This window comes from Acidovorax sp. 35-64-16 (genome assembly GCF_002281195.1).
GTDB lineage: Bacteria > Pseudomonadota > Gammaproteobacteria > Burkholderiales > Burkholderiaceae_C > Acidovorax > Acidovorax defluvii.
Map to the genome: position 1 here is coordinate 1 of NZ_NCFM01000009.1, position 93847 is coordinate 93847.

Annotated in this window: 81 protein-coding genes; 38 read left to right on the forward strand and 43 right to left on the reverse strand. The window is 64.4% G+C overall.

Going from position 1 to position 93847, the window contains the following annotated elements; genetic code table 11:
- Positions 1-62: 62 nt before the first annotated feature.
- Positions 63-707, reverse strand: a complete 645-nt coding sequence (locus B7Y64_RS08500; RefSeq protein WP_291327165.1) for a hypothetical protein — start codon at positions 705-707, stop codon at positions 63-65.
- Positions 708-773: 66 nt separating this feature from the next.
- On the reverse strand, positions 774-1367 hold the full coding sequence (locus tag B7Y64_RS08505; protein WP_114654552.1) for a gamma-glutamylcyclotransferase: 594 nt from the start codon (positions 1365-1367) through the stop codon (positions 774-776).
- Between the two features lie 57 nt (positions 1368-1424).
- Here B7Y64_RS08505 and B7Y64_RS08510 point away from each other — a divergent pair, with 57 nt between their 5' ends.
- Positions 1425-1967, forward strand: coding sequence for an OmpA family protein (locus B7Y64_RS08510; protein WP_291327163.1), 543 nt, complete (start codon positions 1425-1427; stop codon positions 1965-1967).
- A gap of 262 nt (positions 1968-2229) precedes the next feature.
- On the opposite strand, the gene gloA is transcribed toward B7Y64_RS08510, so the two are convergent.
- Together gloA and B7Y64_RS08520 are read right to left on the reverse strand one after the other, a co-directional pair.
- Positions 2230-2643, reverse strand: coding sequence for a lactoylglutathione lyase (gloA, locus tag B7Y64_RS08515; RefSeq protein ID WP_024815113.1), 414 nt, complete (start codon positions 2641-2643; stop codon positions 2230-2232).
- The gene (locus B7Y64_RS08520) at positions 2640-3191 is read right to left on the reverse strand and encodes a PaaI family thioesterase (RefSeq protein ID WP_291327161.1); all 552 of its coding nucleotides are present in this window, start codon (positions 3189-3191) and stop codon (positions 2640-2642) included. The genes gloA and B7Y64_RS08520 overlap by 4 nt, the downstream gene beginning before the upstream one ends.
- A 94-nt stretch (positions 3192-3285) precedes the next feature.
- Here B7Y64_RS08520 and B7Y64_RS08525 point away from each other — a divergent pair, with 94 nt between their 5' ends.
- The gene (locus tag B7Y64_RS08525) at positions 3286-3774 is read left to right on the forward strand and encodes a MarR family winged helix-turn-helix transcriptional regulator (RefSeq protein WP_291327159.1); all 489 of its coding nucleotides are present in this window, start codon (positions 3286-3288) and stop codon (positions 3772-3774) included.
- A gap of 77 nt (positions 3775-3851) precedes the next feature.
- Positions 3852-5258 (forward strand): MATE family efflux transporter, encoded by a 1407-nt coding sequence (locus tag B7Y64_RS08530; RefSeq protein ID WP_291327157.1) that lies wholly within the window; start codon positions 3852-3854, stop codon positions 5256-5258.
- Between the two features lie 75 nt (positions 5259-5333).
- On the opposite strand, the gene B7Y64_RS08535 is transcribed toward B7Y64_RS08530, so the two are convergent.
- From B7Y64_RS08535 to B7Y64_RS08560, 6 genes are all read right to left on the reverse strand, one after another.
- Positions 5334-6137: an SDR family NAD(P)-dependent oxidoreductase gene (locus B7Y64_RS08535; protein ID WP_291327155.1), complete on the reverse strand. Its 804-nt coding sequence runs from the start codon at positions 6135-6137 to the stop codon at positions 5334-5336.
- A 403-nt stretch (positions 6138-6540) separates the two neighbouring features.
- Positions 6541-7779: an NnrS family protein gene (locus B7Y64_RS08540; RefSeq protein WP_366444412.1), complete on the reverse strand. Its 1239-nt coding sequence runs from the start codon at positions 7777-7779 to the stop codon at positions 6541-6543.
- Positions 7770-8630, reverse strand: a complete 861-nt coding sequence (locus B7Y64_RS08545; RefSeq protein ID WP_291328664.1) for an ATP-binding cassette domain-containing protein — start codon at positions 8628-8630, stop codon at positions 7770-7772. The genes B7Y64_RS08540 and B7Y64_RS08545 overlap by 10 nt, the downstream gene beginning before the upstream one ends.
- Positions 8627-9421 carry an ABC transporter permease subunit gene (locus B7Y64_RS08550; RefSeq protein WP_291328666.1) on the reverse strand — a complete coding sequence of 265 codons (795 nt, stop codon included), beginning with the start codon at positions 9419-9421 and terminating at the stop codon, positions 8627-8629. Before B7Y64_RS08550 ends, B7Y64_RS08545 begins: the two co-directional genes overlap by 4 nt.
- A complete protein-coding gene (locus B7Y64_RS08555; protein ID WP_291328668.1) occupies positions 9421-10473 on the reverse strand; it encodes an ABC transporter substrate-binding protein in 1053 nt (350 codons plus the stop codon). Before B7Y64_RS08555 ends, B7Y64_RS08550 begins: the two co-directional genes overlap by 1 nt.
- Before the next feature lie 234 nt (positions 10474-10707).
- Entirely contained in the window at positions 10708-12846 is a 2139-nt protein-coding gene (locus B7Y64_RS08560; protein WP_291328670.1) for a TonB-dependent receptor, read from the reverse strand.
- Positions 12847-12908: 62 nt separating this feature from the next.
- Between B7Y64_RS08560 and B7Y64_RS08565 the strand changes: the two genes are divergently transcribed.
- Positions 12909-13622, forward strand: a complete 714-nt coding sequence (locus B7Y64_RS08565) for a Crp/Fnr family transcriptional regulator (RefSeq protein WP_024815126.1) — start codon at positions 12909-12911, stop codon at positions 13620-13622.
- Between the two features lie 71 nt (positions 13623-13693).
- On the opposite strand, the gene B7Y64_RS08570 is transcribed toward B7Y64_RS08565, so the two are convergent.
- Both B7Y64_RS08570 and B7Y64_RS08575 read right to left on the reverse strand, forming a co-directional pair.
- Complete coding sequence (locus B7Y64_RS08570) at positions 13694-14839, reverse strand: FAD-dependent oxidoreductase (protein ID WP_291324716.1); 1146 nt, start codon at positions 14837-14839, stop codon at positions 13694-13696.
- Positions 14840-14964: 125 nt separating this feature from the next.
- Complete coding sequence (locus tag B7Y64_RS08575) at positions 14965-15312, reverse strand: metalloregulator ArsR/SmtB family transcription factor (protein WP_291324717.1); 348 nt, start codon at positions 15310-15312, stop codon at positions 14965-14967.
- A 146-nt stretch (positions 15313-15458) separates the two neighbouring features.
- On the opposite strand from B7Y64_RS08575, the gene B7Y64_RS08580 reads away from it, so the two are divergent.
- The 9 genes from B7Y64_RS08580 to B7Y64_RS08620 all read left to right on the forward strand — a co-directional run bounded on the left by B7Y64_RS08580 (position 15459) and on the right by B7Y64_RS08620 (position 24320).
- On the forward strand, positions 15459-16508 hold the full coding sequence (locus tag B7Y64_RS08580) for an efflux RND transporter periplasmic adaptor subunit (protein WP_291324718.1): 1050 nt from the start codon (positions 15459-15461) through the stop codon (positions 16506-16508).
- A 1-nt stretch (position 16509) separates the two neighbouring features.
- Complete coding sequence (locus tag B7Y64_RS08585) at positions 16510-19830, forward strand: efflux RND transporter permease subunit (RefSeq protein WP_291328672.1); 3321 nt, start codon at positions 16510-16512, stop codon at positions 19828-19830.
- A gap of 40 nt (positions 19831-19870) precedes the next feature.
- Positions 19871-21160: an FAD/NAD(P)-binding oxidoreductase gene (locus B7Y64_RS08590; RefSeq protein WP_291324720.1), complete on the forward strand. Its 1290-nt coding sequence runs from the start codon at positions 19871-19873 to the stop codon at positions 21158-21160.
- A gap of 46 nt (positions 21161-21206) precedes the next feature.
- On the forward strand, positions 21207-21416 hold the full coding sequence (locus B7Y64_RS08595) for a DUF2892 domain-containing protein (protein WP_086912389.1): 210 nt from the start codon (positions 21207-21209) through the stop codon (positions 21414-21416).
- Between the two features lie 14 nt (positions 21417-21430).
- Positions 21431-22804, forward strand: coding sequence for a TolC family protein (locus B7Y64_RS08600; protein WP_291324721.1), 1374 nt, complete (start codon positions 21431-21433; stop codon positions 22802-22804).
- Positions 22805-22830: 26 nt separating this feature from the next.
- Positions 22831-23130, forward strand: coding sequence for a rhodanese-like domain-containing protein (locus B7Y64_RS08605; protein WP_291324722.1), 300 nt, complete (start codon positions 22831-22833; stop codon positions 23128-23130).
- Between the two features lie 60 nt (positions 23131-23190).
- Entirely contained in the window at positions 23191-23571 is a 381-nt protein-coding gene (locus B7Y64_RS08610; protein ID WP_291324723.1) for a rhodanese-like domain-containing protein, read from the forward strand.
- An 87-nt stretch (positions 23572-23658) separates the two neighbouring features.
- A complete protein-coding gene (locus B7Y64_RS08615; protein ID WP_024815136.1) occupies positions 23659-23850 on the forward strand; it encodes a DUF2892 domain-containing protein in 192 nt (63 codons plus the stop codon).
- A 113-nt stretch (positions 23851-23963) separates the two neighbouring features.
- Positions 23964-24320, forward strand: coding sequence for a carboxymuconolactone decarboxylase family protein (locus B7Y64_RS08620; RefSeq protein WP_024815137.1), 357 nt, complete (start codon positions 23964-23966; stop codon positions 24318-24320).
- Between the two features lie 158 nt (positions 24321-24478).
- Here B7Y64_RS08620 and bioB read toward each other — a convergent pair whose 3' ends face one another.
- The 8 genes from bioB to scpA form a co-directional block, all read right to left on the reverse strand.
- Positions 24479-25546, reverse strand: coding sequence for a biotin synthase BioB (gene bioB / locus B7Y64_RS08625; protein ID WP_024815138.1), 1068 nt, complete (start codon positions 25544-25546; stop codon positions 24479-24481).
- 212 nt (positions 25547-25758) lie between these two features.
- The gene (locus B7Y64_RS08630) at positions 25759-25953 is read right to left on the reverse strand and encodes a hypothetical protein (protein ID WP_114654577.1); all 195 of its coding nucleotides are present in this window, start codon (positions 25951-25953) and stop codon (positions 25759-25761) included.
- A gap of 123 nt (positions 25954-26076) precedes the next feature.
- Positions 26077-26553 (reverse strand): VOC family protein, encoded by a 477-nt coding sequence (locus B7Y64_RS08635; RefSeq protein WP_291324724.1) that lies wholly within the window; start codon positions 26551-26553, stop codon positions 26077-26079.
- 133 nt (positions 26554-26686) lie between these two features.
- On the reverse strand, positions 26687-28741 hold the full coding sequence (locus tag B7Y64_RS08640; RefSeq protein WP_291324725.1) for an acetyl/propionyl/methylcrotonyl-CoA carboxylase subunit alpha: 2055 nt from the start codon (positions 28739-28741) through the stop codon (positions 26687-26689).
- A gap of 19 nt (positions 28742-28760) precedes the next feature.
- Entirely contained in the window at positions 28761-29051 is a 291-nt protein-coding gene (locus B7Y64_RS08645; RefSeq protein ID WP_024815141.1) for a helix-hairpin-helix domain-containing protein, read from the reverse strand.
- Between the two features lie 22 nt (positions 29052-29073).
- Positions 29074-30606: an acyl-CoA carboxylase subunit beta gene (locus tag B7Y64_RS08650; RefSeq protein WP_024815142.1), complete on the reverse strand. Its 1533-nt coding sequence runs from the start codon at positions 30604-30606 to the stop codon at positions 29074-29076.
- 37 nt (positions 30607-30643) lie between these two features.
- Positions 30644-31672, reverse strand: a complete 1029-nt coding sequence (meaB, locus tag B7Y64_RS08655; protein WP_024815143.1) for a methylmalonyl Co-A mutase-associated GTPase MeaB — start codon at positions 31670-31672, stop codon at positions 30644-30646.
- Positions 31669-33837 (reverse strand): methylmalonyl-CoA mutase, encoded by a 2169-nt coding sequence (scpA, locus tag B7Y64_RS08660; protein WP_291328674.1) that lies wholly within the window; start codon positions 33835-33837, stop codon positions 31669-31671. The genes meaB and scpA overlap by 4 nt, the downstream gene beginning before the upstream one ends.
- Positions 33838-33965: 128 nt before the next feature.
- On the opposite strand from scpA, the gene B7Y64_RS08665 reads away from it, so the two are divergent.
- Positions 33966-34601 carry a GntR family transcriptional regulator gene (locus B7Y64_RS08665; protein ID WP_291324197.1) on the forward strand — a complete coding sequence of 212 codons (636 nt, stop codon included), beginning with the start codon at positions 33966-33968 and terminating at the stop codon, positions 34599-34601.
- A gap of 56 nt (positions 34602-34657) precedes the next feature.
- Here B7Y64_RS08665 and B7Y64_RS08670 read toward each other — a convergent pair whose 3' ends face one another.
- A complete protein-coding gene (locus B7Y64_RS08670) occupies positions 34658-35992 on the reverse strand; it encodes a ferric reductase-like transmembrane domain-containing protein (RefSeq protein ID WP_291328676.1) in 1335 nt (444 codons plus the stop codon).
- 250 nt (positions 35993-36242) lie between these two features.
- Between B7Y64_RS08670 and B7Y64_RS08675 the strand changes: the two genes are divergently transcribed.
- Entirely contained in the window at positions 36243-38099 is a 1857-nt protein-coding gene (locus tag B7Y64_RS08675; protein WP_291324199.1) for a long-chain fatty acid--CoA ligase, read from the forward strand.
- 92 nt (positions 38100-38191) lie between these two features.
- On the opposite strand, the gene B7Y64_RS08680 is transcribed toward B7Y64_RS08675, so the two are convergent.
- Positions 38192-38779: a lysophospholipid acyltransferase family protein gene (locus B7Y64_RS08680; RefSeq protein WP_291324200.1), complete on the reverse strand. Its 588-nt coding sequence runs from the start codon at positions 38777-38779 to the stop codon at positions 38192-38194.
- Between the two features lie 428 nt (positions 38780-39207).
- Between B7Y64_RS08680 and dusA the strand changes: the two genes are divergently transcribed.
- A complete protein-coding gene (dusA, locus tag B7Y64_RS08685; protein ID WP_330861794.1) occupies positions 39208-40191 on the forward strand; it encodes a tRNA dihydrouridine(20/20a) synthase DusA in 984 nt (327 codons plus the stop codon).
- Between the two features lie 166 nt (positions 40192-40357).
- Here the strand turns inward: dusA and B7Y64_RS08690 are convergent, their stop codons facing one another.
- Positions 40358-43126 (reverse strand): EAL domain-containing protein, encoded by a 2769-nt coding sequence (locus B7Y64_RS08690; RefSeq protein ID WP_291324201.1) that lies wholly within the window; start codon positions 43124-43126, stop codon positions 40358-40360.
- A 206-nt stretch (positions 43127-43332) separates the two neighbouring features.
- On the opposite strand from B7Y64_RS08690, the gene B7Y64_RS08695 reads away from it, so the two are divergent.
- The 3 genes from B7Y64_RS08695 (at position 43333) to rsxB (ending at position 47075) form a co-directional block, all read left to right on the forward strand.
- The gene (locus tag B7Y64_RS08695; protein WP_291324202.1) at positions 43333-44403 is read left to right on the forward strand and encodes a GTP pyrophosphokinase family protein; all 1071 of its coding nucleotides are present in this window, start codon (positions 43333-43335) and stop codon (positions 44401-44403) included.
- Positions 44404-44676: 273 nt separating this feature from the next.
- A complete protein-coding gene (gene phaZ, locus B7Y64_RS08700; RefSeq protein ID WP_291328678.1) occupies positions 44677-46389 on the forward strand; it encodes a polyhydroxyalkanoate depolymerase in 1713 nt (570 codons plus the stop codon).
- Complete coding sequence (rsxB, locus tag B7Y64_RS08705) at positions 46389-47075, forward strand: electron transport complex subunit RsxB (protein WP_291324204.1); 687 nt, start codon at positions 46389-46391, stop codon at positions 47073-47075. The genes phaZ and rsxB overlap by 1 nt, the downstream gene beginning before the upstream one ends.
- 54 nt (positions 47076-47129) lie before the next feature.
- Here the strand turns inward: rsxB and B7Y64_RS08710 are convergent, their stop codons facing one another.
- Entirely contained in the window at positions 47130-48617 is a 1488-nt protein-coding gene (locus tag B7Y64_RS08710) for a methyl-accepting chemotaxis protein (protein ID WP_024815155.1), read from the reverse strand.
- 160 nt (positions 48618-48777) lie between these two features.
- On the opposite strand from B7Y64_RS08710, the gene dapC reads away from it, so the two are divergent.
- The 6 genes from dapC (at position 48778) to B7Y64_RS08740 (ending at position 56262) form a co-directional block, all read left to right on the forward strand.
- Positions 48778-49983, forward strand: a complete 1206-nt coding sequence (gene dapC / locus B7Y64_RS08715) for a succinyldiaminopimelate transaminase (RefSeq protein ID WP_024815156.1) — start codon at positions 48778-48780, stop codon at positions 49981-49983.
- Between the two features lie 4 nt (positions 49984-49987).
- Positions 49988-50812 carry a 2,3,4,5-tetrahydropyridine-2,6-dicarboxylate N-succinyltransferase gene (gene dapD / locus B7Y64_RS08720; RefSeq protein ID WP_024815157.1) on the forward strand — a complete coding sequence of 275 codons (825 nt, stop codon included), beginning with the start codon at positions 49988-49990 and terminating at the stop codon, positions 50810-50812.
- Positions 50813-50880: 68 nt separating this feature from the next.
- Positions 50881-52041, forward strand: a complete 1161-nt coding sequence (locus tag B7Y64_RS08725; RefSeq protein ID WP_291324205.1) for a PilT/PilU family type 4a pilus ATPase — start codon at positions 50881-50883, stop codon at positions 52039-52041.
- Positions 52042-52064: 23 nt separating this feature from the next.
- A complete protein-coding gene (dapE, locus tag B7Y64_RS08730; protein ID WP_291328680.1) occupies positions 52065-53270 on the forward strand; it encodes a succinyl-diaminopimelate desuccinylase in 1206 nt (401 codons plus the stop codon).
- Positions 53267-54193, forward strand: coding sequence for a 50S ribosomal protein L3 N(5)-glutamine methyltransferase (prmB, locus tag B7Y64_RS08735; protein WP_291328682.1), 927 nt, complete (start codon positions 53267-53269; stop codon positions 54191-54193). The genes dapE and prmB overlap by 4 nt, the downstream gene beginning before the upstream one ends.
- Positions 54193-56262, forward strand: a complete 2070-nt coding sequence (locus B7Y64_RS08740) for an ATP-binding cassette domain-containing protein (protein ID WP_291325380.1) — start codon at positions 54193-54195, stop codon at positions 56260-56262. Before prmB ends, B7Y64_RS08740 begins: the two co-directional genes overlap by 1 nt.
- Positions 56263-56639: 377 nt before the next feature.
- Here B7Y64_RS08740 and phbB read toward each other — a convergent pair whose 3' ends face one another.
- The 5 genes from phbB to phaC all read right to left on the reverse strand — a co-directional run bounded on the left by phbB (position 56640) and on the right by phaC (position 62969).
- Positions 56640-57377: an acetoacetyl-CoA reductase gene (phbB, locus tag B7Y64_RS08745; RefSeq protein WP_114654594.1), complete on the reverse strand. Its 738-nt coding sequence runs from the start codon at positions 57375-57377 to the stop codon at positions 56640-56642.
- Between the two features lie 212 nt (positions 57378-57589).
- Complete coding sequence (locus tag B7Y64_RS08750; RefSeq protein WP_024815163.1) at positions 57590-58372, reverse strand: EAL domain-containing protein; 783 nt, start codon at positions 58370-58372, stop codon at positions 57590-57592.
- A 38-nt stretch (positions 58373-58410) separates the two neighbouring features.
- The gene (locus B7Y64_RS08755) at positions 58411-59859 is read right to left on the reverse strand and encodes a methyl-accepting chemotaxis protein (protein ID WP_291325379.1); all 1449 of its coding nucleotides are present in this window, start codon (positions 59857-59859) and stop codon (positions 58411-58413) included.
- Positions 59860-59997: 138 nt separating this feature from the next.
- Positions 59998-61176 carry an acetyl-CoA C-acetyltransferase gene (locus tag B7Y64_RS08760; protein ID WP_024815165.1) on the reverse strand — a complete coding sequence of 393 codons (1179 nt, stop codon included), beginning with the start codon at positions 61174-61176 and terminating at the stop codon, positions 59998-60000.
- A 92-nt stretch (positions 61177-61268) separates the two neighbouring features.
- Positions 61269-62969 carry a class I poly(R)-hydroxyalkanoic acid synthase gene (gene phaC / locus B7Y64_RS08765; protein WP_111867382.1) on the reverse strand — a complete coding sequence of 567 codons (1701 nt, stop codon included), beginning with the start codon at positions 62967-62969 and terminating at the stop codon, positions 61269-61271.
- Positions 62970-63080: 111 nt separating this feature from the next.
- Here phaC and B7Y64_RS08770 point away from each other — a divergent pair, with 111 nt between their 5' ends.
- Positions 63081-63464 carry a hypothetical protein gene (locus B7Y64_RS08770; protein ID WP_111867408.1) on the forward strand — a complete coding sequence of 128 codons (384 nt, stop codon included), beginning with the start codon at positions 63081-63083 and terminating at the stop codon, positions 63462-63464.
- On the opposite strand, the gene pgeF is transcribed toward B7Y64_RS08770, so the two are convergent.
- Genes pgeF through B7Y64_RS08785 form a run of 3 tightly spaced genes read right to left on the reverse strand, consistent with a single transcriptional unit; the run spans position 63384 to position 65424 of the window.
- A complete protein-coding gene (gene pgeF / locus B7Y64_RS08775; RefSeq protein ID WP_291328684.1) occupies positions 63384-64238 on the reverse strand; it encodes a peptidoglycan editing factor PgeF in 855 nt (284 codons plus the stop codon). The two genes, B7Y64_RS08770 and pgeF, sit on opposite strands and share 81 nt — an antisense overlap.
- Positions 64239-64267: 29 nt before the next feature.
- Positions 64268-64936, reverse strand: a complete 669-nt coding sequence (gene maiA, locus B7Y64_RS08780; protein WP_291328686.1) for a maleylacetoacetate isomerase — start codon at positions 64934-64936, stop codon at positions 64268-64270.
- Positions 64933-65424, reverse strand: coding sequence for a MarR family winged helix-turn-helix transcriptional regulator (locus B7Y64_RS08785; protein WP_291325376.1), 492 nt, complete (start codon positions 65422-65424; stop codon positions 64933-64935). Before B7Y64_RS08785 ends, maiA begins: the two co-directional genes overlap by 4 nt.
- Before the next feature lie 242 nt (positions 65425-65666).
- Here B7Y64_RS08785 and B7Y64_RS08790 point away from each other — a divergent pair, with 242 nt between their 5' ends.
- Together B7Y64_RS08790 and B7Y64_RS08795 are read left to right on the forward strand one after the other, a co-directional pair.
- A complete protein-coding gene (locus B7Y64_RS08790; protein WP_114654599.1) occupies positions 65667-66362 on the forward strand; it encodes a fumarylacetoacetate hydrolase family protein in 696 nt (231 codons plus the stop codon).
- A gap of 113 nt (positions 66363-66475) precedes the next feature.
- Complete coding sequence (locus tag B7Y64_RS08795; protein WP_024815172.1) at positions 66476-67027, forward strand: NUDIX hydrolase; 552 nt, start codon at positions 66476-66478, stop codon at positions 67025-67027.
- A gap of 59 nt (positions 67028-67086) precedes the next feature.
- Here B7Y64_RS08795 and B7Y64_RS08800 read toward each other — a convergent pair whose 3' ends face one another.
- The 10 genes from B7Y64_RS08800 to B7Y64_RS08845 form a co-directional block, all read right to left on the reverse strand.
- Positions 67087-67569, reverse strand: coding sequence for a hypothetical protein (locus tag B7Y64_RS08800; protein WP_291325374.1), 483 nt, complete (start codon positions 67567-67569; stop codon positions 67087-67089).
- 148 nt (positions 67570-67717) lie between these two features.
- The gene (locus B7Y64_RS08805; protein ID WP_291328688.1) at positions 67718-68191 is read right to left on the reverse strand and encodes a Spy/CpxP family protein refolding chaperone; all 474 of its coding nucleotides are present in this window, start codon (positions 68189-68191) and stop codon (positions 67718-67720) included.
- Positions 68188-68685 (reverse strand): zf-HC2 domain-containing protein, encoded by a 498-nt coding sequence (locus B7Y64_RS08810; protein WP_291325372.1) that lies wholly within the window; start codon positions 68683-68685, stop codon positions 68188-68190. The genes B7Y64_RS08805 and B7Y64_RS08810 overlap by 4 nt, the downstream gene beginning before the upstream one ends.
- A 14-nt stretch (positions 68686-68699) precedes the next feature.
- On the reverse strand, positions 68700-69254 hold the full coding sequence (locus tag B7Y64_RS08815; RefSeq protein WP_291325371.1) for a sigma-70 family RNA polymerase sigma factor: 555 nt from the start codon (positions 69252-69254) through the stop codon (positions 68700-68702).
- Positions 69255-69599: 345 nt separating this feature from the next.
- Positions 69600-71954, reverse strand: a complete 2355-nt coding sequence (locus B7Y64_RS08820) for a transglycosylase domain-containing protein (RefSeq protein WP_291328690.1) — start codon at positions 71952-71954, stop codon at positions 69600-69602.
- 66 nt (positions 71955-72020) lie between these two features.
- A complete protein-coding gene (locus tag B7Y64_RS08825) occupies positions 72021-72953 on the reverse strand; it encodes a patatin-like phospholipase family protein (protein ID WP_291324580.1) in 933 nt (310 codons plus the stop codon).
- The gene (ligA, locus tag B7Y64_RS08830) at positions 72953-75112 is read right to left on the reverse strand and encodes an NAD-dependent DNA ligase LigA (protein ID WP_291324581.1); all 2160 of its coding nucleotides are present in this window, start codon (positions 75110-75112) and stop codon (positions 72953-72955) included. Before ligA ends, B7Y64_RS08825 begins: the two co-directional genes overlap by 1 nt.
- A gap of 14 nt (positions 75113-75126) precedes the next feature.
- Positions 75127-76242 (reverse strand): cell division protein FtsZ, encoded by a 1116-nt coding sequence (locus B7Y64_RS08835; RefSeq protein WP_291324582.1) that lies wholly within the window; start codon positions 76240-76242, stop codon positions 75127-75129.
- Between the two features lie 148 nt (positions 76243-76390).
- On the reverse strand, positions 76391-79915 hold the full coding sequence (gene smc / locus B7Y64_RS08840) for a chromosome segregation protein SMC (RefSeq protein WP_291324583.1): 3525 nt from the start codon (positions 79913-79915) through the stop codon (positions 76391-76393).
- A gap of 317 nt (positions 79916-80232) precedes the next feature.
- Entirely contained in the window at positions 80233-83412 is a 3180-nt protein-coding gene (locus B7Y64_RS08845) for an EAL domain-containing protein (protein ID WP_291324584.1), read from the reverse strand.
- Positions 83413-83668: 256 nt separating this feature from the next.
- Here B7Y64_RS08845 and B7Y64_RS08850 point away from each other — a divergent pair, with 256 nt between their 5' ends.
- From B7Y64_RS08850 to B7Y64_RS08860, 3 genes are all read left to right on the forward strand, one after another.
- On the forward strand, positions 83669-85066 hold the full coding sequence (locus B7Y64_RS08850; RefSeq protein ID WP_291324585.1) for a GGDEF domain-containing protein: 1398 nt from the start codon (positions 83669-83671) through the stop codon (positions 85064-85066).
- 183 nt (positions 85067-85249) lie between these two features.
- On the forward strand, positions 85250-85717 hold the full coding sequence (locus B7Y64_RS08855; protein WP_024815184.1) for a CopD family protein: 468 nt from the start codon (positions 85250-85252) through the stop codon (positions 85715-85717).
- Positions 85718-85913: 196 nt separating this feature from the next.
- Entirely contained in the window at positions 85914-86072 is a 159-nt protein-coding gene (locus tag B7Y64_RS08860) for a DUF3309 family protein (RefSeq protein WP_081739379.1), read from the forward strand.
- Between the two features lie 242 nt (positions 86073-86314).
- On the opposite strand, the gene B7Y64_RS08865 is transcribed toward B7Y64_RS08860, so the two are convergent.
- Complete coding sequence (locus B7Y64_RS08865) at positions 86315-87217, reverse strand: LysR family transcriptional regulator (protein ID WP_291324586.1); 903 nt, start codon at positions 87215-87217, stop codon at positions 86315-86317.
- Positions 87218-87415: 198 nt separating this feature from the next.
- Between B7Y64_RS08865 and B7Y64_RS08870 the strand changes: the two genes are divergently transcribed.
- The 7 genes from B7Y64_RS08870 (at position 87416) to mmsB (ending at position 93486) form a co-directional block, all read left to right on the forward strand.
- A complete protein-coding gene (locus B7Y64_RS08870; RefSeq protein WP_111867357.1) occupies positions 87416-87739 on the forward strand; it encodes a hypothetical protein in 324 nt (107 codons plus the stop codon).
- A gap of 4 nt (positions 87740-87743) precedes the next feature.
- The gene (locus B7Y64_RS08875; RefSeq protein ID WP_291324587.1) at positions 87744-88376 is read left to right on the forward strand and encodes an AAA family ATPase; all 633 of its coding nucleotides are present in this window, start codon (positions 87744-87746) and stop codon (positions 88374-88376) included.
- A gap of 300 nt (positions 88377-88676) precedes the next feature.
- Complete coding sequence (locus tag B7Y64_RS08880) at positions 88677-90194, forward strand: CoA-acylating methylmalonate-semialdehyde dehydrogenase (RefSeq protein WP_291324588.1); 1518 nt, start codon at positions 88677-88679, stop codon at positions 90192-90194.
- Positions 90195-90365: 171 nt separating this feature from the next.
- A complete protein-coding gene (locus B7Y64_RS08885; RefSeq protein WP_291324592.1) occupies positions 90366-90758 on the forward strand; it encodes a lysozyme inhibitor LprI family protein in 393 nt (130 codons plus the stop codon).
- A 55-nt stretch (positions 90759-90813) separates the two neighbouring features.
- Positions 90814-91980: an acyl-CoA dehydrogenase family protein gene (locus tag B7Y64_RS08890; protein WP_291324589.1), complete on the forward strand. Its 1167-nt coding sequence runs from the start codon at positions 90814-90816 to the stop codon at positions 91978-91980.
- Between the two features lie 59 nt (positions 91981-92039).
- Entirely contained in the window at positions 92040-92480 is a 441-nt protein-coding gene (locus tag B7Y64_RS08895) for a TfoX/Sxy family protein (RefSeq protein WP_291324590.1), read from the forward strand.
- 106 nt (positions 92481-92586) lie between these two features.
- Positions 92587-93486 (forward strand): 3-hydroxyisobutyrate dehydrogenase, encoded by a 900-nt coding sequence (gene mmsB, locus B7Y64_RS08900; protein WP_291324591.1) that lies wholly within the window; start codon positions 92587-92589, stop codon positions 93484-93486.
- Positions 93487-93847 lie beyond the last annotated feature (361 nt).

Here is a 93847-nt window from a genome sequence, read left to right on the forward strand (position 1 = left end):
GATTCCGCGTGGCCGGCATATACCTTATCACATAAGCAAGCCGCCTTTAATTACTACGAGGCTTATGAGCTAAAACTGGCCGTATCCTGGCTTGCCCTCGATACCAGGAGTTCAGCCCCCACCACCGCTACCACGATACCGGCAGCGAGCATCAGCACACTCACCGTGCCCTGCAGCGTGGCAACTCGGGGCAGGATGTTTTTGGCGCTGTACTCGCGCGAAAACTCTTGCTGCATGGGCAGGCTTTCTCGCCGGCTCAGGCGAACCATGGCGATGGTGTAAAGCACGGATGCGCCCACCATCCAGGCGCCTTCGTGGCGACTGAGCAATCCGTCCCACGCCATCCACAGTAGCGCCAGGGCCGAGCCCACCATCACGGGCAAATCCAGTTTCAGGCTGAGCAGCTGCACCTTGAGCGGCATGATCCACGCGCTCAACCCCAGAATCAGCAGGATGTTGACGATGTTGGTGCCGGCAATGTTGCCCACTGCAAGCCCTCCATTGCCTTCCGCCGCCGCCGTCAAACCCACGGCCAGCTCGGGTGTGCTGGTGCCAAGCGCCACCACCGTCAGCCCAAGAATCATTGGCGACACCCCCAACAAGGCCCCCACCCGCGATCCGCCACGAACGATGAGCTCTGCCCCCACGATGACAACAATGAGTCCGGCGATAAAGGAGGTGATGGCAACCAGGTGCATGCGTTCCATTATGGGAGGCGGTACGGGCCGTCCGCGAGACCATGCACCACGCGCCATCGGCATATGGCAAGTGGCTCAGCTTTTGGGGAAGGACAACGCAAGCAACCGCGCCAGCGCCCGGTCGTGAATGCCCTGGCGGCGCAACTCGTCAAAGGTGGCCTGCGCGTAGTCGCGTGTGGTGCCATAGCGCCCACTGGCCTGCAGAAAAATGCGCCGGTATTCGTCCTCGTGCAATTCCCCCGTATGGCTGGGGCTTTGGCGCGACAAGGTAAATGCCAGCGCCTGCACCGGGCCTTGCATGGTGTGGCAGGTGAGCCAGCGCGGGTCGTAGACCGCCAGAGGCATTTCTCGCTGCCAGAGGTTGACCATGACATCGTGCGCATGGGCGCGCTCCACCCGAAACACCATCCCCCGGCAACTACCGCCCGAGAGCATGCCAAACACCAGGCCAGGGCATTCGGGCGTGCCCCGGTTGATGCGGCTCCACATCTTGAGCGCCCGATGCCAGCCGTGCACCCGCGCGCTTCTGCGCTCGGCAAAGTCGAAGTCAGGCCGCCAGATCAGCGAGGCATAGCCAAACACCCACAGATCGCTGCGGCCGCCCCATTGCTGCAAGGCACGCTCCAGCATGGGTGCCGGGTCACGGGTGGGCGCGGAGAGCATCGTCATGGCAACACTTTACAATTGTTGGTTGGTCCAACAGGTCACTATTTACGGAGTTTTCCCATGTCATTTAACAGTTCTGACGACGACAGCCAGCAGCGTTTTGCCCTCGGTTTCCTGATTGCGCTGATTGCGCTGTTGATCTCTGTGGTGGTGGGCACCGTGGTGGTCAAGCAGCTGGGCGGATCGGCCCAATCCCAGCCTGCGGCAACGGCTGTAGCAGGCACCGCGCCAGCAGCGGCGGCCGCAGACGCTAGTGCAGTGGCAGCCGACGGCGCCAGCGTGCGGGTGGAAAACGGCGTGGTGAAGTTCTACTTTGCCAGCGGCAAGGCCGATCTGGCTGCAGGCGCCAACGAAGCTCTGGCCGATGTCGTCAAGGGTGTGGCCGAAGGAAAAATGGCCGTGGTGTCTGGTTTTCATGACGCCACGGGCGACGCCGCTCTGAACGCCGAGTTGGCCAAGCAACGCGCCCTTGCCGTGCGCGACGCGCTCAAGGGCCTGGGCGTGGCCGAAGACAAGATCGAGCTGAAGAAGCCCGAAGAAACCACCGCCACCGGCAGCAACGCCGAAGCCCGCCGTGTGGAAGTGGTCCTGGGCGGCATGTAAGCCCAAGCCCAAGTGGGGGCAGGGGAGCCGTGGATGCCACCCCTGCCTGCCCCCATGCAAAAGCCCGGCGTTGCCGGGCTTTTTTGCGGGTGTACTGCGGATTTCCCACGCTGGAGATGGGGTGCCCACCAGCAAGCGGTGGCGGTAGAAGAACCAGTTATTTGTATAAAAAGCGCCTCTATCCCTTATCAATAAAGCGCCAATAGCTACTATATTAATAGCAAATCGGGTCTGCTGCCCGTCAACCGCTTGAACGCACGATTCAACGCAAACCCGTACCGCCCGCGCCCTCTGTGCGCTGGATCAACTCAATCTTGTAGCCATCGGGGTCGGTGACAAACGCGATGACGGTGCTGCCGCCTTTGACGGGGCCTGCTTCACGCGTCACATTGCCGCCAGCGGCCTTGATTTTTTCGCATGCTGCGTAGGCGTCTGGAACGCCCAGCGCAATGTGGCCATAGGCGTTGCCGTGGTCGTAGCTCTCGGTGCCCCAGTTGTAGGTCAACTCAATTTCGGCCTGACCGGGGTTGCCGCCATCAAATCCCAGAAACGCCAGCGAGTATTTGTACTCGGGGTTTTCAGACTGGCGCAGCAGTTGCATGCCCAGCACCTGGGTATAGAAATCAATCGAGCGTTGAAGGTTGCCAACGCGCAGCATCGTGTGGAGGAATTTCATGCCCTCGATTGTGCAGGCAAGTCAAAAACCAGGCAGGTGGTGGTGGCGTGGGCATACAGCGTGCCGTCCGGGCCCACCAGGCGCGCCTCGGCCGTAGCCAACTGGCGCCCGCTGTGGATCACGCGGCCTTCAGCGCGCACGCGTTGCACCTTGGGCGTGATGGCCTTGACCAGGTTGATGCCCAACTCGGCCGTGGTGTAGCCACGCCCGGGCTCCATGCGCGTGTGCACGGCGCAGCCCAGCGCCGAGTCGAGCAGGGTGGCAAACCAGCCGCCGTGCACGGTGCCCATGGGGTTGAGGTGCTCGGCGCGCGGAGTACCCTGGAAGATGGCCGTGCCTTCTCCCACTTCCACAATCAGAAAATCCAGCGTCTTGGCGATGGCGGCGTAGGGCAGCTCGCCGCGCAGCATGGCCTGCATCTGTTCCAGGCCGTTCAGGTGGGCAATCTGTTCACGCTGCGCCACGCCCGGGCCGGGGCCGACTTCCAGCCGCTCCAGGATCTCGCGTTCTTGCGCAAGCCAGTGTTCAAGGTGGTTGTGTTGGGTCATGGGGTGTCGTGGTCGGTGGTGGAGTTTGAATGTAGATATTGCATATGCAATTATTGCAGATACAATTAAATTCATGCAAGCCGACACAACCTCCATGGACTCTGCCCGAGCGCCCGCTTCCCAGGCGCCCCAGGCGCTGCCGCAAGGCTGTACCAACTTCAAGCTGCGCCAGCTGATGCGCCGCGTGGCAACCCACTACGACGCCGAAATGGCGAAGTGCGGGCTCAAGACCACGCAGTATTCGTTGCTGTCGCATGTGCTCAAGCTGGGGCCAATCCGCCCAGGCGACCTGGCGGTGGCCATGAAAATGGATGCCTCCACGCTCACCCGCAACCTGCGCCCTCTGGTAGATGCCGGTTGGGTCACGCTGGAGGCGGGCGCCGATGCGCGTAGCCGCCTGGCGCACATCACCGACACCGGCCGCGACAAACGCGCCGAAGCGCAGCGCCACTGGAAGGCAGCCCAACTGGCGCTGAACGAAACGCTGGGCGCCGAACGCGTGATGGCGCTGCATGCACTCGTGGATGAATCCATGGATCTGCTGGCGGCGCTGCCCATGCACGAGGCTGGCCATGACGAATGAGTCCCCGATGTGCTGCAACTGTTTACCGTGCGCATCATGGTGCCGCGCAAACCCCGTGCTGCTGCAGCGGTGACGACATGACCGACACCCTGAACCCGCGCACCCGCATGCTGCTGGAGGCGCCCATTGCGCCCACGCTGCTGCGACTGGCTGCGCCCAATGTGCTGGTGATGCTGGCGCAGGCGGGCGTCGGGCTTATCGAGACCTACTTTGTCGGCAAGCTGGGCACCGATGCGCTGGCGGGCATGGCGCTGGTGTTCCCGGTGGTCATGCTGATGCAGATGACCTCTGCCGGTGCCATGGGCGGCGGCATCGCGTCGGCCATTGCCCGCGCTTTGGGCGCGCGGCGGCGGGACGATGCCGACGCGTTGGTGCTGCACGCGCTGGCGATTGCGGCGGTGTTCTCGCTGATCTTTACGGTGGGCGTGGTGGGAGGAGGGCGCTGGCTTTATACCCGCATGGGCGGCACCGGAGGCGCGCTGGATGCGGCACTGGTCTATTCCAACTGGGTGTTTGCGGGCGCTTTTCTGGTGTGGCTGTTCAACACGCTGTCGGCCGTGATCCGGGGCACGGGCAACATGGCCGTGCCCGCGTATGTCACGGTGCTGGGTGCGGTGGTGCTGGTGCCGCTGTCGCCGCTTTTCATCTTTGGCTGGGGCCCCATGCCCGGCCTGGGCATTGCCGGGGGTGCGATCGCGCTGATGTCGTATTACCTGATCGGCAGTGTGGTGCTGGCGGCATATCTGTGGTCCCCGCGCAGCTTGCTCCAGCCCTCGTTCAAGCACATCCGATTTCGTTGGATCTTGTTCAAGGACATCCTGCGGGTCGGGCTGGTGGGCACCGTCTCTACCGTCGCCACCAATCTGTCGATTGGCGTCACCACCGCGTTGGTGGGCGGCTTTGGCACGGCGGCCATCGCGGGCTATGGAACTGCGTCGCGGCTTGAATATCTGCTGGTGCCACTGGTATTCGGCCTGGGCGCACCGCTGGTGGCCATGGTGGGCACTTGTATTGGTGCAGGCCAGCGCGAACGAGCGCTGCGCGCCACCTGGATCGGCGCGGCCATGGCGTTTGTGATGGCCGAAGCGATAGGGTTGTGGGCAGCGGCGTTTCCGGGCGTGTGGCTGTCGCTATTCAACAGCGACCCCGCCATGCTGGAGGCGGGCGCGCAGTATCTGCGCACCGTCGGGCCGGTGTACGGCTTTTTTGGCCTGGGCCTGGTGCTGTACTTTGCCTCGCAAGGGGCAGGGCGCTTGCTCTGGCCGGTGATCGGCAACATCGTGCGCCTTGCCGTCGCGGTAACGGGAGGCTGGCTGGCGCTGCGCTGGGGCGGTGGCTTGGCTGCGGTCTTTGCCGCGCAGGGCATGGCGCTGGTGCTGTACGGCGTGGTCAACGCCTGGGCGATTGCGGGTGGTGCCTGGTTCGGCCCGGTGGGTTGGCCGCGCAGCATGGCGGGCTTGCTGCGGCGCATGTCTCAGGTTTAGAAAATATGGTAAAAATGGCCGCTAGCGCTTATCCATCAAGCGTTAGCAGCTATCAATTCAGTAGTTTCTGTTGAATCAAACTGGAACGGTGTAGTTCAGCGTCATGCGCCCGCCATCTACCGTCACGATCTCGCCGGTCACATAGCTGGCGGCATCGCTGGCCAGCCAGGCCACCACATCGGCAATCTCCGACGGCTCGCCGAGCCGCTTCATGGGGGTGCGGCTCATGATTTTCTTACGGGCGTCATCACTGGTCAGCACGGCCTTGGCAGCCAGTTCGGTAGCGATGGTGCCAGGGGCCACGGCGTTCACGCGGATGTTCTTGTCGGCCAGCGCCAGGGCCATCACGCGCGTGAGCTGGTTCACGCCGCCTTTGCTCACGTTGTAGCTGGAGATGTTGGGAATGGTCAGCACACCGTTGACCGAGCTCATGTTGACGATAGACCCACCGCCCGAAGCGACCATGGCCCGCGCCACGGCCTGGCCGACCAGGAATGAGCCCTTGAGGTTGACGCGCAGCACAGCGTCAAAGTCGGCCTCGGTCACGTCCAGAAAGTCGGCCGCGCGGAAGATGCCGGCGTTGTTCACCAACACGTCGATGCGCCCCAGCGTTGCGAGTGTCTGGGCCACCAGCGCATCCACCTGCGCCTTGTCGCCCACGTCACAACGTATGTAAAGCGCATCCAGTTCCAGTGCCAGCGCCTGGCCACGCGCATCGTCCACATCCACAATCACCGGCCTGGCGCCATCGGCAGCAAAGCGGCGAACACAGGCCTCGCCAATCCCTTGCGCGCCGCCGGTGACGATGCAAACCCGACCTTGGTGGCCGAAATGGATGGACGAACTCGAAGGTGCGGGGGGCGAAAGGGTCATGGACATGGATGGTAGCGGGTCGGAAGAGCTATGGAACAAGCAGCGGTGTGCAGATGCAGGAGTGTCCGACAGGCCAATTGGGAAGCTGCGTGCTATGCGTGTGCGTCTAGTCTTGGTTAGATACGATGTATATTATGTTAACTTACATTGCGCCAATCACGCGGATCTGGGCGACAACCTGAATATGACCTCGCTTCCATCGAAGCGTGTCCGGAAGCGATCCAACATAAATAGCGAGCGGCAAAATTAGCCTGACGAACCTCGGAGTTGCTGTGGGTAGTTTTGGGCGCTGACCTACCAGCGTATCCTTGGTCAGGCCTATGCGACGATTTCGCCACCGATGTTGCAGTCCGAGTGAATTCATTGCAACGATACAGAAGACGGGTGTGGCGCCCAAGCTGTGTGGACGTCACCCCTCGCAGCTGCGCCCTCCATCGGGCCGGGGGCCCCACAGCACCGGCAGCATGCGCAATGCCATCAGGCCAAAGCCGCCCACCCAGCACATACCGGCCGTGCCCAGCAGTGCCGTGGCGGCTTCGGGGGCAAAGGCAGCGCCCGCGCGCAGCATGGCCCCAGCACCGATCAACAGGGCACCTTGCACCACCCAGGGGCGCTCGTCCGAGGGGTGGCCGCAGTGCGCACGCCCTGCAATGCTGATGACCACATAGATCGAAAGACCCAGTGCCCCCATGGTGAGCAGGTGGCGACCCGCGCTAGCGCCTGGCCCGCCCGCGAGCAAGGCTGTGCCGATGAGCGCGTAACCCAGCGCCATGCAGACGTACACGGCGTAGAGCATGAAAGGCCAGCGCCGCAGCAGCGGACGGCCCACATGCCAGTCGCCCAACAGGTTGCACAGCGCGGCAGCGGCGGCGCAGGCCAACCAGCCGCTGACGCGACCGCCCGGGTGCCAAAACTCGGCCAGCGTGAAAAGCACGATGCACAGAATGGCCAGGTTGCGTTTGGGAGGACGCGCCAGATAGGGAGCACCGCCCTCGCCCGCCTCATCGATGGACCGGTTAACGATGCGCATGGAAATTCGGCTCATGGCCACGATGATCAGAACCATCACCAGTCCCAGCACGGCCAAAAGCCAGCGCATGGGGTACTGGCCGCGCAGTGCATCAACGTAAAAACCTGCTGCCAGCAGGAACAGCGCCGCCAATGCCCAGCCGAAGGCATGCTGGCGCCTTCCGGCCACGGTGCGCAACGCGGGCAACAGCAGTATCAGAAGGCCGCCAATCAACCCCAGGTGCGCCAGGGCGGCCAGGGCCAGAGCCGGCAACCCCGCAGCACCCGATAGCCAAACCCCCAGACGGCCCAGTAGCCAAAGAAGCACCAGAAGACGCCCGGTGCGAGGGCTGGCGCTTGCCGTGGCAGTGAATTCGGGCACAGCAGTGAGCACAAAGCCTGCCACCGCAGCCAGGCCAAAACCCAGCAGCAGTTCGTGTGCGTGCCACACCAGCGCGCCGCCCGCCACCCGGGGCGGCGGCAGACCCAGGGCCAACACAGCGCTCCACAAGGCCACCAACAGCACGGCCGAGCCCATGGTCAACACAAAAAAGGGGCGCATCGCGCACATCCACAGCGGGTGCTCCAGCGCCCACCAGTTCGGCGCCTGGATTAAAGGCGCCGTATTTGTCATCCGCATCGCATTCCTTTCTTTTCATCTTGCGCTGGCGCGGGCTGCAAGGCCTGCAGGCGATGGCCCTGTAGCGGCAACACGTTGACGGCCGAGCCGGGCGCCGTGGCGCAGGCGCCCTCGTCCTGCAGCACATCGAGCCCGAAAGCAGCGCGCACGGCGGGTACGCGCAGCAACTCGGCGGTGTCGTGGTAGACCATGGCGTCGGTGCGCGCCAGGGCCGGGGCTTGCGGGCTGTGCTGGTGCACGATGCAGCCCGGCCCGGCGGCCATGACGAGCACGGTGTCGGCCAGGCGCACGGCCTCCATGAGGTCGTGCGTGATCATCAGCACCGCCGTGCCCTTCTCGCGCTGGTGGCGCAGCAGCAGGCGGTGCAGCTGTGCCTTGAGGCCGATGTCGAGCGCGGCGAAGGGTTCGTCCATCAGCAGCAAATCGGGCTCCAGCACCAGGGCGCGTGCCAGCGCGGAGCGGCTTTGCATGCCGCCCGACAGCTGGTGCGGGTAGGCGGCCAGGGCTTCAAAGTCCAGCCCCAGCACGGCGCCCATGGCGTGGGCGCGCTCACGCGCGGCGGCGCGCGCCATGCCCTGCGCGCGCAGGCCCAGGGCGATGTTGTCGGCGGTGGTCTGCCAGGGCAGCAGGCGCGGCTGCTGGAACATCAACGCGGGGTTCACGAAGGAGTTGTCCAGCCGGCCCTCCTGCACGTCGATCAGGCCCGCGCACAGGTGCAGCAGCGTGGTCTTGCCGCAGCCCGAGGGGCCGACCAGCGCCAGCACGCGGCCGGGCGAAAGCGCCAGGCCCACGCCTCCGAGCACCTCGGTCAGCGCGTAGCTGTGGCGCACATCTTGAAGCAGCAAACTCATCGGGGTGCCTCCCGCCAGCGTTCCACTTCGCGCTTGAGCGGTTCCAAAAATCCATACTCCACCACCAGCAGGCAACCCACCACGGCGCTGATCCAGCCCAGGGTGGTGGCGGTGTCCAGTTGCGAGCGGCTGGCCGCCAGCGCGGCGCCCACGCCGTCGGTGCTGGCGAGCAGTTCGGCCATCACGGCCACCTTCCAGGCGCTGCCCAGCGCGGTGACCCAGGCCGGGAACAGGTACGACAGCACATGCGGCCCGTACACCTCGCGCAGCGCCATGCCCAGCGGCAGGCGGTAGGCGCGCGCCATGTCGCGCAGTTGCAAATCGAGCGTGCGCGTGCCCTGCAGCGCGCTGGCAAACACCACCGGAAAGCAGGCAATGAACACGGTGAACACCGGCGTGCCGTCGCTCATGCCAAACCACAGCATGGCCAGCACCAGCCAGGCAATGGGCGGCGTGCCCAGCAGCACGGTGACCAGCGGGCGCGCCAGCACCGAGGCGGTGACAGACAGCCCCGCCAGCAGCCCCAGCACGCTGCCCACACCCAGCGCCAGGGCCAGGCCCATGAGCGCGCGGCGTGCCGTAGCCCACAGCGCGGGCCAGGCAGCGCCCTGCTTCACCTGCGCCCACAGCGCGGCAAAAGCCGTGAGCGGGTCGGGCAGGATGAGCGGGTCGTACAACGCGGCCACGGCCTCCCAGGCTGTTAGCAACAGCAGCAGGCTGGCGGCAGCCCCCCAGCCACTCCATACATACGCGGGAAGACCCGCAAACACACGCCACAGCAAACGCAACATCACTGCCCTCCTCTCAGTGGTCGCTGCGCGCTGGCATGGTAGAACGCTTCACTTGGCAGCCTGCCCCCCAATAGCTGGGGGGTTCGGGTCATGAGCTGTCCGAAGAAAAACTCCAGTTCGGCGCGTGCGGCAGCGGCAGGCACGGCGTCCATCAGGCTCACGGCAATGGCGTCGGCCACGGCCTCGGGGGTGAGCAGGTCGATGTGGCGCGCCATCATGCGGCCGCATTCCAGGGCGTTGTCGCGGCACCAGGCAAGCGAGCGCGCATAGGCCTGCGCCACGGCATCCAGCACCTGCGGCTGTGAGCGCACCACACCCACAGCGGCAATACCCGCTTGTGGCACGCGCGGCGCGCGCCGCAGCAGGCGGCCCCATTCCTGCTGCAGGTCGGCCCCCCGGTGCAGATCCGGCGCAATCAACCCCACGGGGAAAGAGCGCGTCTTGCGCAGGGCCAGCGAGACGGCGGGCTCGGACAGCAGCGCGTGCGAGACGCGGCGCGTGATGAGCAGCTGCATGGCCTCCATGGGCGTGGGCACATAGCGGATGCGGAAGTCGCGCAGCGGGTCCAGCCCCTGTTTGGCGGCCAGCACCTGCAGCACGATGTCGGGCATGTCGCCACGGAAGGGCACGGCAATTTCCTCGCCCTTGAAGTCGGCCAGCGCCTTGCGCTGCGCGTCGCGCGTGACGATCCACAGCGCGCCCCAGGTCGAAACGTTGAGCAGCGTGACCCCGGCCCCCCGGTTGAACAGGTTGGCCGCGACGTTGCTGGGCATGGCCAGCACATCGGCCTTGCCGCCCATGGCCATCATGCGCAGCTGGTCGGGGTCGCGCCAGGCGGTGAACACGGTGCGCTGCGCCACGCCCTGCAGTGCATTGCTTTCGGCCATGTGGATGAGCGGCGCCGACACGATGGCGGGCGGCCCGGCCAGGGTGATCTGCGGCAGAGCTGCGGCCACGCCCAGCGCGGGTGCGGCGGCCAGGGGTGCGGCCAGCAGTGCCAGCGCATGGCGGCGCGAGAGCGTGGTCTGTGGGTTCAGGAAATCATCGTGCATGGTCGTACTCCACGGCCGCAGCGGGCCATTGCTACTGCGGCACGGGCCGCAAGGGCTCAAAAAAGGGTTTCCTCTGTTCTTCATGGCGCGTGCATTACGCGCGCACCATGCAACCAGCGCTGCCCAGGCCAGTGGCCGCAGCGCAAGGGCCGCCGCGCCGCGCAGGCAGCGTCCCCCCTTCGCGCAACAAAGCGAAGCAGACAGAGGGGAAGGAGCGAAGCGGCACAGGGAGGGTCAGAATTTGTAGGTCAGCCCCGCTGTCAGGCTGCGCCCCAGACCCGGCAGGTAACCCGGCTGGGCCGCCGTGGCCTGGTTGCGGATCACGTAGCTGCTGGCGTAGCGGCGGTCGGTCACGTTGTCGGCCTGCAGGTACACGGCCCAAGGGCCGTCGCGCCATTCGACTTTCAGGCCCAGCAGCGCATACGACTCCTGTTGGGTGCCCGCTGTGTTGGCGTGGTCGGTGGGCGTGCTCACCGGCACCCAGCGCAGGTTGGGGCCAAATCGCCAGGCACCCAGGCGAACCATGAGTTCGGCATTGATCAGGTGGCGCGGCACGCCGGCGATCTGCTTGCCCGCGTACTCACCCGCGCGAAAGTGGAAGTCGCTGTAGGTCCAGCTTCCACGATAGTCCAGCGCCCCCACGCCCATGCGCTGGCTGCCCGAGAGGCCCAACTCCACGCCCTGGTGCAGCGTTCCTCCCCGGTAGTTGTAGGTGCCCACCTTGATGCCATTGGCGTCGGTGGTGGAGATGAGCTCGTCGGCCACCACGCTGCGGTACACCGCCGCGTTCCATTGCAGGGCCTGCGCGCCCTCGCCCAGGCGGCCCTGGCCGCCCAGTTCGAGCGTGGTGGCGCGCTGCGTTTTCAGGCGCACCAGCTCGGCGCTGGCAGCAGCCGGGTTATTGGGCGCGACGGTGGCGCCAAGGATTTCCCAGTAGGTGGGCGCCTCGTGGCTGCGGCTGAGGTTGGCCCACAGGCGCGTGGCAGGCGAAAGCTCCCAGTTCACGCCGATCTTGGGCGTGGCGAAGTTCCAGTCCTGGTCGAGCTGGGCCGCGCTGGTACGACTGGCGGCATCGCGGGTGACCTGGCTCCACTGCAGGCTGCCCAGCACCGTCCAGCCCGGGGCTACGCGCCAGTCGGCCGACGCAAGGGCCTGCAGGTTGCTGGCGTCCAGGTCGTAGGAGCCAAAGCGCTGCATCTGCTGGCCGTTGGCCGGGTTGGTGGCGTACAGGTCGCGCTCCATCTGGCTCTGCGCCCACGACAGCGCGGTGCGCCAGCCCACGGCGCCAGCAGTGCCGTCGGGCCGGCCGCTGGCTTGCCACTGCGCGCCGGTGGTGCGGCTGTGCGTCACGGTGTGGTTGGTCTGGTTGTTGAACAGATCGTCGGTGTCCTGCCAATACACACCCACTTCATGGCGCAGCGCCTCGCTGCCCCAGGTGGAGCGGTTGGCCAGACGCAGCTGCGTGGCAGCGCGGCGCGGGTCGCGCTTGTAAACGTTGAGCAACTGGTCTTGCGGCGTTTTGCCGTCGCCCAGGACGCCGCGCGGGTCGGAGCCGATGCGGTCTTTGGGCACCACGCTGGGGATCTGGAAGGCCAGGTCGGTCCAGTTCAGGTAGGTGCGGTTTTCAAATCCGCCATCGCCCTGGAAACCCACATTGGCCTGTAAAGCGTCGCGCTGCGACGCGGAGTGATGCCGATAGCCGTCATAGCGGTCGCTGCTGACGGAAACACGGCCATCGAGCTGCTCGCCCACCACGCCCACAGCGCCCTGCAGGCCCTGGCGGCCAAAACTGCCGGTTTCGGCACGCACGCGGCCACGCTCGTCGGCACCGGTGAGCGAAACAAAATCCACCTCGCCGCCCAGCGTGGTGGCACCGGGGGTGATGGCATTGGCGCCACGCCGGGCGCTGACGTAAGCCGCGTTGCGCGGCTCGATCAGGCCAATGATGAAAGAGCCGTCGGCCTCGTTGAGCGGCAAGCCGTCTTGCAAGAGCAGCACGCCCCGGTTCACCGGGTTGCTCTGAATGCCCGAGCCACGGATACCCAGGCGCGGCTGGTCGGTTCCACCAAAAAAGTCCTGCAGCACGATGCCGGGCTGGTAATCGAGCGCATCGCGCAGGGTGGCCATGCGCGCCTCCTTCTGCGGCTCGGCCAGGTTGGTGCCGCCCGGCACCTGTTGCAGGCGCTTGCGCTCTTTTTCCACGCCGTTGCGCGCGGGCATGTCGGCGCCAGAAGGGCTGGACTGCACTGTCACGGATGGCAGGCTGACCGCCTCCTGCGCCTGCGCCTGGGTAACCAGGGCCGCCACGAGCAGCACGCCCGCAGTGGTGCGCAAGGAGAAACACGAAAGGGGAGTCATAGGAGGCGTGGACATGTAAACGTTATTGGTAGTCATTCGCATTTGCAATATGATCCGCGAATTGAAAATTCACACCAATGACATTTATCAACAACTGCGACGCCGCCAGCGGCCCCGGTGCCTGGCTGAACGCTCACCCCTTGCTGCAGGGGCTGCCACCCTCTGTTTTGCAAAAGCTGGTCGAACAGGCAGAACTGCGCCACTACCGCAGCGGTGACATCGTGTTTCATGAAGGTGCCACCGCCCACCACTGGCTTCTGGTCGTGCAAGGCAGCGTGGAGCTGGTTCGGTTCAGCAGCAATGGACAGGAGCGCATATTCCACAGCTACCCCAGCGGCCAGAGCGTTGCCGAGGTGGCAATGTTCATGGGCCACGGGCGCTACCCCATGATGGCGCGCGCCGCAGGCGCCACCACCGTGTGGCGCATGGCGCGCCACGCACTGCGCGAAACTTGCCAGGCGCACCCAGCCCTGGCGCTCCGACTGCTGGAAGATTTCAGCCGGCGCCTATACCGCTATGTCAATGAAGTTGAATGGCTGACGACCAGCAGCGCGCCCCAGCGGCTGGCCGCTTATCTGTTGCAATTGCCCGCCGACAAGGGCAATCGTGTGGAACTGCCTTTTAGCCAGCGCCAACTGGCCGCCTACCTCGGCATCCGCGCCGAAACGCTGAGCCGTCTGCTTTCCGAGTGGCGCATGCGCTGCTGGATCCGTGGCGAAAAGCGCATCTGGGCGCTGATCGAGACCGCGTCGCTGCAAAACCTGGCCGGCGGGTGTGTCCGCAGTTTTTAGCAAGGCCGCTTGCCCGAAACGAGTTCGGTGCGGCGAGGTCCAAGGCCACGCTTGGGGGCCTTGAGCTTCTGCTATGCCAATAGCCGCTGCGGACTCAGAGCCGTTTCTGTCACGCCCTGCCGCTGAATGTGCTGTGGCACTGGAAGCCCCCGCACCAGCGCCGCGCATGCCTCGCCCATGGCCGCGCAGGTCTGGATGCCGTAGCCACCCTGCCCCGCCACCCAAAAGAACCCGGGGGCCTGCGCGTCCGGTCCACCCACCAATCCACCGTCTGCAACGAACGAGCGCAACCCCGCCCAGGTACGGGTGGGGCGCCGGATTTCCAGATTGGTCATTTCACCAATGCGAGCAATGCCCATGGCAATGTCGAGCTCTTCTGGCTGGATATCTTGCGGCTGAACAGGATCCGCGTTGGCTGGCGACCCCAGCAGCATCCCGGCGTCCGGCTTGAGGTACCAGTCTTCGCTGGCGCCAATGACCATGGGCCAGTGTTCTGTGTTGCAGCCTGGCGGCGCGGGAAACACAAATGCCGAACGACGACAAGGCACCAACCCGATTCGCTGGGCCCCCGCCAGTTGCCCAATGTCATCGGCCCAGGCGCCGGCTGCGTTGATCACGACGGGCGCAGTCCAGCTTTGCTCACCTGCCGTCACCACCCATGCGTTGTCCTGTCGCTGCATCGCGGTCACTTGCGCATTGCATTGCACCTTGCCGCCCGCGCGGCGAATGCCTTTCAGAAAACTGGAGTGGATAGCGTCCACGTCCATGTCGTAGGCATCGGGCTCGTAAACCGCCGCCGCCACCTGGTCGGCACGCAAAACCGGAACCCTCGCGCACGCTTCCTCGCCGGTGATGAACTGTGCATGGGGGTCGAGCGCGCTGAGCATTTTCCAGTGCGCGTTGAGCGCATCCAACTGCCCGGCGGTGGCGACCATCATGGCGCCCCGTGGCTTGAGAAGCGGGTAATCAGTGAACCCGGTGGGCGGGTTACGGAAAAAATCCAGGCTGGCGCGCGTGAGGCCGCGCACTTGCTCCGATCCGTAGCTGGCCATGTAAAGGGCAGCCGACCTTCCCGTGGAGTGGTAGCCCGGCTGGGATTCGCGCTCAAGGATGACCACCTTGCCATGCGGGGCGAGCCAATAGCCCACCGAAGCGCCGGCAATTCCGGCACCGATGATGATGAAATCGGTCTGAATGGGGGTGGGGGTGGTGCTCATGGGGCGTTCAGAGTGGTTCGTGCGTCGCTTGCGCCCCGGTACTTTACCGGCCTTGCCACAGCAGCGGCCCGACCCGGTTTTGCAAAAAGCTTGCAGCAATCGGGCAGTGCGACCCCGGGCAGCCGCTACTCCAAATCAGAGGACACTGAAAAACTGGCCCTGCTGGCTTCCGAGCGCGCGATCTGGCGGGCAATGTTGTCGCACACCAAGTCGCACAACGCATACACGGATTCGTCTGCAAAACGGTAATACACGCTGGTGCCCCGCCCTTCCCGCTTGACGAGGCCGTTCTTGGTCATCAACGAAAGGTGGCGCGACACGTTGGCAGCCGTATAGCCACACATTTGCGCAAGATCACCCACGTTGCGCTCTCCTTCTCGCAGGATGTTGAGGATGCGCAGGCGCGTGGGCTCAGCCAGCACCTGAAAGTACCCGGCAACCTCTTCCAGCGCTTCTGGAGGCATGTTTTTCATTCGTCACTCCTGGGCCTGAAGGGCTGGAGATACCAGCGCTACCCAAGATCAGGCCAGTCGCTATCATACAATAATTGACTAATTAGCTATTTAGTTAAATAATGAACAAACTGCTATTGAACCCACTGATGGGTATGGAGAACCGGATGCTGATGCCTCGACTCGCCACTGCCGCATTGCTGACCTGCCTGTTGGTTGTGCAAACTGCGTGGGCTGTTGAAGCCACACCGCTCAAAACCCACGAAGTGCTGGCCAATGGCGCAACCCGGCAAGCCAGCGTGGATGGTGTAGTGGAGGCCGTGCGTGACACCACGCTGTCAGCCCAGGTGCAGGGCGCCATCGTTGCACTCCACGCGAAAGTGGGCGATACGGTCAAGGCCGGGCAGGAGCTGGTGCGTATTGATGCCCGGGCGGCTTCGCAAACTGCCGCCGCCAGCGTGGCGCAGGTGGATGCAGCCCGCGCCAGCCTGCAAGTGGCCAGCAAGGAGTTCGAGCGCCAAAAGCAACTTTTCCAAAAGCAATACATCAGCCAGGCCGCACTGGACCGCGCCCAGGCGCAGTTGCAGGCCAGCCAGGCCCAGGTGCAGGCGTTGCAGGCGCAGGCAGGGGCCGCCACCACGCAGTCGGGCTTTTATGTGCTGAAAGCGCCCTACGCTGGTGTCATCAGCGAGGTTCCCGTGGCGCTGGGCGACATGGCGATGCCGGGGCGCCCACTGGTGCGGCTGTATGACCCCTCGGCCTTGCGCGTGACCGCCATGGTCCCGCAGATGGCGGCCACTGCACTGGTCGGCAGCCAGAACCTGCAAGCTGAAATACCCGGGCTGACAACGTCGAATATTGCTGTGCAGCCCAGCCAAATCCAGTTGCTACCCACGGTGGACGCCGCCACGCACACAGTGCAGTTGCGTGTCGCACTCGCCCCCGACCTCCAGGGCGCAACACCTGGCATGTTTGCCCGGCTGTGGTTGCCTGCAGCCGCCCTCGCAGCGGGCGAGCTGCGGGTGCAGATTCCTGCCAGTGCGGTGGTGCGCCGTGCAGAAATGACGGGGGTCTATGTGCTGGATGCGCAAGGCCGGCCCCTGTTGCGCCAGGTGCGGCTGGGCCGTCGCAGCGGCGAACAGGTCGAGGTGCTGAGTGGCCTGCGTCCGGGTGACAAGGTAGCCACCGATCCGCAGGCAGCCGCCAAGGTGCGCTGAGATGGACGACATGAACAACCCCACACCGCAGGCCCTGGGCATTTCGGGCCGCATTGCGGCCTTGTTCCAGAGCGCACAGATCACGCCGTTGCTGGCGCTGGTGGCGTTTTTGCTGGGCGTGTTTGCCGTGATGGTGACGCCGCGCGAGGAAGAGCCGCAGATCAACGTGACCATGGCCAATGTGCTGATTCCATTCCCGGGCGCCTCGGTGGCCGATGTGGAGCAGATGGTGGCCACCCCGGCTGAGCAGGTGCTCTCGCAAATGGCGGGCACCGAACATGTGATGTCGGTTTCGCGCCCCGGCGTGGCGGTTCTTACGGTGCAGTTCAAGGTGGGCGTTGAACGCACCGAAGCGCTGGTGCAGCTGCATGACACCTTGCGGAGCAACACCGACTGGCTGCCGCGCGATCTGGGGGTGCTGGAGCCCATCATCAAACCCAAGGGCATTGACGATGTTCCCATCGTCACCCTCACACTTTTCAGCAAGAACGCAGACGCCGGCGCTTTTGCGCTGGAGCGCGTGGCCCACAGCATGGAAGCTGAAATCAAGCGGGTGGCCGGCACGCGCGAAGTGCAAACAGTGGGCGGCCCGGGCCGGGCCGTCATGGTGCGCCTGGACCCGGCGCGCATGGCCAGCACCGGCACCACCGTGCAGGATCTGCGCAGCGCGCTGCAGTCCGCCAACATGGGCATGCCCGTGGGTGAACTCATCAGCGACAACCAGGCGGTGGCCGTAGAGGCAGGCCCGTTTCTCATGCAGGCCAGCGACGTTGCTGAGCTGATGGTGGGGGTACGTGGCGGCAAACCCCTCTTTCTGAAAGACGTGGCCGAAGTCAACGATGGCCCCTTGCCCCCCAGCCGCTACGTGTGGCACGGCAAGGCCGAGGCCAACGGTGGCGGCGAATACCCCGCTGTCACCTTGCTGGTCACCAAGAAGCCGGGCGAGAACGCCATCGACGTGGCCAACGCCGTCATGCAGCGGGTGGAGCAGCTGCGCAACACCGTCATTCCGGATGGCGTTGAAGTGGCCGAGACGCGCAACTACGGCGCCACGGCCAACGACAAGGCCCAAAAGCTCATCCAGAAACTGTTGTTTGCCACGGCTTCGGTGGTGGCGCTGGTGTTCATTGCGCTGGGCCGGCGCGAGGCCGCCATTGTGGGCACAGCCGTGGTGCTGACGCTCACCGTGACGCTGTTTGCCTCGTGGGCTTGGGGTTTCACGCTCAATCGGGTGTCGCTGTTCGCGCTGATTTTCTCCATCGGCATCCTGGTGGACGATGCCATCGTGGTGGTTGAAAACATTCACCGGCACCAGCAGCTCTTTCCGGGCAAGACACTCGCGCAGATCATTCCGGGCGCGGTGGACGAAGTGGGCGGCCCCACCATCCTGGCCACGTTCACCGTGATTGCCGCGCTGCTGCCCATGGCGTTTGTGTCGGGCCTGATGGGCCCCTACATGAGCCCGATCCCCATCAACGCCAGCATGGGCATGCTGCTGTCGCTGGCCATCGCCTTCGTGGTCACGCCCTGGCTGGCGCGTTTGTGGATGAAGGTGCACCCTGCACAAGGCGGCAGCGCAGGCCACGCCCCCGCTGCACCCTCAGGCATGGCGGCCCGCATCACCCCCCTTTTCACCCGCATCTTCACGCCCTTGCTCGACGACCAGCGCGGCCCCCGCAACCGCCGGTTGCTGGGACTGGGCGTGGCGGTACTGATTGCGCTGTCGGTGGCCCTGCCCGCCACAGGGCTGGTGCTGCTCAAGATGCTGCCGTTTGACAACAAGTCAGAGTTTCAGGTGGTGGTGGACATGCCTGCCGGCACACCGGTGGAGCAGACCGCTGCGGTGCTGCATGAGCTCGGTGCCTACCTGGCCACCGTGCCCGAGGTCACCGATTACCAGGCTTACGCGGGCACGGCCGCACCCATCAACTTCAACGGATTGGTGCGCCAGTATTACCTGCGCGCAGGGGGCGATGTGGGCGACATCCAGGTGAACCTGGTGGACAAATCGCACCGCAAGGACCAGAGCCATGCCATTGCCACACGCGTGCGCCCTGCCCTACAGCAGATCGGGCAGCGCATGGGTGCCAATGTGAAGGTGGTTGAAGTGCCACCAGGGCCGCCGGTGCTGTCGCCCATCGTGGCCGAAATCTATGGCCCCGAAGCCGAAGGTCGGCGCCAGATGGCCAAGGCCGTGCGTGCAGTGTTCAGCCAGACCGACGGCCTGGTGGATGTGGACGACAGCAGCATTACCAGCGCGCCGCGCAAGCTTTTGCTGATCGACCGGCGCAAGGCCGCGCTGCTGGGCATACCCCAGCAGGCCATTGTGGGCACGCTGCGTGCTGGCTTGGCGGGCGAAGCCGCCACCTATCTGCACGATGCCAGCAAATACCCCGCTCCCGTGGTGCTGCAGTTGCCCGAAGAAAGCCATGGCGATCTGGCCGCGCTGCTGCAGCTCACCGTGCGCGGTGCCTCGGGCAAGCAGGTGCCCATCAGTGAGCTGGTCACGGTAAGCGACACCGTGCGCGAGCAGCCCGTTTATCACAAAGACCTTCTGCCGGTGAACTTTGTGGTGGCCGACATGGCCGGCAAGGTGGACAGCCCACTGTACGGCATGTTCCAGATGCGCAGCGCCATCGCGCAGATCGAGACCCCGGGTGGCGGCCCGCTGGTGGAGTATTTTGTGCGCCAGCCCTCGGATGCGCTGCGCGATTACGCCATTAAATGGGATGGCGAATGGCAGATCACCTTTGAGACCTTCCGCGACATGGGCGCCGCCTACGCCGTGGGCCTGATCCTCATCTACCTGCTGGTGGTGGCGCAGTTCGGCAGCTACCTCACGCCGCTGATCATCATGGCGCCTATCCCGCTGACCATCATTGGCGTGATGCCAGGCCACGCCTTGCTGGGCGCGCAGTACACGGCCACCAGCATGATCGGCATGATCGCGCTGGCCGGCATCATCGTGCGCAACTCCATCCTGCTGGTCGACTTCATCAATTTGCAGGTGCGTGAAGGCACTCCGCTCAAAGACGCCATCGTGCACTCGGCCATTACCCGCGCCCAGCCCATTGTGCTGACGGGGCTGGCGGCCATGATTGGTGCGTTCTTCATCCTGGACGACCCGATCTTCAATGGCCTTGCCATTTCACTGATCTTTGGCATCTTTGTCTCCACCGTGCTGACGCTGGTGGTCATTCCCACGCTGTATTACGCGGCCTACCGCAAGCAGGGGCGCAACCCCCGCGACGGCCAGGACCCTGCACCCATTTCTTCCGTTCCCCCCGCTGGCAGCAACCCGACAGAGGCTGCGCCGCACTGATCTGCACGGATTTTCAACCAGGCACCCCAGGAGACAAACCATGGCCCATATCGTCGTTATCGGAGCAGGCATTGGCGGCATGCCCGCAGCCTACGAGCTGCGCAGCAAGCTGCCCACGCAGCATCGCGTCACCGTGATCAGCGCGGTGGACTACTTCCAGTTCGTGCCCTCCAACCCCTGGATCGCGGTGGGCTGGCGAAAACGCGACGATATCGTGCTGCAAATCGCCCCGCTGCTGCAGCGCAAAGGCATTGATTTCATTGCCAGCGGTGTGCAGACCATCGACGCCACCGGTAACAGCGTCACGCTGGCCAACGGTCAGACCGTGCCTTACGACTATCTGGTGATCACCACCGGCCCGCGCCTCGCCTTTGAGGAAGTGCCGGGCGCAGGCCCCATCGATGGCCACACGCACTCCATCTGCACGGTGGATCACGCCCAGGGCTTCTGGGCAGATTACGAGAAGTTTCTCGAAAACCCCGGTCCCATGGTGATTGGCGCCATGCCCGGCGCCAGCTGCTTTGGCCCGGCGTATGAGTTTGCCTTCATCGTGTCGGCCGATCTGCGCAAACGCAAGCTGCGCCACAAGGTGCCCCTCACCTATGTCACCAGCGAGCCCTACATCGGCCACCTTGGTCTGGGCGGCGTGGGCGACAGCAAGAGCATGCTCGAGAGCGAGCTGCGCGGCCAGGACATCAAGTGGATCACCAACGCCAAGACAACGCGCGTGGAAGACGGCAAGATGATGGTGGACCAGCTCGACGAACAGGGCAACCTGCTCAAGCAGCACGAGCTGCCGTTCAAGCTCTCGATGATGCTGCCCGCTTTCAAGGGTGTGGATGCCGTGGCCGCCGTGCCCAAGCTGTGCAACCCGCGCGGCTTCGTGCTGATCGACGAGCACCAGCGCAGCAAGGCCTACCCCAACATCTTTGCGGCGGGCGTGTGCGTGGCGATTCCGCCCGTAGAGGTCACCCCGGTGCCCACCGGCGCGCCCAAGACCGGCTACATGATCGAAACCATGGTGTCTGCCATCGTGCACAACATCGCGGCCGACCTGGAGGGAAAGCCCGCTACAGCCACCGCCACCTGGAACGCCATCTGCCTGGCCGACATGGGCGACACCGGCGCCGCCTTCGTGGCGCTGCCGCAAATACCGCCGCGCAACGTCAACTGGTTCAAGAAGGGCAAGTGGGTGCACCTGGGCAAGATTGCCTTCGAAAAATATTTCCTCGGCAAGATCAAGTCGGGCAATACCGACCCGATCTACGAGAAATACGTGCTCAAGATCCTGGGCATCGAACGCCTGCAAGAGCCCTCCGGCCCCAAGTAGACCAGCAACCAGACGTGTTTTTTTCGTTCAACTTCGGAGCTTCATCATGACCTCTTGGCAACTCGTTCGCATCATTGGCGGCTCATTCATCCTGCTGTCGCTGGCCCTGGGCGTGGCGGGCAGTCCGATCTTCCACAGCGCCAACTGGCTGTGGTTCACCGCCTTTGTGGGCGCCAATCTGCTGCAAAGTGGTTTCACCCGGTGGTGCCTGATGGAAACCATCATGCGCAAGCTGGGCGCGGCGGCAGGCAATTGACCGGAGATCGCACCATGCGCATGAAGCCGCTGTGGGCCGCTTTGCTGGCGCTGGGCATCTCGGGCGCCCACGCGGCCGACCTGCTGCAAGCCTGGCAGGCCGCACGCCAGCATGACCCGGACATGGCCGTGGCGCAGTCGGCCCTGCAGGCAGGCCAGGCACGGCGGGATCAGGCCAGCGCTTTGTGGCGCCCCACGGTGGCTGCCACGGCGGCCGGTGGCGCCATGGGCTCGCAGACCTCCACTGCCGGTGCGTCGTTTTCGGCGCCGGGCTTTGGCACCTCGTCGAATGTCGGGTTCAACACCTCGGTGGACAACGGCCCGGGGGCGCGCTGGAGCATTGGTGCCCGCATGCCCATCTACAGCCCCGAACGCACGGCGCAGGGCCGCAAGCTCACGCTGTCTGCCGATCTGGCCGATGTGCAGTGGCAGGCTGCCGAACAGGCCCTCATGCTGCAAACCGCCGAGCGCTACTTTGCCGTGGCGCAGGCGCAGGACGGACTGCGCCTGCTGCAGCGCCAGCAAACGGCCGTCAACAAGGCACTGGTGGAGGCGCAAGACCGCTTTGAACTGGGGGATGCTCCCGTCACCGACACCCACGAAGCCGCTGCGCGCGCCCGTGGCATCGATGCGCAGGTGCTTGCAGCCGAGGTGGATTTGCAGATCGCCCAGCGCGCCCTGGCGGACACCACCGGCTGGTCGGTCGACGCGCTGCAGGTGGCGCCGGCACCGGCTTTGCTGGCCTCCCCCGCCCTGCCTGCCCTGCCCCAGTGGCTGGACCAGGCGGCAGCAGCCAACCCCGGCCTGCGCCAGCAAACCCTGGCCGTCGAGGTGGCGCGCCAGGATGTCGCCCAATATGCCCGCGGCGCAGGCACCACCGTGGACCTGGTCGCACAGGCAAGCCGCGAGCACCTGAGCGGCTCGGGCCGCTACGGCCACGGCAGCAACACCGCCCAGCAGCACATGGTGGGCGTGCAGGTCACCGTGCCGCTATACACCGGCGGCCAGCGCAGCGCACGCCAGCAAGAGCTGCTGCACCTGCAGGCCAAGGCCGAAGCCGAACTCGACCGCGCACGCCAACAGGTGGCGCAGCAAACCCGCGCCGCGTGGCTGCGCCTGCAGTCAGGCGCAGCGCGCACCGAGGCACAGAACGCAGCCCTGCGCGCCAGCCAGGCCCGCCTGGATGCCACCCAGCTCGGCCGCCAGGTGGGAGACCGCACCACGCTGGACCTGCTCAACGCGCAAAACGATGCGGCCGGTGCCGAGCTGGCCATGGCGCAGCTGCGCACATCCCTCACGCTGGAGCGCCTGCGCCTGCTGGCCTTGACGGGGCAGCTGGACGAACGTGCATTGCACGCCGCCACCGTGGATGCGCCAGCCCCGAAGTAACCCCCATTCATCTTCCCAGAGACACCATGGAAACCACCACACTCCAGCCGCCCGCCGCGCCCCTGGTCGTTGATGTGCGCTCACCCGGCGAGTTTGAAGCCGGCCATGTGGACGGCGCCATCAACCTGCCACTGGACCGCCTGGGCGCCGATTGCGCGCAGGCCTTGCCCGACAAAGCCACGCCCCTTGTGCTGTGCTGCCTGTCGGGTGCACGCTCCGGCATGGCGGCGCAGTGGCTGCGGCAGCAGGGCTACCAGCAGGTGGCCAACGGCGGCTCGGTGGGCAGCGTGGCGCTGCAGCTGCAGCGTCCCATACGCCGCGGCTGAGGCGCCCCCACCCTGCCCGCTTTCCCGTCCTTTCATTTCTCCACACCACAAGGAACCGCCATGAAAACCGCCCACGACCTGGTCACCGCCGCAAAAACCCGGGCCCAGGAAATCCCCGTGGACCAGGCCGAGCAGGCCATCCGTGAAGCCGACGTGCTGATCGACGTGCGAGAGGCCGACGAATACCATGCAGGACACCTGCCCGGCGCCATCCACGCCTCGCGCGGCATGCTGGAGTTCAAGCTCAGCAGCACCCCCGCGCTCGAGTCGCGCGACCTCAAGGTGGTTGTGTATTGCAAGACCAGTGGCCGTGCAGCGCTGGCCGCATGTGCCATGCAGGACATGGGATATCTGCAGGTGCAATCGATTGCCGGCGGGTTTGATGCCTGGGTGGCCGCCGGCAAGCCTGTGGTCAAACCGGTGACGCCCTCGTTCGAGTAACCGGGTGAAGCGGCTTACCGGCCGCATCGCCTTTTCGCAAAGCGGCCCGCTCAAGGGGCTGCAGCAACCCAAAGCAAAGGAAAAATCATGAAAATCAACGTTGGAACCATTGATCGTGTCTTGCGCATCGTGGCCGGACTGGTACTGATCGCACTGGCTGCCACTGGCACCGTGGGCTGGTGGGGCTGGCTGGGCGTGGTGCCTTTGGCCACCGGCCTGTTCCGCTTTTGCCCCGCCTACACGCTGCTGGGCATCAACACCTGCCCCCTGAAGCGATAACTGACGCAGCCCTGGCCGCGTGAGAGCGGCGGATGGGGCCGCGCCAGCCAGCGGCCCCGAAAGTGATTTTTCGACCCGCCTGTTTTGACTCCCTATTTCATGGAATTTCAGTCATGAGTACCTTTGACCATGCAGGTCTGATACACAACATCAATGAAAGCCTGGCCACCTTCCGCAAGGCCCAGCCTGACGCCATGCGCGGGTTTGCCCAACTCGCCCAGGCCTCCATGGCCGAGGGCGCGATCAGCGCCAAGCACAAAGAGCTGATTGCCCTGGCCATCGGCGTAAGCCAGCACTGCTCAGGGTGCATCGGCTTTCACGTCAAGGCACTGCTGAAACTTGGCGCCACACGCGCCGAACTCGAAGAGATGCTGGCCGTGAGCGTCTACATGGGCGGCGGGCCATCGTTGATGTACGCAGCCGAAGCCCTCAAGGCCTGGGACACCATGGCCGAAGCCCACACCGCCTGAGCTCAAGCCCAAACTGCCTATTCAAAGGGCAAAGGCACGTTTTTGCGGATTTATACAAAAATAGCTGCTAGCGCTTATGGATAAAGCGCAAGCAGCTATTTTTTTAATAGCAACTATCCATCGCACTCACCCTTCTGTGCGCATGCGGTACACCGGGCTCAGGCGCACGCCCCCTGAGGTTGCGACAGCGCCTGCAGGTCATCTGCCTCGGTGGTAGTAATGCGGTGGCCGCTCAGGCCCAGTTTGGCCAGCAGTTGCACATCGGCTTCCACATCAGGGTTGCCGGTCACCAGCAATTTATCGCCATAAAAAATCGAGTTGGCCCCGGCCATGAAGCACAGCGCCTGCACCGCATCACCCAACTGCTGGCGGCCTGCCGACAGGCGCACGCGGGCCTTGGGCATGGTGATGCGGGCCACCGCGATCACGCGCACAAAGTCCAGCGGATCGACCGGTTCGCTGTCGGCCAGCGGGGTGCCGGGCACGCGCACCAGGCTGTTGATGGGCACCGATTCCGGGTAGGGCTGCAGGTTGGCCAGCTGGGCGATCAGGCCCGCGCGGTGCACGGGCGCCTCGCCCATGCCAACAATGCCTCCGCAGCACACGCTGATGCCTGCGCTGCGCACATGCTGCAGGGTGTCCAGTCGGTCCTGGTAGGCGCGGGTGCTGACCACGTCGGTGTAGTACTCGGGGGCGGTATCGAGGTTGTGGTTGTAATAGTCGAGGCCCGCATCCTTGAGCGCCTGCGCCTGGTGCGATTCGAGCATGCCCAGCGTGGCGCAGGTCTGCAGGCCCAGGCCTTTCACCGCGCCAATGAGGGCACTGACTTTTTCGATGTCACGGTCCTTGGGGGCGCGCCAGGCGGCGCCCATGCAAAAGCGGGTGGCGCCGGCGTCTTTGGCGGCTTGCGCAGCGCGCACCACTTCGTCCACTTCCATCAGCTTTTCGGCCTTCACGCCGGTGTCGAACTCGGCAGACTGCGGGCAGTAGCCACAATTTTCGGGGCAGCCGCCGGTTTTGACCGACAGCAGCGTGGCCAGCTCGATATCGCCCGCGGGCCAGTGCTGGCGGTGCACGGTCTGCGCCTCGAACAGCAAGTCCAGCAAGGGCTTGTCGAGCAGCGCCTGAATGGCATCAACCGTCCACGGGCCCTGGGCCGCAGAGGGCGCCACGCGGCGATGCATCTGCAGGGGCTGGCTGGAGGATGGGGTGGCGGTAGAGGACATGAAGGGCCTTTGAGGTGGGGGCAGCGAGTGCGTAACGGGAAAACATGCCCCATTGCGAGCATTCGATGCGGTTTATATCAGGTGAAACAGACCAATTCCCGACCGCACCGCACGAAGGCGATGCGCAGAAGCGGTGTTTTCATGGTGGTTAAAAAGGCTGCGGATCGCGCCTTACAAGTGCCACCGCATCATTTTGACGGGGGTAAACGGTGCTACGTGGGTTGGATGGGTTGGGTGGGTGGAGTGAATCCCAACGCCTTCAACTCTTCATCACTCAGTTCCAGCTCCGTCAATTCGGGCTGGCGGGCCTCAATGGTGCGGCGCTGCTCAAAACTCGTCGGCGGGCCTTGCTCTTGCTGCCTTCTGTCTTGACCGCTGCGCCGGTCTGTTTCGTGTCGTCGTTCCATTTTTCCTGTCCGTCCAAAGGGATTTCACAGAGCCAGCATTGATGTGCCGAAAGGTTTGCTTCAGCCGCGTGATTTGTGGGCACCACAATGCGACCTGGCGCCGTGTTCAGTAGGGCCAACGCCTCAGCCGAGCGCGGCGATCACATCCGGGGGCGCTTGCACCAGCTCGATCAGCACGCCCTCGCCCGCAATCGGGAACTCGTCGTTGCTCTTGGGGTGCAGAAAGCAGATGTCAAAACCCGCCGCGCCCTTGCGGATGCCACCGGGCGCAAAGCGCACGCCCTGCGCGGTGAGCCACTCGACGGCGGCGGCCAGGTCGTCGATCCACAGGCCGATGTGGTTGAGTGGCGTGGTGTGCACCGCAGGCTTTTTATCGATGTCCAGTGGCTGCATGATGTCCACCTCGACCTTGAAGGCGCCCTGCCCCATGGCCAGGATGTCTTCATCGACGTTCTCGCGTTCGCTTTTGAAAGTGCCGGTCTGTTCCAGGCCCAGCATGTCCACCCACAGGGCTTTCATGCGCTGTTTGTCGGTGCCGCCAATGGCCACCTGCTGGATGCCCAGCACCCTGAAAGGGCGTTGCACGGTGTTGTTTGTCATGGAAATTCTCCAGTGGCTGAAGCGTTTTTTACTTCTATTTCAATAGCTACTCGCGCTTACTGCATAAGCGCTAGAGGCCAAAAACACTCATAAAAAAGGGGGCAAGCCCCCTCGGGTTGGATTTCGGCAGGGATCACTGGAATTCCAGGATCACCTGATCCACCGCCAGCGATTCGCCCTTGCCCGCCACGATCTTGCCCACCACGCCGTCTTGCGCAGCAAAGAGGATGTTTTCCATCTTCATGGCCTCGATCACGGCCAGCTTTTCACCCGCCTGCACCTTCTGGCCGGGCTGCACCGCTACATCGACCAGCAGGCCGGGCATGGGCGACAGCAAAAACCTGGAAAGGTCTGGTGGTGCCTTGAACGGCATCAGCTTGTGCAGCCGTGCGCCCAGCGGCGACAGCACCAGCGCGTCGATCTGCGTGCCGTTGTGCGCAATGCGCAGCGCCAGCGGGTTCTTGCCCACACCGCGCTCGACCTGGGCCGTGAAGCCCTGGCCATTGCAAGCGCCTTGCACGCGAATCTGCCCCAGCGTGGCCGTGCTACTGATCTGATAGCTTTTGCCGCCCACCGATACTGCGCTGGAGAGCGATTTGCCATCTATTTCGAAGTCCGTCACCGTGACTTCGTGCTGCTGGTTCTTGCCTTCGGCGCCAAGTGCGATCACCACAAACTCTTCACCCACCTTCACCTCGTGCCCGGCCAACTGGCCGCTGATGCCCGAGGCGCGGGCGCGGTAACGGCGGTTCATGTAGGCGGCCAGCGCCACCAGGAACAGCGGATCGTCGTGCGGCACGTCTTCGGCCGCAAAACCCTTGCTGTAGTTTTCGGCAATAAAACCGGTATTGAAATCGCCCGTCACAAAACGGGGGTGCGCCAGCAAAGCGGCCTGGAACGGGATGTTGCTGCTGATACCGCGAATCACAAACCCGTTGAGCGCGGCGCGCATCTTGGTAATGGCGTCGTTGCGGTCGGTGCCGTGCACGATGAGCTTGGCGATCATCGAGTCGTAATACATGGGGATCTCGCCGCCCTCGTACACACCCGTGTCCACGCGCACGCCCAGCTTCTTGCTGGTGTCCGACTGGAACATGGATTCCTCCGGCGGCTGAAAGCGCACCAGGCGGCCCGTGGACGGCAAAAAGTTGCGAAAAGGGTCTTCGGCATTGATGCGGCACTCGATGGCCCAGCCGTCGCGCTTCACATCGGCTTGCGTAAGCGGCAGCGCCTCGCCCGCCGCCACGCGGATCATCAGCTCCACCAGGTCCAGGCCAGTGATGCATTCGGTCACCGGATGCTCCACCTGCAGGCGGGTGTTCATCTCCAGAAAGTAAAAGTCCTGGTCCTTGCCGACCACAAACTCCACCGTGCCAGCGCTCTGATACTTCACGGCCTTGGCGAGCTGCACGGCCTGCTCGCCCATGGCCTTGCGAGTGGCATCAGAGATGAAGGGCGATGGCGCCTCTTCGATCACCTTCTGGTGGCGGCGCTGGATGGAGCACTCGCGCTCGTTCAGATAGATCACATTGCCGTGGCTGTCGCCCAGTACCTGGATCTCGATGTGGCGCGGCTCCTGCACGAATTTTTCGATGAAGATGCGGTCATCGCCAAAGCTGTTGCGGGCTTCGTTCTGGCAGCTGGCAAAGCCTTCAAACGCTTCCTTGTCGTTGAACGCCACGCGCAGGCCCTTGCCGCCGCCGCCCGCGCTGGCCTTGATCATCACCGGGTAGCCAATGCCCTTGGCAATTTCCACCGCCTGCTCGGGGCCGGCGATGGCATCGTTGTAGCCCGGAATGGTGTTGACCTTGGCCTCCAGCGCGAGCTTCTTGGATGCAATCTTGTCACCCATGGCCGCGATCGAAAATGCCTTGGGGCCGATGAAGGCAATGCCTTCGTCTTCGCAGCGCTTGGCAAAGGCTTCGTTCTCGGAGAGGAAACCATAGCCCGGGTGCACGGCCTGTGCGCCGGTCTGTTTGCAGGCTTCGATGATCTTGTCGGCCAGCAGGTACGACTCGCGCGAAGGCGCCGCGCCGATGTGCACGGCCTCATCCGCCAGCTTGACGTGGCGCGCTTCCTTGTCGGCGTCGGAATAGACGGCGACGGTGGCGATGCCCATCTTGCGGGCGGTAGCGATGACACGGCAGGCGATTTCGCCGCGGTTCGCAATCAGGATTTTCTTGAACATGATGACGTCCTGTTCTCTCTCAATGTTGTTGGGCCAGCAGCGCTTTGCGCCGGGCCGTGTAGTTCCACCACGGCTGGCTGGGCCCGCCGTTCATAAAGTCGTGTGCAGCCATAAAGACATCCAGCACGCACGGGTCTTGGCGCTGACCCGTGGGTCCGCGCAGCTGCCCATACATTTCCAGCGGGTCCATCGCACGCACTTGCTGTGGCGTGGTGATGCCCAGGCTGTGCAGATCGGCGGCCATCGATTTCCCGATGTTCGGAATATCGGTCAGCACACGGGCTTGCTCGGCGTGGGTCGCTTTGGGCATGACAGCACTCGCTGGACCGGCGTTACAAAGGAATGTTGCCGTGCTTGCGCCACGGGTTTTCCAGCTTCTTGTCGCGCAGCATCACGAGCGAGCGGCAGATGCGCTTGCGCGTCTCGTGCGGCAGGATGACGTCGTCGATGAAGCCCCGGGCACCCGCCACAAACGGGTTGGCGAAACGCTCTTTGTATTCGGCCTCGCGGGCAGCCAGCTTGACGGGGTCGTTCTTGTCCTCACGGAAGATGATTTCCACCGCGCCCTTGGCGCCCATCACCGCGATTTCGGCGTTGGGCCAGGCCAGGTTCACGTCGCCGCGCAGGTGCTTGCTGCTCATCACGTCGTACGCGCCGCCATAGGCCTTGCGCGTGATGACGGTGATCTTGGGCACAGTGCATTCGGCATACGCATACAGCAGCTTGGCGCCGTGCTTGATGATGCCGCCGTACTCTTGAGAAGTGCCGGGCATGAAGCCGGGCACGTCCACAAACGTGACCACGGGGATGTTGAACGCATCGCAAAAGCGCACAAAACGCGCGGCCTTGATGCTCGACTTGATGTCCAGGCAGCCCGCCAGCACCAGGGGCTGGTTGGCGACGATGCCCACGGTCTGGCCTTCCATGCGGGCAAAGCCGATGAGGATGTTCTTGGCGTATTCGGGCTGCAGCTCAAAAAAGTCGCCATCGTCCACCGTCTTGAGGATCAGCTCCTTCATGTCGTAGGGCTTGTTGGCGTTGTCGGGCACCAGGGTGTCAAGCGACAGGTCGGCGCGGTCGGCCGGGTCGTTGCTTGGGCGCACGGGCGCTTTTTCGCGGTTGTTCAGCGGCAGGTAGTTGTACAGGCGGCGCAGCATCATCAGCGCCTCCACGTCGTTTTCGAACGCCAGGTCCGCCACGCCGCTCTTGGTGGTGTGGGTGATGGCGCCGCCCAGTTCCTCGGCGGTCACCTCTTCATGCGTCACGGTTTTGACCACTTCGGGGCCGGTGACGAACATGTAGCTCGAATCCTTGACCATGAAGATGAAGTCGGTCATGGCGGGCGAATACACGGCGCCACCGGCGCTCGGGCCCATGATCATGCTGATCTGCGGAATCACGCCGCTGGCCAGCACGTTTTTCTGGAACACGTCGGCATAGCCACCCAGGCTGGCCACGCCCTCCTGGATGCGCGCGCCGCCCGAGTCGTTGAGGCCGATGACGGGTGCGCCCACCTTCATGGCCTGGTCCATCACCTTGCAGATTTTCTCGGCATGGGTTTCAGACAGCGCACCGCCAAACACGGTGAAGTCCTGGCTGAACACAAACACCAGACGGCCGTTGATCATGCCGTAGCCCGTAACCACACCATCGCCGGGGATCTTGTTGGCTTCCATGCCAAAGTCGGTGCAGCGGTGCTCGACGAACATGTCCCATTCCTCGAACGTGCCGTCGTCCAGCAGCAGCTCAATGCGCTCGCGCGCCGTGAGCTTGCCCTTGGCGTGCTGCGCGTCAATGCGCTTTTGCCCGCCGCCCAGTCGTGCCAGCGCACGCTTTTTCTCCAGTTGATCCAGGATGTCTTGCATGGTCGTCCTTTGGTGAATTCAGTTTATTGTTTACTATTTATTTGATAGCTGCTTGCGCTTGATGGGCGTGCGCTAGCAGCAGATTTCTTGCCGCAGTGGATGCCGCGATGCGCCCCGCCGCCACATCGGCCTGCATCTGGGGGAGCAGCTGTACGACCCGGGGGTGCTGGCGAAATGCGAGCTTGAGGCCCGCGTCGATTCGCTCCCACATCCAGGCCAGCGCCTGCTTCTCGCGCCGCGTGGCCAGGCGGCCGTTGGCGGTTTGCAACTGCCGAAACTGCGTGACCGCGGCCCAGAAGCTGTCCACGCCCTGCCCCAGCAATGCGCTGATCTGCACCACCTTGGGGTGCCACAGGGCTTCGTTGTGGTGGGCGTTTTCAGGGTTGCCGTGCTGGCTCAGGATGCGCAGACTGGATGTGATTTGCGCCTCGGCGCGCGTGGCGGCGTTCTTGTCGAGGTCGGCCTTGTTGATGACCACCAGATCGGCGATCTCCATCACACCTTTTTTGATGGCCTGCAGGTCGTCACCCGCATTGGGAAGCTGCAGCAGCACGAACATGTCGGTCATGCCATTGACGGCAATTTCGCTCTGGCCCACACCCACGGTTTCGACAATCACCACGTCGTAGCCCGCCGCTTCGCAGACCAGCATGGCCTCGCGCGTTTTCTCTGCCACGCCGCCCAGCGTGCCGCTGCTCGGGCTCGGGCGGATGTAGGCTTTTTCGTGCACGGACAGGTGCTCCATGCGCGTCTTGTCGCCCAGGATGGAGCCACCCGAAACCGTGCTGGATGGGTCGATGGTGAGCACGGCCACGCGGTGGCCCTGAGCGATGAGATACAGGCCCAGCGCCTCGATAAAGGTGGACTTGCCCACGCCGGGCACGCCGCTGATGCCCAGACGAAACGATTTGCCGGTGTGGGGCAACAGCGCTGTGAGCAGTTCGTCGCCCTGCGCGCGGTGATCGGCGCGGGTCGATTCGAGCAGCGTGATGGCTTTGGACATGGCACGGCGCTGCACGGCAGCATTGCCATGCAACATGCCCTCCAGCAACGCGCCTGGGTTCACGCCACTGCCTTGCGAATCTGCTCCAGCACGTCCTTGGCGCTGGCGGGAATGGGGGTGCCGGGGCCGTAGATGCCCTTCACGCCTGCTTCGTACAGGTGCTCGTAGTCCTGCGCGGGGATCACGCCGCCGACGAACACAATGATGTCGTCGGCGCCCTGGTCCTTGAGCGACTGGATGATGGCGGGCACCAGCGTCTTGTGGCCGGCGGCCAGCGTGCTTACGCCCACCGCGTGCACGTCGTTTTCAATCGCCTGGCGCGCGCATTCTTCGGGCGTCTGGAACAGTGGGCCCATGTCCACGTCAAAGCCCAGGTCGGCAAATGCCGTGGCCACCACCTTGGCGCCACGGTCGTGGCCGTCCTGGCCCAGTTTGGCAATCATCACGCGCGGGCGGCGGCCCTGGGTTTCGGCGAATTCGTTGATTTCGGCCTTGAGTTTGTCCCAGCCTTCGGCAGAGTCGTAAGCAGCAGCGTACACACCGGTCACCTTTTGTGTATCGGCGCGGTGGCGCCCGTAAACCTTTTCCAGCGCATCCGACACCTCGCCCACGGTGGCGCGCAGGCGCATGGCCTGGATGGACAGGTCCAGCAGGTTCCCGCTGCCGTCTTCTGCTGCAGAAGTGAGAGCATCCAGCGCTTGCTGTACCTTGGCTGGGTCGCGCTTTGCCCTGATATTTTTCAGGCGCTCAATCTGGCCGTCGCGCACCTTGACGTTGTCGATCTGCAGGATGTCGACCGGGTCTTCCTTGGCCAGCTTGTACTTGTTGACGCCCACGATGACGTCCTTGCCCGAGTCGATGCGCGCCTGTTTTTCAGCGGCGGCGGCTTCGATCTTGAGCTTGGCCCAGCCGCTGTCCACGGCCTGGGTCATGCCGCCCATGGCTTCGACTTCTTCGATGATTTTCCAGGCGGCGTCCATCATGTCTTGCGTCAGCTTTTCCATCATGTAGCTGCCGGCCCAGGGGTCCACCACATTGGTGATGTGGGTTTCTTCCTGAATGATGAGCTGCGTGTTGCGCGCAATGCGCGATGAAAATTCGGTGGGCAACGCAATGGCTTCGTCGAGCGCGTTGGTGTGCAGGCTCTGGGTGCCGCCAAACACCGCCGCCATGGCTTCGATGGTGGTGCGCACGATGTTGTTGTAGGGGTCTTGCTCGGTCAGGCTCCAGCCGCTGGTCTGGCAGTGGGTGCGCAGCATCAGGCTCTTGGGGTTCTTGGCGCCGGTTTCCTTCATGATGCGGCACCACAGCAGGCGCGCGGCGCGCATCTTGGCCACTTCGAGGTAGAAGTTCATGCCGATCGCCCAGAAGAAAGAGAGGCGCCCGGCGAACTCGTCCACATCCAGGCCCGAGGCGATGGCGGTCTTCACATACTCCTTGCCATCGGCCAGCGTGAAAGCGAGTTCCAGCGCCTGGTTGGCCCCAGCTTCCTGCATGTGGTAACCCGAGATCGAGATCGAGTTGAACTTGGGCATGTTGCGTGCCGTGTAGCCAATGATGTCGCCAATGATGCGCATGCTCGGCTTGGGCGGGTAGATGTAGGTGTTGCGCACCATGAACTCTTTCAGAATGTCGTTCTGAATCGTTCCGGAGAGCTTGTCCTGGCTCACGCCCTGCTCTTCTGCCGCCACCACGTAGCCCGCCAGCACGGGCAGCACGGCGCCGTTCATGGTCATGGAGACGCTCACCTTGTCGAGCGGGATCTGGTCGAACAGGATCTTCATGTCCTCCACGCTGTCGATGGCCACGCCGGCTTTGCCCACGTCGCCGGTCACACGCGGGTGGTCGCTGTCGTAGCCGCGGTGCGTGGCCAGGTCGAACGCCACCGACACGCCCTGCCCGCCGGCGGCCAGCGCCTTGCGGTAGAAGGCGTTGGATTCTTCAGCGGTGGAAAAACCTGCGTACTGGCGAATGGTCCAGGGCCGCACCGCGTACATGGTGGCCTGCGGGCCGCGCAGGTAGGGCTCGAAGCCCGGCAGCGTGTTGGCATACGGCAGGCTGGCGGTATCTTCGGCGGTGTACAGCGGCTTGACGGTAATGCCATCGGGCGTGACCCAGTTCAGGGCGTTCACATCGCCACCGGGGGCTGACTTGGCGGCCGCCTTGGTCCAGGCTTCCAGCGAAGCGGCAGCGAACTCGGGGGCGTTGTTGTGGGGCTTGTCACTCATGGCGAAGGCTTCTCCGAAGATGGCTTTGGGGCGTGAAACGGCGCAAGGGCTGATCCCGATGTGGCGGCGAGTTTACATCATTCATAATTATTCATTCAAAATATTCTTGCCAGCTTACAATCCACCCCATGTCTGCCCTCACCCTCACGCCCCGCGCCCTGTATGTTGAAGTGGCTGAGCAATTGCGCCAGCGCATTTTTCGCCGCGAGCTGGAGCCTGGCAGCTGGATTGACGAGCTCAAGATCGCCGAAGAGTTTGGCATCAGCCGCACCCCCCTGCGCGAGGCGCTGAAGGTGCTGGCCGCCGAGGGACTGGTCACGATGAAGGTGCGCCGTGGCGCCTACGTGACCGAAATGAGCGAAAAAGACCTGCGCGACGTGTACCACCTGCTCAGCCTGCTGGAGAGCGATGCCGCCGGCGTGGTGGCCACCACCGCCACCCCGGCGCAACTGAAAGAATTGCAGGATCTGCATGCCGAGCTGGAAGCCGCAGCCAACGAGCGCGACCGTTTTTTTGCCGTGAACGAGCGCTTTCACATGCTGCTTTTAGAGCTGGCCAACAACCGCTGGCGCAGCCAGATGGTGGCCGACCTGCGCAAGGTGATGAAGCTCAACCGCCACAACTCGCTGCTCAAGCAGGGGCGCATCGAGGATTCACTGAACGAGCACCGTGCCATTTTGGCCGCCATGGTGGCACGCGATGCCAGCGCCACGGCCCGCGCCATGCAAGCGCACTTTGCGCAGGGGCTCGAAGCGGCGGCCTGAACCGCCTGCGCGGCACGCCACATAAGCAGGCGCGAAGAACGCCGCGCCGGCCCTGCTCAGCGCATCTGAAACAACTCCTGGTGGAAGCGTCCCTGTGGCAAGCCCATGGCCATGAGGTCTTTTTTCAGCGACTGGCCAAACGGTGCAGGCCCGCAAAACCAAATGTCTGCATCTTGCCAGTCGGGCACCTGCCCGGTCAGGCGTGTCGCATTCAACAGGCCGTCGCGCTGGCTCCAGAGCACATGCAGCCGCACCCCGGCCGCCTCGGCGTCGCGGGTCATCAGGCCAATGGCGTGCTCGTCATACACCGCCGTGGGGTGAAACAGGTCGATGGTCTTGCCATCCGAGGCCGCAGCCAGCGCTTTCATGCGTGCAATGAACGGCGTGATGCCAATGCCAGCCCCCACCCAGATCTGGCGCTTTTGTGGGCCCTGAAAATTGAACTGTCCGTACGGGCCCTCCAGCTTGACCACGTCGCCGATGCGCACGCGCTCGCTCAGCGTACCGGTGTAGTCGCCCAGTGCCTTGATGATGAAGGTGATGCGCCCGTCGCCCGTCCAGGCCGACGAGATGGTGTAAGGGTGCGGGCCCTCTTCTGCATGCAGGGTGACAAACGCGAACTGGCCCGAATCGTGCCCGGCCCAGCGGCCCTTGCACTGGATGTCCACCTCGATCACGTTCAGCGACTCATGGCGCCGAATACCCACCACCTCGCCCACCACCTGCCGGCCCACGGCCACGCGCCGAAAAAGCACCATCAACGCCGCCACCGTGCCCGCCGCCATCAGTAAACCCAATACCGGCCCCAGCACGCCAGTCCAGTAATCAAACTTCAGCAAGACCACCGAGTGCCACACCAGCGCCAGATAGGCCACCGACAGCAGGTGATGCGTCTTGAAGAAATGCCGGTAAGGAAACCACTTCACCAGCGCCAGCACCATCAGCAGCACGGCGGCATAAAAGGCCCATTCGCCGATGCTCTCGGCCAGGCCACGCTGGCTTGAAAAGAACTGCTGTATCGGCGCATCCAGCAAGGCCGGGCGCGGACCGCGCACCGGGCGCTGCAGCCAGCCCCAGCCCACCATCCACTTGGTGCCCTGGGCCAGCAGCCAGTGCGCTATGGAAATCACCAGACCCGAGATGCCCAGCCATTTGTGCAGGCGGTACATCTTGTCGAGCCCGCCGAGATAGGGCTCAAACACCACCGGGCGCACCGCCAGCACCATGGCCGCGCTCATGACACCAATGCCCAGCACCCCGCTGTATTGCATCAGCACCGAGCGCCAGGCAAAAAAGTTGGCCGGCGAAGACCAGACCATCAGGTCGGCCACCAGCCACAACCCCGTCAGAATGAAAAGGTAGAACCAAAAAAATCGTTTGATGTTGCGCATTGAACTGCCCAGAAATGTGCCCTGCACTTTAGGCGTTGCGTGTGAAGCGGTATTGATACAAACGTGTCTGTCGCGTAAATACCCGCGCTGAACGGGGCCGTGCCTCGGTGGGTGTCGGCACCGGTCACTGACCTCCGTCATGCACGGCTGCATTGTTGCGCGGCGCCCGCAGATGTGTCGGTATGATGACCCGGGTTTACCCGCAGAACCTGCCCCGATGCGGCATGTTCATGACTCAGCACACCTCCCGATGACCTCTTTTGCCCCCGACTTCGCCCGCGTCGAAACGCTGCCCCAGCTCCTCGCCTACCGTGTTGCCCACACCCCCGACGCACAGGCCTACCGTGCTTTTGATCCCACCACGCATGACTGGGTCCACCTGACCTGGAAGCAAGCCGCACAGCGTGTGGCGCAATGGGCGCAAGCCATGGTTGCCACGCAGCTGCCCACTGCCGCCCGCGTGGCCATCCTGCTGCCCAACGGCCTGAACGCCATGTGTGCAGACCAGTCCACGCTGGCCACAGGCTGCGTGCCGGTGCCCCTGCACGCCATCGACAACCCAGGCAGCATTGCCTACATCCTGGCCGACTGCGAAGCCTCCATGCTCATCGTGGGCCAGGCCGAGCACTGGGAGAACATCCGGGCCGTAGGCACGGCGTTTCCGGCATTGCGCGCGGTGGTCATCATGGACGACGATGGCGAGGTCCACACCTGTTCCGCCACTGCCGACGGCCCGGCCGTTGGCACGCTGGCGCAATGGCTGGCCAGCGCGCCCCGCGCCGCTGAGCTGCCTGCCCCCACGCCACCCGGCCCCGAGGACCTGGCCGCCCTCGTCTATACCTCGGGCACCACCGGCAAGCCCAAGGGCGTGATGCTCACGCACCGCAACGTGGTCAGCGACGTGAAAGCGGTGCTCCAACGCATCGTTCCCACAGTGGACGACGTGTTCCTGTCGTTCCTGCCGCTGTCGCACACGTTTGAGCGCACGGGCGGCTATTACCTGCCGATTGCAGCGGGCAGTTGCGTGGCCTATGCACGCTCGGTGCCGCTGCTGGCCGAAGACCTGAAAACGGTGCGGCCCACGGTACTGGTGTCGGTGCCCCGCATTTACGAACGGGTCCACGCCAAGCTGCTCGAAAAGCTCTCGCCCACGCCCTGGAAGATGCAGCTGTACGAAGCGGCGCAAAACAAAGGCTGGGCGCGCTTTTGTGTCGCCCAGGGCCTGCCAGCGCCCCAGGCCGACGACAACAAGGCCGCTGGCTGGATGGCCGCCCTGCCCTGGCCCCTGCTGCAAGCGCTGGTGGCCAAGCCGCTGCTGGCGCAGTTTGGCGGCCGCGTGCGCGTGGCCGTGAGCGGTGGCGCCCCGCTGTCACCCACTATTGCCAAGTGCTTTCTGGGGCTGGGCCTGCATCTGGTGCAGGGCTACGGCATGACCGAAACCGCACCCGTGGTGTCGGCCAATTCCCCGGACGACAACGACCCCGCCTGCGTGGGCCGCGCCCTGCCCGGTGTGGAGGTGCGCATTGGCGACAACCGCGAGCTGCAGGTGCGTGGCCCGATCGTGATGAAGGGCTACTGGAATCGTCCCGAAGACACCGCCAAAATCCTGAGCGCCGACGGCTGGCTGGGCACGGGCGACCAGGCAGAAATCATCAACGGGCGCATCTACATCAGGGGCCGCATCAAGGAAATCATCGTCACCTCCACCGGCGAAAAGGTGCCTCCGGGTGATCTGGAACTGGCCGTGCTGGCCGACCCGGCGCTGGAGCAGGCGTTTGTAGTGGGCGAAAACCGGCCCTTCATTGCCTGCGTGGCGGTGATCAAGCACGACGAATGGCAGCGCCTGGCCGCCGACCTGGGCCTGAACCCGCAAGAGGCCACCAGCCTGCACCACCCCAGCGTGCAACGCGCCGTGCTGGCGCGCATCGAAAAGAATACCGCCAGTTTCCCCCGCTACGCCGTGCCGCGCGCCGTGCACCTGACGCTGGAGCCCTGGACCATAGAAAACACCTTCATGACGCCCACGCTCAAGCTCAAGCGCAACAACCTGATGCTGCACTTTGCACAGGCCATCGAGGGGATGTACCAGAAGTCTGCAGCACGCTGATCTGGCGCTTTAAATTTGATAGCTGCTTGCGCTTATCGATAAACGGCTAGCGGCCAATTTGATGCAAAAATCAGGAACATGCTGCACCGGCATCACGTCTCGAACTGATCCGCATTCTTGCCCTTGATGGGGGCATAAAACGCCTTGATGGTGGCCATGTCGGCGTCCAGGTCGCCCGTAGGCTCGAACACCGGGCCCAGGCCTCCCACCTTGCGGCCATAGTCGACAAACGCCAGCACGATGGGCACGCCGGCTTCTTGGGCGATGAAGTAAAAGCCGGTTTTCCAGTGCCGCGTCTTGCCGCGCGTGCCCTCGGGCGGCACGACCAATTGCATGGGCCCTTTGGCGGCACGCATGGCCTGGGCCGAGCTGGCCACCAGGTTGCTCGACTGCTCCCGGTTCACCGGAATCCCGCCCAGCCAGCGCATCACCCCGCCAAAAGGCGCCCGAAACAGACTTTGCTTGCCCATCCAGTACACCCGCAGGCGCAGCGAGAAAGCCAGCATCAGCGTATAGGGCAGATCCCAGTTGCTGGTGTGGGGCGCGGCAATCAGCACGCTCTTGGCGGCATGGGCTGGCAGGCTGCCTTCGATGGTCCAGCCGGTCAGGCGAAGGGTGGCTCGCGAAACCACGCGCAGCAGCGTGTTGACCACCGGCGTGTCAAAAATGGTGTGGTGCATGAAAAAGCAAACGCAAGGGCACGAACAAAAACGGCGTAGCGAGTATCACCGAAACATTTGGCAACGCTTCTTGTGCTGCGGCAAGAAGTTTCCCCTGGCGGGCGCCTTTTGCGCAGGACTTGGAAGCGGAATTAGAAAGCGGAAATCGGAAGCGCGCCGGGGCGTGGCGGCCCCCCGAATGGCATGCGCTGGCCATCCACGGTGCTGCACCGCGTTATCCCGGAAAAACCAGAATGCTTTGTTTTTGATAGCGGACAGCGCTTTACAGACAAGCGCCAGAGCCACTTTTTACGTATAACCACTTGCAAGTGTCCGGGCGGCGCTGGTGGGATAATCGCCGCTTTTCGTCGGTCGCTGTGCAAAGGCGCCTTGCCTTCTGAGCAGCAGCGGCAGCCCCCACCCGTCTTTTCCTGCCTTCTCAATTGTCTGTGGAACCCACCCTGAGCCCCTGGCGCATGTCTGTCGCCCCGATGATGGACTGGACCGATCGCCATTGCCGCTACCTGCACCGGCTGCTGAGCCGCCACACCCTGCTGTACACCGAGATGGTGACCACGGGTGCGCTGGTGCATGGCGATGTGCAGCGCCATCTGCGCTTCAATGCCGAAGAGCACCCCGTGGCCCTGCAGCTGGGCGGCAGCGAGCCGGCCGATCTGGCGCACTGCGCGCGCCTGGGTGAGCAGTGGGGCTATGACGAGATCAATCTCAACTGCGGTTGCCCCAGCGAGCGGGTGCAGCGCGGTGCCTTTGGCGCCTGCCTCATGAACGAGCCCCAGCTGGTGGCCGACTGCGTCAAAGCCATGGTGGACGTGGTGCAGGTGCCCGTGACGGTCAAGCACCGCATTGGCATCGACAAGGACGAGAGCTACGCCTTTGTGCGCGACTTTGTGGGCACCGTGGCCGCTGCGGGTTGCACGGTGTTCATCGTGCATGCGCGCAATGCCTGGCTCAAGGGCCTGTCGCCCAAGGAAAACCGCGAAGTGCCCCCGCTGCGCTACGACGTGGTGCGCCAGCTCAAGGCCGATTTTCCGCACCTGACCTTTGCTATCAACGGCGGCCTGAACACCGATGCCGCCGTGCAACAGCAGCTGTCCCAGGTGGATGGCGTGATGGTGGGCCGCGAGGCCTATCACAACCCCTGGTGGCTGGCGCGCTGGGACGCCCTGTATTACGGCGCCCCTGAAAGCACGCTCACCCGCGAGGATGTGGAAGCCGCCATGGTGGACTACATGGCGCGCGAGGCCGCAGCACACGGCACGCCCTGGGCCAGCATCGCGCGGCACATGCTGGGCTTGCGCCATGGACTGGCAGGCTCACGCCGCTGGCGCCAGGTGTGGAGCGACCATCGCCTCAAAGGCCTGCCGCCGCACGAAGTGATGGCCCTGGCGCACGCCAGCCCGGGCGAGGCCTGAAGCAAGTCTGCGCTTGAGCTTCGCCATCCAGCCGATCGCTGTGCTTTGCCGTTGGGTGACTTGCCCTGCACGCGCCTGAACGACAGTTTTCAGCGTTGCAGGGCCGCCCAGGCGCAACGTTGAGGAACCCCGGGCATGGCGCGACCGCGCCGCGCCTTCAGCCCTTTCAGCCCCCGCCCAGCTGGCGCGTGAGCCACCCTTGCAGCGGCTCGGGCCTGGAAAACAGATAGCCCTGCAGGCAGTCGCACTGGCTGGCCACCAGAAAATCGGCCTGGGCGCGGGTTTCGACGCCCTCGGCCACCACGCGCAGCTTGAGGTGCCTGGCCACCGAAATGATGGACTGCACGATGGCGGTGTCGTTGGGGTCGTCGGGCGTGTCCTGCACAAAGCTCTTGTCGATCTTCAACTCGTACAGGGGCAGTCGCTTGAGGTAGGCCAGGCTGGAATAACCCGTGCCAAAGTCATCAATCGAGAAACGCACACCGTGACGCACAAGGTCGCTCATGCGGGCAATGGTGTCGTCGAGGTGTTCGATCAGCAGGCTTTCGGTGACCTCCAGGATGAGCAGCGCTGCCGGGGCGCCAGTCTGGGCAAGCATGCCGAGCACGCGTTCGACAAAGTCGTCCTGGCGAAACTGGCGCTCGCTCACGTTCACGGATATCAAAAGCTCCTGCCCTGCCGCGTGCAATCGGGCCAGCGTCTCGCAGGCCTGCAGGATCATCCGGTCGCCCATGCGCAGGATCAGACCTGAGGATTCCGCCACCGGAATGAAACGGCTGGGGGGCACGTTGCCGCGCACCGGGTGGTTCCAGCGCATGAGCAGCTCGCCACCGATCACGGTGCCGGAGGCATCCACCTGCGACTGCACGAACGCAGTCAGCTGGCCCTCTGCGCTGGCTTTTTTGAGGTCTTGTTCCAGCGCCAGGCGTTCTTGCACGTCGGCCTGCATGTCGGCTTCGTAAAAACGGATGCGGTTGCGTCCCAGGTCTTTGGCACGGTACATGGCGGTGTCGGCCTCGCGCAGCAGGTCTTCGACCTCTTCGCTGCGCTTGGGGAAAAGGGTGATGCCGATGCTGCCCGTGCTGCTGTAAAGATGGGTGTCGATGGTGTAGGGCGCCTCCAGGGTCGCCCGCACGGCCTCGGCCGCCAGCAGCGCGCTGCGCCCGCCCGATTCCATGTCGGTGGCAATGTCGTTGATCAGCATCACAAACTCGTCCCCCCCGATGCGCGCGACGGTGTCGCCGGGGCGCTGCAGCTGCGCGAGGCGCTGCGCCACCTGCTTGAGGAGTTCGTCTCCCAGCGAATGCCCGCGGGCGTCGTTGATCTGCTTGAAATCGTCCAGATCGATGAACAACAACGCCCCCACCTGCCCCGACTTGCGCGCCGAGGCCAGGGCATGGTCCAGGCGGTCCAGCAGCATGCGTCGGTTGGGCAGGCCGGTCAGCCCGTCAAAGTAGGCCAGCTGGTGCGTGCGGGCTTCGGCCAGCTTGCGTTCGGTGATGTCTCGCGACAAGGCAATGAAACGGGGAACCTGCCCGGGCGTTGCGCTTTCCTTGCGCGCAATGGACAACTCGAACCAATGCGTCTGTTGCGCCAGTTCCAGTCGGTATTGGTGGCCCATTGAATAACCTGTGTCGTGGGCGGCCTGCAGCGCGGCATGCCAGCCCGCAGAGGCCTCGGGCGGCACAAATTCGTCCATCAGACGGCCCAGAAACATCTCGGGAGGCGCGGCCAGCAGCGTGGAGCGCGCGGAGCGGTAATGGTGGATGCGCCCCTCCAGGTCGACCTCGAACAACAGGTCCGGAATGGCGTTGAGGGTGCTTTCCAGGTCGTCCCGGGTGCTGCGCAGCGCCTGCGTCATGCGGCGGGCCAGCCCCATGGCGCGCTCACGGCCCGTGGCCATCACCCATGTCAGCAGACCGGCCATCAGGCTCAGGGCCACGCCCATCGCAGCCAGCAGGACGGGGTCGCGGTCATTGAAGCGCTGCTCGAAAGTCGGGAGCGGCTGCATCACCAGCGTCCAGGTGCGCCCGCCCAGCGCTATTTGCTGCGTGGCGCGCAAACCCGGTGCTGCGCCTGGCGCGGCTGCACCAAGCTTGGCGTCCCCGTACAACAGGCTCTCGGCGGATTGCGGGTCGCCGTCGTAAATAGCCAGGTCGATGTCGGAATAAAGCTGCTGGGCCATTCCCTGCAGCAGATCGTTCATGCGAAAGGGTGCCGAAACCCAGCCCACAATGCCACGCTGGCGGCCCTCCACCGAGCCGAGGTCGGCATCCTTGCGATAAAGCGGCAGGTACATGACCAGCCCGGTCACGGCATCACGCCCCACGTCCTGCTGCAGCCTGAGCCTGGAGGTCAGGGCCAGTTTGCCGGTGTCGCGCGCGCGGTCCAGCGCCTCGCGGGCGGTGGTAATGGTGGAAGCATCGAACCCCAGCGCCTTGAGGTTGTCGCTGGACTGGGGCTCGATGTGGGTGATAGGGGTGTGGTGCGATTGCGCGACCTGCGGGTGCACGTTGTAAGACAGGAGGCCTTTGTTGCGCATCTGCTCCACATGGGCGTCCAACTCGTCTGCCGGCAAATTCAGCACATAGGCCACGCCCTGCAGCCCGGGTCGGGTTTCCGGCAGGCGCAGCGCCTGAACGTAGGCCTCAAACTCGTCGCGATCGATGCTGTCGGAGCCGTCGTAGTAGCCCTTCACGCCGCGCAGCACCAGTTCGTAGGTGGCCATGCGGTCCTTGAGGCTGGAAACAATGCGCTCCACCGAGACGGCAAAGGCCTGGTGCCTTTTGGCGTCTGCTTCCCGCTGTGCGCCCTGCCAGTACAGAAACGTCAATCCCAGCAAGAACACCGTCAGCACCGGCCCCGTCAGCGTAAGCAGACCCCAACGGTGTTCTTCCGTGCGAGGCCGCTTTTGGTGCTGGCGGGTTTGGCTCATGGGGTTTGAAGTCTGGATGAATGCTTGGTGGGAAAATTTGTCTGGAGCAACGGGCAGCGCAAAAACGCCGACACACTCTTTTGCCATTATGGGCAAGTTCCCAGGCCCTCCCCCCAGTATTTGTGCGTATTCGCAGACCCACGCAGGCAGCACGGGGCGACACAGGCCTTACGATCCAGATAACAGGTGCATTCGAGACAATCCCTATGCCATCGCTTGATTTTGAACGGGAGGAAGCCCGTTTTTATGCCTTCCATGACCAGAACCTGCAACGCCTGCAGGAGGCCTGCGCGTCTTTTGCGACGCTGATCACGGCACTGCTCTCCGCATCCGGGCAGGTGGATGTAGCCAAGGTGGAGGGCCGGGTCAAGGACAAGACCGAGTGCATCCAGAAATTCACCCGCAAGTACAGGCCGTCGCTGGAAGAGGCCAACCTGCCCTATGAAATTGCCCCCTACATCACCGACCTGATCGGGGTGCGCGTGGTCTGCCTGTATGAAGACGAGCTCGAAAAGGTGGCCCACCTGGTGCGCTCGCATTTTGATGTGATGGAAGTCACCGACAAGGTGGCCGCCGTTGAGGGCACCGAGGCTTCGTTTGGCTACAAGGGCCTGCACCTTGACCTGAGGCTCAATGCGGCCCAGCGGGCGTTGCCCGAGCATGCTGCATGTGCAGGCCATGCGTTTGAGCTGCAGGTGCGCACCATCATCCAGGATTCTTGGAGCGTGCTGGACCACAAGATCAAGTACAAAAAATCGATTCCAGGCCAGCTCAAGCGACGCATCAATGTGCTGTCGGCGTTGTTTGAACTGGCCGACCGCGAGTTCCGCCAGATCCGGGACGCCACCGCGGCCGAATTGCTGCAGGCCCCCGACGAAACCGCAGAGACCGTGCCGGAAGCCGACGCACAGGTGGCGGACAAAGCGTCCACCCCGAGTAGCGAGCTCAACGCCTTCACATTCCTCAAGATTGCCACCCACTTCTTCAAGGATTTTGAATTCGAGCCCTCCAAGGTGGACAGCTTTGTGGACGACATCCAGGGCTGGTCGCCCGGCATGACACGCGCCCGCTTCAATGCGCTGCTGCGCGAAACCATTGCCGTGGTCAAGCGCTACAAGCTGCATTTTGAGGAGCAGAACCCCCAAGGCAGCTTCAACCCCTACACCGTGATGCGCCATTGCCTGTATCTCAGCAACAATGCGGCCTTTCGCCCAGCGTTGCGCAACGTGGCAAGGGAGGCCTTTGAGGCCTGGTTGCAGGAACACGGCAGCACTTGAACCTGGGCAAGCGAGGTAAACCACCCCGCTGGGGGCACTGCGCAAGCAGGTGCCCGCTGGCGTCAGCCTTATCAACAAGGCATCAAATCGGCACCAAGCCCCTTACAGTAAAGCGTCTCCAGCTATACTATTGGTAGCAAACAAAACGCCGGCGTGAAGCAAATAACGGGTCACCAAACTGTCACCAAGGCGACCTCACATTGGTGGTTCCACTCCAGACATCCGTAACCAGTTGCTGTTATATTGCACTGCAACATAACGGAGTTTCACCCCATGCTCTACCAGATATACGAAACCCAACGCTCCCTGATGGAGCCTTTTGCCGGATTTGCCCAGGCCGCCTCGAAGCTGTACAGCCACTCGTCTTCGCTCCTCAGCCAAATCCCGCTCGCGCAACGTGTTTCTGCCGGCTACGACCTGCTGTATCGCCTGGGCAAGGGTTACGAAAAACCAGCTTTCGACATCCACACGGTGGACGTCGATGGTGTTGGCGTGGCCATTCATGAGCGCGTCGAACTCAACAAGCCTTTTTGCGAACTGCGCCGTTTCAAGCGTTTTTCGGACGACCCGGCCACGCTGACCAAGCTCAAAACCCAGCCCGTGGTGCTGATCGTAGCCCCGCTGTCCGGCCATTACGCCACCTTGCTGCGCGACACGGTGCGCACCATGCTCAAGGACCACAAGGTCTACATCACCGACTGGCGCAGCGCCCGCCTGGTGCCGCTGTCCGAGGGCGAGTTTCACCTTGACGACTACGTCAACTATGTACAAGAGTTCATTCGCCACCTGCAGGGCATTTATGGCAATTGCCATGTGATCAGCGTCTGCCAGCCGACCGTGCCGGTGCTGGCTGCGGTGTCATTGATGGCCAGCCGCGGCGAGACCACGCCCATCACCATGACCATGATGGGCGGCCCCATCGATGCACGCAAATCGCCCACCACGGTGAACAACCTGGCCACGAACCGCAGCTACGAGTGGTTTGAGAACAATGTGATCTTCCGGGTGCCCGACAACTTTCCGGGTGCCGGACGCCGCGTGTACCCCGGGTTCCTGCAGTACACCGGCTTTGTGGCCATGAACCCCGACCGTCATGCCACCAGCCACTACGACTATTTCAAGGACCTGATCAAGGGCGACGACGCCAGCGCCGAGGCCCACCGCAAGTTCTACGACGAATACAACGCCGTTCTGGACATGGACGCGGATTACTACCTGGAAACCATCAAGACCGTGTTCCAGGACTACAACCTTGTGCATGGCACCTGGGATGTGCGCTCCCCCACCGGCAAGATCGAGCGCGTGCGCCCGCAGGACATCACCACCACCGCGCTGTTCACGGTGGAAGGTGAACTTGACGACATCTCCGGCTCAGGCCAGACCGAGGCCGCGCACGACCTGTGCACCGGCATCGTGCGCAACGAGCAGCACCACCTTGAAGCCAAGGGCGCAGGCCACTATGGCATTTTCAGTGGTCGCCGCTGGCGCGATGTCGTTTATCCCAGGGTGCACGCATTCATCCAGAAGCACGATGCGCCTTTGGCCACCAAGTCTGCGGCCTCCACTGCTGTTGCCAACGCGGCCAGCGAGCCGGTTGTAGCTGCCAGCGCAGCCCCCGCACCGAGCGCGCCTGCGCCCGTGGTCGCCGCCCCGGTGACAGCCAGCGTTGCTGCACCAGCCTCCGCACAGACGGTAAGCGCAAGCCCCGTCAAACGTACCGTCAAGGCCGCTGCTGCTACGCCCAAGGTGGCGCCTTCCACTCCTGCTGCCGTGGCAAAGCCCAAGGCAGTTCAGGCCGCCATCCGCGCGAACGCATCGCCCGCCGGTGTGGCAACACGCTGGGTGAACACTCCAGGCACCGAAACCGCAAGCACCGTCCCACCGGCCACCAACGCGGCTGTCGCCAAGACCTCCGACACCGCGCGGGCGCGCGCTTCTGCACCCGCAGCAAAAAGCACCAAGCGCCCGGCAGCACGCAAGGCCTGATGCCTGGCTTGCCGCAAACGGTGGCGGAGCTGGCAGCGCGCATCAACGCGGCCCTGCCCCAGACGCAGTGCACCCGCTGCGGCTACCCCGACTGCGCCAGCTATGCGCAAGCGATGGCCGAGGGGCTGGCCCCCATCAACCAGTGCCCTCCGGGCGGGTTGGAAGGGGTGGCCCGGTTGGCTGCCATCACGGGCCACGCCGTGGTGCCGTTGAATCCTGTGCATGGGCTGCCGGCCCCCCGCACCGTGGCCGTGATCGATGAGGACTGGTGCATTGGCTGCACCCTCTGCATCAAGGCCTGCCCCACCGACGCCATTGTGGGTGCCAACAAGCTCATGCACACCGTGATTGCAGCCCATTGCACGGGTTGCGAACTGTGCATCCCGGTGTGCCCGGTGGACTGTATCCAGCTGGAAAACGCCAGTGGCACCGCCACGGGCTGGGCCGCCTGGACCCCCACCCAGGCCGACAACGCACGCCAGCGCTACGCCATGCGCCAGCAACGGCTGGCGCAGCACAGCGCCGAGCCGCCAGCACCCGAGCCCGATGCCGACACGCTGCCTGCGCAAAGCCCTGTGCATGCGGTGGTCAACTCACAGGCCTCAACGTCACACGCCGCCCGACAGGCAGCGATTGCTGCAGCCACTGCCCGCGCCCGGCAACGGCGCAACCCGCCTTCGCACTGAGGATTGCGACGCGGACCGCGCGCCCTCCTGCGGCGTGGGTAGGTGCGCATCGTTTCAGCGGGCTGCAAGGCTCTTGTAAACGCCACACCCCACGTACAAATCACCCAGACGCGCCACGAACGACATCTTGGTCTGCACCGCGCCGGTAGCCGGGTTGGTGATGTCGTATTCCACCCAACCGGGCGCACGGTCGCCCTGCGCAACAATGTCGCTGACCAGCCGATCCCCGGCAATGCCCGGAATGTCCTGTACGCGCGTCCCCACCTTGGCCTGGTTGCCACCAAACGCCAGATAGGTTCCTTGCGGATTGAGCGCAAACACATACATGTCGCGGTCATGAAACGCCTGGTTCTTGTCGGTGATGGTTCTCAGAAAAGCGTCGCGCGGGCTTGTTTTGTGCAGCGCTGCCGCCTTGCTCACCAGCGCCACAGCCTCTTCAGCCGTGCCCTGCTGCAATCGGAAGGCCGACACTGCGCGTGACAGGGTGGAGGCCCGGCTTTGCAGGGCTTCGGCCTGCTGGACGGCATGGCCCACCATCTGGGCGTTGTGCTGCGTGATCTGGTCGAGCTGTTGCACTGCGGCGCTGACTTCACGCAGCCCGGTGCTCTGCTCGGCACTGGAGCCCGAAATCTCCGACATGCTGGCGGCCACGCTGCGTATGCCGCCCGCCATCTCGGCGATCCCATCTCCGGCCGTGCGGATCAGGCCAGCGCTGGCCTCCACCTGGTTCACCGACGCGCTGATCAGCTGCCGGATTTCCTGGGCTGCGTCGGCAGAACGCTTGGCCAGGGTGCGCACCTCTCCGGCCACCACGGCAAATCCACGCCCCTGTTCGCCCGCGCGGGCCGCTTCCACTGCCGCGTTCAGCGCCAGGATGTTGGTTTGAAAGGCAATGCTGTCAATCACGCCGATGATTTCGGTCATGCGGCGCGCACCTTGCTGGATGGCCTGCACCGATTGCACGGCACTGGCCATGGCCTGGGCCCCGGCATCGGCTGCCTCCCGCACCTGGGCGGCGCGTTGGTCGGCCCCCAGCGCCGTTTGCGCATTGCTCTGCACAGCCGCGGACAGCTGCTCCACGCTGGCAGCGGTTTCTTCCAGGTTGGCCGCCTGCTGCTCAGTGCGGTCTGCCAGCGCGCGGTTACCGTGGGCCAGGGTCTGCCCGGCGTGGGCCACCAGCGCGGCATTGCTGCGTATGTCGGCCACCATGGACGACAGCGTCAGCACCATCTGGTCGAGCGACTTGGCCATCCCTCCCACTTCGTCCTGGCCATAAACGCCCGCACGGGCGCACAGATCCCCTCCGGTAGTGCGCTGCATGGCATGCGCCAAACCCGCCAGATCGGCCGACAGGCTGGCATACAGCGCCAGCATCAGATACAACCCGAGCGCTGCGCCCGCAAGCAATACCCACCACGGCGCCGAGAGACTGGCGGCAACCACCGTGGCCAACAGCACGGAACCCGGCGCCACCAGCTTGCCCGGCAGGCGAAACCAGCGCATCAGGCGCCGGCCCGGTCGCAGCAAAGAGAATCCAGCCATTTTGTCCCCGATCACGTTTTAAATAGTTACAAACATGCTAGAAGCCGCCTCTTACACCGGATTGACAAACACGGCATGCAAGGGTTTACACCGGGCGCGCGTATTTGCAGTGCCGCCGGCCAGCCGATGCCAGCATCGGCATCGCCCATAATGCAGCCCCATGAATCCCCTGCTTTCCCACCTGCAGCCCTACCCTTTCGAGCGGCTGCGACAGCTTTTCGCGGGGGTCACGCCTCCGGCAGCTTTCAGCCCGGTCAGCCTGGGCATGGGCGAGCCCCGCCACCCCACGCCCCAGTTCATCAAGGATGCCATCAGCGCCAACCTCGATGGCCTGGCCAGCTATCCGGCCACGGCCGGCGATTTGCGCCTGCGCGAGGCTTTCTCGGCCTGGCTTTCCAGGCGCTACGACCTGGCCGTGGACGCCGCCACGCAGGTCCTGCCCGTCAATGGGTCGCGCGAAGCACTGTTCGCCTTTGCCCAGACTGTGATCGACCCCTCCAGGGGCCAGCCCGTGGTGGTGTGCCCCAACCCGTTCTATCAGATCTACGAGGGCGCGGCCGTGCTGGCCGGGGCTACGCCCCATTACGCGCCCAGCGACCCTGCGCGCAATTTCGCAGTGAACTGGGACACCGTGCCCGACGCGGTGTGGCAGCGCACGCAACTGCTGTTTGTCTGTTCGCCCGGCAACCCCACGGGCGCCGTGATGCCGCTGTCCGAATGGCAAAAGCTGTTTGAGCTGAGCGACCGCCATGGCTTCGTGATCGCCTCGGACGAGTGCTACAGCGAAATCTACTTCCGCGATGAGCCCCCGCTGGGCGGCCTGCAGGCGGCGGCCCGCCTGGGGCGCAATGATTTCAAGAACCTGGTGTCCTTCACCAGCCTGTCAAAGCGCAGCAACGTGCCGGGGCTGCGCAGCGGCTTTGTGGCCGGCGATGCCGCGTTGATGAAGGCGTTTTTGCTGTACCGCACCTACCACGGCAGTGCCATGAGCCCGGTGGTGCAGGCGGCCAGCATTGCAGCCTGGGGCGATGAGCACCATGTGGAAGAAAACCGCATGCTCTACCGCAAGAAATTCGCGCAGGTCACGCCCCTGCTCGCCGGGGTGATGGATGTCTCCTTGCCCGACGCCGGTTTTTATCTCTGGGCCAAGGTCCCTGAGGCCCTGGGCATGACCGACACCGAGTTCGCCCGCGCCTTGCTGGCTCAATACAATGTCACCGTGCTGCCCGGAAGCTACCTGGCCCGCGAGGCCCAGGGCAGCAATCCCGGCGCGCAGCGTGTGCGCATGGCCCTTGTGGCCGACACTCAAGAATGCGTGGAAGCCGCGCTGCGCATCGTCCAATTCATCCAATCCCGTACTGCCTGATTCCATGACCCAACAACTCCAAACCCTTATCGACAACGCCTGGGACAACCGCGCCAGCCTCTCGCCCGCCGCCGCACCCAAAGAAATCGTTGACGCCGTCGACCATGTGATTTCCGAGCTGAACAACGGCACGCTGCGCGTGGCCACGCGCGAAGCCGTGGGCCAGTGGACGGTGCATCAATGGATCAAAAAGGCCGTGCTGCTGTCGTTCCGCCTTAAAGACAACGAACTCATCGAGGCGGGTGACCTGGGTTTCTACGACAAGGTGCCCACCAAGTTCGGCGGACTCAGCGCTGACGAAATGTCCGCCACTGGCGTGCGCGTGGTCCCCCCGGCCGTGGCGCGCCGTGGCAGCTTCATCGCCAAGGGCGCCATCCTGATGCCGTCCTATGTGAACATTGGCGCCTATGTCGATGAAGGCACCATGGTGGACACCTGGGCCACCGTGGGCAGCTGCGCGCAGGTGGGCAAGAACGTGCACCTGTCGGGCGGCGTGGGCCTGGGCGGCGTGCTCGAACCCCTGCAGGCCAACCCCACCATCATCGAGGACAACTGCTTCATCGGTGCGCGCTCCGAAGTGGTCGAAGGCGTGATCGTGGAAGAAAACTCGGTGATTTCCATGGGCGTGTACCTGGGCCAAAGCACCCCGATCTATGACCGCGCCACGGGCGAGATCAGCTATGGCCGCGTGCCTGCGGGCTCAGTCGTCATCAGCGGCAGCCTGCCCAAGGAAGGCGGCAAATACAGCATGTATGCCGCCATCATCGTCAAGAAGGTGGATGCCAAGACCCGCTCGACGACGAGCCTGAACGATCTGCTGCGCGACTGAGCGCGGTTGATCGACAACGCCAGCGCAATCCACGCCAAGACCGACACGAACAACGAGAGGGAGAAACCATGAGCACGATGGAAAGAATTCTTCGCCTGATGGCAGAGAAAAAGGCCTCCGACGTCTATCTGTCGGCCAACGCGCCGGCGTTGATCAAGATCAACGGCGAATGCGTGCCGATCAACAACCAGATCCTGCCGCCCGATGCCCCGCGCAACCTGCTGTCCGAGGTGGTGCCCCCGGACCGCATTGAAGAGCTGGAAGAAACCGGCGAGCTCAACATGGGCGTGCCCTTGAGCGGTGTGGGCCGATTTCGCGTCAGCGCCATGCGCCAGCGTGGCAGTTATGCGGTGGTGATCCGCTTCATCTCGCAGCACATCCCCGAACTCGACTCGCTGGGCCTGCCGTCCATCCTGCGCGAACTGATCATGGAAAAGCGCGGGCTCATCCTGGTGGTGGGCGCCACCGGCTCGGGCAAGAGCACCACGCTGGCCTCGATGATCGACAGCCGCAACGAGCAGCTCACCGGGCACATCCTCACGATCGAAGACCCGGTTGAATACCAGTTCAAGAACAAGAAATCGATCGTGAACCAGCGCGAGATCGGCAGTGACACGCAGTCGCTGCAGACCGCACTCAAGAACGCGCTGCGCCAGGCCCCCGATGTGATCCTTATCGGCGAAATCCGCGACCGTGAAACCATGTCGGCCGCCATTGCCTATGCGCAGTCGGGCCACCTTTGCCTGGCCACGCTGCACGGCAACAACAGCTACCACGCGCTCAACCGTATCCTGAGCTTCTACCCCGTCGAGGTGCGCCCCACCATGCTGGGCGACCTTGCTTCGGCGCTCAAGGCGGTGGTGTCTCAGCGGCTGGTGCGCACGGTCGAAGGCGGCCGCGTGCCCGCCGTGGAAATCATGCTCAACACCAAGCTGGTTTCCGAGCTGGTGGAAAAGGGCGACTTCTCGGGCGTGAAGGAGGCCATGGAAAAATCCATGGCCGAAGGCTCGCAGACCTTCGAGGAAGCTCTGGCCCACCACATCATCGAGGGCAAGATCGACCGCAAGGAAGGCCTGGCCCACGCCGACTCGCCCACCAACCTGATGTGGCGCCTGCAAAACGACTTCGCCCTGGCTGCCAACGCAGCCAAGGCCCAAAAAGAGGCGCGGGACACTCCCGACGACCAACCTTCTTTCACCGAAATCGTGCTGGACGTCAAATCCGCCTGACCCGGTTTCCCCTTCTTTTTCTGATGTCCCGCACCCTGCACCTGGCCGAACAGCTCATCTCCCTTCCCTCCATCACGCCCGAGGATGCAGGCTGCCTCGACCTGCTCGCGGCACGCCTGGCACCGCTGGGGTTTGTCTGCGAACGCCTGGACAGCGGGCCCGACAGCTTTCGCGTCAGCAACTTGTGGTCAAAAAGGCCTACAGCCCATACGCAGCAAGCGCAAGCAGCTATTAAAACAATAGTATTTGCCGGGCACACCGACGTGGTACCCACCGGCCCGCTGGCGCAGTGGGGCAGTCACCCTTTCACGCCCACGCACAAGGACGGCAAGCTCTTTGGCCGCGGCGCCAGTGACATGAAAACCTCCATCGCCGCTTTCGTCGTGGCGGTGGAAGAATTTTTGGCCGCTCACCCAGACCCGCAGATTTCCATCGCCTTCCTGCTGACCAGCGACGAGGAAGGCCCTTCGATTGACGGCACCAAAGTGGTGGTGGAGCAACTCAAAGCCCGTGGCGAAACGCTGGACTACTGCATCGTGGGCGAACCCACATCGGTCAAACAAACGGGCGACATGATCAAGAACGGTCGTCGCGGCACGCTCAGCGGCAAGCTCACCGTGCGCGGCATCCAGGGCCACATCGCCTACCCGCAACTGGCGCGCAACCCCATCCACCAGGCCCTGCCGGCGCTGGCCGAAATGGCTGCCACCGAGTGGGACAGGGGCAACGCCTTCTTTCCGCCCACCAGCTGGCAGATCAGCAACATGCACGGCGGCACCGGCGCCAGCAATGTGATTCCGGGCGAGGTGGTGGTGGATTTCAATTTCCGCTTCTCCACCGAATCCACGGCCGAGGGTCTCAAGCAGCGCGTATACAGCCTGCTGGACCGCCACAGCCTCGAATACGACCTGCAGTGGACGCTGGGCGGCCGCCCCTTTCTGACCACGCCGGGCGACCTCGTCACGGCAGTGCAGCAGGCCATCCTGGCCGAAACCGGCATCACCACCGAGCTGTCCACCACCGGTGGCACCAGCGACGGCCGTTTCATTGCACAGATCTGCCCGCAGGTGATTGAACTGGGCCCGCCCAACGCCAGCATCCACAAGATCGACGAGCATGTGGTGGTGGCCGACATCGAGCCCCTCAAAAACATCTACCGCCGCAGCCTCGAAAACCTGAACCACCAGGCCAGCACGGCACCAGCGGCCACACAGGCGGCCGCAGCATGACCGACAACACCGCCCTTCCCGCCCTGCAAGGCGGCACCGTGGCCGCGCTCGTGCAGTCCGGCGCCGATCTGCTCACCGCCGCTGGCGTTTCTTTCGGGCACGGCACCACCAATGCCCACGACGAGGCCGCCTGGCTGGTGCTGTGGCGACTGCGGTTGCCGCTGGACAGTGACTTGGGCGATCGCCCCGATTCAGTGGCAAATAAGGCTGTAGCGCCCGATGAGCTTGCGCTGGTAGCTACACTTTTTGACGAGCGCATTCGCACCCGCAAACCCGCCGCCTACCTCACCCGCGAGGCATGGCTGCAAGGCGTGCCGTTTTACGTGGACGAGCGCGCCATCGTGCCGCGCAGCTTCATTGCCGAGTTGCTGGCCGATGGCAGCATCGATGATTTTCTGGGCGAGCACACGCGCCGCGTGCTCGATTTGTGTACCGGCAACGGCAGCCTGGCCGTTCTGGCGGCCATGGCCTGGCCTGACGTCGAAGTCACGGGCGCCGACATCTCGCCCAGCGCACTGGCCGTGGCCCGCATCAATGTGGACCAGCATGGCCTTCAAGACCGCATCTCGCTGCAGTTGTCGGATGGCCTGGCCCAGCTACCCGGCCCGTGGGACCTGATTCTTTGCAATCCACCCTATGTGAACGCGGCCAGCATGGCGCAATTGCCCGCCGAATACCGGGCGGAACCCACCCTCGCGCTGGCGGGCGGTGCCGATGGCATGGACTTCATTCGCCAGCTGCTTCAGGACGCTCCCGCCCGCATGAGCGAAAATGCGGTGCTCGTTCTCGAAATCGGCAACGAGCGTTCCCACTTTGAAGCCGCCTTCGGGCAGCTGCCTGTGTACTGGATAGATACCAGCGCGGGCGAAGATCAGGTGCTTTTGGCAACACGCCAAGCCCTGGTTGCATTTTTCTCTTCCTGATGATCACTCTTAAAAATGTCACCTTGCGCCGCGGCGCCAAGGTGCTGCTCAATGGCGTCAACGCCACCATCAACCCCGGCGAAAAAGCCGGCCTGGTGGGCCGCAACGGCGCCGGAAAATCCAGCCTGTTTGCCCTGCTCAACGGCTCTCTGCACGAAGACGGCGGCGATTTCTACATCCCCACGCAGTGGCGCATGGCGCAGGTGGCGCAGAACATGCCCGAAACCGACGAGCCCGCGACCGCCTTCGTGGTGGCAGGCGACACGCGCCTGACCGATCTGCAGGCCGAGCTGGCCAAAGCCGAGGCCGCCGACGACGGCATGGCCATTGCCCACGCCTACACCGACCTGGCCGATGCCGGCGCACACGATGCCGAACCCCGCGCGCAGGCACTCATCCTGGGTCTGGGTTTCAAGGTGTCCGAGCTGGACAAGCCCGTCAACAGCTTCTCGGGTGGCTGGCGCATGCGCCTGCAGCTGGCCCGCGCGCTGATGTGCCCCTCCGATCTGCTGCTGCTCGACGAGCCCACCAACCACCTGGACCTCGATGCCCTGGTCTGGCTGGAAGCCTGGCTCAAGCGCTACGAAGGCACGATGATCGTCATCAGCCACGACCGCGAGTTCCTCGATGCCGTGACCAACGTCACCATGCACATCGACAACGCGCAGATCACGCGCTATGGCGGCAACTACAGCAAGTTTGAAGATCTGCGCGCCCAGCAGCTCGAATTGCAGCAGGCCAGCTTTTCCAAACAACAGGAAAAAATCGCCCACCTCAAGAAGTTTATTGACCGCTTCAAGGCCAAGGCCAGCAAGGCCAAGCAGGCGCAAAGCCGCGTCAAGGCGCTTGACCGCATGGAAAAGATCGCGCCCCTGCTGGCCGACGCCGAATTCACCTTCGAATTCAAGGAGCCACAAAACCTGCCCAACCCGATGCTGGCCATCAGCGACGCATCGTTTGGCTACCGCAGCGAAGACGGTGCCGAAACCACCATCCTGCAAAACGTCAGCCGCAGCGTGCTGGCAGGCCAGCGCATCGGCATTCTGGGTGCCAACGGCCAGGGCAAGTCCACGCTGGTCAAGACCATTGCCCGCACCATGGCGCCGCTGGCCGGCACCGTGACCGAAGGCAAGGGCCTGTCGATCGGCTACTTTGCCCAGCAGGAGCTGGACGTGCTGCGCCCGCATGAAAACCCGCTGGAGCACATGATCCGCCTGGCGCGCGAGCTGGGCCCCAACAGCCGCGAATCGAGCCGCGAACAAGACCTGCGCAGCTATCTGGGCACATTCAACTTCACCGGCGACATGGTCAAGCAAAGCGTGGGCAGTATGAGCGGCGGCGAAAAAGCCCGCCTGGTGCTGGCCATGATCGTCTGGCAGCGGCCCAACTTGCTGCTGCTGGACGAGCCCACCAATCACCTGGACCTGGCCACGCGCGAGGCGCTGTCGATGGCGCTCAACGAATTCGAAGGCACGGTCATGCTGGTCAGCCACGACCGCGCCCTGCTGCGCGCCGTGTGCGACGAGTTCTGGATGGTGGGTCGGGGCGCCGTGGGGCCGTTTGACGGCGACCTCGATGATTACCAGCGCTACCTGCTCGATGAAGCCAAGCGCCAACGTGAACTGGCCAAGCTGGAGGCCGCAGCCGAAAGCGCGGCGCTCAAGGCCGCAGCACCGGCGCCTGCCGTGGCCGCCGCCAAACCCGTGGCTATTGCTCCCGTTTCAATAGCTGCTAGCGCAGACCAGATAAGCGCTAGAGGCCAAAATGATGCCAAACCCGCAGTCGACGCGAAAGAGCAGCGCAAGCAGGATGCCCAGACACGACAGCAGCTGGCAGAAAAAACACGCCCCCTGAAACGCGAGCTCGAACAGATCGACCAACGCCTGTCTGCCCTGGTTGCAGAGCGGGCCGACCTGGAGCAGCGGCTCACCCAGCCACTGCCGCCCGCCGAAATCGCAGACCTTGGCCGACGCCTGAAAGCCGGTCACGACGAGACCGCCCAGCTGGAAGAACGCTGGCTGGAAATTTCCGCCGGGCTGGAAGAACTGGGCGTGGGCACCAGCGCTTGAAACGTAAAACCTTGTAATCGAGTGCATTAGTTTTCTGGCTTTTCACCAATAAAGACCTGCGGTGAATGCTATTAATCTTGAAGCAACGATTTTTGTTGAGGCTAAGGCTCATCCGGTTGCATTTTTTTGCGTTTGCCGGTCAACCAAGCCCCAAGTGAGCGCGTTGTTGGTACATCACAGGAGTTTTCCAGTATGAATACCACCGCAATCTTGTCCGCTTGGCCCGAAGACGAACGCGACCGCAAGCGCGCACCGGCCCGCTTTTGAGGGCGTGGCAGCCGCCCATCACAATGGCGGCGGCAGCCCCTTCATTCATGTTCCTCTCAACAAAAAACCCCGCATTGCGGGGTTTTTTGTTGTCTGCACCGGCCGCTGCGTCAGCCCATGTGCAGGCCGCCATTGACCGAGAAGTCAGCTCCCGTGGCGTAGCCGCCCTCTTCCGAGGCCAGCCAGGCAATGATGGAGGCGATCTCGCTGGGCTCACCGAGCCGCTTGACGGGCACGGTGGCCACGATCTTTTCCAGCACATCGGGGCGAATGGCCTTGACCATGTCGGTGCCGATGTAGCCTGGGCTCACGGTGTTCACCGTCACGCCCTTGGTGGCCAGCTCTTGCGCCAGGGCCATGCTGAAGCCGTGCATGCCGGCCTTGGCGGCCGAGTAGTTGGTTTGCCCTGCCTGGCCTTTTTCGCCGTTGACCGAGCTGATGTTGATGATGCGGCCCCAGCCCTTTTCCACCATGTCGGCCACCACCTGCTTGGTGACGTTGAACATGCTGTTGAGGTTGGTCTCGATCACCTGGTCCCAGTCCTCGCGGGTCATTTTGAGGAACATGCGGTCGCGCGTGATGCCGGCGTTGTTGACCAGCACATCGATCGAACCGTGCTCCGCCTTGGTCTTGGTGAAGGCCTCGACGGTGGAATCCCAGTCGCCCACATTGCCCACTGAGGCGTGAAAGGAGTAGCCCAGCGCCTTTTGCTCGTCCAGCCATTTCGTGAAATCACGTGTGGGGCCGCAACCGGCGATGACGGTGAACCCCTCTTTGTGCAGACGCTGGCAAATCGCGGTGCCGATACCGCCCATGCCACCCGTGACATACGCTACTTTTTTGCTCATGTGATTTCTCCTGGTTGTAATGTGCTCAATGCCACTCTACCCAACAATTGATGCACTGTGGTGAAGGAAAACACTGAATCCGCTGTTTTTCCGCAGCGACGCATCTGGCACAGCCAAAACCCGTGTGTTCAGCCCTGCGTGCAGCCTCCGAGAGGAAGGCCGCAGGGTCATGCATCTGTTGTTGAAAGGGCCTTGAGCGTGCACTGGCTGCATCAAATGCCACCAACGGCCAGCGGCAAGGTTTCCCAGCCCGGTTTGGCAAACAGATAGCCCTGCTGGTAGTGGATGCCCGCCGCCAGCAGGTGCTCGGATTCTTGTGCCGTCTCGATGCCTTCGGCCACGATGTCGATGCCCAGGCGATCGCACACCAGCGCAATGCCCGACACGATGGCCTGGCGCACGGGATCCTGGTCGATATTGCGGATCAGCTCCATGTCTATCTTCAGCACATGGGGCTGGAACTGAACCAGCATGTTCAGCCCCGCATAACCCGCACCAAAATCGTCAATCGCGGTGATCAGCCCCTGGCGGCGGTATTCATTGAAGATGGCCTTGAGGTGGGCGCCGTTGGTCACCTGCTCGCCCTCGGTCACTTCAAACATGATGCGGTCGTGCGGAAAATGGAATTCCTTGGCCGCCTCCATGGTGGCGCGAATACAGGTTTCTGCACGGTACACCGCGTTGGGCAAGAAATTGATGCTGAGGCGGCACTGGGGCAATGCGGCCAGGCCCAGGCGCGAGGCCAATTCGATGGCTTTCACCCGGCATGCCTGGTCAAACCGATAGCGGTGGGCGTCATCCACCCACGACAGCACCGTGGCCGCAGACTGTCCGTCCACACCGCGCACCAGCGCCTCGTAGGCAAATGGGCGCCCGGAATGCAAATCCATGATGGGCTGGAACGCCATCGTGAAATCAAAGGGAAGCTGGGTCTTGTCGCGGCAGGCAGCACAGCCCAAGGGCTCAAACGGTTGGGCAAAAACAGTAGAAATCATGGGGTCATGATATCCAGCCAGAGGCGGTGATGGCGGGTTCACGCACCCCGCGACAGGGCAAATACCGCAACCACCTTGGCCAGCCGCTGGGCCTGCTCGGTCACGGTGCCTGCGGCGGCGGCAGATTCCTCCACCAGCGCGGCGTTCTGCTGCGTCATCTGGTCGAGCTGCCCTACCGACTGGTTGATCTGGGCAATGCCGGCCGATTGGTCGCGCGCAGCCGCATGGATCTCGCCCATCATGGCACTGACCTGCTGCACCGAGCCTACGATCTCCGACATGGTGCGGCCCGCTTCGTCGGCCAGTTGCCCCCCCGCCGACGCTTTTTGCACCGAGCTGTCAATGAGCACCTTGATCTCGCGGGCTGCCTGCGCAGAGCGCTGCGCCAGGCTGCGCACCTCGGTGGCCACCACAGCAAACCCGCGCCCCTGTTCGCCCGCACGGGCGGCTTCCACGGCGGCATTGAGCGCCAGGATGTTGGTCTGAAAGGCGATGGAATCGATGACCCCCGTGATGTCCGCAATGCGGGCCGAGCCCTCATTGATCTCGCGCATGGTGTGGATCACCCGCCCCACCACTTCGCCCCCGTGCCGTGCCACGCCGGCAGCCGACACCGCCAGGGCATTGGCCTGCTCCGAAGCGTTGGCAGACTGGCGCACCGTGCCGGTAAGTTGCTCCATGCTGGCAGACGTTGCCTGCAGGTTGCCCGCGGTGTCTTCGGTGCGCACCGACAGGTCTTGTGCGCCCATGGCAATCTCCTGGCACGCCAGCGCCATGCTGGTGGCGGCTTCCTGAACCGTTGCAACGGTTTCATGCATGCGCTCCAGCGCCTGCTTGAGCGCCCTTCCACCCGGTGTTTCGACCACCATGTGAGAGACATCCAGGGCAATCTGGTCGCCCCGCACCAGGGCAGCAGACAGGCGCTGCAGCTCCAGCGACTCGCGGGCGGTGCGTCCCATGTTCACGGCCAAAATTACCTCCAGCACGGTCTGGATCACCACATATACCGCATGCAGCACCACCCGTCCAAAATCGGGGCTGGTCATGCAATACACACCGAAGCCCGCCGCCTGGAGACGGTCAAACAGCACATGGTGCACGGCAAACAGCAGTGCGGCCCACACAATGGGGCGCCAGTCGAGGTACACCAGCAGCAAGGCCAGCGTGACGAACACGCCAAAGTGAAACTCCAGCATGCCCTGCGCCAGCTGGATATGCAGCGCCACCAGACCCACCTGCACAAAAGCCAGCACCAAGCGCGAAGCCAGAGTGCCCCGTGCCGTGCCGTAGGCCACACCCGCAATCAAGACCAAGGCGCCCGAAGCCACCAGAGCCAGCACCGAATCCACAAACCGCAGCCCCAGGACCACCGCCGCGATGGCACTCAGTGCAATCGCGGCCAGCATCACGCGGTCACCCAGCAAGGCGCTGTCTACAGGGGTGGATACAGATTTTTCGGAAGCTGGGGAGAAGGATGACGAGGACATAAATTCGCAATTTGCACCAATATGTTTTTATTGTAACTTATTGGTATAAATCCATCCTTCGCATTCATCCATCCCATAGGGACAAAAAAAGCCGCGTGTCACCGCGGCTTCTTCTGGTGCCTGGAAGCGCAGGAGTGCTCAGCGCTCCAGCGCCAGGGACACGCCCATGCCACCGCCAATGCACAGCGCAGCCAAGCCCTTCTTGGCATCGCGGCGCTGCATTTCATGCAGCAGCGTCACCAGAATGCGGCAACCGGACGCGCCAATGGGGTGACCAATGGCAATGGCACCCCCGTTCACGTTGACCTTGGCAGGGTCAATGCCCAGTTCTTTGTTGACCGCACAGGCCTGGGCAGCAAAAGCTTCATTCAACTCGAACAGGTCCACGTCGGCGGCGTTCCAGCCGGCGCGTTGCAAGGCCTTGCGAGAAGCAGGCACCGGGCCCATGCCCATGGTGGCCGGGTCGAGACCGCTGGTGCCAAAGGCGGCAATGCGCGCCAGCGGCTTGAGGCCCAGGGCTGCTGCTTTCTTGGCGGTCATCACCACCACGGCAGCGGCGCCGTCGTTGATGCCCGAGGCGTTGCCTGCCGTCACGGTGCCCGCCTTGTCGAAAGCCGGGCGCAGACCGGCCAGCACTTCGGCATTGGTTTTGCGGTTCAGGTATTCGTCGGCATTGAAGAGGATGGGGTCGCCCTTTTTCTGGGCCAGGCTCACACCCACGATTTCGTCGGCAAATTTGCCTGCGTCTTGCGCGGCAGCAGCCTTTTGCTGGCTACCCAGGGCCAGCGCGTCCTGCATATCACGGGTAATGCCATAGGCCTTGGCCACGTTTTCGGCCGTGATGCCCATGTGGTACTGGTTGTACACATCCCACAGGCCATCGACGATCATCGAGTCGACCATCTTCCAGTCGCCCATGCGCTGGCCATCACGCGAGCCGTTGAGCACGTGGGGCGAGAGGCTCATGTTTTCCTGGCCGCCGGCCACCACGATCTCGCTGTCGCCCCAGGCCACGGCCTGGGCGGCCAGCATGACCGATTTGAGTCCCGAGCCACACACTGCGTTGATGGTGAGGGCGGGCGTTTCCTTGGCCACGCCCGCCTTCATGGAGGCCTGGCGCGCGGGGTTTTGACCCACGCCTGCCGCCAGCACCTGGCCCATGATGACTTCACCGATCTGGTCGGATGAGAGCCCGGCGCGCGCGATGGCCTCGCGGATCACGATGGAGCCCAGTTCGGTGGCGGGGGTCTTGGCCAGTGCGCCACCAAATTTGCCCACGGCGGTGCGGGCGGCTGAAACAATGACGATGTCTTCCATGGATAGTCCTTTCGAGGTGGATCGGTGCGGGGGGGCGTTCGTGCCCCGGCGGGTGCTTTCAGATTCTCGCAGCCATTTTTAGCGCTTTGAAATCATGCCTTTTCCTTGACATAGCGGCCGGGCGCCGGCTCGATGGCCTTGAACCGTGCACCTTTGCCGTAGCCCTTGGGCGCTGCAATCTGCTTACCGGCATGGCCCTTGAGCCAGCCGGACCAGTCGGTCCACCAGCTGCCAGGGTGCTCGGTGGCGCCTTCCAGCCATTGGTCGAGGGTGGCGGGCAGCTTGCCGTCGGCGCGAATCCAGTGGCTGCGCTTGCCTTTGGCGGGCGGGTTGATGACCCCGGCGATATGGCCCGAGGCGCCCATCACAAAGCGTTTTTTGCCGGGTAGCACCTGGGTGGACGCGTAGGCGGCGTTGATGGGCACGATGTGGTCTTCGCGCGAGCCGTAGACATAAACCGGCAGCGTAAGATTGGAAAGATCCATCTTCTCGCCGCACACGGTGAGCTTGCCGGGCTTGACCAGGTTGTTTTCGAGGTAGAAGTTGCGCAGGTACCAGGCGTAGAACGGGCCCGGCAGGTTGGTGCTGTCGCTGTTCCAGTAAAGCAGGTCAAAGGGTGGCGGCGTTTCGCCCTTGAGGTAGTTGCCCACCACGTAGTTCCACACCAGATCATTGGGGCGCAAGAAGCTGAAGGTCGAGGCCAGGTCCTGCCCTTTCATGAGGCCGCCTTTGCCCAGCTGCATCTCGCGGTACTTCACCATCCCTTCGTCGATGAACACATCCAGGATGCCGGTGTCGGTGAAGTCGATCAGCGTGGTCAAAAAGGTGGCACTGGCCACGGGCTCATCGCCGCGCGCTGCCAGCACGGCCAGTGCATTGCTCAGGATGGTTCCGCCCACGCAAAAGCCCAGGGCATTGATCTGTTCGGCGCCGGTGATGTTTTGCACCACGTCGATGGCGGCCATCACGCCGTCTTCCACGTAGTCGTCCCAGGTTTTGTGGGCCAGGGAATCGTCGGGATTGCGCCAGCTCACCACAAAGGTGCGGTGGCCCTGTTCCACGGCATAGCGGATCAGCGAGTTTTCGGGCTGCAGATCGAGGATGTAGAACTTGTTGATGCACGGCGGCACCAGCAAAAACGGGCGCTCGAACACCTTGGTGGTGAGCGGCTTGTATTCGAGCAGCTGGAACAGCTCGTTTTCAAACACCACGGCGCCCTCGGTGGTGGCCACGTTGCGGCCCACCTCGAACAGGCTTTCATCGGTCATCGACACATGGCCCTGGGTGATGTCGTGCAACAAGTTCTGCATGCCTTTGGCAATGCTCTCGCCTTTGGTCTCAATGGCTTTCTTCTGTGCCTCGGCATTGAAGGCCAAAAAATTGCTGGGCGCCATGGCGGCCATCCATTGCTCTACGCCAAAGCGGATGCGGGCACGGGTCTTTGCGTCGGCCTCCACCGCGTCGGCCAGGCCCATCAGGGTGCGGGCGTTGAGCAGGTAGGCGGCGGCAGAGAAAGTGGCCACCGGGTTGGCAGCCCAGCCTTCGCCCGTGAAACGGCGGTCTTTGATTTCGGGGGCGGCCTGCAGGCCCTGGGCCCACAATTCCTTGGCATCGTGAAGATATTGCTGTTGCAGCGCCTGCAGCTTGGTCGACGAAAACTGCAGGGGCGCGGCCCCTGGCATGCCGCCCGCCACGTCGGCAGACTGGAAGGACTGCAATGCCTTTGTCCAGCTATCCCCGAAAATCTGCTGGAATTGCTGGGCGCCTTGAGCCCAGAGTGCTTCAGAATTCATGCTGCTTCCTCAATGGTTGGTCGATCGCACGGGATCTCGGCACCATTGTTGCCCACCTGCTGCCGCAACGCAATGTTCACCAGCGTCTTTCGCTCTTTTGCTCCTTTGCTCATGTACCTTGTAATCATCACCTGGCTGTATGTCACCCTCATGATGGCGGTGGCCGAAGCCACCAGCAGCACCGGCAGCGTGCTGGGCGCTTTCTTCACGTTTGTGCTGTATGGGCTGCTGCCGATGGGCATCGTGGCGTATATCCTGGGCACGCCGTCGCGCAAGCGGGCCCTGCGGGCACGCGATCAGGCCGAGCAGGCCGCTTATGACGAGAAGCTGGCGGCGCAAACGCACAGCCAATCGCACGGGCAAACGCCCCAGCCACCGGTTGCGGGGACAACGCCAGGTGCAGAGACAGCCGATTCAGTCGCGCCAGATGCAGGCGGCCATGCGGCCGCTGCCGCCGAGAGCCAGCTGGTCGCGCCGGTACGAAAAGAACCGTGAGGCATTGCCCACGGTGCACCAGGGTGCCGTGCTGTCGTTGCCATAGATCTGCGTAACGCCCAGCGCGCGCAGCCGCAGCCGCGCCAGCCCCGCCAGATCGGCCAGAAACTTGCCTTGGCCCAGTGGCACAAAGCACGCCAAGGCGGCCGGGTGATGGCTGCAAAAAGCCTCGCGCACCTCTGCGCCCACCTCAAACGCGGTGGGGCCAATGCAGGGCCCCAGCCATGCCATCGTGTGCGCTGCCAGCATTCCGTTTGCTTCATTTTTGATAGCTGCTAGCGCTTTATCAGAAAGGGCTAGAGCCTTAAAACGCTCAAAAACCGCCTCCAGAACACCCACCCCGCCTTTTCCGGCCAGCCCGCGCCAGCCCGCGTGGGCCGCGCCCACCACCGCGCCCGAGCCATGGGCCAGCAGCACGGGCAGGCAATCGGCCACCATGATGGTGCAGACCGCGCCCGGCTGCGTGGCCACGCAGGCATCGGCCTCGGTGCCGTCGGGTGTGGCGGGGTTGATGGTGGCCACCGCCGTGCCGTGCACCTGGTTCAGAAACACGGCCCGGGCGCCCGGGGTGGCGCCCTGCACCACCGCCTGCAGCCGCTGCCGATTGGCCTGCACTGCCGACGGGTCATCGCCCACATGGCTGCCCAGGTTCAGGCTGGCACAGGGGCCGGTGCTGACACCGCCCGCCCGCGTGGTGCACAGGGCGCGCACACCGGCAGGCGCCGGCCATTGCGGCTTCAGCCAGTCGTGGGGAATGCGGGGGGGCTGGGTCATGGCTTGGTCATGGCTTGGTCATGCCTTGTTCATGGCTGGTAGTCGGGGCAGGCCGAGGGCTGCGCCTGCTGAAATGCGGGCAGCGCCATGCAGGCAGCAAAGGCGGCCATGGTCAGCGGCAGGCCTTGCAAAGGGACGTTGAAACGCTGGCAATTGAACACATGCGGCACCAGGCAGCAGTCGGCCAGCGTGGGGGCAGCGCCCCAGCAAGACACGGACGGTGCCAGGCCCTGCGCTGCGCGCTGCTGCGCCAGCAGCACCAACTGGCGCTCGAAGGCCTCCAGCCCGCTGCGGGCCCAGTGGCTGTACCAGGCGTTCTTGCCGACTTCGTCCACCTTCAGCGTTTGCACCAGATAGTTCAGCACCCGCAGGTTGTTGGGTGGGTGCATTTCGCACGCCACCATCTGGGCCAAAGCCCGCACCCGGGCCCGGGCCAGCGGCTCGGCGGGCAGCAAGGGCGGCGCGGGATGGGTTTCATCGAGGTATTCGATGATGGCCATGGACTGCGACAGCGCCACGCCGTCGTCGGTCAGCAAGGTGGGGACCAGCGCATCGCCTACCCGGCCCGTGTAGGCCGGGTCATGGTGCTCGCCGCGCACCAGGTGCACCGGGATGTAGTCGTAGCCAAGCCCCTTGAGCTGCAGCGCGATGCGCACGCGAAACGACGCCGACGAGCGAAAGTAGTTGAAAAGCTTCATGGGCTGGAGAGCGGGGGCGCAATAGAGGTCTGGCGGGACAGATGGGCATCGGCAGCTGCTGCCGGGCTGAACACCAGCTTGGCCAGCAAGGCCTTGAGCTGCACCGCTTCAGCGTCAGACAACGGCGCCATGAGGCGCTCCTGGACCCGCTGGGCCGCGCCGCGCATCTGCAGTGCAGCGGCCTCGCCCGCGGGGGTGACCCACAACAGCTTGCGCCGCCGGTCACGCATGTCGGGCACACGCCGGACCCAGCCGCGCGCCTCCAGGCGGCCAATCACCGATCCCGATGTGGCGGCATCAAATGCCACCCGGGCCGCCAGGGTGACCTGGTCTTCGCCGGGCCGGTCGATCAATTCATTGAGGATGGCGAACTGCACCGGCGTCACGTCAAAACCGGCCGTTTCTTCCATGAAAAGTGCCACGGCGCGCTGGTGTGCGCGCCGGACAAGGTGGCCTGGCGCCTGATAGAAATCGAAGCTCTGTGCCATGGGCGCGAGTGTAGCCTCCCCCCAGCAGACACAACGGCCCCGTGGCACACTGCACCAGAGCGAGGCCGGGCAGCGCCACAGCCCACCGCGCGAACGCCCCCGCACCATTGATAAGGTGTTGCAACGAAAGTGAGAACAGGGCACCAGGTCGCAGACCGTGCCTTGGCACGGCAAGGCCAAGCAACACCGTGATCGCATGAATTGCAAATCAGCAGAACCCATCCTGTAGCAGAAAGACTGACATGAGCTATGTTTTTTCTCCCGCGCCCGTGACCAGCGTGCCCGTTGTGGGCTCTGGCGACCGCTTCCCGGTGCACCGCATCTACTGCGTGGGCCGCAACTACGAAGAGCACGCCAAGGAAATGGGCTTCACCGGCCGCGAGCCACCGTTCTTTTTCATGAAACCGGCCGACGCCATCGTGGTGGTCAATGCCGGCGAAACCGGCCTGCTGCCCTACCCCAGCCTCACGGCCAACCTGCACCACGAGATTGAACTGGTGGTGGCCATTGGCAAGGGCGGCAAAAACATCAAGGCGGCCGATGCGCTGCAGCACATCTACGGCTATGCCGTGGGTCTGGACATGACGCGCCGCGACCTGCAAAACGACATGAAGAAACAGGGCCGCCCCTGGTGCATTGGCAAGGGCTTTGACGCCAGCGCCCCCATTGGCCCCATCACTCCCATCGATCAGGCGGGTGACATCGCCAAGGCCGCCATCTGGCTGCAGGTCAATGGCGCCGACCGCCAGCGCAGCACCGTGGCCCAGCTCATCTGGAACATTGCCGAAACCATCGAGCACCTGTCGGCCGCCTGGGAGCTGGCCCCCGGCGACCTGATCTACACCGGCACCCCCGAAGGCGTGGGCGCCGTGGTGCGCGGCGACACACTGGAAGGCGGCGTGGACGGCCTCACCCCGCTGCGCCTGAGCGTGGTGTAGCCGCCCAGGCAGCGCCTGCATTCACTTCAACTCACTTCACTTCACTTCACTTTTAATAGCTGCCTGCGCTTTACCCATAAGCGCTAGCGGCCTATTTGACTTATATTTTTGGCATGACCTTTCGCAGCCCGATCAAACACTGCCGCGACTGCGGCACGGCAGTGGCCTACCGCCTGCCCGACGACGGCGACACCAAGCAGCGCGCCGTGTGCCCCGCCTGCCACACCGTTCACTACGAAAACCCGCTGAACGTGGTGGGCACCGTGCCCGAGTTCACCGACGGCCGGGTGCTGCTGTGCAAGCGCAACATCGAGCCGCGCTGGGGCAAGTGGACGCTGCCCGCCGGGTTCATGGAGCTCGATGAAACCACGGCCCAGGGCGCAGCCCGCGAAACCGACGAGGAAGCCGGCGCCCAGATCGAGATGGGCCCGCTGTTCAGCCTGCTGAACGTGCGCCGCGTAGGCCAGGTGCACCTGTTTTACCGCGCCCGGCTGCTCAGCGACCAGTTCAACCCCGGCTATGAAACCATCGAGGCGCGGCTGTTCACCGAAGCCGAGGTGCCATGGGACGAGCTGGCGTTTCGCACCGTCAAAGAAACCCTGGAGGCCTACTTTGCCGACCGGCGCCGTGGCAGCTTCGGGCTGCACTGCATCGACGTGGAATAGCCGCTTGCCCCGGACCCCGCCAGGGCAACGAGGCGCTCAGGCGCTCATTCGATGGTCGATCAATGGGGCATCTGGATGGATTGCCAGCCGGAGTGATCGAAATGGCGGCCGTAGGTGTTGAGCGCCTGGGCAATCTTCACCACCCCGGCAGCGCGCGCCTTGTCGCCTTCCTTGCCTTGTGCGGCATCCACGCCGCCCAGGATCTCGCCGATCACGATGTGCAACTGGGCATCGGCCTTCGGATCAAGCTTGCAGTTTTCCACGATGTACGCGACCTGCCTGGAGACTTCTGCACCCAAGGCGTCGTAGTCGGCGGCCTGGGCCTTGCCCGCGTGGGCCAGCGGCAGCGTGCGGTTGACGGCCTTGTGCATGGCGCTCATGCCCTGGCGCAGCGGGGCATCAGTCTGCCATTTCTTGCCCGCGTTGAGCTCGACTTTCTGGGGCTCACCCGTGCCATGGTCATGGGCAGACGGGCCGGCGGCCAGCGCGGCAACAGGCAGGGTCAGGGCAGCGGCAAGCAGAAGGTACAGGGGGGATTTCATCGAATGACTCCAGTGGGTTGAACACAAGGGGCCGGCAATTGCCAAGCCTTGTTGTTTCAAACGACTGGCGCAGACAAATGTTCCATCTGTTTTGCATCTTTTGTCAGCCACCGTCTGGCGGCCCCGGCTGGGCGCGTTTGCGCGGCAATCAATCGCGGTGCAGCAACTCCTCTTCGGACGATTCCTGGGCATAGCGGCTGAGCAGCAGCGCCATCAGCCGCGCACGCTGCCCGTCATCCAGCAAGGCACGCTCTGCGAGCAGTTGCGCAATCACACGCTGCTGCTGTGCATCCTGCAAGGCGGCAATGCGGGCCTGCTCGGCGTCGATGGCGGCGCGCTGCGGCTCATTGGCAAAGATGTGCCGCACCAGCGCCTCGCGGTGGCGGCGGATCTCGGCCCAATTCGCGGTCACGTCGCGCAGAAAATCGGGCTCAAGCTGTTGCCAGCGCTGGCGTTGTTCGGCGCTCAGCTCCAGGTAATCCGGCAGGTTCACGGGACTTGGCTGCATGGCCTGCGCCTTGGGTGGTGGCTGCCACTGCTGCAGGGCCACGGCCACCACGATGCCTGCATTCAGGGCCAGCGATGCGGCCAAAACCCATGCGGGTACGCTGCGACGGTTCATGGCATTCCTCTCTGGATACGGCAAATTTCGGCGGCAGCACACAGGCCACCGGGAGGCACGGGGTCGAACACCCGCACCAAGGCGGCACTTGGCACCGTGGCGGCACCGCCCCCCAGCAGCAGGCCGCCCAGCCAGACACCCGAGGCCAGGGCCAGCCCGCTCGCCAACCCCGCAGGCATCCAGCCGAGCCAGTTCGACCAGACTGCCCTGCCCGAGCGGCCCGCATCCGGGCGCGCGGGTCGCCGCCCCTGCGGCGGGGTGCGCAAAGGCCCAGCCGGTGGCTCGGAAAGTGGTTCGTTCCACTGCCCGGCCAGGTCCACGCCGAGCGGGGGCGACGGCAAGGCTCGCAAGCTCTGGCCCAGGGTGGTGATGGCATCAAGCCGGTGCTGGCACGCCGGGCAGCCCGCAAGGTGCTGGCGCATGCGGACGCGCTCGGCAGGTTGCACCATGTCGTCCGCATAGGCGGACAGATCGTCGTGGCGGGGGCAGGTCATGGCAAGGTCTCCATTCAGCGCGGCATTTTTTCCAGCAACCCGGCGCGCGCCCGTGCGATGCGCGACTTGACGGTGCCGATGTTCAGTTGAAGCACGGCGGCAATGTCTTCATAAGACATTTCTTCGATCTCCCGCAGCAGCAGGATCTCGCGGTGCTCTGGCGGCAGACGCGCCAGGGCTTTCTCCAGGCCCTGGAAGCGCTGCGCCGTCTCCAGCACGGCATCGGGCGCCGGTGCGGGGTCGGGGTGGCTGGCGGCTTGGTCTTCGTCCCACGGCACAAAGGCCACGCGCTTGCCGCGCCGCAGCCAGTCAAACGCCAGGTTGCGGGCAATGCGAAACAGCCAGGTGCTGAACCGGGCGTCGGGTGTCCAGCGCGCCAGTGCCTGGTAGGCGTGCAAAAACGTCTCCTGCGTCAACTCCAGCGCATCGTCGGGCGACCGCGTGAGCCGCACTAAAAAGCGGTAGATGCGATTCTGAAAACGGGCCACCAGCTCCGAAAACGCTGCGCGATCACCCCGCTGTGCGTGCGCGGCGCATTCTTCGTCATCGAGGTGGCTGCAGATTTCCATGGTGAACCAGGGCTTCAACGCGCGGGTGACCGGAATGTTCCATGTAATTTTGTGACTCCGGGCTCTGGTGCCAGGCGCGTCCGCATCCTGGCATGTAGATGGACATCAGAAGGCCGCTGTGTGCCGGGGGCTCCGCACGGCCTGGTTAGCCCGGGCTGCGAAACCACGACAGCCTGCCTTTCACCACAAGCGAGGTGCGGGGGCAAGGTCGCAAGTGTTGCGGGATGCGGATACGTGATGCAATAAAAGCTGCTAGCCAATTTCAGCGACCACAACGGCGGCCGGTTTGGTCTGCGTTGCATCGACATTCAATGCACCCGCAGCGTTGGCATACCGCTCAACAGCTCACCCTCCCACCCAGTCCTGCGCAGGCGTGGCTGGCGTTAACGGAACGAGTGGTGGGGGCGGCGGAACCATCGGCGTGAACTGAACGGATGGCGCATCGTCGGTGGTCACCGGGGGCAAGGTGCCCGGCGGGAGCGCTGGTGGCGCTGGCGGCGCAGACCGTGACTCACCGCCGCCGAACAGCCCGCGAATCCAGTCACGCACGCTGTCCAGCGGTGCATCTGGCGGCGGTGGCAGCTCTACCGGCGCAAACTCATCCACAAACCTCTCGTTGCCATTGATCACCCTGGCGCGCAGCCCCTGCTGCATGAACTCGCCCACCATCGGCAGTGCGCTGCGTGCGCCCTGCCCCCAGTAGTCGCTGCGCAGCGTGATGCGGCCGTCGTTGAAGCCCGCCCAGGCGCCCGCCACCACGCGGGCGTTCATCAGGATGAACCAGCCGTCGGTGTTGTCCTGGGTGGTGCCGGTCTTGCCCGCCACATCGGCCTGGATGCCATAGCGCGAACGGATCGCCGTGGCCGTGCCCCGGTCTACCCCGCCGCGCATGGTGTTGCGCAGGGTCTGGGCGGCGCGGGCGTCAAACACGGGCTCGGGCGTGGACTGGGCAAATGTCTCCAGCACCTTGCCGTTTTTGTCTTCGATGCGGGTGATGAGCACAGGCTCGACGTAGCGGCCCAGGTTCACGATGCTGCAATAGGCCGCAATCATTTCCTTCAAGGTGACGGGGCTCGTGCCCAGCGCCAGCGAGGGCACTTCTTCGAGCGGGGACTGCCGCACGCCCAGCGCGCGCGCCACCTCGGCCACGCGGGCGGGGCCCACCTGCTGCATCACCTGGGCGGTGATGGTGTTTTTGGAGTAAGCAAGGCCATCGGCCAGTGTCATGGGTTCCTCGCTGGGCGCGCGGCCGTCGGTGGGCCGCCATACACGGCCACCCCCCAGCGGGATTTCAACGGCCGAGTCCATCAGCGCATCGTTGGGTGATGCCCCCTGGGCAAAAGCGGCCCCGTACACAAAGGGCTTGAACGTGGAGCCTGGCTGGCGGCGCGCGGCCGCCACATGGTCGTACGGGTCAATGCCGAAGTCACGGCTGCCCACCCACGCCAGCACATGGCCGGTAACCGGGTCCTGCGCCAGAAAACCCGCCTGCACGCGCGTTTTTTCTCGGCGCAGCTTGAGCATGAAGCTGTCATCGGCCAGCAGGGTGTGCAGCGCCTCATCGGGCGGTGTGCCTTTTTCCTGCGCGGCGCGGTATTCGGCGCTTTCGCGCACCAGCGCCAGCACCAGCTCGTTGCCGGGGCCCCAGCCATCGCGGCGGGCCCACGCCTTGTCGGCCACGTCCTGCAACTGGCGCCCCTGGCGGGCCACGGCCTGGTTGGCATAGTTTTGCAGGCGCGAATCAATGGTGGAGCGAATCACCAGCCCGTCGGCATACAGGTTGTAGCCATTGGCGTCCGCCCAGCCGATGAGCTGCTTGCGCAACTGCATCGCAAAGTGCGGCGCCGGGCCCATCACCTCGGTCTGTCGCTCGAAGTTGACGCGCAGCGGGCGCTTTTTCAGGGCATCGAACTGCTTTTGCTCCAGCTTGCCGCGCTTGAGCATTTGCGACAGCACGGTGTTGCGCCGCGCCAGTGCGCGCTCGGGATTGAGCACCGGGTTGTAGTAGGCCGTGCCCTTGAGCATGCCGATCAGCGTGGCGCTTTCCAGCACGTTGAGCTGGTCGGCCGACTTGTCGAAATACGTGCGCGCGGCCATCTCGATACCAAACGCGTTGTAGAGAAACGGCACGGTGTTGAGATAGGTTTCAAGGATCTCGTCCTTGGAGTAGGTCGCCTCGATCTTCAGCGCCGTGATCGCCTCCTTGAGCTTGCGCGTGACGGTGCGCGAGCGTCCGATTTCCTCGGGGAAAAGATTGCGCGCCAGCTGCTGCGTGATGGTCGAGCCGCCCTGAGGGTCGCCCCGCAGCGTCAGCACCACCGACGACGCCGTGCGCCGCCAGTCCAGGCCCCAGTGGTCATAGAAACGGTGGTCTTCGGTGGCGATGAGCGCGTTCACCACGTTCGGTGAAATCTGGTCGAGCGCCACCCACTCGCGGTTGGCCCAGCGGTATTCGGCCAGCAGCTTGCCATCGGCCGACATGAGCTGCGCGGGCTGCTCGGTCTTGGCCTTGCGGATATCGCCAATGCCCGGGGTGAAGGGAACCAGCGCCACCGCATACAGCAGCAGTGCCAGCGGCAAGGCGGCGAGCAGCCACACCAGGCTGTGCAGCGACACCAGCCGTTCGGGCCGGCGCACCAGGCGGGCCAGCGCGGAGCGCAGCGCAACCCAGCGCACTGAAAGGGATTCAAAAAGCGACATGAGAACAGTATAAAAGCGCCGCTAGCGCTTATGTATCAAGCGGTACACGCTATTAATATAGGAGCATTAACCCATGAAGCGCCGCAGTTGCGGCATGCTGGCCTTGGCGGCGCGGCGGCCCTCGTCGATGGCCTCGCTGGCGCGATGAAAGTCGAGCAGGCCCAAATTGGCCAGTGACGGCGCCACCACCACCTCGGGCGGATCGCCGGCCATGCGGCTGCGGGTGATGCGCATCTGCATGATGGCAACGCTGGTCATCACCACGTCCAGCATTGACGGCACCCGCTGCACATCAGCCGCTGCGGGCTCGTCGGCGCGCCAGGGTGTGAGGCGCTGCATCCAGCCGCTGCTCTTGGGTGGCTCGGGCTCGGGCGCCGCGTCGGAATCGGGCGCAGGCGTCTGCACCACGGCCAGCGGCTGCATGTGGCGGTGCAGGATGTCGGAGTTCAGGTCTACACCAATCACGATGTCCGCCCCCATGGCGCGCGCAAGCGACGTGGGCACGGGGTTGACGATGCCACCATCCACCAGCAGCCGCCCGTCGTCATGCACCACAGGCGTGAACAGGCCGGGCAGCGCAATAGAGGCGCGCACCGCATCGGCGATGGAGCCGTGGCGCAGCCACACTTCCGCGCCCGAATGCAGATCGGTGGCCACAGCCCCAAAAAGCATGGGCGACGATTCGATATCAAAGTCCGCGAAATTGCGGCGCCAGAAGGCAATCAGTTTTTCGCCCTTGAGCATGCCGCCCGTGAGGTTGAAGTCCATGAAGCCGAATACATCGCGCATGCCCAGGCCCTGCACCCAGTCGGCAAAACGCGCCAGCTCGCCCGCCGCGTAGGCGGCCCCCACCAGCGCGCCAATCGATGAGCCGCAAACGATGTCGGGGCGCACGCCCTCCTCGTCGAGCACCTGCAGCACGCCGATATGCGCCCAGCCACGCGCCGAGCCGCTGCCCAGTGCCAGCCCCAGCCGGGGTGCGCGCCGCGACAACGCCATCAGGCCCCTTCTGCGGCGGGGGTTCCGCCCGCGTGCTGCAGCAGGGCCAGCATGCCCGCCTCGTCCAGCACGGGCACGCCCAGTTCCTGCGCTCTGGCCAGCTTGCTGCCCGCGTCTTCGCCAGCCACCACATAGCTGGTTTTTTTGCTGACCGAGCCGGCCACCTTGGCACCAGCGGCTTCAAGCATATCTTTGGCAGCGTCGCGGCTCAGGGTGGGCAAGGTGCCGGTGAGCACCACGGTCTTGCCCGCCAGCACCTGGGGGGCGCGCTCGGCCGGGACGCCTTCGGGCCAGGTCACGCCGCAGGCGCGCAGCTGCTCCACCACCTCGCGGTTGTGCGGTTGCTGAAAGAACGTGTGCAGGCTTTGCGCCACCACGGGGCCCACATCGGGCACCTGCAGCAGCTGCTCGACGCTCGCATCCATGATGGCGTCCAGCGTGCCAAAGTGCCTTGCCAGGTCTTTGGCCGTGGCCTCGCCCACATGGCGCAGCCCCAGGCCGAACAGAAAACGCGGCAAGGTGGTCTGCTTGGATTTTTCGAGCGCGGCCAGCACGTTTTGCGCCGACTTTTCGGCCATGCGATCCAGCGCGATGAGGGATGTGAGGCCCAGCCGATACAGGTCGGGCAGCGTGTGGATCACGTTGGCATCCACGAGCTGGTCCACCAGCTTGTCGCCCAAGCCCTCGATGTCCATGGCACGGCGCGCGGCAAAGTGCAGGATGGCCTCCTTGCGCTGGGCCGGGCAGAACAGGCCGCCGGTGCAGCGGTGGTTGGCTTCGCCCTTCTCGCGCACCACATCACTGCCGCATACGGGGCAGGTTTTGGGCATTTGGAAGTTGGGCACGTAAACGGTGCGGTGGCCGGGCACGGCAATTCCGCCGGGCCGCCCCAAGGCGAGTCCAGCCCCCTCGGGGGGCATCACGCCCACCACCTCCGGAATCACGTCGCCCGCGCGGCGCACGATCACCTGGTCGCCCACGCGCACGCCCTTCTTGCGGATCTCGAACAGGTTGTGCAGCGTGGCGTTGGTGACGGTGACGCCGCCCACAAACACCGGCGCCAGCCGCGCCACCGGCGTGAGCTTGCCGGTGCGGCCCACCTGCACGTCGATGCCCTCGATGCGCGTGGCCATCTCTTGCGCAGGGTATTTGTGCGCCACGGCCCAGCGCGGCTCGCGGGTCTTGAAGCCCAGATCGCGCTGCAGCTGCAGCGAATTGACCTTGTAGACCACACCATCAATGTCGTAGGGCAGCGCATCGCGGCTGGCACCCACCTGCTGGTGAAACGCTACCAATTCAGAAGCACCCACCGCAATCTGCACCTGGGCTGCGACCGGAAAACCCCAAGATTTCAGCGTCTGCAGCATCTCGTAATGGGTGCGAAACACCGGCCCGCCCTCGGCAGGCGGCGTGATGGCGCCCAGGCCGTAGGCGAAAAAGCTCAGGGGGCGCTGGGCGGTAATGCCCGAGTCGAGTTGGCGCACGGCCCCCGCAGCGGCGTTGCGCGGGTTCACAAAGGTCTTGCCGCCCTGTTCGCGCTGGCGCTCGTTGAGCGCGTCGAAGTCGGCGCGGCGCATGTAGACCTCGCCGCGCACTTCGAGCAACGAGGGTACGCCTTCTGGCAAGGTCAAAGGGATTTGCCGGATGGTTCGGACGTTGTGCGTCACGTCCTCACCCACCTCGCCATCGCCGCGCGTGGCGGCCTGCACCAAGCGCCCGTTTTCAAAGCGCAGGCTCATGGCCAGGCCATCAAACTTGGGCTCGGCCACGTATTCGATGGCGGGGTCGGCATCCGACAGACCCAGCTCGCGGCGCACGCGGGCGTCAAATGCCTGCGCGCCGGTGGCCTCGGTGTCGGTTTCGGTGTGGATGCTGAGCATGGGCACCGCATGGCGCACGGGCGCCAGGCCGTCCATCACCGCACCAATCACGCGCTGCGTGGGCGAGTCGGGGGTGATGAGCCCGGGGTGCGCGGCCTCCAGGGCCTGCAGCTCGCGGTAGGCGCGGTCGTACTCAGCATCGGGCACGGTGGGCGCGTCCTGCACGTAATACTGGTGTGCCCAGTGGTTGAGCTGGTCGCGCAGTGCTTTGATTTTGATAGCTGGTTGAGCAATATCTGCGGGCGCTGCGGCCGAAAACAGGTCAAAATTCTCGGTCATGACCGCACAACGGCTCAGCTAAAGAGACGCCGCGCCAGCACCGAGCCTGCCGACAGGTCGCGGCCGTCAAGCTGGTCGTACAGCAGTTCCAGATCCGCGGCAATCGGGTCCATGGCCATGGCGGGCAGGGGTTGGCCGTTCTGGTCGCACAGCACGCCGTCCATGGCCTCGCACAGGGCGGCGGCCACCTCGCGCAGGCGGGCAAAGGGTTGCTCGCTGCGGTGCACCTGGGCGACATCCAGGCTCAGGGTGATGTCGCGGATGGCGGACTGGTCGGGGTCTTCGGCCAACGCGGCCTGCGTGTCGTAGCCCAGCGTCAACACGGGCGGCAGGCCCGGGGCACTGGCGGGCCGCACCAGCCTGCCGGGCATGGCGCCCACCACAAAGCCCACGCGCGCGGCATTTTGCTGCACGTAGCCGGGGCTCCAGGCCGCATGGCGGGCGCGCAGCATGAAAGACAGTTGCGCATCGTGGTCGCTGGCGAACTGATCGAGTTCGCGGGCGCGGGCCACTTCCTGCAGCATGTCGGGAAAATCGGGCGCCGCATTGATGGCGTCGGCAAACGCCTGGGCCTTGACCACAAACTCCGAAAACTCGATCTCGTTGAGCGCGCCCGTGCGGTTGGCCAACTGCACGCCGGCCTGAAAGCTTTGGTAGCGCTGGCCGGGCGCGGGGGTCTCCCACTGCTGCGTCACCTCGTTGAAACCCTCGATGGCAAAGGGCTTGCTGCCCGCGCGGCGCGTGGGCGGCAGCGCCGCCAGTGCGGCGTCGCCCGACACCGATTGCTCGGGCTGCAGCGTGGCGATGATGTCGATCAGCGGGTCCAGCCCCAGACGGCGCTCGTGCAGCAAAGGCGGCACGGGCAGCTCCATGGCATCGTCGGCATCCACCGTGTGGCTGGCGGGCTCGGGGCCGCGGTCCAGGCCGTGAAAGGCTCCGCCATCCACGGGCTCGGCTACATCGGTATCGAACGCGGGTTCCTGGCGCAGCGCGGGCTCGGCAGTGCGCTCGGGCTCTTGCGGCACGGCGCGCTTGGGCGCGTTGCGGCGCGAGGTCCAGGTGTTGTAGGCCACGATCAGGGCCAGCACCAGGCCGCCGATGATGGCCAGACTCAGTTGCAATGTGCTCATAAAAAATATTCTTGGCTATCCGTTGCGTTGCACACGCCCAGCCGCGCTTGAAACTGGCGCGGCCCATGCCAGGGACGCCGAACAAGGGCCGCCCCGCAGCGAGGGCGTCGTCCCCTTGAGGGGAAGGCGCGAAGCGACTCAGGGGTGCTCATAGTTCCGCCATCGACAAGGCAGACTCCATATCGACAGCCACGATGCGCGAGACGCCCTGCTCCTGCATGGTCACGCCAATCAGTTGCTCGGCCATTTCCATGGCGATCTTGTTGTGGCTGATGAACAGGAACTGGGTTTCTTTGCTCATGCTGGAGACCAGCTTGGCATAACGCTCGGTGTTGGCGTCGTCCAGCGGCGCATCCACCTCATCGAGCAGGCAAAACGGCGCGGGGTTGAGCTGGAAGATGGCAAACACCAGCGCAATGGCCGTGAGCGCCTTTTCGCCGCCCGACAGCAGGTGGATGGTCTGGTTCTTCTTGCCCGGTGGCTGCGCCATCACCTGCACGCCCGAGTCCAGAATCTCGTCGCCGGTGATGATGAGCTTGGCCTGCCCGCCGCCGAACAGCTCGGGGAACATGCGGCCAAAGTGCGCGTTGACGGTATCGAAGGTGCCCGAGAGCAGCTGGCGCGTCTCGCCGTCGATCTTGCGGATCGCGTCTTCCAGCGTGTTCATGGCCTCGGTCAGGTCGGCGGTTTGCGCATCGAGGAACACCTTGCGTTCGCTGGCGAGCTTGAGTTCATCCAGTGCGGCCAGGTTGACGGCGCCCAGGGCGGCAATCTCGCGGTGCAGGCGGTCGATTTCGGCCTGCAGGCCGCCCACGCGCACATTGCCGTCGGCGATCGACTGGGCCACGGCTTCGAGGTCGGCCTGGGCGTCGGTGAGCAGCTTGGTGTATTGCTCCAGGCCCAGGCGCGCTGCCTGTTCCTTGAGCTGGAACTCGGTGATGCGGGCGCGCAGCGGGTCGAGCGCGCGTTCGAGCTGCATGCGGCGCTCGTCGCTGGCGCGCAGCTTGGCGGTGAGGTCGTCGTATTCACTGCGTTGGGCGGCCAGGGCTTTCTCGCGCTCCATCTTCGCCTCCAGCGCCTGCTGCAGGCCGCCCTGCGCCGCAGCGTCGGACAGGCGGGCCAGCTCGTCGCGAGCACGCTGTTGTTCGTCAGCCAGTGCGGTGGCCTGCTGGGTGGCGGTTTCGATGGAGCGAGACAGCTCGCCCCGGCGTGCCTCCAAGCTGCGCTGTGAGAACGTGGCCTCTTGCGCCTGGCGCTCCAGCGTGCGCTGCTGCTCGCGGCAGGCGGTGAGCTTGCGCTCGGCTTCGATCACGCGGTCGCCCAGTTGGGCCTCGCGCTCCTGGCTGTCGGCCAGCTGCATATCGAGTTCTTCAAAGCGTGCCTCAGCGGCCACGCGGCGCTCCTGCAGGTCGGCCAGCTGCGCCTCCACCTCGGCCAGGTCGGCGTCGATTTGCTCGCTGCGCGCGCGGGTCTGCTCGGCCAGCTGGGTCAGGCGCAGGGTCTCGACCTGCAGCTCATGGGCGCGGCTTTGCGTTTCGGTCGCTTCGCGTCGTGCTGCCACCAGGCGCTGCGAGGCGTCGGCGTAGGCAGACTCTGCACGGACCAGGGCGGTGCGCGATTCTTCGGCGATCAGGGCCTGGGCGCGCAGCTCTTTTTCGAGGTGCTCGATCTCCTGCGCGCGGGCGAGCAGGCCGGATTGTTCGGAGTCTTGTGCGTAAAAACTCACGCTGTGGGCGCTGACGGCGTGGCCTGTGGGCACAAACACCACTTCGCCAGGCTGCAGCGTGCTGCGGCGGGCGAGCGCGTCATCGAGCGTGGGCGCGGTATAGCAGCCCTGCAACCAGTCAATCAACACGGCGCGCAGGCCGGCATCCTGAAGGCGCAGCAGGTCCGACAGGCGGGCGTGGGGTGACGATGGCTCGGGGTGTCCCGCAGCGGGGGCGCTGTAGAAGGCCAGGCGCGCGGGCGGTGCGTCGTTGCCGCCAGAGCCCAGGAAGCCGCGCACCATGTCCAGGCGCCCTACTTCGAGCGCGCCCAGGCGCTCGCGCAGTGCGGCTTCCAGGGCGTTTTCCCAACCGGGTTCGATGTGGATGCGGCTCCACAGGCCTTGCAGTCCGTCCAGGCCATGTTTGGCCAGCCAAGGGCGCAGCTTGCCGTCGGTCTTGACCTTTTCCTGCAGCGCCTTGAGCGCCTCCATGCGCGCCGACAGGTCAGCCTGGCGCGCGCTCTCGCTGTTGACGGCCTGCTGGCGGGCGCGGCGGTCGTCGTCGAGCTGGGGCACCGATTCCTGCAGCTCGTGCAGGCGGGCCTCGGTGGTTTCGGCAATTTCTTGCGCTTCTTCAAGCTGCTCGCGCAGGTTGTTCAGCCGGGCTTCATCGGGCGCGGCCAGGGCGTTGCGGTCGGTGCGCAGGCGCTCGAAGCGGGCATCGAGCTGGCGGCTTTGCTCGTCAAAACTGCGCTGCTCGGCGGCCAGCACGCCGATCTGCTGCTGCACCTGCACCACGCTGCTGCGCTGCTCTGCCGTGCGGCTTTGGGCCTGGCGCAGGGCTTCTTCCAGATCAGGCATTTGCATGGCCTGCTCTTCGACCTGGGCGGCCAGCATCTCGGCGCGCTCTTCGGCGTCCACCCCGGCACCGGCCAGGTTTTCCAGCTCGATATCGGCCTCTTCCTTGCGGGTCTGCCACTGGGTGATCTGCTCGGCCAGCGTGACCAGGCGCTGCTCCACGCGCTGGCGGCCTTCCACCACGTAGCGGATCTCGGCTTCGAGCTTGCCGACCTCGGCCGTGGCTTCGTAGAGCTTGCCCTGGGCCTGGTTCACCTGATCACCCGCGGCGTAATGGGCCTGGCGGATGGTTTCAAGGTCGGACTCGACCGCGCGCAGGTCGGCCATACGCGATTCGAGGTCGTTCACGGCCTGCAGGCCATCCAGGCGCACCTTGGCCTGCTGCTCCTCAGCGTCGGCGCGCTTCAGAAACCACTGCTGGTGCTGCTTGAGCGTGGCGTCGGCCTGCAGCGTGTTGTATCTGGCGGCCACCTCGGCCTGTTTTTCGAGCTTTTCGAGGTTGGCGTTGAGCTCGCGCAGGATGTCTTCTACGCGGGTGAGGTTCTCGCGCGTGTCCGACAGGCGGTTTTCGGTCTCGCGGCGGCGCTCTTTGTATTTGGAGACACCGGCGGCTTCTTCGAGGAACAGGCGCAGTTCTTCGGGGCGGCTTTCAATGATGCGGCTGATGGTGCCCTGTCCAATGATGGCGTAGGCGCGTGGGCCCAGGCCCGTGCCCAGAAACACGTCCTGCACGTCGCGGCGGCGCACGGGCTGGTTGTTCAGGTAATAGCTGCTGGTGCCGTCGCGCGTGAGCACGCGGCGCACCGCCACCTCGCCATACTGGCCCCACTGGCCACCCGCGCGGTGGTCGGAGTTGTCGAACACCAGCTCCACGCTGGCGCGGCTGGCTTGCTTGCGCGTGGTGGTGCCGCTGAAGATCACGTCCTGCATCGACTCGCCGCGCAGCTCGCTGGCCTTGCTCTCGCCCAGCACCCAGCGCACTGCGTCCATGATGTTGGACTTGCCGCAGCCGTTCGGGCCCACCACGCCGACCAGTTGCCCGGGCAGCATGAAATTGGTGGGCTCAGCGAACGACTTGAAGCCGGAAAGCTTGATCGAGGTAAGACGCACGGGTCAGAGGTGAAGGCAAATAAGAGGAAGTAGCCAGGGAATAACCGGGGCCACACGCATCCACGGGGAAAACCCGCAGGCTGGCGCCGGACCGGAATGATACCGCGCCGACCGGCCGCTCCCTGGCCCGTGGGCCACCTGCCGGGTACCGGCGCAGCCCCTCTGTGGAATATTGGGTAAAAATGGCCTCTAGCGCTTATTCAGCAAGCGCTAGCAGCTATCAAAATTGATAAACAGATGCTGCATCGCGCAGCCCCCGGCGCTGATTTGCCTGCGCCCGGGCTGCGGCGGGCGCAGGCCCAGCGGCCTCCTCGCCATCAGTGGGCAGTGTTGGTGCGCTGCACCAGCGCTTCAAACTCGGCCACGGGCACGGGCGGGCTCAGCAGATAACCCTGCCAGGCGTGGCAATGGTTGCGGGCCAGAAACTCGCGCTGCGCCTCGGTTTCCACCCCCTCGGCGATCACGCGCAGGCCCAGGCTGGTGGCCAGCGCCACCACGGTGCGGGCAATGGCCGCGTCGTTGGGGTCGGTAAGCACGTCGCGCACAAAGCTCTGGTCGATCTTGAGCTGATCAAGCGGCAGGCGCTTGAGGTAGGCCAGCGACGAATACCCCGTGCCAAAGTCGTCCAGCGAAAACCCCAGCCCGTAAGCGCGCAGCTGGCCCATCTTCTCGATGGTGTCCTCTACATCCTCCAGCAACAGCCCTTCGGTCAATTCGAGCTTGAGGCGGTGCCCGTCGGCACCCGCGCCCGCCAGCGCCGCCAGCACCTGGGGCACGAAACCGGCCTGGTGAAACTGGCGCGGGCTCACATTGACGGCCAGGCTCAGCGCGGCCAGGCCGGGCTGCTGCGCCCACAGCGCCAGGCGCTCGCAGGCCGACTTGAGCACCCATTCACCCAGCGGCAGGATCAGGCCCGACTCTTCGGCCAGCGGAATGAACTGGGCCGGCGAGATAAAGCCGTTGCTTGGGTGGCGCCAGCGCAGCAGCGCCTCAGCGCCGGTGATGCGGCCATGCTCGATCTGCGGCTGGTAATACAGCTCGAACTGGCTCTGGGCCAGCCCGGCGCGCATGTCCAGCTCCATGGCGGCCCGCGCGCTCACGGCGGCCTGCATCTGCGGGTCGTAAAAACGCAAGGTGTCGCGCCCCGCCGACTTGGCCTGGTACATGGCCAGGTCGGTGCGCTGAAGCAGCTCGTCCACGGTTTCGCGCAGGCCACTGAAGACGGTGATGCCCATGCTCAGCGAGCTGTGGTGGGCCTCGCCATCCACCTCGTAGGGCGCGCGCAAGGCCGACAGGATCTTCTGGCCGGTTTCCTCGCTGCGCGCGGCCGCCTCTTCGGGGTTGTCGCCCAGGTCTTCCAGCACCACCACAAATTCATCGCCACCCTGGCGGGCCACCGTGTCGTCCTCATGCACGCAGTCGCGCAGCCGCTTGGCCACCTGCAGCAGCAGGGCATCGCCACGCTCGTGGCCCCGGGTTTCATTGAGGGTCTTGAAGTTGTCGAGGTCCAGCAGCAGCAAGGCGCCGCTGCGCTGGTGCCTGGCGCTGGTGGCCAGCGCCTGCTGCAGCCGGTCCCGCAGCAGGCGGCGATTGGGCAGGTGGGTGAGCGGGTCGTAGAAGGCCAGGTAGCGGATTTCCTCTTCGTCGGCCTTGCGCTGGCTGAGATCCACCAGGGTGAAAAGGTGGCCGCCGTCCACGATGACACCGGCAATTTCCACGGTGCGCTGCTGGCCGTCCTTGCAGTGGATGGTGTATTCACCCGAGGCAATGGTGCCGTCGCCTTCGATGGCCTTGGCGCGCGCTGCCATCCAGGTAGTGCGGGCTTGCTCGCGGTATTGCACGTCGGGGTACACCGTGGGCCACCAGTCTTCGCCCCTGGGAATGTCGTCTTCGGTGTAGCCGCAGATCTGCACAAACTGGTCGTTGCGAAACTTCATGAGCCCGTCTGCCTGCACCAGGCACACACCCACCGGCAGGCGCTGCAAAATGCCGCGCAGGCGCAGCTCGCTGCCGCGCAGGCTGTCTTCCATCTGCTTGCGTTCGGTGATGTCCTGCACCACGGCGATGTGAAAGCCGGGCGGCTCGCCCGGCGCCCACATCGAAGACACGGTGAGGTCCACCCACAGGGTGTGGCCATCCTGATGGAAATAGCGCTTTTCCATGTGGTACTCGGATATTTCGCCGGCTTTCAGGCGCTCCAGGCGGGCCAGGTCCACCACCAGGTCTTCGGGGTGGCTGATGCTCTGAAAATCGGTCTTGCACATCTGCGCCACCGAGTAGCCGACGATGTCGGCATATTTTTGATTGACGCGCACAAACCGCCCGGTCTGCGTGTCGATTTGCGCCATTCCCACGGCCGCCTGCCGGAACACGGCGCTGAGACGATCTTCGCTCTGGCGGCGCGCATCGTCGGACGATTGCGCTTGCGCCAGGGCCAGCGCACGCTGGCGCCCCAGCAACACCACCATAGCCGCCAGCAGCGCTGAAAAAAGCGTCCCCGTCAGGGCGACCAGCGCCGGCAGGCGCCGCTCGGAGGGCGAGAGGTAGTCCTTGGCGGGAAAGAAACTCAGGCGCCAGCGGCGGTCGTGCACCTGGATATCCACCTCGTGCAGCGTTGCCGAGGCCAGTGGCACACCTGTCAGCGCCAGCAGGGGAAGCCCCTTTTGGTCGTTGTCGCCACCACCGTCCAGGGCACCGGCCTCGCCATCGCCCGGGACATGCACCGCGCCACGGTCGGCAATCGACACGGCGATGCCATCCATATAACCGAGCGCGCGCAGACTTCCCACCAGGTCATGCACCCGGATGGTGGAGGCCACCGCACCCACAAAAGGCGGTGTCCCGCCCGGCTGGGCCGCGCCAAAAACGGGCGCCCGCAGCACAAAGGCCGTGCGGTGTTCTTTTTCTTGCAGCAGATCGAAAGGGGCAGACACCACCGTCTTCCCACTGTCGCGGCTGTAGTGCATGGCCGCCAGATTGGCGGGCTGGACACTGATGTCCAGGCCCAGCAGGCCCCTGCTGCCTTCCTCGGGCCACAGGTACTCCACCACAAAATACTCGGGGCGCGCCCCCGCGGGGTGAATGGCAAAATCAGGCAGCCCCTGTGGGTTGACCGACGTGTCGGCCCGCACGCGTGCCTCGAACGCGGTGCGCTGGTCGGCCGTTACATAGCGAACGAAAGCCAGGTTGCGCACCCCGGGGTAGCGCTGGCGCACATCCAGTTCGCGGGCGGCACGCTCAAACTCGGCGCGGCTGAGCACGGGGTTGACCATGAACAGGCTGCGCAGGCCATTGACGATTTCGGTGTGTGTGGCCATGCGCTGGGCCAAGGCGTCCGAAAATGCACGCGCTTCCTGCAGAAAACGGGCCTCGGAGATCGTTGCCACCGACCGCGCCTGCTGCTGTGCCAGCCACAATGTTGTCAAAAGCCCCGCAATGGCAACGGCAAAACCGAGCAGCCAATGCCGGTGGCGGAGCGGGTTACCAGTGAATACCATCAAAATTTGAAGCGTTGCAGTGTGACAGGCAGGTGATGGAGCGCCAAAAACCCAAGGAAACCGGCCCCGAGAATAGCGGCAATTTCTGGCCCGCCCTTGCTGCAGTGGCACAAAGCAACGCGCAAGGCATTGTCTGCACACCCCGCATGGCAACCCCACGCCCATTCGTGCGCAGGCACAATGGGTCCGTCACTCGCACCCCACAGCGCCCCATGCCTGCTTTTCATCCGGTCTGCCGGAATTTTTTGTCTCTGCGATGAAGACCCTTGCCCCCCCGAACATCGTGGACCTGCTGCTCGACGCCATATGCATCGTCAAGGCCGACAGTTCCATCGTGTATGTCAGTCCGGCATTCGAGCGAATCTTTGGCTATGCCCCCGAAGAGGTCATTGGCAGGCGCATGCTGGACATGTTGCACCCGGAAGATCGCCCCGCCACCCAGAGCCAGGCAGAACGCGTGACCGAAGGCCAGCTCCAGCTGCATTTCGAGAACCGCTATGTGCGCAAGGATGGGCAGATCGTCCATATCCGCTGGACGGCACGCTGGGTAGACGACCAGCAGGTGCGCCTGGCGGTGGCACACGACATCACCGAACGCAAGCACACCGAATCGCTGCAGGCGGCCATCTATTCCATCTCGGAGGCCGCGCAGGCGGCAGAAGACCTGGTTTCGCTGTTTGCGCACATCCACCAAACCATCGGCACGCTGCTGCCTGCCTCCAATTTCTCGGTGGCGCTGCACGACCACCTGACCGACACGGTCAGCTTTCCGTACCACGTGAACGAGCGCCATCCGCCCCCCGCAACCCGCCCACTGGATGCAGATGCCCTGTGCTCGCACGTCATCCGCAACGGGCAGACGCTGCTGCTCACCCCCGACACCCTGCCCCCCTCGGCGCCGCACATGGCAGCTGCCCCCCGGCCGCTTTACTGGCTGGGTGTTCCGCTGCACACCCAGGCGGGCGTGATGGGCGCGCTGGTGCTGCAAGGCTACTCCGAGGAGGCGCGTTACTCGCATCGGGACAAAGAGCTGCTGCAGTTCGTCTCGACCCAGGTGGCGTCCGCCATAGAGCGCACCCAGATGCGCAATCGACTGCAGCAGATGGCGCAGTACGACCAGCTTACGCACCTGCCCAACCGCCAGCTGTTTCTCGACCGCCTGAAAACCGCGCTGACCCGGGCGCAACGCGACCAGACCCTGCTGTCGCTGCTGTTTGTGGACCTGGACCGCTTCAAGCAGGTGAACGACACACTCGGCCACGCAATGGGAGACTTGCTGCTGCAGCGCGTGGCGCAGCGCCTGCTGGAATGCGTGCGTGCCTCGGACACGGTGGCGCGCCTGGGCGGCGACGAGTTCGTCTTGCTGGTCGAAAGCGGCCATGCGGTCGAACATGCCACAGCGGTGGCAGAAAAAATCCTGGCCGCCTTCAACCAACCTTTTGATCTGGATGGCAACCAGGTCCCCATGTGGCCCAGCATCGGCATTTCCATCTACCCGGACCACGGCAGCGACGAAAGCCTGCTGCTCAGCCATGCCGACACAGCGATGTACCAGTCCAAGAAAAGCGGCGGCAACCAGGTGCGCATCGCCGACCCCACCGGTCGGACCGGCATGGCGCCGCAGGACCCGTCGCAGCCTGATACGCCCCACTGACAGGCTCTGGATATCTTGCTGCGGCGCAGTGGTGGCAAAAGTGGCAGTAGTGGCAGCAACGAAAGTTCCCCAGCAACGTCGCAATGCCCCCACGGCTTGAGGGCCCGGCGCAGCGCACCCATGCTGCGCGGACGGCAAATCCCGTATTTTCGGCCTTTCCCTACCCTTCGCGAGCCCTGCAACATGCTTTATGCCAGCCTGAAACTGATTCACCTTTTGTCCATCGTCGTCTGGGTCGGCGGCATGGTGTTTGCCCACTTTTTCCTGCGCCCCGCCACCCAGGCGCTGGAGCCCGCAGTGCGCGTGCGGCTCATGCACGACGTGCTTGAGCGCTTCTTTGCCGCCGTGCTGGTGGCCGTGGTGCTGATGCTGGCCAGCGGCGTGTGGATGATCGGCAACTTCGCACGCCAGGTCGTGCAATCGGGTGGCAGCTTTGCCATGCCGCTGGGCTGGACTGTGATGGCCACGCTCGGCCTGGTGATGGTGGCCATCTTCGGCCACATCCGCTTCGCCCTGTACAAACGCCTGCAACGCGCCGTCGCCGCCACCGACTGGCCCACTGGCGGCAAAGCGCTGATCGGCATCCGCACCTGGGTGGGCATCAACCTCGCTCTGGGCGTGCTCACGGTGGCGGTGGCACTGCTGATGTAATCAGCCCTCTTACTGGCCCTCTTGCCAGTCCTGCCACCTGCCCCGTTCCAGCCCGATTGCCACACGCAGCCCTGCCCGCCAAGGCCGCGCCATGCAGGCTGTCGGCAATGGCTGACACAACGGCAAGCCATGCACCTGCGTGCCCCGGCCCGCAGTTCGAGAAGAATGCAGTGATTCACCCTCACCAGGAAACACCATGTCACTTTCGCTGATTCTTCTTATCGTCCTGATCCTCATTCTGGTCGGTGCCTTGCCCACCTGGGGCCACAGCCGCTCATGGGGCTACGGGCCCAGCGGCGGCCTGGGTCTGGTGGTGCTGATTTTGGTGGTGTTGCTGCTCATGGGCAAAATCTGAAGCACGCCAAAGCGGCCTGAAGGCACACGCCACCCGGGCGGGCTACACGCTTGCCCAAGGCGTGCAGCAACCCCGTCGCCCAAAGCCGTCCGCCCGTCTTTTCGCTCGGGCCTGGCCTGGCCCACTTCGGGCCGGGCCTTTTGTTGTTGGGGTCGCGCTCAGCAGCTCTTGGGTTGAAGCAGATTAAAAATCAAATGAAATATGGCGTTAGCCCTTATGGGATAAGCGCGAGCAGCTATTGATTAAATAGTGTTTATCTGCGGCAACAGCAGCCCTTGCTTGGCCGCCACAGCCTCACGCAAGAAGGCCCAGGTGGCCTGCATTCGGGCCACATGCTTGTTGTCGCCGGGCATGGACATCCAGAACGTGCGCTGAAACCGCGCCACGCCCGGCAACACCGGTATCAGCGCCGGGTCTTGCGCTGCCACGAACGCAGGCAACACCGCCAGCCCCGCCCCAGCCCGCGCCGCCTCGTACTGCGCCAGGATGCTGGTGCTGCGCAGCGCAAAGTGTGCGGGGCGGTGCAGCTCATCCAGAATCTGCAGCTCTTTGCTGAACAGCAGGTCGTCCACATAGCTGATGAAGGTGTGGCCACGCAGGTCGTCGGCCGTGCAGATGGGGGCGTGGCGCTCCAGGTAGCTGCGCGCACCGTAGAGCTGCAACACGTAGTCGGTCAGCTTGACCACCAGCACCGCACCGCGCGCCGGGCGCTCCAGCGAGATGACGATGTCGGCCTCGCGCCGCGACAGGTGCACCAGGCGCGGCAGTGCCAGCAGGTCTACCACCAGCCCGGGGTGGCTTAGCGCAAAGCGCGCCAGTTGCGGCGCCAGAATCAGGTTGCCAAAACCCTCCGTGGTGCCAATGCGCACCAGGCCGTGCAGGCCCTGGCGCACGCCAGGCGCAGCATTTTCCACGGCCAGAAAGGCGGCTTCCATGGCCTCGACCTGCGGCAGCAGCGCGCGCCCAGCCTCGGTGAGCCGATGGCCGCCCGCCTCGCGCGCAAACAGGGCGGCGCCCACCTGCTTTTCCAGCGCCTGCAGGCGCCGGGCCACGGTGGTGTGGTCCACCGCCAGGCGCCGCGCCGCACCCACCAGCGTGCCGGCACGGGCCAGTTCCAGAAAATAGCGCAGGTTGTCCCAATCCATGGCGGTCTCCGTGCGGCAGCCCAAGGGCCTACCGATCTGCAAATTTGCAAAATACAACCATTCCATTGTCTCTTGCACTGGTACTTTTGCACCAACGCCGTTCATGACGTCAGCAGTCGTTCGCGTGGATGAATCCTCCCGGCGACAACTTGCCGTCAGTCGCCAATTGACGCAAAATGCGCCAATCAGGAGATCCTTATGGCATCCACCCCGTTTGCATCGGTCAAGCTTCCCAACACCCTCGTCGAGCAGGCCCGCCAGGCTGCGCAGCCCATGCGCCGCTCGGTGGCCAGCCAAATTGAATACTGGGCCACGCTGGGCCAGATCGTGGAGCACACCGGCCTGAGCGTGCAAGAAGCACGCTCCGCCATCGAGCAATATGAAGCCGCGCCCCGCGCGCAGGCCACGGCTCCCACCTCGGTGGACGCGCTGACCGCCCGGCTGCTGGCTGCGCAAACCAGCGGCTCGCTGGCCCAGCGCGTGCGCGAAGTGGTGCGTGCAAACCAGACCCACGCAGCCTGAGCACATGGCACGGCCCCACACCGCAGCGCCCCCGCCGCTGTGGTTCCATCTGCTCGCCGGCCCCAATGGCGCGGGCAAGTCCACCCTCTACCGCGCTTTGGTGCGCGAAGGCTTGCTGGGCCCGCCGCTGGAATTCGTGAACGCCGACCTGTACGAGCGCGAATATCTGCAGCACATCGCCAATGCCCAGGAGCGCTCTGAAGCCGCCCGCGCCTGGGCCGACGCGCGCCGCGCACGCCTGCTTGCAGATCGCACGCCGTTTGCAAGTGAAACCGTGTTCTCCCACCCGTCCAAACTGGCATTGATCAAAGAAGCGCAGCGCCACGGCTTTACCGTTGCGCTGTACATCGTGGCGCTGGACGACCCGGCCCGCCTGCTCGACCGTGTGGCGCAGCGCGTGCGCGAAGGCGGCCACCCTGTGACGCCCGAACGCATCCTGGCGCGCTACCCGCGCACCATGGCCCACCTCACGCAGGCCGTGCAATGGGCCGATGCGGCCTACCTTTACGACGCCATGGACGTGACCGAAGGCGGCCCACGCCTGGTGGCCGTTCGCACCGCCAGTGCCACCACGACACTGGCAGCTCGCCTGCCCGCTTGGGCGCAACGCGTGCTGGGTACAGCCGGGACTGAATAGCACCGTAAAAATCCAATAAAAATGCCTTTGGCGCTTACAAATAAGCCGTCTACAGCTATTTTTTCAGGAGCAAATGGGTAAGCCACCACCCGGTGCCACAGCAAAGGCACGGCCGCAGGCAAAAGGTGATGCAGTTGGCCCCGGCCCATGGCGGTCTCCATGCGGCATCCCAGGCGGTCCGAACTGTGCAAATTTGCAAATCTCAGGTGCGTTATTGTCTCTTGTGCAGATAATTTCGCACAGCTACCATGCGTGCAGACGGCAGTGTTGCCGCCCCGTTTTATTCAGGAGACAAACCCCATGGATGCATCCACCGCCGTCAAGGCCCCCACCGTCAAGCTGCTGATCGGCGGCAAGTTCGTCGAATCCAAGACCACCGAATGGCGCGACGTGGTCAACCCCGCCACGCAGCAGGTGCTGGCGCGCGTGCCGTTTGCCACGCAGGACGAGATCAACGCCGCCGTGGCCTCCGCCAAGGAAGCCTTCAAGACTTGGAAGAAGACCCCCATCGGCGCACGCGCCCGCATCTTCCTCAAGCTCCAGCAGCTCATCCGCGAAAACATGGGCGAGCTGGCCGCCATGCTGACGGCCGAACAGGGCAAGACCCTGCCCGACGCCGAAGGCGACGTGTTCCGCGGCCTCGAAGTGGTGGAGCATGCCGCCAGCATCGGCAACCTGCAGCTGGGCGAGCTGGCCAACAACGTGGCTGGCGGCGTGGACACCTACACCCTGCTGCAGCCCCTGGGCGTGTGCGCCGGCATCACCCCGTTCAACTTCCCGGCGATGATTCCGCTGTGGATGTTCCCGATGGCCATTGCCACGGGCAACACGTTTGTGCTCAAGCCTTCCGAACAAGACCCGATGGTCACCATGCGCCTGTGCGAACTGGCGCTGCAGGCCGGCGTGCCGCCCGGCGTGCTGAACGTGATCCACGGCGGCGAAATGGCCGTGAACGCCATCTGCGACCACCCGGACATCAAGGCCGTGTCGTTTGTCGGCTCCACCAAGGTGGGCACGCATGTATACAACCGCGCCACCCTCAACGGCAAGCGCGCGCAGTGCATGATGGGCGCGAAGAACCACGCCATCATCCTGCCCGACGCCAACAAGGAGCAGACCCTCAACGCCATCGCCGGTGCCTCGTTCGGCGCCGCCGGCCAGCGCTGCATGGCCCTGCCCGTGGTGGTGCTGGTGGGTGAAGCGCAGAAGTGGATTCCCGACCTGGTGGCCAAGGCCAAGACGCTCAAGATCAGCGGCGGCACCGAAAAGGGCACCGATGTGGGCCCCGTCATCTCGTGCGCCGCACTGTCACGCATCGAAGGCCTGATCGAGCGCGGCATTGCCGATGGCGCCACGCTGGAACTCGACGGCCGCAAGCCCAACGTGCCCGGCTACGAAAAGGGCAACTTCGTCGGCCCGACCATCTTCAGCGGCGTCAAGCCCGGCATGGCCATCTATGACCAGGAAATCTTCGGCCCCGTGCTGGCCCTGGTAGCAGCCGCCAACCTGGACGAGGCCATCGAGTTCATCAACGCCAACCCCAACGGCAACGGCACGGCCGTGTTCACGCAAAGTGGCGCCGCGGCACGCAAGTTCCAGGAAGAGATCGATGTGGGCCAGGTGGGCATCAACGTGCCCGTGCCCGTGCCCGTGCCGCTGTTCTCGTTCTCCGGCTCGCGCGCTTCCAAGCTGGGCGACCTGGGCCCCTACGGCAAGCAGGTCATCCTGTTCTACACCCAGACCAAGACCGTGACGGCGCGCTGGTTTGACGACAGCACCGCAGGCCAGGGCGTGAACACGACCATCAGCCTGAAATGAAACACCCCCCAGAGGCCCTTCGGGCCTTCCCCCCGCTCTCGCAGCGCTGCGCGCTGCGGGCAGGCGGACGCTCCCGGCGCGGCGGGGCGGCCCTTGCGCGGAAGCCCGGGCCTGGGTTGCCCCCGGTGTATGCGACGCGGGCGGCGCGCAGCGCTAGTGATAGCTGAAATGATGGCGGGCTGTCAGCCGCTGGTCATCGCCGCCCTGCTTGCCTTGCAGGCGGGGGGCGCCTGGGCACAGGCGGGTGCCGCCTGCCGCCCGGGCGGCACCACCGCCGAGGCCAATGCCTGCGCGGTGCAGGATTTTCAGGCGGCAGACACCACGATAGCCGTGCTGTATGCCGACGTGATGCGCGCCCTGTCGGCCCACGAGCGCCCGCAGCTGCGCCAGGAGCACAGCGCCTGGCAGCGCGAACGCATCAGCCGCTGCAAGCAGGCCACGCGCGCCACCGAGCAGCAGCCCGATGGCCCCCGCCTCTACCATGAGTGCCTGACGCGCGAAACGCAGCAACGGCGCCAGGGCATCATGCGCTGGCTGAGCGCCGACACGCCTGCAAAGCCCTGAGAGGCTGAGAGTTTTTCACCCATCCCTTTCGTCGCCAGACCCAGCGAGATTCCCCATGGACTTTGAACTCACCGAAGAACAACGCGCCTTTGCCCAGACCGCACGCGACTTCGCCCTGGCCGAACTGGCCCCCCACGCCGCGCACTGGGATGCCGAGGGCATCTTCCCCAAAGAGGCGATTGCCAAGGCGGGCGAACTGGGCTTTTGCGGCCTGTACGCCCCCGAAGCCGCCGGCGGCCTGGCCCTGCCCCGGCTCGACGCCACGCTGGTGTTCGAAGAAATGGCGGCCGTGGACCCCAGCACCACCGCCTTCATCACCATCCACAACATGGCCACCTGGATGCTCGGCACCTGGGCCCAGCCCGAGGTGCGCGACCACTGGGGCCCGCTGCTCACCACCGGCGAAAAGCTAGCCAGCTACTGCCTGACCGAGCCCGGCGCAGGCTCGGACGCCGCTTCGCTCAAGACGCGCGCCGAACTGGTGGGTAACGAATACGTCATCAACGGCAGCAAGGCCTTCATCAGCGGCGCGGGCGCCACCGATGTGCTGGTGCTCATGGCCCGCACGGGCGATGCGCAATCGGGCGCCGCCGGCATCAGCGCCTTTGCCGTGCCGGCCAACCTGCCCGGCATCCACTACGGCAAGAAAGAAGAAAAAATGGGCTGGAACAGCCAGCCCACGCGCACCATCAGCTTCGACAACGTGCGCATCCCCGCCGACCACCTGCTGGGCCGCGAAGGCGAAGGCTTCAAGATCGCGATGAAAGGCCTGGACGGCGGCCGCATCAACATCGCCACCTGCTCGGTGGGCGCGGCGCAGGGCGCGCTCAACGCGGCGCAGCAGTACATGCACGACCGCAAGCAGTTTGGCAAATCCATCGCGAGCTTTCAGGCCCTGCAGTTCAAGCTGGCCGACATGGCCACCGAACTCGTGGCCGCACGCCAGATGGTGCGCCTGGCCGCCAGCAAGCTCGACGCCGGCGCGCGCGATGCCAGCACCTATTGCGCCATGGCCAAGCGCTTCGCCACCGATGCGGGCTTCAACGTGGTCAACGAGGCCCTGCAACTGCACGGCGGCTACGGCTACATCCGCGAATACCCGCTGGAACGCCTGATGCGCGACGCGCGCGTGCACCAGATCCTCGAAGGCACGAACGAAATCATGCGCGTCATCATTGCGCGGCGCATGCTGGAAGGCGACGCACCGGATGCCATTCGCTAGCTTTTTAATAGCCCTCTGCGCTTATCCATAAACCACCAGCGGCCTATTTCATCTAAAACATGCCCGCCCGCCCCTTCAGCGACGAAACCCTGCACCTGATCGACGCCGTGCGCGCCGCGCTGGCGCAGCGCAGCGATGTGGAGGAACGCACCCTGTTTGGCAGCTACTGCTTTTTTGTGGACGGCAAGCTGTGCATGGGCGTCAAGGGCGACGAACTGCTGGTGCGCCTGCCGCCCGCACGACACGCCGAGTTTCAGGAGATGCAGAACACGCGCGAGCTATCGCCCCAGGGCAAGATGCAGGGCTACTTCTGGATCGAGCCCAACGGCTACGCCACACGGGTGCAGTGGAATTTCTGGCTGCACGAAGCCCTGGCCTACAACCCGCAGGCCAAGGCCACGCCACCGCGCAAACGTGCGGCAGCCGGCCCGCAGCCACCCCCAACGCCGCCCACCCCCAGCGGCAAGCGCCACAGCATTTTTGGCGACGACTCTCTGTAGCTTCAAGAATTTTTAGCCTCTAGCCCTTATCCATAAAGCGTTGGCAGCTATCAAATTCATAACAATTTCCGACCCATCACCCACATCACCACAAGGAGACAACACCATGAAAATCGCATTCATAGGCCTCGGAAACATGGGCGGCCCCATGGCCCTGAACCTGCTCAAGGCAGGCCACGAAATCCAGGCGTTTGACCTGTCAAAACCCGCCTGCGACAAGCTGGCCGCCGACGGCGTGGCCATTGCCGCCAGCGCCAACGCCGCAGTGCAAGGCGCCGAGGCCATCATCACCATGCTGCCCGCCAGCCAGCATGTGGAAGCGCTGTTTTTGGGCAGCAACGGCCAGAGCGGCCTGCTGGCCCACATCGCCAAGGGGGCACTGGTGATCGACAGCTCCACCATCGCCGCCGCCACATCGCAAAAAGTGGCCCAGGCCGCCCAGGCGCAAGGCGTTGACTTCATCGACGCCCCCGTTTCTGGTGGCACCGGTGGAGCCATTGCAGGCACCCTCACCTTCATGGTGGGCGGCACGGCTCCCGCACTGGAACGCGCCCGCCCCCTGCTCGAAAAAATGGGCGCCAACATCTTCCACGCCGGAGCCGTGGGCGCAGGCCAGACCGCCAAGATCTGCAACAACATGCTGCTCGGCATTTTGATGGTGGGCACCAGCGAGGCCATCGCCCTAGGCGTGGCCAACGGCCTCGACCCCAAGGTGCTCTCCGAAATCATGCGCCGCAGCTCGGGCGGCAACTGGGCGCTGGAAAAGTACAACCCCTTCCCCGGCGTGCACGAAAACGCCCCCGCCAGCAAGGGCTACACCGGCGGCTTCGGCACCGACCTGATGCTGAAAGACCTGGGCCTTTCGCAGGAAAACGCCACGGCCGTCAAAGCCAGCACCCCGCTGGGCGGCATGGCCCGCGCCATCTACGCGGCGCACAGCATTGCAGGGCATGGCGGCGAGGATTTCTCGAGCGTGATCAAGATGTTGCAGAAGAAGCAGGCGTAACTGAGTTTTCTGTAAGCCGATCACAATGCGGGTGCTGTAGCATGTAGTTACAGCACCCGTTGTCATTTTTCGACTGCAAATTTTTAGGTTTGCCTAAATAGCGGCAAGCCGCAAAACCCCAGGGAAAACTCGACGTGCACTGTTTTTATCCGACGAGTGTGAGTTGAACTGCAGTCGTCTAATTCTAGTTAGCCTGCGAAAAACCCGCTTTATTTAGTCCCATGTTTTATTCACCGGCGTTTATCTTCTCAAGCGGTTATCTGCTGGGTTTTTGCCGTGTGCCGGGCTTCGCCTTGGGGTGCTGCGCCAGTTTCAAGCGTTTTTGGCCTCTAGCCCTTGTGCAGCAAGCGCTACCAGCTAT

Coding starts and splice junctions, on each gene's coding strand:
- B7Y64_RS08500 (WP_291327165.1), bottom strand. CDS start 707: ATGGAACGCATGCACCTGGTTGCCATCACCTCCTTTATCGCCGGACTC.
- B7Y64_RS08505 (WP_114654552.1), bottom strand. CDS start 1,367: ATGACGATGCTCTCCGCGCCCACCCGTGACCCGGCACCCATGCTGGAG.
- B7Y64_RS08510 (WP_291327163.1), top strand. CDS start 1,425: ATGTCATTTAACAGTTCTGACGACGACAGCCAGCAGCGTTTTGCCCTC.
- gloA (WP_024815113.1), bottom strand. CDS start 2,643: ATGAAATTCCTCCACACGATGCTGCGCGTTGGCAACCTTCAACGCTCG.
- B7Y64_RS08520 (WP_291327161.1), bottom strand. CDS start 3,191: ATGACCCAACACAACCACCTTGAACACTGGCTTGCGCAAGAACGCGAG.
- B7Y64_RS08525 (WP_291327159.1), top strand. CDS start 3,286: ATGGACTCTGCCCGAGCGCCCGCTTCCCAGGCGCCCCAGGCGCTGCCG.
- B7Y64_RS08530 (WP_291327157.1), top strand. CDS start 3,852: ATGACCGACACCCTGAACCCGCGCACCCGCATGCTGCTGGAGGCGCCC.
- B7Y64_RS08535 (WP_291327155.1), bottom strand. CDS start 6,137: ATGTCCATGACCCTTTCGCCCCCCGCACCTTCGAGTTCGTCCATCCAT.
- B7Y64_RS08540 (WP_366444412.1), bottom strand. CDS start 7,779: ATGCGGATGACAAATACGGCGCCTTTAATCCAGGCGCCGAACTGGTGG.
- B7Y64_RS08545 (WP_291328664.1), bottom strand. CDS start 8,630: ATGAGTTTGCTGCTTCAAGATGTGCGCCACAGCTACGCGCTGACCGAG.
- B7Y64_RS08550 (WP_291328666.1), bottom strand. CDS start 9,421: ATGTTGCGTTTGCTGTGGCGTGTGTTTGCGGGTCTTCCCGCGTATGTA.
- B7Y64_RS08555 (WP_291328668.1), bottom strand. CDS start 10,473: ATGCACGATGATTTCCTGAACCCACAGACCACGCTCTCGCGCCGCCAT.
- B7Y64_RS08560 (WP_291328670.1), bottom strand. CDS start 12,846: ATGTCCACGCCTCCTATGACTCCCCTTTCGTGTTTCTCCTTGCGCACC.
- B7Y64_RS08565 (WP_024815126.1), top strand. CDS start 12,909: ATGACATTTATCAACAACTGCGACGCCGCCAGCGGCCCCGGTGCCTGG.
- B7Y64_RS08570 (WP_291324716.1), bottom strand. CDS start 14,839: ATGAGCACCACCCCCACCCCCATTCAGACCGATTTCATCATCATCGGT.
- B7Y64_RS08575 (WP_291324717.1), bottom strand. CDS start 15,312: ATGAAAAACATGCCTCCAGAAGCGCTGGAAGAGGTTGCCGGGTACTTT.
- B7Y64_RS08580 (WP_291324718.1), top strand. CDS start 15,459: ATGCTGATGCCTCGACTCGCCACTGCCGCATTGCTGACCTGCCTGTTG.
- B7Y64_RS08585 (WP_291328672.1), top strand. CDS start 16,510: ATGGACGACATGAACAACCCCACACCGCAGGCCCTGGGCATTTCGGGC.
- B7Y64_RS08590 (WP_291324720.1), top strand. CDS start 19,871: ATGGCCCATATCGTCGTTATCGGAGCAGGCATTGGCGGCATGCCCGCA.
- B7Y64_RS08595 (WP_086912389.1), top strand. CDS start 21,207: ATGACCTCTTGGCAACTCGTTCGCATCATTGGCGGCTCATTCATCCTG.
- B7Y64_RS08600 (WP_291324721.1), top strand. CDS start 21,431: ATGCGCATGAAGCCGCTGTGGGCCGCTTTGCTGGCGCTGGGCATCTCG.
- B7Y64_RS08605 (WP_291324722.1), top strand. CDS start 22,831: ATGGAAACCACCACACTCCAGCCGCCCGCCGCGCCCCTGGTCGTTGAT.
- B7Y64_RS08610 (WP_291324723.1), top strand. CDS start 23,191: ATGAAAACCGCCCACGACCTGGTCACCGCCGCAAAAACCCGGGCCCAG.
- B7Y64_RS08615 (WP_024815136.1), top strand. CDS start 23,659: ATGAAAATCAACGTTGGAACCATTGATCGTGTCTTGCGCATCGTGGCC.
- B7Y64_RS08620 (WP_024815137.1), top strand. CDS start 23,964: ATGAGTACCTTTGACCATGCAGGTCTGATACACAACATCAATGAAAGC.
- bioB (WP_024815138.1), bottom strand. CDS start 25,546: ATGTCCTCTACCGCCACCCCATCCTCCAGCCAGCCCCTGCAGATGCAT.
- B7Y64_RS08630 (WP_114654577.1), bottom strand. CDS start 25,953: ATGGAACGACGACACGAAACAGACCGGCGCAGCGGTCAAGACAGAAGG.
- B7Y64_RS08635 (WP_291324724.1), bottom strand. CDS start 26,553: ATGACAAACAACACCGTGCAACGCCCTTTCAGGGTGCTGGGCATCCAG.
- B7Y64_RS08640 (WP_291324725.1), bottom strand. CDS start 28,741: ATGTTCAAGAAAATCCTGATTGCGAACCGCGGCGAAATCGCCTGCCGT.
- B7Y64_RS08645 (WP_024815141.1), bottom strand. CDS start 29,051: ATGCCCAAAGCGACCCACGCCGAGCAAGCCCGTGTGCTGACCGATATT.
- B7Y64_RS08650 (WP_024815142.1), bottom strand. CDS start 30,606: ATGCAAGACATCCTGGATCAACTGGAGAAAAAGCGTGCGCTGGCACGA.
- scpA (WP_291328674.1), bottom strand. CDS start 33,837: ATGAGTGACAAGCCCCACAACAACGCCCCCGAGTTCGCTGCCGCTTCG.
- B7Y64_RS08665 (WP_291324197.1), top strand. CDS start 33,966: ATGTCTGCCCTCACCCTCACGCCCCGCGCCCTGTATGTTGAAGTGGCT.
- B7Y64_RS08670 (WP_291328676.1), bottom strand. CDS start 35,992: ATGCGCAACATCAAACGATTTTTTTGGTTCTACCTTTTCATTCTGACG.
- B7Y64_RS08675 (WP_291324199.1), top strand. CDS start 36,243: ATGACCTCTTTTGCCCCCGACTTCGCCCGCGTCGAAACGCTGCCCCAG.
- B7Y64_RS08680 (WP_291324200.1), bottom strand. CDS start 38,779: ATGCACCACACCATTTTTGACACGCCGGTGGTCAACACGCTGCTGCGC.
- B7Y64_RS08690 (WP_291324201.1), bottom strand. CDS start 43,126: ATGAGCCAAACCCGCCAGCACCAAAAGCGGCCTCGCACGGAAGAACAC.
- B7Y64_RS08695 (WP_291324202.1), top strand. CDS start 43,333: ATGCCATCGCTTGATTTTGAACGGGAGGAAGCCCGTTTTTATGCCTTC.
- phaZ (WP_291328678.1), top strand. CDS start 44,677: ATGCTCTACCAGATATACGAAACCCAACGCTCCCTGATGGAGCCTTTT.
- rsxB (WP_291324204.1), top strand. CDS start 46,389: ATGCCTGGCTTGCCGCAAACGGTGGCGGAGCTGGCAGCGCGCATCAAC.
- B7Y64_RS08710 (WP_024815155.1), bottom strand. CDS start 48,617: ATGGCTGGATTCTCTTTGCTGCGACCGGGCCGGCGCCTGATGCGCTGG.
- dapC (WP_024815156.1), top strand. CDS start 48,778: ATGAATCCCCTGCTTTCCCACCTGCAGCCCTACCCTTTCGAGCGGCTG.
- dapD (WP_024815157.1), top strand. CDS start 49,988: ATGACCCAACAACTCCAAACCCTTATCGACAACGCCTGGGACAACCGC.
- B7Y64_RS08725 (WP_291324205.1), top strand. CDS start 50,881: ATGAGCACGATGGAAAGAATTCTTCGCCTGATGGCAGAGAAAAAGGCC.
- dapE (WP_291328680.1), top strand. CDS start 52,065: ATGTCCCGCACCCTGCACCTGGCCGAACAGCTCATCTCCCTTCCCTCC.
- prmB (WP_291328682.1), top strand. CDS start 53,267: ATGACCGACAACACCGCCCTTCCCGCCCTGCAAGGCGGCACCGTGGCC.
- B7Y64_RS08740 (WP_291325380.1), top strand. CDS start 54,193: ATGATCACTCTTAAAAATGTCACCTTGCGCCGCGGCGCCAAGGTGCTG.
- phbB (WP_114654594.1), bottom strand. CDS start 57,377: ATGAGCAAAAAAGTAGCGTATGTCACGGGTGGCATGGGCGGTATCGGC.
- B7Y64_RS08750 (WP_024815163.1), bottom strand. CDS start 58,372: ATGATTTCTACTGTTTTTGCCCAACCGTTTGAGCCCTTGGGCTGTGCT.
- B7Y64_RS08755 (WP_291325379.1), bottom strand. CDS start 59,859: ATGTCCTCGTCATCCTTCTCCCCAGCTTCCGAAAAATCTGTATCCACC.
- B7Y64_RS08760 (WP_024815165.1), bottom strand. CDS start 61,176: ATGGAAGACATCGTCATTGTTTCAGCCGCCCGCACCGCCGTGGGCAAA.
- phaC (WP_111867382.1), bottom strand. CDS start 62,969: ATGAATTCTGAAGCACTCTGGGCTCAAGGCGCCCAGCAATTCCAGCAG.
- B7Y64_RS08770 (WP_111867408.1), top strand. CDS start 63,081: ATGTACCTTGTAATCATCACCTGGCTGTATGTCACCCTCATGATGGCG.
- pgeF (WP_291328684.1), bottom strand. CDS start 64,238: ATGACCCAGCCCCCCCGCATTCCCCACGACTGGCTGAAGCCGCAATGG.
- maiA (WP_291328686.1), bottom strand. CDS start 64,936: ATGAAGCTTTTCAACTACTTTCGCTCGTCGGCGTCGTTTCGCGTGCGC.
- B7Y64_RS08785 (WP_291325376.1), bottom strand. CDS start 65,424: ATGGCACAGAGCTTCGATTTCTATCAGGCGCCAGGCCACCTTGTCCGG.
- B7Y64_RS08790 (WP_114654599.1), top strand. CDS start 65,667: ATGAGCTATGTTTTTTCTCCCGCGCCCGTGACCAGCGTGCCCGTTGTG.
- B7Y64_RS08795 (WP_024815172.1), top strand. CDS start 66,476: ATGACCTTTCGCAGCCCGATCAAACACTGCCGCGACTGCGGCACGGCA.
- B7Y64_RS08800 (WP_291325374.1), bottom strand. CDS start 67,569: ATGAAATCCCCCCTGTACCTTCTGCTTGCCGCTGCCCTGACCCTGCCT.
- B7Y64_RS08805 (WP_291328688.1), bottom strand. CDS start 68,191: ATGAACCGTCGCAGCGTACCCGCATGGGTTTTGGCCGCATCGCTGGCC.
- B7Y64_RS08810 (WP_291325372.1), bottom strand. CDS start 68,685: ATGACCTGCCCCCGCCACGACGATCTGTCCGCCTATGCGGACGACATG.
- B7Y64_RS08815 (WP_291325371.1), bottom strand. CDS start 69,254: ATGGAAATCTGCAGCCACCTCGATGACGAAGAATGCGCCGCGCACGCA.
- B7Y64_RS08820 (WP_291328690.1), bottom strand. CDS start 71,954: ATGTCGCTTTTTGAATCCCTTTCAGTGCGCTGGGTTGCGCTGCGCTCC.
- B7Y64_RS08825 (WP_291324580.1), bottom strand. CDS start 72,953: ATGGCGTTGTCGCGGCGCGCACCCCGGCTGGGGCTGGCACTGGGCAGC.
- ligA (WP_291324581.1), bottom strand. CDS start 75,112: ATGACCGAGAATTTTGACCTGTTTTCGGCCGCAGCGCCCGCAGATATT.
- B7Y64_RS08835 (WP_291324582.1), bottom strand. CDS start 76,242: ATGAGCACATTGCAACTGAGTCTGGCCATCATCGGCGGCCTGGTGCTG.
- B7Y64_RS08845 (WP_291324584.1), bottom strand. CDS start 83,412: ATGGTATTCACTGGTAACCCGCTCCGCCACCGGCATTGGCTGCTCGGT.
- B7Y64_RS08850 (WP_291324585.1), top strand. CDS start 83,669: ATGAAGACCCTTGCCCCCCCGAACATCGTGGACCTGCTGCTCGACGCC.
- B7Y64_RS08855 (WP_024815184.1), top strand. CDS start 85,250: ATGCTTTATGCCAGCCTGAAACTGATTCACCTTTTGTCCATCGTCGTC.
- B7Y64_RS08860 (WP_081739379.1), top strand. CDS start 85,914: ATGTCACTTTCGCTGATTCTTCTTATCGTCCTGATCCTCATTCTGGTC.
- B7Y64_RS08865 (WP_291324586.1), bottom strand. CDS start 87,217: ATGGATTGGGACAACCTGCGCTATTTTCTGGAACTGGCCCGTGCCGGC.
- B7Y64_RS08870 (WP_111867357.1), top strand. CDS start 87,416: ATGGCATCCACCCCGTTTGCATCGGTCAAGCTTCCCAACACCCTCGTC.
- B7Y64_RS08875 (WP_291324587.1), top strand. CDS start 87,744: ATGGCACGGCCCCACACCGCAGCGCCCCCGCCGCTGTGGTTCCATCTG.
- B7Y64_RS08880 (WP_291324588.1), top strand. CDS start 88,677: ATGGATGCATCCACCGCCGTCAAGGCCCCCACCGTCAAGCTGCTGATC.
- B7Y64_RS08885 (WP_291324592.1), top strand. CDS start 90,366: ATGGCGGGCTGTCAGCCGCTGGTCATCGCCGCCCTGCTTGCCTTGCAG.
- B7Y64_RS08890 (WP_291324589.1), top strand. CDS start 90,814: ATGGACTTTGAACTCACCGAAGAACAACGCGCCTTTGCCCAGACCGCA.
- B7Y64_RS08895 (WP_291324590.1), top strand. CDS start 92,040: ATGCCCGCCCGCCCCTTCAGCGACGAAACCCTGCACCTGATCGACGCC.
- mmsB (WP_291324591.1), top strand. CDS start 92,587: ATGAAAATCGCATTCATAGGCCTCGGAAACATGGGCGGCCCCATGGCC.